The organism is Acidovorax sp. WCS2018Noco2-16 (assembly GCF_031843945.1).
GTDB lineage: Bacteria > Pseudomonadota > Gammaproteobacteria > Burkholderiales > Burkholderiaceae_C > Paracidovorax.
Genome location: NZ_JAVTJJ010000006.1, coordinates 55,748 through 169,527, shown reverse-complemented (window position 1 = coordinate 169,527; position 113,780 = coordinate 55,748). Strand labels below are relative to the sequence as shown.

At 63.6% G+C, this 113,780-nt stretch carries 104 protein-coding genes, 11 tRNA genes, 1 other RNA gene and 1 pseudogene (1 of these 117 cut by a window edge); 59 read left to right on the top strand and 58 right to left on the bottom strand.

What is annotated here, in order from left to right:
* Positions 1-3,134 carry the 3' portion of a malto-oligosyltrehalose synthase gene (treY, locus tag RQI28_RS14130; protein ID WP_311223846.1) on the top strand. The gene continues 1,837 nt to the left of window position 1, outside the view, so only the last 3,134 of its 4,971 coding nucleotides appear in the window; its start codon lies beyond the left edge, outside the window; it ends in the stop codon at positions 3,132-3,134.
* Positions 3,131-4,633, top strand: a complete 1,503-nt coding sequence (gene glgA, locus RQI28_RS14125) for a glycogen synthase GlgA (RefSeq protein ID WP_311223847.1) — start codon at positions 3,131-3,133, stop codon at positions 4,631-4,633. The genes treY and glgA overlap by 4 nt, the downstream gene beginning before the upstream one ends.
* Before the next feature lie 94 nt (positions 4,634-4,727).
* Here the strand turns inward: glgA and RQI28_RS14120 are convergent.
* From RQI28_RS14120 to RQI28_RS14075, 10 genes are all read right to left on the bottom strand, one after another.
* A tRNA-His gene (locus RQI28_RS14120) sits at positions 4,728-4,803 on the bottom strand.
* Between the two features lie 63 nt (positions 4,804-4,866).
* Positions 4,867-6,774, bottom strand: a complete 1,908-nt coding sequence (locus RQI28_RS14115; protein ID WP_311223848.1) for a SurA N-terminal domain-containing protein — start codon at positions 6,772-6,774, stop codon at positions 4,867-4,869.
* A 59-nt stretch (positions 6,775-6,833) separates the two neighbouring features.
* Positions 6,834-6,909, bottom strand: a tRNA-Val gene (locus RQI28_RS14110).
* Positions 6,910-6,924: 15 nt separating this feature from the next.
* A complete protein-coding gene (locus RQI28_RS14105) occupies positions 6,925-7,197 on the bottom strand; it encodes an HU family DNA-binding protein (protein WP_007858657.1) in 273 nt (90 codons plus the stop codon).
* A 243-nt stretch (positions 7,198-7,440) separates the two neighbouring features.
* Positions 7,441-8,010 (bottom strand): CDP-diacylglycerol--glycerol-3-phosphate 3-phosphatidyltransferase, encoded by a 570-nt coding sequence (gene pgsA, locus RQI28_RS14100; RefSeq protein WP_311223849.1) that lies wholly within the window; start codon positions 8,008-8,010, stop codon positions 7,441-7,443.
* Between the two features lie 33 nt (positions 8,011-8,043).
* Positions 8,044-10,044, bottom strand: a complete 2,001-nt coding sequence (gene uvrC, locus RQI28_RS14095) for an excinuclease ABC subunit UvrC (RefSeq protein ID WP_311223850.1) — start codon at positions 10,042-10,044, stop codon at positions 8,044-8,046.
* Positions 10,045-10,154: 110 nt separating this feature from the next.
* Positions 10,155-11,138, bottom strand: coding sequence for a tripartite tricarboxylate transporter substrate binding protein (locus RQI28_RS14090; RefSeq protein ID WP_311223851.1), 984 nt, complete (start codon positions 11,136-11,138; stop codon positions 10,155-10,157).
* 68 nt (positions 11,139-11,206) lie between these two features.
* Positions 11,207-12,199, bottom strand: coding sequence for a tripartite tricarboxylate transporter substrate binding protein (locus tag RQI28_RS14085; RefSeq protein ID WP_311223852.1), 993 nt, complete (start codon positions 12,197-12,199; stop codon positions 11,207-11,209).
* A gap of 65 nt (positions 12,200-12,264) precedes the next feature.
* On the bottom strand, positions 12,265-13,251 hold the full coding sequence (locus RQI28_RS14080) for a hydroxymethylglutaryl-CoA lyase (RefSeq protein ID WP_311223853.1): 987 nt from the start codon (positions 13,249-13,251) through the stop codon (positions 12,265-12,267).
* The gene (locus RQI28_RS14075) at positions 13,248-14,468 is read right to left on the bottom strand and encodes a CoA transferase (RefSeq protein ID WP_311223854.1); all 1,221 of its coding nucleotides are present in this window, start codon (positions 14,466-14,468) and stop codon (positions 13,248-13,250) included. The genes RQI28_RS14080 and RQI28_RS14075 overlap by 4 nt, the downstream gene beginning before the upstream one ends.
* A gap of 117 nt (positions 14,469-14,585) precedes the next feature.
* Between RQI28_RS14075 and RQI28_RS14070 the strand changes: the two genes are divergently transcribed.
* The 3 genes from RQI28_RS14070 to efp all read left to right on the top strand — a co-directional run bounded on the left by RQI28_RS14070 (position 14,586) and on the right by efp (position 17,316).
* Entirely contained in the window at positions 14,586-15,497 is a 912-nt protein-coding gene (locus RQI28_RS14070) for a LysR family transcriptional regulator (protein ID WP_311223855.1), read from the top strand.
* Positions 15,497-16,579, top strand: a complete 1,083-nt coding sequence (gene earP / locus RQI28_RS14065; protein WP_311223904.1) for an elongation factor P maturation arginine rhamnosyltransferase EarP — start codon at positions 15,497-15,499, stop codon at positions 16,577-16,579. The genes RQI28_RS14070 and earP overlap by 1 nt, the downstream gene beginning before the upstream one ends.
* 182 nt (positions 16,580-16,761) lie before the next feature.
* Complete coding sequence (gene efp, locus RQI28_RS14060; protein ID WP_087746252.1) at positions 16,762-17,316, top strand: elongation factor P; 555 nt, start codon at positions 16,762-16,764, stop codon at positions 17,314-17,316.
* A gap of 131 nt (positions 17,317-17,447) precedes the next feature.
* On the opposite strand, the gene rimO is transcribed toward efp, so the two are convergent.
* Together rimO and RQI28_RS14050 are read right to left on the bottom strand one after the other, a co-directional pair.
* Positions 17,448-18,860 (bottom strand): 30S ribosomal protein S12 methylthiotransferase RimO, encoded by a 1,413-nt coding sequence (rimO, locus tag RQI28_RS14055; RefSeq protein ID WP_311223856.1) that lies wholly within the window; start codon positions 18,858-18,860, stop codon positions 17,448-17,450.
* 386 nt (positions 18,861-19,246) lie between these two features.
* The gene (locus RQI28_RS14050; protein WP_311230433.1) at positions 19,247-19,654 is read right to left on the bottom strand and encodes a helix-turn-helix domain-containing protein; all 408 of its coding nucleotides are present in this window, start codon (positions 19,652-19,654) and stop codon (positions 19,247-19,249) included.
* Between the two features lie 182 nt (positions 19,655-19,836).
* On the opposite strand from RQI28_RS14050, the gene RQI28_RS14045 reads away from it, so the two are divergent.
* Entirely contained in the window at positions 19,837-20,343 is a 507-nt protein-coding gene (locus RQI28_RS14045; protein WP_311223858.1) for a nuclear transport factor 2 family protein, read from the top strand.
* A 54-nt stretch (positions 20,344-20,397) separates the two neighbouring features.
* Entirely contained in the window at positions 20,398-20,994 is a 597-nt protein-coding gene (locus RQI28_RS14040; RefSeq protein ID WP_311223859.1) for a hypothetical protein, read from the top strand.
* Between the two features lie 62 nt (positions 20,995-21,056).
* On the opposite strand, the gene phaR is transcribed toward RQI28_RS14040, so the two are convergent.
* Positions 21,057-21,596, bottom strand: a complete 540-nt coding sequence (phaR, locus tag RQI28_RS14035; protein WP_311223860.1) for a polyhydroxyalkanoate synthesis repressor PhaR — start codon at positions 21,594-21,596, stop codon at positions 21,057-21,059.
* 351 nt (positions 21,597-21,947) lie between these two features.
* Here phaR and RQI28_RS14030 point away from each other — a divergent pair, with 351 nt between their 5' ends.
* Positions 21,948-22,397 (top strand): hypothetical protein, encoded by a 450-nt coding sequence (locus RQI28_RS14030; RefSeq protein WP_311223861.1) that lies wholly within the window; start codon positions 21,948-21,950, stop codon positions 22,395-22,397.
* A gap of 93 nt (positions 22,398-22,490) precedes the next feature.
* Here the strand turns inward: RQI28_RS14030 and RQI28_RS14025 are convergent, their stop codons facing one another.
* The 8 genes from RQI28_RS14025 to RQI28_RS13990 all read right to left on the bottom strand — a co-directional run bounded on the left by RQI28_RS14025 (position 22,491) and on the right by RQI28_RS13990 (position 30,654).
* Entirely contained in the window at positions 22,491-23,483 is a 993-nt protein-coding gene (locus RQI28_RS14025; protein ID WP_311223862.1) for a tripartite tricarboxylate transporter substrate binding protein, read from the bottom strand.
* Positions 23,484-23,527: 44 nt separating this feature from the next.
* Positions 23,528-24,595, bottom strand: a complete 1,068-nt coding sequence (locus tag RQI28_RS14020) for an SMP-30/gluconolactonase/LRE family protein (protein WP_311223863.1) — start codon at positions 24,593-24,595, stop codon at positions 23,528-23,530.
* Positions 24,596-24,732: 137 nt separating this feature from the next.
* Entirely contained in the window at positions 24,733-25,830 is a 1,098-nt protein-coding gene (locus tag RQI28_RS14015; protein WP_404976937.1) for a lactonase family protein, read from the bottom strand.
* Between the two features lie 26 nt (positions 25,831-25,856).
* Complete coding sequence (locus tag RQI28_RS14010) at positions 25,857-27,152, bottom strand: TRAP transporter large permease (protein WP_311223864.1); 1,296 nt, start codon at positions 27,150-27,152, stop codon at positions 25,857-25,859.
* A gap of 12 nt (positions 27,153-27,164) precedes the next feature.
* Positions 27,165-27,653, bottom strand: a complete 489-nt coding sequence (locus RQI28_RS14005; RefSeq protein ID WP_311223865.1) for a TRAP transporter small permease — start codon at positions 27,651-27,653, stop codon at positions 27,165-27,167.
* 128 nt (positions 27,654-27,781) lie between these two features.
* Positions 27,782-28,756: a TRAP transporter substrate-binding protein gene (locus RQI28_RS14000; protein WP_311223906.1), complete on the bottom strand. Its 975-nt coding sequence runs from the start codon at positions 28,754-28,756 to the stop codon at positions 27,782-27,784.
* 117 nt (positions 28,757-28,873) lie between these two features.
* Positions 28,874-29,824 (bottom strand): SMP-30/gluconolactonase/LRE family protein, encoded by a 951-nt coding sequence (locus RQI28_RS13995; RefSeq protein WP_311223866.1) that lies wholly within the window; start codon positions 29,822-29,824, stop codon positions 28,874-28,876.
* 8 nt (positions 29,825-29,832) lie between these two features.
* Positions 29,833-30,654: an NAD(P)-dependent oxidoreductase gene (locus RQI28_RS13990; RefSeq protein ID WP_311223867.1), complete on the bottom strand. Its 822-nt coding sequence runs from the start codon at positions 30,652-30,654 to the stop codon at positions 29,833-29,835.
* Between the two features lie 63 nt (positions 30,655-30,717).
* Between RQI28_RS13990 and RQI28_RS13985 the strand changes: the two genes are divergently transcribed.
* From RQI28_RS13985 to RQI28_RS19745, 6 genes and pseudogenes are all read left to right on the top strand, one after another.
* Entirely contained in the window at positions 30,718-31,500 is a 783-nt protein-coding gene (locus RQI28_RS13985; protein ID WP_311223907.1) for a FadR/GntR family transcriptional regulator, read from the top strand.
* Between the two features lie 326 nt (positions 31,501-31,826).
* Positions 31,827-32,798, top strand: coding sequence for a tripartite tricarboxylate transporter substrate binding protein (locus tag RQI28_RS13980; RefSeq protein WP_311223868.1), 972 nt, complete (start codon positions 31,827-31,829; stop codon positions 32,796-32,798).
* A gap of 92 nt (positions 32,799-32,890) precedes the next feature.
* On the top strand, positions 32,891-33,802 hold the full coding sequence (kdgD, locus tag RQI28_RS13975; RefSeq protein ID WP_311223869.1) for a 5-dehydro-4-deoxyglucarate dehydratase: 912 nt from the start codon (positions 32,891-32,893) through the stop codon (positions 33,800-33,802).
* 133 nt (positions 33,803-33,935) lie between these two features.
* On the top strand, positions 33,936-34,388 hold the full coding sequence (locus tag RQI28_RS13970; protein ID WP_311223870.1) for a nuclear transport factor 2 family protein: 453 nt from the start codon (positions 33,936-33,938) through the stop codon (positions 34,386-34,388).
* Between the two features lie 940 nt (positions 34,389-35,328).
* Positions 35,329-36,630 (top strand): IPTL-CTERM sorting domain-containing protein, encoded by a 1,302-nt coding sequence (locus tag RQI28_RS13965; RefSeq protein ID WP_311223871.1) that lies wholly within the window; start codon positions 35,329-35,331, stop codon positions 36,628-36,630.
* Between the two features lie 290 nt (positions 36,631-36,920).
* Positions 36,921-37,301, top strand: a pseudogene (locus tag RQI28_RS19745) (DNA/RNA non-specific endonuclease); the annotation flags it as partial.
* Between the two features lie 92 nt (positions 37,302-37,393).
* On the opposite strand, the gene RQI28_RS13955 reads toward RQI28_RS19745, so the two are convergent.
* From RQI28_RS13955 to ompA, 5 genes are all read right to left on the bottom strand, one after another.
* Complete coding sequence (locus RQI28_RS13955) at positions 37,394-37,576, bottom strand: DUF3606 domain-containing protein (RefSeq protein ID WP_311230431.1); 183 nt, start codon at positions 37,574-37,576, stop codon at positions 37,394-37,396.
* A 389-nt stretch (positions 37,577-37,965) separates the two neighbouring features.
* Positions 37,966-38,352, bottom strand: a transfer-messenger RNA (tmRNA) gene (gene ssrA, locus RQI28_RS13950).
* 12 nt (positions 38,353-38,364) lie between these two features.
* Positions 38,365-39,039, bottom strand: coding sequence for an HAD-IA family hydrolase (locus RQI28_RS13945; protein ID WP_311223872.1), 675 nt, complete (start codon positions 39,037-39,039; stop codon positions 38,365-38,367).
* The gene (ubiG, locus tag RQI28_RS13940) at positions 39,036-39,749 is read right to left on the bottom strand and encodes a bifunctional 2-polyprenyl-6-hydroxyphenol methylase/3-demethylubiquinol 3-O-methyltransferase UbiG (protein ID WP_311223873.1); all 714 of its coding nucleotides are present in this window, start codon (positions 39,747-39,749) and stop codon (positions 39,036-39,038) included. Before ubiG ends, RQI28_RS13945 begins: the two co-directional genes overlap by 4 nt.
* An 81-nt stretch (positions 39,750-39,830) precedes the next feature.
* Entirely contained in the window at positions 39,831-40,493 is a 663-nt protein-coding gene (ompA, locus tag RQI28_RS13935; protein ID WP_311223874.1) for an outer membrane protein OmpA, read from the bottom strand.
* A gap of 224 nt (positions 40,494-40,717) precedes the next feature.
* Here ompA and gyrA point away from each other — a divergent pair, with 224 nt between their 5' ends.
* The 19 genes from gyrA to RQI28_RS13840 all read left to right on the top strand — a co-directional run bounded on the left by gyrA (position 40,718) and on the right by RQI28_RS13840 (position 62,804).
* Positions 40,718-43,366, top strand: a complete 2,649-nt coding sequence (gyrA, locus tag RQI28_RS13930; protein WP_311223875.1) for a DNA gyrase subunit A — start codon at positions 40,718-40,720, stop codon at positions 43,364-43,366.
* 111 nt (positions 43,367-43,477) lie between these two features.
* The gene (gene serC, locus RQI28_RS13925; RefSeq protein ID WP_311223876.1) at positions 43,478-44,587 is read left to right on the top strand and encodes a 3-phosphoserine/phosphohydroxythreonine transaminase; all 1,110 of its coding nucleotides are present in this window, start codon (positions 43,478-43,480) and stop codon (positions 44,585-44,587) included.
* Positions 44,588-44,635: 48 nt separating this feature from the next.
* Entirely contained in the window at positions 44,636-45,733 is a 1,098-nt protein-coding gene (pheA, locus tag RQI28_RS13920) for a prephenate dehydratase (RefSeq protein WP_311223877.1), read from the top strand.
* A gap of 69 nt (positions 45,734-45,802) precedes the next feature.
* Entirely contained in the window at positions 45,803-46,690 is an 888-nt protein-coding gene (locus tag RQI28_RS13915; protein WP_311223878.1) for a prephenate dehydrogenase/arogenate dehydrogenase family protein, read from the top strand.
* Positions 46,690-48,711 (top strand): bifunctional 3-phosphoshikimate 1-carboxyvinyltransferase/cytidylate kinase, encoded by a 2,022-nt coding sequence (locus RQI28_RS13910; protein WP_311223879.1) that lies wholly within the window; start codon positions 46,690-46,692, stop codon positions 48,709-48,711. The genes RQI28_RS13915 and RQI28_RS13910 overlap by 1 nt, the downstream gene beginning before the upstream one ends.
* 190 nt (positions 48,712-48,901) lie before the next feature.
* Positions 48,902-50,587 (top strand): 30S ribosomal protein S1, encoded by a 1,686-nt coding sequence (rpsA, locus tag RQI28_RS13905; RefSeq protein ID WP_311223880.1) that lies wholly within the window; start codon positions 48,902-48,904, stop codon positions 50,585-50,587.
* Between the two features lie 85 nt (positions 50,588-50,672).
* Entirely contained in the window at positions 50,673-51,008 is a 336-nt protein-coding gene (locus RQI28_RS13900; RefSeq protein ID WP_311223909.1) for an integration host factor subunit beta, read from the top strand.
* 159 nt (positions 51,009-51,167) lie between these two features.
* On the top strand, positions 51,168-51,500 hold the full coding sequence (locus RQI28_RS13895) for a LapA family protein (protein ID WP_311223881.1): 333 nt from the start codon (positions 51,168-51,170) through the stop codon (positions 51,498-51,500).
* On the top strand, positions 51,490-52,647 hold the full coding sequence (gene lapB / locus RQI28_RS13890; protein WP_311223882.1) for a lipopolysaccharide assembly protein LapB: 1,158 nt from the start codon (positions 51,490-51,492) through the stop codon (positions 52,645-52,647). The genes RQI28_RS13895 and lapB overlap by 11 nt, the downstream gene beginning before the upstream one ends.
* A 148-nt stretch (positions 52,648-52,795) precedes the next feature.
* Entirely contained in the window at positions 52,796-53,095 is a 300-nt protein-coding gene (locus tag RQI28_RS13885; RefSeq protein WP_311223883.1) for a helix-hairpin-helix domain-containing protein, read from the top strand.
* Between the two features lie 146 nt (positions 53,096-53,241).
* Positions 53,242-56,235, top strand: a complete 2,994-nt coding sequence (locus tag RQI28_RS13880; protein WP_311223884.1) for a monovalent cation/H+ antiporter subunit A — start codon at positions 53,242-53,244, stop codon at positions 56,233-56,235.
* Complete coding sequence (locus RQI28_RS13875; RefSeq protein ID WP_311223885.1) at positions 56,235-56,600, top strand: Na+/H+ antiporter subunit C; 366 nt, start codon at positions 56,235-56,237, stop codon at positions 56,598-56,600. Before RQI28_RS13880 ends, RQI28_RS13875 begins: the two co-directional genes overlap by 1 nt.
* A complete protein-coding gene (locus RQI28_RS13870) occupies positions 56,597-58,339 on the top strand; it encodes a monovalent cation/H+ antiporter subunit D (protein WP_311223886.1) in 1,743 nt (580 codons plus the stop codon). The genes RQI28_RS13875 and RQI28_RS13870 overlap by 4 nt, the downstream gene beginning before the upstream one ends.
* Complete coding sequence (locus RQI28_RS13865; protein ID WP_311223887.1) at positions 58,336-58,827, top strand: Na+/H+ antiporter subunit E; 492 nt, start codon at positions 58,336-58,338, stop codon at positions 58,825-58,827. Before RQI28_RS13870 ends, RQI28_RS13865 begins: the two co-directional genes overlap by 4 nt.
* Positions 58,824-59,105 carry a K+/H+ antiporter subunit F gene (locus RQI28_RS13860; RefSeq protein ID WP_311223888.1) on the top strand — a complete coding sequence of 94 codons (282 nt, stop codon included), beginning with the start codon at positions 58,824-58,826 and terminating at the stop codon, positions 59,103-59,105. The genes RQI28_RS13865 and RQI28_RS13860 overlap by 4 nt, the downstream gene beginning before the upstream one ends.
* Positions 59,102-59,473, top strand: coding sequence for a monovalent cation/H(+) antiporter subunit G (gene mnhG / locus RQI28_RS13855; RefSeq protein WP_311223889.1), 372 nt, complete (start codon positions 59,102-59,104; stop codon positions 59,471-59,473). Before RQI28_RS13860 ends, mnhG begins: the two co-directional genes overlap by 4 nt.
* 95 nt (positions 59,474-59,568) lie before the next feature.
* Entirely contained in the window at positions 59,569-61,422 is a 1,854-nt protein-coding gene (locus tag RQI28_RS13850) for a peptidase M14 (protein WP_311223890.1), read from the top strand.
* Positions 61,423-61,432: 10 nt separating this feature from the next.
* Positions 61,433-61,822: a fluoride efflux transporter CrcB gene (gene crcB, locus RQI28_RS13845; protein WP_311223891.1), complete on the top strand. Its 390-nt coding sequence runs from the start codon at positions 61,433-61,435 to the stop codon at positions 61,820-61,822.
* A 118-nt stretch (positions 61,823-61,940) separates the two neighbouring features.
* Entirely contained in the window at positions 61,941-62,804 is an 864-nt protein-coding gene (locus RQI28_RS13840; RefSeq protein ID WP_311223892.1) for a TIGR00730 family Rossman fold protein, read from the top strand.
* Between the two features lie 31 nt (positions 62,805-62,835).
* On the opposite strand, the gene RQI28_RS13835 is transcribed toward RQI28_RS13840, so the two are convergent.
* The 5 genes from RQI28_RS13835 to pncB form a co-directional block, all read right to left on the bottom strand.
* Entirely contained in the window at positions 62,836-64,029 is a 1,194-nt protein-coding gene (locus RQI28_RS13835; RefSeq protein ID WP_311223893.1) for an MFS transporter, read from the bottom strand.
* A gap of 28 nt (positions 64,030-64,057) precedes the next feature.
* Positions 64,058-65,785: a DNA recombination protein RmuC gene (rmuC, locus tag RQI28_RS13830; RefSeq protein ID WP_311223910.1), complete on the bottom strand. Its 1,728-nt coding sequence runs from the start codon at positions 65,783-65,785 to the stop codon at positions 64,058-64,060.
* Positions 65,786-65,893: 108 nt separating this feature from the next.
* The gene (locus RQI28_RS13825; protein ID WP_311223894.1) at positions 65,894-66,880 is read right to left on the bottom strand and encodes a D-glycerate dehydrogenase; all 987 of its coding nucleotides are present in this window, start codon (positions 66,878-66,880) and stop codon (positions 65,894-65,896) included.
* Positions 66,881-66,904: 24 nt separating this feature from the next.
* The gene (locus RQI28_RS13820) at positions 66,905-68,317 is read right to left on the bottom strand and encodes a sodium:proton antiporter (RefSeq protein ID WP_311223895.1); all 1,413 of its coding nucleotides are present in this window, start codon (positions 68,315-68,317) and stop codon (positions 66,905-66,907) included.
* A gap of 38 nt (positions 68,318-68,355) precedes the next feature.
* Positions 68,356-69,579 (bottom strand): nicotinate phosphoribosyltransferase, encoded by a 1,224-nt coding sequence (gene pncB, locus RQI28_RS13815; RefSeq protein ID WP_404976936.1) that lies wholly within the window; start codon positions 69,577-69,579, stop codon positions 68,356-68,358.
* 253 nt (positions 69,580-69,832) lie between these two features.
* Between pncB and RQI28_RS13810 the strand changes: the two genes are divergently transcribed.
* Positions 69,833-71,827 carry a gamma-glutamyltransferase family protein gene (locus RQI28_RS13810; RefSeq protein ID WP_311223897.1) on the top strand — a complete coding sequence of 665 codons (1,995 nt, stop codon included), beginning with the start codon at positions 69,833-69,835 and terminating at the stop codon, positions 71,825-71,827.
* A 71-nt stretch (positions 71,828-71,898) separates the two neighbouring features.
* On the opposite strand, the gene RQI28_RS13805 is transcribed toward RQI28_RS13810, so the two are convergent.
* Positions 71,899-72,369 (bottom strand): thioesterase family protein, encoded by a 471-nt coding sequence (locus tag RQI28_RS13805; protein WP_311223898.1) that lies wholly within the window; start codon positions 72,367-72,369, stop codon positions 71,899-71,901.
* On the opposite strand from RQI28_RS13805, the gene RQI28_RS13800 reads away from it, so the two are divergent.
* From RQI28_RS13800 to RQI28_RS13785, 4 genes are all read left to right on the top strand, one after another.
* Entirely contained in the window at positions 72,368-72,628 is a 261-nt protein-coding gene (locus RQI28_RS13800) for a hypothetical protein (RefSeq protein WP_311223899.1), read from the top strand. The two genes, RQI28_RS13805 and RQI28_RS13800, sit on opposite strands and share 2 nt — an antisense overlap.
* Positions 72,629-72,638: 10 nt before the next feature.
* Positions 72,639-73,199, top strand: a complete 561-nt coding sequence (locus RQI28_RS13795; RefSeq protein ID WP_311223900.1) for a phasin family protein — start codon at positions 72,639-72,641, stop codon at positions 73,197-73,199.
* Positions 73,200-73,496: 297 nt separating this feature from the next.
* The gene (locus RQI28_RS13790; protein WP_311223901.1) at positions 73,497-74,546 is read left to right on the top strand and encodes an extracellular solute-binding protein; all 1,050 of its coding nucleotides are present in this window, start codon (positions 73,497-73,499) and stop codon (positions 74,544-74,546) included.
* 114 nt (positions 74,547-74,660) lie between these two features.
* Positions 74,661-75,419 (top strand): 3-hydroxyacyl-CoA dehydrogenase, encoded by a 759-nt coding sequence (locus tag RQI28_RS13785; protein WP_311223902.1) that lies wholly within the window; start codon positions 74,661-74,663, stop codon positions 75,417-75,419.
* 158 nt (positions 75,420-75,577) lie between these two features.
* Here RQI28_RS13785 and RQI28_RS13780 read toward each other — a convergent pair.
* From RQI28_RS13780 to folC, 15 genes are all read right to left on the bottom strand, one after another.
* A tRNA-Asp gene (locus RQI28_RS13780) sits at positions 75,578-75,654 on the bottom strand.
* 51 nt (positions 75,655-75,705) lie between these two features.
* Positions 75,706-75,781 (bottom strand) — tRNA-Glu (locus tag RQI28_RS13775).
* 33 nt (positions 75,782-75,814) lie between these two features.
* Positions 75,815-75,890 (bottom strand) — tRNA-Ala (locus RQI28_RS13770).
* 58 nt (positions 75,891-75,948) lie between these two features.
* Positions 75,949-76,025: transfer RNA gene (locus tag RQI28_RS13765), tRNA-Asp, on the bottom strand.
* Between the two features lie 51 nt (positions 76,026-76,076).
* Positions 76,077-76,152: transfer RNA gene (locus RQI28_RS13760), tRNA-Glu, on the bottom strand.
* 33 nt (positions 76,153-76,185) lie between these two features.
* Positions 76,186-76,261, bottom strand: a tRNA-Ala gene (locus tag RQI28_RS13755).
* A 58-nt stretch (positions 76,262-76,319) separates the two neighbouring features.
* A tRNA-Asp gene (locus RQI28_RS13750) sits at positions 76,320-76,396 on the bottom strand.
* Between the two features lie 51 nt (positions 76,397-76,447).
* A tRNA-Glu gene (locus RQI28_RS13745) sits at positions 76,448-76,523 on the bottom strand.
* 33 nt (positions 76,524-76,556) lie between these two features.
* Positions 76,557-76,632: transfer RNA gene (locus RQI28_RS13740), tRNA-Ala, on the bottom strand.
* Positions 76,633-76,697: 65 nt separating this feature from the next.
* On the bottom strand, positions 76,698-78,098 hold the full coding sequence (gene gltX / locus RQI28_RS13735) for a glutamate--tRNA ligase (protein WP_311223911.1): 1,401 nt from the start codon (positions 78,096-78,098) through the stop codon (positions 76,698-76,700).
* A 17-nt stretch (positions 78,099-78,115) separates the two neighbouring features.
* On the bottom strand, positions 78,116-79,333 hold the full coding sequence (locus RQI28_RS13730; RefSeq protein WP_311223912.1) for an O-succinylhomoserine sulfhydrylase: 1,218 nt from the start codon (positions 79,331-79,333) through the stop codon (positions 78,116-78,118).
* 54 nt (positions 79,334-79,387) lie between these two features.
* Positions 79,388-80,896 carry an amidophosphoribosyltransferase gene (gene purF, locus RQI28_RS13725; RefSeq protein WP_311223913.1) on the bottom strand — a complete coding sequence of 503 codons (1,509 nt, stop codon included), beginning with the start codon at positions 80,894-80,896 and terminating at the stop codon, positions 79,388-79,390.
* A gap of 76 nt (positions 80,897-80,972) precedes the next feature.
* Positions 80,973-81,461 (bottom strand): CvpA family protein, encoded by a 489-nt coding sequence (locus tag RQI28_RS13720; protein WP_311223997.1) that lies wholly within the window; start codon positions 81,459-81,461, stop codon positions 80,973-80,975.
* Positions 81,462-81,500: 39 nt separating this feature from the next.
* Positions 81,501-82,373, bottom strand: a complete 873-nt coding sequence (locus tag RQI28_RS13715; RefSeq protein WP_311223914.1) for an SPOR domain-containing protein — start codon at positions 82,371-82,373, stop codon at positions 81,501-81,503.
* A 14-nt stretch (positions 82,374-82,387) separates the two neighbouring features.
* On the bottom strand, positions 82,388-83,713 hold the full coding sequence (gene folC, locus RQI28_RS13710) for a bifunctional tetrahydrofolate synthase/dihydrofolate synthase (protein ID WP_311223915.1): 1,326 nt from the start codon (positions 83,711-83,713) through the stop codon (positions 82,388-82,390).
* A 47-nt stretch (positions 83,714-83,760) separates the two neighbouring features.
* Between folC and RQI28_RS13705 the strand changes: the two genes are divergently transcribed.
* From RQI28_RS13705 to RQI28_RS13680, 6 genes are all read left to right on the top strand, one after another.
* The gene (locus RQI28_RS13705; RefSeq protein WP_311223916.1) at positions 83,761-84,147 is read left to right on the top strand and encodes an ArsC family reductase; all 387 of its coding nucleotides are present in this window, start codon (positions 83,761-83,763) and stop codon (positions 84,145-84,147) included.
* A 136-nt stretch (positions 84,148-84,283) separates the two neighbouring features.
* On the top strand, positions 84,284-84,919 hold the full coding sequence (locus tag RQI28_RS13700; RefSeq protein WP_311223917.1) for a glycine zipper 2TM domain-containing protein: 636 nt from the start codon (positions 84,284-84,286) through the stop codon (positions 84,917-84,919).
* A gap of 154 nt (positions 84,920-85,073) precedes the next feature.
* Positions 85,074-85,391, top strand: a complete 318-nt coding sequence (locus RQI28_RS13695) for a pyrimidine/purine nucleoside phosphorylase (RefSeq protein WP_311223918.1) — start codon at positions 85,074-85,076, stop codon at positions 85,389-85,391.
* Between the two features lie 26 nt (positions 85,392-85,417).
* Positions 85,418-86,761, top strand: a complete 1,344-nt coding sequence (gene argG, locus RQI28_RS13690) for an argininosuccinate synthase (protein ID WP_311223919.1) — start codon at positions 85,418-85,420, stop codon at positions 86,759-86,761.
* A 152-nt stretch (positions 86,762-86,913) separates the two neighbouring features.
* The gene (gene sigJ, locus RQI28_RS13685) at positions 86,914-87,801 is read left to right on the top strand and encodes an RNA polymerase sigma factor SigJ (protein WP_311223920.1); all 888 of its coding nucleotides are present in this window, start codon (positions 86,914-86,916) and stop codon (positions 87,799-87,801) included.
* Positions 87,802-87,914: 113 nt separating this feature from the next.
* The gene (locus RQI28_RS13680; RefSeq protein WP_311223921.1) at positions 87,915-88,373 is read left to right on the top strand and encodes a carboxymuconolactone decarboxylase family protein; all 459 of its coding nucleotides are present in this window, start codon (positions 87,915-87,917) and stop codon (positions 88,371-88,373) included.
* A gap of 138 nt (positions 88,374-88,511) precedes the next feature.
* On the opposite strand, the gene murB is transcribed toward RQI28_RS13680, so the two are convergent.
* A complete protein-coding gene (murB, locus tag RQI28_RS13675; protein WP_311223922.1) occupies positions 88,512-89,585 on the bottom strand; it encodes a UDP-N-acetylmuramate dehydrogenase in 1,074 nt (357 codons plus the stop codon).
* A 65-nt stretch (positions 89,586-89,650) separates the two neighbouring features.
* Between murB and RQI28_RS13670 the strand changes: the two genes are divergently transcribed.
* From RQI28_RS13670 to RQI28_RS13645, 6 genes are all read left to right on the top strand, one after another.
* Positions 89,651-90,136 carry a YajQ family cyclic di-GMP-binding protein gene (locus tag RQI28_RS13670; RefSeq protein WP_311223923.1) on the top strand — a complete coding sequence of 162 codons (486 nt, stop codon included), beginning with the start codon at positions 89,651-89,653 and terminating at the stop codon, positions 90,134-90,136.
* Between the two features lie 93 nt (positions 90,137-90,229).
* A complete protein-coding gene (locus tag RQI28_RS13665; RefSeq protein ID WP_311223924.1) occupies positions 90,230-90,865 on the top strand; it encodes a retropepsin-like aspartic protease in 636 nt (211 codons plus the stop codon).
* Position 90,866: 1 nt separating this feature from the next.
* Positions 90,867-91,877, top strand: a complete 1,011-nt coding sequence (locus RQI28_RS13660; RefSeq protein ID WP_311223925.1) for an HD domain-containing phosphohydrolase — start codon at positions 90,867-90,869, stop codon at positions 91,875-91,877.
* A 55-nt stretch (positions 91,878-91,932) separates the two neighbouring features.
* Positions 91,933-92,685: a leucyl/phenylalanyl-tRNA--protein transferase gene (gene aat, locus RQI28_RS13655; RefSeq protein WP_311223926.1), complete on the top strand. Its 753-nt coding sequence runs from the start codon at positions 91,933-91,935 to the stop codon at positions 92,683-92,685.
* Positions 92,682-93,434 carry an arginyltransferase gene (locus RQI28_RS13650; protein ID WP_311223927.1) on the top strand — a complete coding sequence of 251 codons (753 nt, stop codon included), beginning with the start codon at positions 92,682-92,684 and terminating at the stop codon, positions 93,432-93,434. The genes aat and RQI28_RS13650 overlap by 4 nt, the downstream gene beginning before the upstream one ends.
* A gap of 112 nt (positions 93,435-93,546) precedes the next feature.
* Positions 93,547-94,350 (top strand): IclR family transcriptional regulator, encoded by an 804-nt coding sequence (locus tag RQI28_RS13645; protein WP_311223928.1) that lies wholly within the window; start codon positions 93,547-93,549, stop codon positions 94,348-94,350.
* 137 nt (positions 94,351-94,487) lie between these two features.
* On the opposite strand, the gene pbpG is transcribed toward RQI28_RS13645, so the two are convergent.
* From pbpG to RQI28_RS13615, 6 genes are all read right to left on the bottom strand, one after another.
* Positions 94,488-95,585: a D-alanyl-D-alanine endopeptidase gene (gene pbpG / locus RQI28_RS13640; protein ID WP_311223929.1), complete on the bottom strand. Its 1,098-nt coding sequence runs from the start codon at positions 95,583-95,585 to the stop codon at positions 94,488-94,490.
* A gap of 115 nt (positions 95,586-95,700) precedes the next feature.
* The gene (locus RQI28_RS13635) at positions 95,701-97,239 is read right to left on the bottom strand and encodes a 2-isopropylmalate synthase (protein ID WP_311223930.1); all 1,539 of its coding nucleotides are present in this window, start codon (positions 97,237-97,239) and stop codon (positions 95,701-95,703) included.
* A 51-nt stretch (positions 97,240-97,290) separates the two neighbouring features.
* The gene (gene pssA, locus RQI28_RS13630) at positions 97,291-98,124 is read right to left on the bottom strand and encodes a CDP-diacylglycerol--serine O-phosphatidyltransferase (RefSeq protein WP_311223931.1); all 834 of its coding nucleotides are present in this window, start codon (positions 98,122-98,124) and stop codon (positions 97,291-97,293) included.
* 205 nt (positions 98,125-98,329) lie between these two features.
* On the bottom strand, positions 98,330-99,346 hold the full coding sequence (gene ilvC, locus RQI28_RS13625; protein WP_311223932.1) for a ketol-acid reductoisomerase: 1,017 nt from the start codon (positions 99,344-99,346) through the stop codon (positions 98,330-98,332).
* Between the two features lie 52 nt (positions 99,347-99,398).
* The gene (ilvN, locus tag RQI28_RS13620) at positions 99,399-99,890 is read right to left on the bottom strand and encodes an acetolactate synthase small subunit (protein ID WP_311223933.1); all 492 of its coding nucleotides are present in this window, start codon (positions 99,888-99,890) and stop codon (positions 99,399-99,401) included.
* Positions 99,891-100,079: 189 nt separating this feature from the next.
* Positions 100,080-101,861: an acetolactate synthase 3 catalytic subunit gene (locus RQI28_RS13615; protein ID WP_311223934.1), complete on the bottom strand. Its 1,782-nt coding sequence runs from the start codon at positions 101,859-101,861 to the stop codon at positions 100,080-100,082.
* A gap of 296 nt (positions 101,862-102,157) precedes the next feature.
* Here RQI28_RS13615 and RQI28_RS13610 point away from each other — a divergent pair, with 296 nt between their 5' ends.
* The 6 genes from RQI28_RS13610 to RQI28_RS13585 all read left to right on the top strand — a co-directional run bounded on the left by RQI28_RS13610 (position 102,158) and on the right by RQI28_RS13585 (position 105,729).
* Positions 102,158-102,718 carry an RNA polymerase sigma factor gene (locus RQI28_RS13610; protein WP_311223935.1) on the top strand — a complete coding sequence of 187 codons (561 nt, stop codon included), beginning with the start codon at positions 102,158-102,160 and terminating at the stop codon, positions 102,716-102,718.
* Positions 102,715-103,167, top strand: a complete 453-nt coding sequence (locus RQI28_RS13605) for a DUF3619 family protein (RefSeq protein WP_311223936.1) — start codon at positions 102,715-102,717, stop codon at positions 103,165-103,167. The genes RQI28_RS13610 and RQI28_RS13605 overlap by 4 nt, the downstream gene beginning before the upstream one ends.
* Before the next feature lie 11 nt (positions 103,168-103,178).
* A complete protein-coding gene (locus tag RQI28_RS13600) occupies positions 103,179-104,039 on the top strand; it encodes a DUF3106 domain-containing protein (protein WP_311223937.1) in 861 nt (286 codons plus the stop codon).
* 23 nt (positions 104,040-104,062) lie between these two features.
* A complete protein-coding gene (locus RQI28_RS13595) occupies positions 104,063-104,623 on the top strand; it encodes an RDD family protein (RefSeq protein ID WP_311223938.1) in 561 nt (186 codons plus the stop codon).
* Between the two features lie 112 nt (positions 104,624-104,735).
* The gene (locus tag RQI28_RS13590; protein ID WP_311223939.1) at positions 104,736-105,143 is read left to right on the top strand and encodes a diacylglycerol kinase; all 408 of its coding nucleotides are present in this window, start codon (positions 104,736-104,738) and stop codon (positions 105,141-105,143) included.
* Positions 105,136-105,729, top strand: coding sequence for a TIGR00730 family Rossman fold protein (locus RQI28_RS13585; protein ID WP_311223940.1), 594 nt, complete (start codon positions 105,136-105,138; stop codon positions 105,727-105,729). The genes RQI28_RS13590 and RQI28_RS13585 overlap by 8 nt, the downstream gene beginning before the upstream one ends.
* 68 nt (positions 105,730-105,797) lie before the next feature.
* Here RQI28_RS13585 and RQI28_RS13580 read toward each other — a convergent pair whose 3' ends face one another.
* The 3 genes from RQI28_RS13580 to RQI28_RS13570 form a co-directional block, all read right to left on the bottom strand.
* Positions 105,798-106,136, bottom strand: coding sequence for a P-II family nitrogen regulator (locus RQI28_RS13580; protein ID WP_311223941.1), 339 nt, complete (start codon positions 106,134-106,136; stop codon positions 105,798-105,800).
* Positions 106,137-106,191: 55 nt separating this feature from the next.
* Positions 106,192-107,844 carry an NAD+ synthase gene (locus tag RQI28_RS13575; protein ID WP_311223942.1) on the bottom strand — a complete coding sequence of 551 codons (1,653 nt, stop codon included), beginning with the start codon at positions 107,842-107,844 and terminating at the stop codon, positions 106,192-106,194.
* Positions 107,845-107,912: 68 nt separating this feature from the next.
* On the bottom strand, positions 107,913-108,503 hold the full coding sequence (locus RQI28_RS13570) for a flavin reductase family protein (RefSeq protein ID WP_311223943.1): 591 nt from the start codon (positions 108,501-108,503) through the stop codon (positions 107,913-107,915).
* Between the two features lie 181 nt (positions 108,504-108,684).
* Between RQI28_RS13570 and RQI28_RS13565 the strand changes: the two genes are divergently transcribed.
* Positions 108,685-110,115: a GNAT family N-acetyltransferase gene (locus tag RQI28_RS13565; protein ID WP_311223944.1), complete on the top strand. Its 1,431-nt coding sequence runs from the start codon at positions 108,685-108,687 to the stop codon at positions 110,113-110,115.
* Here the strand turns inward: RQI28_RS13565 and RQI28_RS13560 are convergent.
* A complete protein-coding gene (locus RQI28_RS13560) occupies positions 110,096-111,028 on the bottom strand; it encodes a LysR family transcriptional regulator (protein WP_311223945.1) in 933 nt (310 codons plus the stop codon). The genes RQI28_RS13565 and RQI28_RS13560 overlap by 20 nt on opposite strands.
* A gap of 128 nt (positions 111,029-111,156) precedes the next feature.
* On the opposite strand from RQI28_RS13560, the gene RQI28_RS13555 reads away from it, so the two are divergent.
* A complete protein-coding gene (locus RQI28_RS13555) occupies positions 111,157-112,593 on the top strand; it encodes a M20 family metallopeptidase (protein WP_311223946.1) in 1,437 nt (478 codons plus the stop codon).
* A 28-nt stretch (positions 112,594-112,621) separates the two neighbouring features.
* Complete coding sequence (locus RQI28_RS13550; RefSeq protein ID WP_311223947.1) at positions 112,622-113,638, top strand: tripartite tricarboxylate transporter substrate binding protein; 1,017 nt, start codon at positions 112,622-112,624, stop codon at positions 113,636-113,638.
* Positions 113,639-113,780 lie beyond the last annotated feature (142 nt).

The following is a 113,780-nucleotide window of genomic DNA, read 5'->3' as shown; positions in this document are numbered from 1 at the left end:
CCGTGCATGGTTTTCTGGCATTGACGCCTAGCCGACTGGTGGGTGTACAGCTCGAAGACTTGACGGGCCAGGTGCATCAGCCCAATGTGCCCGGAACGACCGAGGACCGGCACCCCAATTGGCGCCGGCGTCTAGGCACAAATCTAGAACAACTTGCATCTGACCCGTTTTTTGTCGAAATTACTCGCGCATTGCAGGCTGAACGATCGCACCGCGCATTGGCAACACCGCACCAACTGGCGGCACTCGAAACAGCGGACATCCCGCTGGCGACCTATCGGGTTCAGATGCATGGCGGCTTCACGTTCAACGACACGACCGCTGTGCTGCCTTATCTGCACGCACTGGGTGTCAGCCACCTTTACACATCGCCCTACCTGCAGGCCGCCAAAGGTAGTACACACGGCTATGACGTGGTGGACCCTACGCGCATCAATAGCGAAATAGGTACCGATGCGGACCACGCGGCGATGTGTGGGGCTTTGCAAGAGCGCGGCATGGGCCACGTGCTCGATACGGTGCCCAATCACATGGGTATTGACGACACAGCCAACCGTTGGTGGCAAGACGTGCTGGAACATGGGCAGGCGTCACTGCACGCGACGACTTTCGACATAGAGTGGAATCCGCCGACCCCCCAGACGGGTCACCGCGTGCTGTTGCCCGTGCTTGGCGACCACTATGGCAAGGTGCTGGAAGCTGGCGAGCTGCAAATTCGATTTGAAAAAGACAGCGGCAAGCTTTATGTCGCTTACTGGGAACGTGCCATTCCGCTGGATCCCCGCTGCTATGCAGAGGTGCTCAGCGGTGTGCCCTTGCCTGTCGCGGGCCCGGAAGTACCAGCATCGACCCTCGCTGATCTGCAGTCGCTTATCGATGGCTTAGCAGCTTTACCCGCTCGCGACACGCCAGAGGCTCAACTCAAAGCCGCACGGCTGCGCGATGCCCCCCTTCTCTGCCAGCGGCTGGCTCGCATAGCGGCAGCACACGATTGGGTATGGCAATGGGTGAGCTTGTGCTTGTCTAGAATCAACGGAACGGCTGGTGATTCGGCTAGCTTTGGCATGCTGGACAGCGTGTTGCAGTCTCAAGCCTATCGGTTGGCAGATTGGCGTGTGGCCGGGGACGACATCAACTACCGTCGGTTTTTCGACGTGAATTCTCTTGCAGCGATTCGCATGGAAGACCCTTCGGTCTTCGAAGCAGTGCATGCTTTGCCTCTGCGCTGGGCGGCTGAGGGCAAGGTGACAGGCCTGCGCATCGACCATCCCGATGGCTTGGCGGATCCCGCCCAGTACTTCGACCAATTGCAGAATCGTTATCTGGCGCTGCAGCACGCTGGTGGAACCGACCACCCTCGCGCGCTTTATGTCTTGGTCGAGAAGATCATGGCAGACCACGAACCTCTGCCCGCGGATTGGCGTGTGCACGGCGGCACGGGATACCGCTTCAGTACTCTAGTGAACGGCCTTTTTGTCGATGCTGAAGCGCAAGCTGACTTCGATGCGCAATATGCAGAGTTCACCGGCGACACGCAGGCGTTTGATAAAGCAGGCTATGAATGCAAGCGACTCATCATCCAGACGGCGCTGGCGTGCGATCTGCAATGGCTGGTCGACACGCTGAGTCAGATCACCCGGGCAGACAGGGCGGTGTGCGACTTCACACGCAATCAGCTGAATCTGGCCTTGGTGGAAGTCGCTGCTTTCTTTCCGGTGTATCGCACCTACATCGTGCCTGGTGCGGCACAGGCCAGCGACACTGACCGACAGCACATCGCTTGGGCCATCAGTGCCGCCCGCCGTCGTATCGGCACTTCCGAGGGCGGGGTTCTAGCCTACCTTCAGACGGTATTGCTTGGAGAACCTGGAGCTGAGCCCGAACTGCGCGCACGCTTCGTCAAACGTTGGCAGCAATTTACAGCGCCAGTGATGGCGAAGGCCATCGAAGACACTCTTTTCTACCGTTACACGCGCCTGGTTTCGCTCAATGACGTGGGAGCCGAGCCACGTCGCTTTGGCTTGTCCATCGCTGCATTCCATCATGCAAATCAGCAACGGGCAAAGCACCTGCCCTACAGCATGCTGGCCACATCGACGCATGACAGCAAGCGTTCGGAAGACGTGCGTGCCCGCTTGAACGTGCTTTCGGAGGTGCCACAGGCGTGGCAAGCACTGGTGCATGAACTGGAGATGATCGGCAAGCGTTTCACGTCGATCATTGACGGTGTTGAGGTACCCAGCCGGCATGACCTGTGGAGCCTATACCAGGCGGTGATAGGCATTTGGCCCGCTGAAGGCGCCGCTGTGGAACAACGCAGGGAGTTGATCGAACGCATACAGCGCTACATGGTTAAGGCCATGCGGGAAGCCAAGCTCGCCACCAACTGGCTCTTCCCCAACGAGCCCTACGAAACTGCTGTGGCCCACTACATTGAGAAGAGTCTTTCTAGCGACCGGTTCGTAGCGGCCCTCGAAAGCTTCGTGCACCAAGTCGCGCCACAGGGGTTTCGGAACGGCTTATGCCAACTGGCGCTCAAGCTCACCGTGCCCGGCGTGCCGGATATCTATCAAGGTTGCGAGGCCTGGAATTTCTCGCTGGTGGATCCCGACAACCGGCGTCCAGTGGATTACGCACCACTCACCGCATCTTTAGAGTCCGTGCGGGAAATGTACGAAGAGCGATATCCTCAGGCGCATGAATGGCAGAGCCTGCTCGGCACGCAAGGCTCCATTCCTGCCGCAACCAAGCAACTCGTCACCTGGCGCCTTTTACAGTTGCGCAAGAGCTACACAGCGTTGTGTAAGGATTCGACCTACTTGCCTTTGCCCATCACATCAGCGGATGGCAATGACGCCCATGCGCTGGCATTTGCGCGAATCCGCGAAGGTGAAGCCTTTGTCGTCGTGAGCACACGCGTGATGGCGCAACACACCGGAAATTGGGGGGATGCAGCCGTGGATGTGGCGGGTACGCATCCGTCCCTGGCCCGCGCCCGGCGATGGTTGAATTGGATGACAGGCGAGATCATCGACAACACCGCGCCGTGGTTGTTGCAGACGGTTCTGGGCAATGTCGCCGATGGAACGCGTCTGCCATTCGCCGTTCTGATTCCGATACAAGGCGAAGCATGAAAATTTTGTTCGTGACCCCTGAATGCGGTCCTTTCGTGAAAACGGGTGGCTTGGGTGATGTCGCTGCTGCGCTGCCTCGCGCCCTTAGCGCTTTGGGCCACGATGTGATTACGCTCATGCCTGCCTACGGAGGCATGGAGATCGGTGGATCGGTCCAGCGTGTCATCGCAGTGCCGCGAGTGGGACGCTGGCCTGATGCACAGCTGCTGCAGGTAGAACAAGCATCGGGAGAACGCTTCCTCTTTCTGTCTTGCCCGTTCGCATTTAGGAACGTGCGCTTCCCCTATGGTGATTCCGGCGCAGGTGCGCCGCCCTATGCCGCTGTACCTTTCGGCTTGCTGGCACATGTGGCGGCGCTCCTAGCAACAGACCATAGCCCGCTGAACTGGCGAGCCGATATCGTGCACGCGAATGACTGGCCCTGCGGCCTGGCACCGCTCTATCTAAAAAGCGAGCGCCTTGCGGGCCGTGCTAAAACGGCGCGCAGTGTGATGACCATCCACAATCTGGCGTTCCAGGGTGTGTTCCCCATGGATGCTGCAGACCTCCTGGACATCCCAGAGCCCTATCGCGGCATGGAAGGCGTGGAGTTCTGGAGTCAGTTGTCTATGCTGAAGGCGGGCCTTCAGCAAGCCGATGTCATCACTACTGTCAGCCCGACATACGCCCGCGAAATCCAGGACGTGGCTCTGGGCTTTGGCTTGGACGGCGTTCTGCGTGAACGCTCAAAACATCTTCATGGGCTGCTCAACGGTATCGACACGAGCGTGTGGAATCCTCGTACGGATCCGCTGATCGCCGCACAGTACGGGCCTGACGACTTGGCATTGAAAGCCCTTAATCGTGAAGCACTTCGCAAACGAGCGGGGCTGGCCCCTAGCGAACAACTGCTGCTTGGTCTGGTCGGTCGACTGACTCAGCAAAAGGGGGTCGATCTGGTCATTGCTGGCGCGCCAGCGTTGCTGGCTCAGGGCGCGCACCTCGTAGTGCTCGGAAAAGGTGATGCGGTGCTTGAAGAGTCGCTTCTTCGCCTGGCGGCCGCTCACCCTCACCAGGTCCACCTCACGCTCGGCTTCGACGAAGCACTGGCCCATCAGATCGAGGCAGGCTCGGATTGCTTCCTGATGCCCTCCCGCTTCGAGCCCTGCGGGCTCAATCAGATGTACAGCCAGGCCTACGGCACGCCGCCCGTGGTAACAGCGACTGGAGGGTTGTCGGACACAGTACTGGACGTGACTGCAGCGCCCGGAAAGGGCACAGGCTTTGTAATGCGCCAGGCAAATCAACCTGCATTTGACGAAGCCATGCAACGCGTCATGCGACTGTGGCTTGACCCTATTGCATGGCAATCCCTGCAGCGACGTGGCATGCGGCAAGATTTCGGCTGGGAGAAAGCAGCGCGGCAGTACGCCGCCTTATATGAGTCGATCTTGCTTAGCGATGCTCCGGCGCCCTCGCTATTGGCAGAGCCACTGACCCCAGACTGTCCGACCGTGTGAGGCGGCCGGTCATGAGGAGCCCGCACCGATCGACTGCCCAAAAAAATTGATAAAAAAAATCGCCGCATTCTTTTGAATGCGGCGATCTCATTTTTGGGGTGGCTGATGGGGCTCGAACCCACGACAACAGGAATCACAATCCTGGACTCTACCAACTGAGCTACAGCCACCGTAGATTCGAATTATAGCCAGAAAATCGGGCCCCCATCAAACTCGTACCTTTAATCACTGCCTCATTCGGCCGTTGGACGGGGTGCCTTGATGTGCACTTCAAAACGTTGCTTGAGCAATTCGTAGTAGGCCAGCGCTTCGGCAGAGCCCCAGGCCTGTTGGTACTGTTGATGCTGCTGCTGTGCGGTCGCAGCATCCACTGCTGCACGATCAATCACGCGATTGACTTTGACCACGGCATAGCCCAAGGCACCCAGATCGACACCGGATAAAGAAGGCAGGGCGTCCACAGGCGCATGCAGGACTGCGTCCACCAGGGCGCGTGGTTGGCCTTGGGTCTGGTCGCGGGACAGCGTGAGCGGTGCGGTCAAGCCAGTTGCCGACGTGGGCGCCGCTTTCCAGGCTGCGAGCTTGGTTTCACCTTCCTTGCGAGCCAGTTCTGCCGACTTTTCAGTGACGAACTGCTCCCGCACCTGCGCACGCACGCTGTCGAATGGCAGGGTCTGGGCAGCGGAGTAAGCTGTGATGCGACCTGCAGCCATGGTGCTCGGTGCGATTTCCACGGCTTCCGTGTTGCGCTTGTTCTGCAGCGAATCGGGCTGAAAGAGCGCTTCCAGGAACCGGCTGTTCGCCAGCGCGCCCTTGGCGTCTGGCTTGGGCGTGCGAGTCACAGCCGTGACCGTTTGGACCTTGAGTTTGAGCTTGTCAGCAACGGGTTGCAGACTGTCCGACTGTTCGTATACGCCATTGGCGAACGTCTCTGCCACCTCGGCAAACTTGCGTTGCGCCTGCTGTTGCTTGAGTTCGGCTTCCAGGGAGGCGCGCATTTCCTCAAAGCTAGGCTGGCGCGGCGTTTTGACGTCAGTGAGCTGGATGATGTGATAGCCGAAGTCGCTCTCAACGACATCGCTGATCTCGCCCTTTTTCATGGCGAATGCTGCGTCTTCGAAAGGCTTGACCATCGCACCGCGGCCGAAAAAGCCGAGATCTCCACCTGTCGGGGCAGAGCCTGGATCCTGCGATTCTTTTTTCGCCACTTCAGCGAAGCTGGCAGGCGCCTTGCGCACTTGCGCGAGCAACTCGGCGGCGCGGGCCTTGGCTTTTTCCCGGTCGGCCGCAGGTGCGTCTTTTGTGGAGTTCAGCAGGATGTGACTGGCCCGTCGTTCTTCCTTGCCTGCCAGGCGAGTCAGATTTTCCTTGTAGTAAGTGCGCAGATCATCTTCGCTGAGCGTGATGCCCGATCGAACGGCATCAAGGTCGAGCACCACATATTCAGCACTTGCTTGCTCTGGTTGCTGAAAGCGCGTGGTGTGCGACTGATAGTAGGCCTGCAGATCGCTGTCAGTCGGGGTGATCTTGCTGGCGAAGTCAGCGGGGTTGAATCTGGCAATCTGCGCCTCGCGGCGCTGATAAAGCGCATCCAGCGCCAACTTCGATTCCGCCGTGCTGCTGAAGGACGACGACATCACGGCGCCCATCACCTGATTGACCGAGATATCGTTGCGCACGCGGGCTTCGAAGCCTTCAGGAGTGAGGCCCTGAGCACCCACCAGCGCGCGATAGGCTTCGCCGTCGAGTGTGCCGTCAGCACGCTTGAGGTTGGCGATGGCAGGAATGTTTTGCAGTTCACGGGCCAGACGCGCATCACTTGCACCCAGATGCAGCTTTTTTGCCGCCGTCTGCAACACGCGGTCGCGCACCAGGCGCTCCAGCGTGGCGTAGCGCGCAGAAGGCGAATCGAGCAATTTGCCGTCAATCTGCGGGGACTGTGCACGAATGCGGTCGGTCTCGGCGCGGTGCGCGTTGTCCCAGTCGGCCTGCGTGATGTCATGCCCGTCGACGCGTGCGACTACCGGGCTCTTTTCGGAGAAGTAGTTGTGGTCGATGCCCACAAGCACAAACGAAGGAATGATCAGCAAGAACAGCAGGATCATCACGATCTTGGAGTGCTTGCGGATGGATTCGAACATGGTCGATCTTTCAATGCGGCAAAAGAAAAGGCGAACTCGCGTTCGCCTTTGTGTGGTGGTGGTGGGTCCTGACGGTCTCGAACCGCCGACCTACTCCGTGTAAAGGAGCCGCTCTACCAACTGAGCTAAGGACCCCACCGAAACTACCCATCAGTTCAAGGCGTCTTTCAAAGCCTTGCCTGGACGGAACTTCGGAACTTTAGCAGCCTTGATCTTAATCGTATCACCGGTGCGGGGATTACGACCCGTGCGGGCGGCGCGCTTGCCCACCGCGAAGGTACCAAAACCGACGAGCGACACCGTACCGCCCTTCTTCAGAGTCTTCTTGACCGCCTCGATCGTGGACTCCAGCGCGCGAGCAGCGGCAGCCTTGGAGATGTCGGCGTTGTTTGCAATGTGCTCAATCAGTTCGGTTTTATTCACAAGAAGCCTCTCGAGAAAAGAGTGGGTGGAATGTCTTATGCAAATCTGGCCCCTCGTCCATCAGCCTGGCACGTGCCAAGGTCTGGTGATGGAGGAATGCGGAAGGGGCAGAGCAGCAGTCAAAGCTGCCAGATTAAAGCCATCGGGTTTGCGGGTGTCAATACGGGACAAGCCGCTTTGCGATGGCGCGGCTGGCGATTCTAGTCGCATTTAGACACCATTTTCGACAGCGGGTGCAAGGCGTCAGCGCGTGACGCGGGCGCGAATTTCCGGCAAGGCCTTTTGCAGGTAATACACCATGGACCACACCGTCAGCACGGCAGCGATCCAGATCAACCAGGTACCCCACACGCCCGTGTCGATGGCGCCGAAAAGCCGGCCGTCGTAGAGCAAAAATGGAATGGCGACCATCTGCACCGTGGTCTTGAGCTTGCCGAGCATATGTACCGCGACGCTCTTGCTGGCACCGATCTGGGCCATCCACTCGCGCAACGCAGAGATGGCGATCTCGCGGCCGATGATGATGAGTGCGACGAACACGTCCGCCCGCTGAAGCTGCACCAGCACCAGCAGTGACGCGCACACCAAAAACTTGTCTGCGACAGGATCGAGAAACGCGCCAAAAGACGAGGTCTGATTGAGTTTGCGAGCAAGGTAGCCATCGAGCCAGTCGGTCGCGGCGAACACCACGAACAGGACGGTGGCGATCAGGTTGCGCGTTGCCGGATCTAGCGGCGTGTAGAACACCCCCACGATCAAAGGTATCGCGACGATGCGCGTCCAGGTCATGATGGTGGGGATTGTCAGGAACATGGGGCGATTGTGTCACGCGCCGGGTGGCAGGGCTCACCTCAACGCGCGGTAGATTTCCTCGGCCAGTTCGCGCGAGATGCCATCGACCGTGGTCAGGTCGTCCACGCTGGCCGCCGCCACGCCGCGCACGCCGCCAAAGCGCTGCAGCAGTCGCGCCCGCTTCTTCGGCCCCACGCCGGCGATCTCTTCCAGTTGGCCGCCGCCTACGCGCACCTTGGCACGCGCCGCGCGCATGCCGGTGATGGCAAAACGGTGCGCTTCGTCGCGGATCTGCGCCACCAGCATCAGCGCCGCCGAGTCGCGCCCCAGATAGACCTTCTCGCGCCCATCGGCAAACACCAATTCTTCCAGGCCCACCTTGCGGCCCTCTCCCTTTTCCACGCCGACGATGCGGGTGAGATCCAGGCCCAGTTCGGTGAACACCTCGCGCGCCATGCTGACCTGGCCCTTGCCGCCATCCACCAACACCAGATCAGGCAGCCGGGCCTGGCCTGGCGCGGGCTCGGCGCCGCCGGCTTCGCGCTGTGCTTCGGCGACCTTGCTGTACCGGCGCGTGAGCACTTGGCGCATGGCAGCGTAGTCGTCGCCGCCCGTGATGCCTTCGATCTTGTAGCGGCGATATTCGCTGCTCTGCATCTTGTGGTGGTGAAACACGACACACGATGCCTGCGTGGACTCGCCCGCCGTGTGGGAGATGTCGAAACACTCGATGGTGAGCGTGGCCAGGTCTTCGACCTCCAAGTCCAGCGCCTCGGACAACGCCCGCGTGCGCGCCTGCTGTGAGCCCTCTTCCGCCAGAAGACGCGCCAGCTGGATGTCGGCGTTTTTCTGCGCCATTTCCAGCCACACGCGCCGCTGCTCGCGCGGCTGGTGCACCGCCGAGATGCGCATGCCCACCTGTTGCGACAGCGCGGCGAGAAGGCCGCGGTCGACCGCCTGGCTGGTGACCAGCACGGGCGGCGCAGGCACGCCGAGGTAATGCTGCGCGATGAAGGCTTCCAGCACCTGCGCTTCGATGGAACGAGTCGCCTCCGGCGCAGCCACGTTGCCCTCTGCTGCCGCATCCGTCGGCACGCCCTCGGCAGCGTCTTCGGCGGACTCTTCCGCTTGAAAGATCGCTGCGGCATCTTCCACATGCACCGGAAAGTAGGCGCGGTCGCCCAAGTGCCGCCCGCCACGCACCATCGCCAGGTTCACGCAGGCCCGCCCGCCCAGCACCTTCACGGCGAGGATGTCCACGTCCTTGTCCGACGTGGTCTCAATGGACTGCTGGTGCAGCACGCGCGACAGCGCCGTAATCTGGTTGCGCACGTCTGCCGCCTGCTCGAATTCGAGCTTGCCGGAGTGCTCCATCATCCGCGCCTCCATCGCCTGCAGCAGTTCCTGCGTTTCGCCGCGCAGCATGGCCTCGGCATGGTGCACGTCGCTGGCGTAGGCCTCGGGCGAGATCAAATCCACGCAGGGGCCCGTGCAACGCTTGATCTGATACAGCAGGCAGGGCCGCGTGCGGTTGGCAAACACCGTGTCTTCACAGGTTCGCAGGCGGAACACTTTCTGCAGCAGCAGGATGGTTTCCTTTACTGCCCAGGCACCAGGGTAAGGACCGAAATAGCGGTGGCGCTTGTCCACCGCCCCGCGGTAATACGCAATGCGCGGAAACTGCTGACCGGGCTGCTCGCCGGTGCCATCGCGTGCGGCCACGCCGGTGATCTTCAGATATGGATAACTCTTGTCGTCGCGGAACAGAATGTTGTAGCGCGGGTTCAGCGACTTGATAAGGTTGTTTTCCAGCAGCAAGGCCTCGGCCTCGGACCGCACCACGGTCGTGTCCAGCCGCACGATCTTGCCCACCATGTGGCCGATGCGCGTGCCGCCATGTGTCTTGGTGAAGTAGCTGGAAACGCGCTTCTTCAGGTTGCGCGCCTTGCCCACGTACAGCAGCGCGCCCTGGGTATCGAAATAGCGGTAGACGCCCGGCAACGGGGGCAAGCCGGCCACCTGGGCCAGCAATTCAGCGGAATGCACATCGGACATGCACCGTATTGTGGCTGTGCGCAAAAGCCCTCGCACAAGCTATGCTTTTGATAGCTGCTAGCGCTTATATATCAAGCGCTAGAGGCCAAAAACACTTAAAAACAGGGCGCTCAGTCGGCCTCAATGTGCGCAGACTTCACCACGTTGGCCCAGTTGGCCAGGTCGGCCTTCACGCGCGCGGCCAGTTGCTGCGGGCCCTGGTAGTCGGCCGTGGCGCCCTGCTCTTGCGCCTTCTGCGCGAAAGCCGGGCTTTGCACCACAGTGCGCACATCGGCCACCAGCTTGTCGATGACGGCCTTCGGTGTGGCGGCCGGAGCGAAAAGCGCAAACCACGAGGTGGCGTCCACCTTCGGGTAACCGGCCTCCGCCGTGGTCGGCACGTTGGGCAGGCTGGGCAGCCGCTCCTTGCCGGTCACCGCCAGCACACGCAGCTTGCCTGCCTGGATGTGCGACATGAACGGCGGCGCGGTGCCGAAGGTCAGGTCCACCTGCCCACCCAGCAAGTCCTGCAGCGCGGGGCCCGTGCCATTGTACGGCACGTGCACCATCTTCATGCCGCCTTGCTGCTCCAGCATGGCGCCGGTCACGTGCTGCAGCGACCCGTTGCCCGACGATGCGTAGTTCAGCTTGCCGGGGTTGGCCTTGGCGTAGGCGATCAGTTCGGCCAGCGTCTTCACCGGCAGGCCGTCGCGCACCACGATGATCTGCGGCGCCGAAATGACGTTCGCCACCGGCTGGAAGTCGCCCTGCTCCCACTGCTTTTGCCGTGTCAGCAGCGGCGAGATGACGTGGTAGCCGGAATATTGCATCAGCAGCGTGTAGCCGTCGGGCTCGGCGCGCTTGACGATGGCCGCCGCAATCGATCCGTTGCCGCCGCCCTTGTTGTCCACCACCACAGACTGCCCCAGCACCGGCCCGAGGGCCTGCGCCACCATGCGGGCCGACAGGTCGGTGGTGCCGCCGGCTGCGGTGGGCACCACCATCGTCACGGGCCTGGACGGGTAAGGCGCCTGCGCCCAAGCGGCCAGTGGCGTGCAGATTGCGCCGAGAGCCAACACGGACACTGCGCGGCGGGTGAAAAAAGATGGGGTCATGAAAAGTCTCCTCGTCTCGTTGTCGTTGAATGAAAAATTTTTGGCGGCGGCGGCCCTGCCGCGTGCCGTCAATCCAGCGTGGAGCCCGTGTCCTTCACCACGCGCGCCCACTTGGGCAGGTCGGACTGCACCAGCGCGCCCAGTTGCGCGGACGTGCCCTTGAACGGCTCGCAGCCCACGCTGGCCAGCTTGTCGATCACGTCTTTTTGATCCAGCGCGCGGGCCACTTCCGCCTGCAACCGCGCCACGATGGGTGCGGGCGTGCCAGCCGGCGCAAACAGCGCATACCAGGGCGCCTGGCCAAAGCCCTTGAGCGTCTCGCCGATGGTCGGCACATCAGGCAGCGCGGCCACGCGGCGTTCGTTCACCACACCCAGCACCTTCAGCTTGCCGGCCTTGATGAAAGCAATGGATGACGGCAGGCTCTGCACCGACAGCGGCACCTGCCCGCCCGCCACGTCAGTGGCTGCGGCTGCCGACCCCTTGTACGGCACGTGCTGCAGTTGAATGCCTGCCGCTTTCTGCAACAGTTCGCCAATCAAATGGTTGAGCGTGCCGTTGCCTGCGGACGCGATGGAATAGTGCCCCGGCCGCGCCTTGGCCAGCGTGATCAGTTCGGCCACGTTGTTCGCCGCAAACGACGGGTGCGCGACCAGCACATAGCCCGCCGTGGCCACGGGCGCCACCGGCTCGAAGTCCTTGACCGGATCGAACCCGGGGCTGCGGTAGAGCGCCGGCCCGATCACGTGCGCGCTGTCTGCCGTCAGCAGCAGCGTGTAGCCGTCGTGCCGCGCACGGGCGGTAGAGGCCGTCGCCAGCGTGCCGCCCGCGCCGGGTTTGTTGTCCACCACGACGCTTTGGCCCAGTTGCTCTGACAGCCGCTGCGCCAGCACGCGGGCGATGGCGTCGTTGGCGCCGCCGGCTGCCTGCGGCACGACCATGGTGATGGGTTTGGTGGGGTAGTTGTCTTGCGCTGCCGCACCCAGGCTGGTGGTGCACAGCAAGGCACCCGTCGTCACCAGGGCCTGGCGGCGTGTGGGATGGAATGATGTCTGGGTCATCGTTTGTGTCTCCTGGTGATGTTGTGTTGTGGTGGATGGGTGCGGCTTGAACGCAGCGAGCGGCGTCAGCGCGCCAGCGCCCTCTGCCGCACCGCGTCGAAGTCCGCCGGCACCGGGTGCAGCGCAAGCCGCTCGCCCGCCTTGACGATCTGGCTCGGAATGTCGTGGCCGATCAACGCCGGTAGCCGGGCGGCGGCGGCGGTCAGCGCGCGCAAGTCCACGCCCGTGTCGTAGCCCATCAGCTCCAGCGCATGCACCACCTCTTCGCTGCACACGTTGCCCGACGCACCGGGCGCATAAGGGCAGCCGCCCAGCCCGCCCAGCGAGGCATCGAAGCGATCCGCGCCCGCATCGATGGCCGCCAGCACATTGGCCAGCCCCATGCCGCGCGTGTTGTGAAAGTGCAGCGTGAACACCATGCCCGGCCAGCGCGCACGGGCGGCACCGGTCAGCGCAGCCACCTGCGCCGGGTGGGCCATGCCGGTGGTGTCGCACAGCGTGATGCCCTGCACGCCCAGGTCGGCAAAACGCTGCACCCAACCGAACACATCAGCCTGCTCCACATCGCCTTCAAAAGGACAGCCGAACACGCACGACAGCGACACATTCACCGCCACGCCGGCCGCCTGGGCGTTGGCGATGACCAGCGCCAGCGCGGCAAAAGACTGCTCGCGCGTCATGCGCAGGTTGGCCAGGTTGTGCGTGGCGCTGGCGGACATCACCAGGTTCAGCTCGTCCGCGCGCGACTCGATGGCGCGTTCGGCGCCACGAAGGTTGGGCACCAGTGCGGTGTAGACCACGCCGGGCATGCGCTCGATTTCACGCATCACGATCTCCGCGTCGCGCAGCGCCGGAATGGCCGTGGGCGACGTGAACGAGGTGACTTCGATCTTCGCCAGCCCCGTGGCCGACAGCGCGTTCACCAGCGCGATCTTGTCCTCAGTCGGCACAAAGGCCGCTTCCATCTGCAGGCCGTCGCGCGTGCCCACTTCCTGCATGTGAATACGGCGCCCGCCGCCCTGCCACACCGTCGGTGCTTCTTGCGCGCTCATTGAATCACTCCCTTACTGCGCAGCAGCGCGATCTGTTCGGTGCTCAGGCCCGCCTCGGCCAGCACCGTGTCGGTGTCGTCGCCCAAGTGCGGCGCGCTGGAGCGGATGGTGCCCGGCGTGGCAGACAACTTGGGCACGATGCCCGGCACCTCGACCGTGTCGCCGTCGCGCGTGGCCTGGGCCAGCAGCATGTCGCGGGCGCGGTAGTGCGGGTCTTGTGCGATGTCCTGCGCCGTGTAGACCTTGCCGGCAGGCACGCGCGCGACGCCCAGCGTATCCATCACCACCTGCACGGTGCGGCCCGTGGTCCACGCCTGGATGGCAGCGTCGATCTCCCCCACGCGCGCCACGCGGCCGGCGTTGTCGGCCAGATCGGGCGCCTGGGCCAGGTCGGGGCGGCCGATGGCCTCCATCAGTCGCTTGAAAATGCTGTCGCCATTGCCCGCCACCAGCACCCAGCCATCGGTGCAAGGATAGGCGTTGGAGGGCGCGATGCCCGGCAAGGCACTGCCCGCTGCATCGCGCACGGCACCGAAAGCGCTGTATTCGGGGATCAGGCTTTCCATCACGTTGAACACCGCCTCGTGCAGCGCCACGTCGATCACCTGGCCCTGCCCACCGTTGACCTTGCGGTGGTAGAGCGCCGTCAGCACGCCGATGGCGCCGTGCAGCGCCGCCAGCGTGTCGCCGATCGACACGCCCACGCGCACGGGCACGCGGCCCGGCTCGCCCGTCAGGTGGCGCAGCCCGCCCATGGCCTCGCCGATCACCCCAAAGCCCGGCAGGTCGCGGTAAGGCCCCGTCTGGCCGTAGCCCGAGATGCGCAAGATGACCAGGCCCGGGTTCAGCGCATGCAGCTCATCGGGCGACATGCCCCAGCCCTCCAGCGTGCCGGGGCGAAAGTTCTCGATCAGCACGTCGGCCTCGGCGATCAACTGGCGGGCGATGGCTTGGCCTTCGGCCTGGCGCAAATCCAGCGCCACCGAGCGCTTGTTGCGCGACTGCACCTGCCACCACACCGAGGTGCCGTTTTTCAGCATGCGCCAGTTGCGCAGCGGGTCGCCCGTGCCGGTGGCTTCGATCTTGATCACCTCGGCGCCGAACTCGCCCAGCGTCTTGCCGCAGAACGGGCCGGCGATCAGCTGGCCCATCTCTATCACGCGCACGCCGCCCAGCGCGGCAGGGGTTGCTGGGTCGGCACTCGTTGTCGTCGTCATGTCTCTCATCGCCCTCGGAAGTTGAGGCGGATGATGCCGCGCCGGGCCGCGCGCCCAAAACGCTGATGCGCGACGCTGCCATCGCAAACCGTCATGGCGGCGCTACCATGCCGGCCCATGAAGCTCGACCCCGTTTCCCTGCGTCTTTTCGTTGCCGTGATGGAAGAAAACGCCATCGCCCGCGCAGCTGCGCGCGAGCACATCGCGCCGTCGGCCGCCAGCCGGCGCCTGACGGAGCTGGAATCGGCCCTGCACGTGGAGCTGTTCACCCGCAGCAATCGCGGCACCGAGCCCACCGCCGCCGCCTTCGCGCTGCTGGACATGGCGCGCGGCGTGCTGAACGACCTGGACGGCATCGCCGCGCAGATGCGCGACTTTCACGCCGGCGTGCGCGGCCAGGTGCGCGTGGTGGCCAACATCTCGGCCATCACGCAGTTTCTGCCGGCCGAGCTGCAGCGCTTCATGGCCACGCACCCGCAGGTGCAGGTGCAACTGCAGGAACAGATCAGTACCGCCGTCGCGCGGTCGGTGGCGGAGAACGCGGCGGACGTGGGCATCCTCAACCATGGCAGCTACGGCGAACGCGTGGCGCTGCTGCCCTATCGCACCGATGAGCTGGTGCTGGTCGTGCCTGTCGGCCATGCGCTGGCGCGGCGGCGCAGCGTGCGTCTTGCCGATGCGCTGGGTTGCGACTTCGTCGGCATGCACCCGGGCAGCGCCATCAACCATGTGCTGACGCGCGCTGCCGCCGAACTGGAACGGCCGCTGCGCCTGCGCATTCAGGTCACCGGCTACGACGCGCTGTGCCTGATGGTGTCTGCCGGGCTGGGCGTGGGCGTGATGCCGCGCGGCAGCGCGCAGCTGTATCGCGGCGCGCTGGCCATCCGGGCGATCACGCTGGCCGAGCCCTGGGCGCAGCGCCGGCTTTCGCTGTGCGTGCGGGCTGGCGAGTCACTGTCCAGCGTGGCGCAGTTGCTGGTCGACCATCTGCGCGGCGCTGCCACTGCCGAAGAGGACACCATCGCGTGATCAACACCATCACCCCGACCCGCACCTGGGACGTCTTCTGCCAGGTCATCGACAACTTCGGCGACATCGGCGTGTGCTGGCGCCTGTGCGCGCAACTGGCCGCGCGCGGCGAACGCGTGCGCCTGTGGACCGACGACGCCAGCGCCCTCGCCTGGATGGCGCCGGGCGGCCAGCCGGGCGTGGAGGTGCTGCCCTGGCCCAGCCACGCCCCGGCCGACGGCCCGGGCGATGTGGTGATCGAAGCCTTCGGCTGCGAGATTGCTCCTGATTTCGTAGCTGCCATCGCTCACTCAGCAAGCGCCAGAGGCCAAAAACACTCCAAACCGCTGTGGATCAACCTCGAATACCTGTCCGCAGAAAGCTACGTGGAACGCAGCCATCGGCTGCCCTCGCTGCAATCGAGCGGGCCGGGCGCGGGCTGCACGCGCTGGTTTTTCTACCCCGGCTTCACACCGCGCACCGGCGGGCTGCTGCGCGAGGCCGGTCTGGCTGAGCGGCAGTCCGCGTTCGACCGGCCCGCCTGGCGCGCAGGCCGCGCCATCGGCGCACAGGACTGCGCCGTGTCGCTCTTTTGCTATGAGCCCGCAGGATTGCCTGCTTTGCTGGAACAGCTGGCCTCGCGCAGCGACGTGCGGCTGCTGGCCACGCCAGGCCGGGCCACGGCGGCGGTGCAGGCACTACAGCCGCAGTACCCGTCGCTGCAGGTGCAGTACTTGGCGCCCTGCCCGCAGCCAGCCTTCGACGAAATGCTGTGGGCCTGCGATCTGAACTGCGTGCGGGGCGAGGATTCGCTGGTGCGCGCCCTCTGGGCGGGCCAGCCCTTCGTGTGGCACATCTACCCGCAAGACGACGGCGCGCACCACGCCAAGCTGCAGGCGTTTCTCGATTGGCTGGATGCACCGCCATCGCTGCGTCGCTTTCACGATGTCTGGAACGGGCTGAAAAGTCAGGCCGAATTGCCCCGGATCAGCGCCCCGATGCTGGCCGAATGGCAGGCCTGCACGCTCTCGGCCCGCGCTCGGCTGCTGGCACAGGACGATCTATTGGCGCAGCTGCTGGGTTTCTTAGCCGAAAAAAGCTAAAATCCATGGCTTTGCGCCAAATGAAGGCGGCACTTCCTGGTGACCCAAGAATGCCCCGCCGGTGCACCCCGCCGCGGAACATGCGCTGGCGCCGGGCCTGCCACACCTTGGGCGATCTGAGGGAACGGCAGGCATCCCGCGCGCTCCAGCACGTAGAGCGGCTTCAACCCCAGCAATCTGCTATGAAAATCGCTCAAGAAATCCGCGCCGGCAACGTCATCATGCACGGCAAGGACCCCATGGTCGTCCTGAAGACCGAGTACGCACGCGGCGGCCGCGGCGCTGCCACGGTGCGCATGAAGCTCAAGAGCCTGATCGGCAACTTCGGCACCGAAAACGTCTTCAAGGCCGACGACAAGATCGACAACGTGATCCTCGACAAGAAGGAATGCACGTACTCGTACTTCGCCGACCCGATGTACGTCTGCATGGACACCGAATTCAACCAGTACGAAGTCGAAGCCGAAAACATGGGCGACGCGCTGAACTACCTGGAAGACGGCATGACCGTGGAAGTGGTGTTCTACGACGGCAAGGCCATCTCGGTCGAACTGCCCACCAGCGTGGAACGCGAGATCACCTGGACGGAACCAGCCGTCAAGGGCGACACGTCCGGCAAGGTGCTCAAGCCCGCCAAGATCGCCACCGGCTTCGAAGTGCCAGTGCCCCTCTTCGTGAGCCAGGGCGACAAGATCGAAATCGACACCCGCACGGGCGAATACCGCAAGCGCGTCTGAGCGCCACCCGTCTCTCGGCAACGAAAAAGGCTTCCCTCGGGAAGCCTTTTTTATGGTCTTTTTTGCCTCTAGCGCTTATTGCACAAGCGCTAGCAGCTATTAAAATAGTAGCAAATTAACCCACAAGTAGATCAGATCGGCACACCGACCAGATCGTGCCCCTGCGTGCCCACGATGCGCGCGCGGGTGAATTCACCCACCTTCAGCTGCTTGCTGATCTTCTCGGGCGGCAGCAGGTGCACCACGCCGTCGATCTCGGGCGCGTCGGCGTAGCTTCGGCCCCGGCCGCCCTTCTTGCCCAGTGCGGGCGCATGGTCCACCAGCACCTGCATGGTGGCACCCACGCGGCGCTGCAACTTGGCGGCCGACACCTCTTCCACCACCGCCATGAAGCGCCCGCGCCGTTCTTCGCGCAGCTCGATGGGCAGCATGCCAGGCAGCTCGTTGGCCGCAGCGCCGGCCACGTCGCTGTAGGCAAAGCAGCCGGCGCGGTCGATCTGCGCCTCGCGCACGAAGTCGAGCAGGTGCTGGAATTCTTCTTCCGTCTCGCCCGGAAAGCCGGCGATGAAGGTGCTGCGGATCACCAGCTCGGGGCAGGCCTCGCGCCAGCGCTGGATGCGCTCCAGGTTGCGCTCTCCGCTGGCCGGGCGCTTCATGCGCTTCAAGACGTCGGGATGGCTGTGCTGCAGCGGCACGTCCAGGTAAGGCAGCACCTTGCCGGTCGCCATCAACGGAATGACTTCGTCCACGCTGGGGTACGGGTAGACGTAGTGCAACCGCACCCAGGCGCCGTAGGGCTCGGCGATTTCGCCCAGAGCGGCCACCAGCTCCAGCATGCGCGTCTTGACGGGCTTGCCGTCCCAGAAGCCCATGCGGTACTTCACATCAACGCCGTAGGCGGATGTGTCCTGGCTGATCACCAGCAGCTCTTTCACGCCGCCGGCGAACAGCGCGTGCGCTTCCTTGAGCACGTCGCCCACGGGGCGCGAGACCAGGTCGCCGCGCATCGACGGGATGATGCAGAACGTGCAGCGGTGGTTGCAGCCTTCGCTGATCTTCAGATACGCGTAGTGCCTGGGCGTGAGCTTGATACCCGCCACGCCAAAGCCACCGGGCACCAGGTCGAGGAACGGGTCGTGCGGCTTGGGCAGGTTCAGGTGGATGGCGTCCATCACCTCTTGCGTGGCATGCGGGCCGGTCACGGCCAGCACGCTTGGGTGCATCTCGCGCACCATATTGCCGCCGCCCTCGCCGGCTCGCGCGCCCAGGCAGCCGGTCACGATGACCTTGCCGTTTTCAGCCAATGCCTCGCCGATGGTGTCCAGGCTCTCGCGCACGGCATCGTCGATGAAGCCGCAGGTGTTGACGATGACCAGATCGGCGCCCTGGAAGGTCTTGGATGTTTCATAACCTTCGGCGCTGAGCTGCGTGAGGATGAGCTCGGAGTCGGTCAGCGCCTTCGGGCAGCCGAGCGAGACCATGCCAATGGTGGGCGCGCGCTTGGTCGGGGCCACCACCGGGGCGTCTACTGCTGTCGAATTCATCGTGTTGTACCTGTCGAAAAAGGTGCCTGTCGCGTGGGGCGCGCAGAGCGTTCTGGTGTGTGGGCGGGGCCGTCACCGCAGGGCTGTGGCGGGGTGCTCCGGAGCCCCCTTGCTGATGCGGCGGGAAAGATTGCGAGCACAGTCCTCGTGCGTATGGCATGTAGTGCCCAGGCTGCGCACCTGCACGGCGCGTGCCATCCGGCGGACATGCGGTCACGCAGTGGCCCTGTGCGCTGCGGGTGTCGGCCTTGCGTTCGCCGAACCGTGCCTTCCAGACGCTATCGGCCCAAAACGTACTGGCGAAGCGGTCGCGGATTATATCTGGCAGCGCTGAAAACCCGCGGCGCGGCCGCAGCGCCCGGCCTAAGGACGTGAGAGTGCGTGGGTCAGGACGGTGATGCGCTACGCGCTGACATCACGGCCGCAATGTTGTCTTCGATCCAATCGATCAGCCCCTGCACTTGGCCGGCGACTTCCTGGCCGATCGGCGTCAACGAGTATTCCACGTGGGGCGGGACAACGGGTAGCGACACCCGGCGCACAAACCCGTCCCGCTCCAGCGCCTGCAGCGTTTGCGCCAGCATCTTCTCGCTCACCCCACCGATCCTTTTCCGGATCTGGCCGTAGCGCAGGGTGCCGTCGCGTAGCGAAATCAGCACCAGTACGCCCCAGCGGCTGGTGATGTTGGTCAGCACGCTGCGAGAAGGGCAGGCGGCAGCGAACACATCCCCCCGCGTGAACTTGGCAGACCTGCTCTCCTCATCAGTCGTCACGGGCGTCATCACAGCATCCATCACTTACCTTTTTGTGCGTACTTGCGAATAGTTAGTTTACGTGAAACCATTCGCCGCCTGTCACTGCACCGGCCTGCACCGTGGTTTTGTCAGCTGGGCCGCAACCCGTCACGCGGTGCCGGTGCTGATGCCAGTGATCGCGAGCCTGTTGTCTCTTTCCATTTCATTTTGCTCTTGACGCCATGAAACGCTTTCCTTTTATCGCCGCTCTATTGGCACTGTCTACCTGGCTGGGCTTGGCGCAAGCACAAGAACCGGTGGCCCCGTCCGCCAACGCAGAGGCACTCTTCACCAGCCCGGATCCGCGCCTGCACGCCAACAAACAAGTGGCCTACCAGATCATCCGGGAACTGCTGGAGGGCGGTCACTGGGACCGGGCAGACCGCTATCTAAGCGAGCGCTACATCCAGCACAACCCCAACGCGCAGTCGGGGCGAGACGCGGTGGTGCAGTACTTCACAGGGGTGCTCAAGGTCAAGCCACGCGCGATTCCTCAACGCATCAGCACACCCATCGTGGCGGTGATGGCCGAAGGCGATCTGGTCACGGTGCTGTACCCCAGAACCGTCCAGGGCCCGAATGGCCGTTACACGACCACCTGGTTCGACACCTGGCGGATCCGCGATGGCAAGGCCGACGAACACTGGGACCCTGCCTTGCAAGGCGAGGCGCCGGACCTGTCCCGCTGATGCCACGGCCCTCCTCTACCCGCATTGCCCGCGTTCCCATCGGATCTCCGCACCATGACTCTTAAATACGCCATCCTTTTCGCCCACCTCATTGCCATGGCTGTGGCCGTGGGAAAGATCTTGGAGTTCGACACCAAATTTCTCTTCCAGGCGCGAGCCCCGATGACCAGCGAGGGCATCGTGTCGCTGAAGTGGACGCAGGCCGTGGTCAGCGCCTCCCTGGCCGTCCTGTGGGCCACCGGTGCCATGCTCGTTGTGCTCGGCTCCATGGAATCTCCGGACTATCTGAACAACCAGAAACTGTGGGTCAAGGTGGGCATCGTCGCGTGCCTCACCTTCAACGGCTGGGTCATGCACCGTTGGGCTTTCCCGATGCTGCAGGGAGACACGGCTTTCCTTGATCTGCCGAAGGCGCACATGCTGGGCCTGACAGCTCTGGCCACGGCGTCGTCGGTTTCGTGGCTGTACGCCAGCTTTCTGGGCATTGCACGATCATGGAACCACAGCGTTCCCTACCTTGTTCCTGCAGCCGTGTACGCCGTGCTGCTGCTGGGCGGCTGGGCTGCCGCCAGCGCGCTGCTGCTGTGGCTGCGCAACACCAGCAAACAGCCTTCAGGGCCACGGCAGAACTGCCGGTGCCTGCAGGGGTGAGCCGCGAGCGGGCAGCCGGACGACCGCCCGCAGGCCGCTCATCGACCCGGCGCCCTGCCGGGCTAGCGCTTGATACCGAAAGCGCCCAGCATCTGTTCGGTCTGCTTTTGCATCTGCTCTTGCACCTGCGCAAAGGCGGCCTGCGACTGCTCGACATACGAGCCCATCATGCCCTTGAGCATGGGCGACTGCAGGTGCATGTACTTGCTCCACATCTCGGGCGTCATGGCTTGCGATTGCTCAGTCATGCGCGCCTGGATCTCGGTGAAGGCCTGCACATTCTTCTCCAGATAAGCGCCCATGAACCCCTGCATGGCATGCCCATAGAAGCGGATGATGTTGGCAAGCACCGCTTCCGTGAACATGGGCGCGCCGCCGGCTTCTTCTTCCAGAATGATCTGCAGCAGGATGCTGCGGGTCAGGTCGTCGCCGCTCTTGGCGTCGCGTACCGTAACGAGCTCTCCTTCCATCACCAATTGCTTGACCTCCGTCAGCGTGATGTAGGTTGAGGTCGATGTGTCATAGAGCCGCCGGTTAGGGTACTTCTTGATCACTCGCTGTGCGGGGGATGCCGGGTCGGCGGTGGGATGATCTTCAGGCACAGCTGGCTCCTCGGGGCGGTTTGCCCATCGTGTTTCTCTCCAAACTATTCTAGGGAGTAGTGCCTAGGGCACCGCGCAGGAATACCCTGAGCGGCTTCGCAGCGCCAGCGTCTCAACCGCTTGCGCGCCCTGCGGGGTACCCGTCGGCATTGGATGACCTGCAGGTAAGAGGCGTCCCACAAACCAATAGCGCGCTCGCGTCGAGACTTGCACAAAGGCGATCAAGGTCTGTTTCATTTTCGACTTTCCACGGATTGCCATCCACGGCCTCTGACAATACCGTTGGGCTGCCGTTTATCACCAGGCGCGCTGACGGCAGATCAGGCCATCGGCACTAAGAATGCACACACCATGGGAAACTATCCACTGAGAACCCGCCAGCAAAAAGGCCTGCTTCAGCAGTTCACGCCGCTCGATCTTTCTCCGACCTGGGACGACGGCGAGGTCATAAAGGTGCGTGGGGTGAGGGTGATTGCCCTCTCCGGCCATGCCACCTATTCCGACCGTGACTACGTGCTGGAACAGGCGGTGGGCTGTATCGAAGTCATCGGCAACCGGGTTGCCACGCGCGGCACCGTGCTGTTGATTGGCTTCACGCTGGCGACGACGCTGCCTCCGGCCACTTTCTCGATGGCTGAAGACGAAGCGGTGGGCACTATGACGCTGCCGGCCAGTTGCCTGAGCGCCTACATCATGATGGCCAACAGCCCCGCCGCTTATTTCCGCATGGGCGGAGACGGCTCGCACAACGCGCTTGCCACCGATGCATCGTCGCTGAGGGTGCAGACCGCCATCGCGTGAAAGCCCCCCCATGAAAAAGGCCCAGTCTTCACTGGGCCTTTTTCATGGGGGCGCTGCGCACGCACAGGGGCCAGGGCCCCTGCTGCTGCGCGATCAGTCTGGTTTGACGTTGGCCGCCTTGATCACCTGAGCCCACTTTTCCACTTCGGCCTTCTGGAAGGCCGCGACCTGCGCCGTGGTCATGTCGGCGGGCTCCATGCCAAAGCCTTTCAGGCGTGTCTGCATGTCCGGCTGCTGCAGGATCTTGCGGATCTCCTCGTGCAGTCGGGTGACGATAGGTGCTGGTGTACCGGTCGGCACGAAGATCGCCTGCCAGGACACGACTTCAAAATCTTTCAGGCCGTTGACGCCCGACTCCGCCACAGTCGGCACATCGGGCATGGACGCGAGCCGCTTGGCCGAGGTGACCGCGATGGCGCGCAGCTTGCCGCTCTGAATGTGCGGGCCGGCCACGACCGTGGTGTCGAACATCATGTCGACCTGACCGCCGATAACGTCCTGAATGGCCGGGCCACTGCCTTTGTAGGGCACGTGCGTGAACTTGATTCCCGACTTGAAGCCCAGCAGTTCGAGCGCCAGATGCTGCGAGCTGCCGGTACCGGCCGATGCAGACGACAGGCCGCCCTGCTTGGACTTGGCGGCATTCAGCACGTCCTGCAGTGTTTTGTACGGGCTGTTTGCAGCCACCACGAGCACGACCGGATTGGTGCCGATCAGCGTGACGGGCGCGAAGGACTTGATCGGGTCATAGCCCAGCTTCGGGTACAGGCTCACGTTGATAGCGTGCGAGCTGACCGTACCGCCCAGCAGCGTGAAGCCGTCCGGTGCCGCGCGCGAGGCGATTTCCGAGCCCACGCTGCCGCCCGCACCACCCTTGTTGTCGACCACCACAGTGGTGCCTAGCGCGGTGCCCAGTTGCTGGCCGATGATCCGGCCCAACGTGTCTGTAGTGCCGCCAGCGGCAAAAGGCACCAGGTAGGTGATGGCCTTGCCCGTGGGCCAAGTGGTCTGGGCCGAAGCCGTCAAGCCCCACAGAGCGCCGGTGGCGACGAGGACTGCGGAGCCGATGATGGATCTGCGTTGCATGGTGTGTATCTCCTGCTGATGAAAAAAAATGAAAGCGATTCGATTCAAACTGCGCCCCGAGCTTCCACGTACAGCGCGTAGATCGAATGGCTGCTGGTCATGAAGAGGCGATTGTTCTTGGGGCCGCCGAAGCACAGGTTGGCGCAGCGCTCGGGCAGGCGGATGTGGCCAATGGCCTTGCCTGCTGGGTTGAAGACCATCACGCCGTCCAGGTCCGCTGCGCTGGCACTGGCCGATCCGTTGCTGCCCCAGCCGCACCAGAGGTTGCCGAACTCGTCGCACTTGATGCCGTCCAGCGCGCCCGGTCCGTTGGCGTCGATATGCACGCGCTTGTTGGACAGGCGGCCGCCAGCGGCCACATCGAACGCCCACACCACGCGATGCGGCTGATGGCGCGATTCGACGATGTAGAGCACTTTCTCGTCGGGCGAAAAGCACAGGCCGTTCGGGCCGGCCAGGTCGTCCAACACCAGCGCGACTTTGCCCGTGGCGGCATCGATGCGGTAGACCGAATGCGGCAGCTCGGGCTGGGCTTTTTCGCCCTCCCAATGGCCACCGATGCCGAACGGCGGATCGGTGAACCAGATGGATCCGTCCTTGGCGCAGACGATGTCGTTGGGGGAGTTGAAGCGCTTGCCGTTGTAGCCCTCGGCGAGTACGGTGATGCGGCCGTCGTATTCCGTGCGGGTGACGCGGCGCGTCAAATGTTCACACGCCAGCAGCCGGCCCTGCCGGTCGCGCGCCAGGCCGTTGGAGAAGTTCGATGGGCTGCGGAACACGCCCGTGGTGCCCGTGGCTTCGTCCCAACGAATGATGCGGTTGTTGGGAATGTCGGAAAAGAGCAGGTAGCGCCCGTCGCCAAACCACACCGGGCCTTCCGCCCAGCGAAAGCCTGTGGCGATCTGCTCCACGCTGCTGCTGTAGATGCGGTACTTGCCGAATTCCGGGTCCAGGATCTGCACAGACGGGTCGGGGTAGCGCTGCTGCGGCTTGAAGTCGAATGACTGCGCGCTGGCGCTGGCGACCGTGCCGGCTGCCGTGGCAGCCAGCGCACCGGCGACGAAGCGGCGGCGCGTGGGCTGGTCATTGAGCGACGGTTTCTCCAGAGACATTCCCAGATCCTTTGCGTTGCAGTTGTTGGTCAAATTGGCCTCTAGCGCTTTATACATAAGCGCTAGTAGCTATATATTTAATAGCATTGCCACACAAAACCTTGAGGTGACGGGCCGGCCGCTGCGGCCGGCAGTCATCACGGCAGATCGACGATCTCGACCCAGTTCGGGTTCTTGCCTGCCGGAATGCGCGTGGGCGTGCCGGGCAAGCCGGTGGCGGCGTCGATGGGGTGCACCGACACGCTGTGCGACTCTTGGCCCGTGGAAATCAGGAACTTGCCCGATGAGTCCACCGCAAAGCCGCGTGGCGTTTTCTCGGTAGGCACCTGGCCCAGCGGTTCCAGCTGGCCGTTGGCGGGATTCACGCGAAAGCTCGACAGCGTGCTGGTCGTGCGCTCGGAAGCGTAGAGCGTGCGGCCGTCGGGCGACAGGTGCAGGTCGGCCGCCCAGGGCTTGCCGGTGAAGCCGGCCGGCAACGTGGTCACGCGTTGCGCCGCCCGCAAGGTCCCGCGCTCGGCGTCGTAGTCCAGCACATCCAGGCTCGCGTCCAGCTCATTGAGCAAGTACATGTGGCGCTGGGCGTTGTCCCACACGAAGTGGCGCGGGCCCGATTTGGCCGGTGTGATGGTGGTCAGCGCCGGCTCGTTGGCGGTCAACTGGCCGGTGGTGGCGTTGAACTTCCAGCTCGAGAGGTTGTCCCCGCCCAGGCTGGTGGCGAACACGTAGCGGTTAGCCGCGTCCGCATGGATCGCATGGGCGTTGGGCGATGTCGCGATGGTCTGTTGCACGGGACCCGCCGCGCCGTCGGTGCCGATGCTGTTCACCGTGATCTTGTTACCGCCGTAAGAGGCCGCAAACAACCAGCGGCCGGTGGCATCGGTGTCGATGTTGGCCATGCTGTCGGCCAGCGGCGCCTCACCCAGCTTGCGCAGCTTGCCCGTGAACGGGTCGATGGCCAGGCTGACCACCCGATACGGCTGCGAGCGCAACGCCACGTACAGCGTGCGCTTGTCGGGCGACACGGCCATCGGCATGGCCTGCCCGCCCAAAGGCACGGTCTCGGTCAGCCGCAGCGTGCCTGCCTTGCGGTCCAGTTCAAAAACCGACAGGTCCTGGCTGTCGGCGTTGGAGACATACACCCAGCTTGATGAGGACGAAGAGCTGCCGCCGCAGGCACCTAGCATGGCCATTGCCGCCAAAGGCGCAAGGTACTTCAGCGAAAAACGAGCAATCATGGAAGACTCACTTTCTGGTGTCGTCATCATTTGACGACCATGAACAGGCTGGGCAGCCAGGTGGAGAACACGGGCACGAACGTGACGAGCCCCAACGCGAAAATCAGTGCGCCATAAAACGGCCAGATGGTGCGCATCACCGTGCCGACCGACACCCCGCCGATGGCGCACCCCACGAACTGTGTGGTGCCAACCGGCGGCGTGTTGAGCCCCAGCGCGCAATTGACCAGCATCACGATGCCGAACTGCACCGCCGTCATGCCGTATTCCTGTGCGATCGGCAGGAAGATGGGCGTGCACAGCAAGATGGTGGCGGCCATGTCCAGGAAGGTGCCCAGCACGAACAGGATGACGTTGATCAGCAGAAAGATCATCCACGGCGTGGTGGTGATCTCGGACAGCATCTTGCCCGTCAGCTCGGCCACGCCGTACAGGCTGATCAGGTAGCCGAAGGTGCTGGAAATGCCGATCAACAGCAGGATGACGCCCGTAGTGCGCACCGCCTTCGAAGCCGCCTTGATGAAGTGTTCCCACTTCAGCGTGCGGTACAGCAGGATGGTCAACGCCAGCGCGTACAGCACTGCGACGGCGGCCGATTCGGTCGCTGTGAAGATGCCCGAGAGAATGCCCCCCAGGATCAGCACGACGATGAACAGACCCGGCAGCGCGGCAGCAAAAGAGCGCGCCACGATCTGCCAGCCCGGGAAGGTGCCCTTCGGGTAGCCGCGCTTGACGGCCACCAGATAGGCCGCTGCCAGGTTGCTGATGGTGAGCACCAGCGCCGGCACCAGCGCAGCCAGAATCAGCGCCGCGATGGACACCTTGCCGCCCGCCGCCAGCGCATAGATGATCAGGTTGTGGCTGGTGGGCATGAGCGCACCGACCAGCGCCGCATGCGTCGTCACGTTGACGGCGTAGTCGGCGTGGTAGCCCTCTTTCTTCATCATCGGGATCATCACCGCGCCCATGGCGGACACGTCGGCCACCGGCGAGCCGGACACACCGCCGAACAGCGTGCAGGCCACCACGTTCGACATGCCCAGGCCGCCGCGCACGTGGCCGATCAAGGCGCGCGCAAAGTTGACGATGCGGTCGGCAATGCCGCCGTAGAGCATCAATTCGCCCGCGAAGATGAAGAACGGAATGGCCAGGAACGAGAAGATGCCCATGCCGGACGTCATCTGCTGAAAGCCGACTTCGAGTGGCAGGCCTTCATACAGCAACGTGGCCAGCGCAGACAGGCCGATGGAAAACGCCACCGGTACGCCCAGCAGCAGGAACACCGTGAACGAGATGCTCAGGATCAAAAGTGGAATGGTCATGGCTTGTCTCGATCAACCCCAGGCAGGTTCGACTTCGCGGCCTTTGGCCAGCGCAATGATGTGCTCGATGGAGAACATCACGATGAGGACGCCGGCAATGGTGGCCGGCACGTATTTCCAGCCTTCGGAGATCCACAGCGTGGGCAGGCGATAGCTCCACACCGATTCGGCCAGCGACGCGCAGCTCCAGGCCATGACGGCGCCGAAGATCATGATCAGCACGTGGATCAGGTATTCCATCTTCAGGCGCAGCCAGTCGGGCGCCAGCACCAGGAACGATTCGAGCCCGATGTGGCCGGCGTCACGCACGCCCACGGCCACGCCGAACATGGTGACGTAGATCACCAGCAGCAGCGCCAGGCTTTCCGCCCAGGTGGGCGTGTTGTTCATCACGTAGCGGCCGAACACCTGCCAGCTCACCGCGCAGATCACCGCGACCAGGCCGATGATGCCCAGCCACATGCACGCACGCGCCAGCGCACGACACAGTCTTGTGTACATAAAATTTAAGTGAAATATGCCGGTAGCGCCCGTCCACCAAGCGCTATCAGCTATTAATTCAGGAGCAAATCACCACCCTGCCCCGCACACTGGGCCGCAGACCCGAATGCAGCGGGCAGGTGGGCGAGTCACTTCGTGTCCTGGACGCGCTTGACCAGATCCTTGAGCTTGGCGTCGGTGATGAATTTGTCGTACACCGGCTTCATCGCGGCCTGGAACGGGGCCTTGTCGATCTCGATGATCTCGGCGCCGCCGGCCTTCACGATCGCCAGCGACTTGATCTCGCGCTCGGCCCACTGCTTGCGCATGTAGGGCACCGATTCCTTGGCCGCCTGGCGGATCCAGCCCTGCTCTTCAGCCGAGAGGCGGTCCCAAGCGCGCTTGGAAAAGAGCAGCATTTCCGGCGCCATCGAGTGTTCGGTCTTGGTGTAGTACTTGGCCACTTCGAAGGCGCGTGCGCTTTCGTAGGTGGGGTAGTTGTTTTCGGCCGCGTCGATCAGGCCGGTCTTCAGGCCGGTGTACACCTCGCCCATGGGCATGGGCGTGGCGTTGGCACCCATCGCCTCGATCATGCTCACCCACAGGTCGGACTGCTGCACGCGAACCTTCAGGCCCTTCATGTCGGCAAAGGTGCGCACGGCCTTCTTGGCGGTGAACATGGAGCGCGCGCCGCTGTCGTAGAACGCCAGGCCCACGAAGCCCTGCTTTTCGCAGCTCTTCAAGATCTCTTCACCGATCGGGCCGTCCAGCACCTTGTGCAGATGGTCGACCGAGCGGAACAGGAACGGCATGGTGGGCACCTGCGTCTCGGCGCAGATGTTGTTCATGGGGGCGATGTTCACGCGCACCATCTGCAACGCGCCGATCTTGGCCTGCTCGATGGTGTCCTTCTCGTTGCCCAGGGCGCTGTTGTTGAACACCTTGATGGTGTGCTTGCCGCCGGACAGCGCTTTCAGGCGCTCGCTCATGAACTTCACGGCGGTGACGGTGGGGTAGTCGTCGGGGTGGATGTCCGCCGAGCGGAACTCAGTGGCGCCTGCGCCGGGAGCCATCAGGCCCATTGCCAGGGTGGCCAGCGCGGCCAGGGTGGCCTTGAATTTCAATTGCTTCATGTTGTCTGCCTCTGTGGTGTGGTTTTGAATGAAGGACGGTCGCAAGAAAAAGCCGGGGGAACGAGAAAAAGAGAAAAGGAAATCGATGGGTCGCGCGCGTGAATTCGTTCAGGCAGCGAATCGAAAACCGGGCTCAGGCACACCTTGCACACCAGGACGCAGCGCGAACACGCCGCCAGCCAGCGGCTGGTCGGACAGATCGACGCCAGCGAGGCGGATCGACGTGACGTAGAGCGTGTCCATGGCCGGGCCACCAAAGGCGCACATCGCGGGCTTTTTCACCGGCACGGCCAGCGACCGGTCCAGCCGGCCGTCGGGCGTGAAGCGGTGCACCAGGCCAGCGTCGTTGCCGCAGATCCAGTAGCCGCCGTCGACGTCCACCGCGGCGCCGTCGGGGCGGCCCGGCAGATCGGTCATGTCGGCAAACAGGCGCCGGTTGTGGGGCGTGCCGGTGTCGGTGTCGTAGTCAAAGGCCCAGATGGCCTGCACCTGCGGGTGCGAGTCGGACAGATACATCGTGCGGCCGTCAGGGCTGAACGCGATGCCGTTGGGCACGATCAGCTCGCCCAGTTCCAGGTCGGTCAACCGGCCCGATGCGGCCTCTTGCTCACCGTAGCGGTACACGCGGCCCACCCGGGCAGCGGCGCCCATGTCTTGCAGCATGGTGCCGGCGATGAAGCGGCCCTGGCGGTCGCAGCGGCCGTCGTTGAAGCGCATGCCGGAACGTGCGTGGGGCGCGGCGGCCAAAGAGCGCGCGGCGAGTTGGTCGACTGCGCCATCCAGCGGCACATCCAACAGGAAAACGCCGCTTTCGAGGCCGGCGATCCACTGGCCCGGCGCGCCACCTTCGACAGCTGCCATGCAGGCCAGCATTTCGGGTGCACGCCATTGCTGATGCACCGGCGGCTGCTGGGCCATCGACCAGCGGTGCAGAACGCCCGCGGGAATGTCGGCCCAGTAAAGAGATTGGTCGTGCGCGCGCCAGACCGGGCTTTCACCCGTGGCGCAACGCGCATCCAGCACCAGTTCCGCGTCGTGGGCGGCAGTGGCATGGGCCATGGCAGACCTCAACTTTCGAACGGGCCTTGGGCGGTGAAGGCTCCGCCCTGGTAGACGGCGCCCGGGTCGTCGGCTGCCGGTGCGGGCTGGGCTTCGACCTCAGCGCGGAAGCGCTCGGAGCTGTCTTTGGGCTGATAGCCCAGGTGCGCGGCTTCTTTGTTGTCCCACCACTTGTCGCGGTTGTCGGACGCGCCGAACACCACGGTGTGGCCCACGTTCGGCGTGAAAAGCGCCTTGTCCACTAACTGCGTCAGGTCGTCGTAGCTGAGCCAGGTGCTCAACATGCGGCGGTCGCGCGGCGCAGGGAATGATGAGCCGATGCGCAGGCTCACGGTTTCGATCCCGTAGCGGTCGAAATAGAAGCTGGCCATGTCTTCGCCGAACGCCTTGGACAGGCCGTAATAGCCGTCGGGCCGCTTGGGTGAATGCGCGTCGATGCGCTCGGTCTGCTTGTAGAAACCGATCACATGATTGGAGCTGGCGAACACCACGCGGCGCACGTTGTGGCGGCGCGCAGCCTCATAAATGTGGAACACGCCCTTGATGTTGGCTTCGAGAATCTGCTCGAAAGGCCGCTCGACGGACACGCCACCCAGGTGAACGATCGCGTCGCAGCCGGCCACCAGTGCATCGACGGCCGCCTTGTCGGCCAGGTCGCAGGCCACGATTTCTTCAGTCGCCTGGCTTGCGCCGCTGGCAGGCTGGAGCGGCGAGATATCGGAGAGGCGAACAATGTCCGCGAAGGCGCCCAGGCGCTCGCGCAGCACTTGGCCCAGACCTCCTGCGGCGCCGGTCAGAAGAAGACGATGAACTCGGTTTTTTTGACTCATGAAGCAGCTTTGGACAATTTGTTATATGTTGTCGTACAACGTAAGGGGGATTATCATCAGACCATGAGCACGTTGCCAAAGGGATTACCCGCATACCCACAAGAAGCTGTCGCGGCAGTGCCTCTGGCACCTCCGCCGCGCCGCATTCGCGGGCTGGCAAACGTGCTGGTAGAAGACTTCTGTGGGCAGATTCGCGACCATGCGCTGAACCCCGGCGACAAGCTGCCCACCGAATCGGAGTTGATGCGCGTGCACGACGTGAGCCGCACCGTCGTCCGGGAGGCGCTGTCGAAAATGCAGGCCGCTGGTTTGGTGGAAACCCGCCACGGCATCGGCACCTTTGTGCTGCCACCGCGTGCCGGGGGCGTCTTCCGGCTGGATCCGTCCGAGTTGGCCGCATCTGTCGACGTACTGGCGGTGCTGGAACTGCGCATCAGCCTGGAAACCGAATCCGCCGGCTTGGCGGCCCAGCGTCGCACGGACGAGCAGTTGGCTGTCATGCGTAGCGCGCTGGATGACTTCGCGCGCAGCATGGCCGAGGGCGGAGATGCCGTTACGCACGACTTCCGCTTTCATCTGCAGATTGCGCAGGCAACGGGCAATCCCTATTTCGCCGACATCATGAATCACCTGGGCACCACGCTGATTCCGCGTACGCGCATTTCGGCCATTCGCAACGCACCGCCCGGTGACGCTTACCTGCACCGGGTCAATCGCGAGCATGAAGAGATCTACATGGCCATTTCCCGGCAAGACCCGGAATCGGCCCGTGCCGCGATGCGCATCCATCTGACCAATAGCCGCGAGCGCTTGCGGCTGGCACAGGAAGCCGCTAAGGCAAGCTGAGGTTGGAGGCACGGATTGCCGCACGGCCTGCCGGCACCGCTAGTTCTTCAAGACCTCAAACAGTTATAGAGATGCCGTCAGGACGTGTCGCATGGCAAGCCCACCATGCGGGCACCGCATCACCAAATTTTTGGTCAAAATGGCCTCTAGCGCCCGTCCATAAAGCGCTTACAGCTATTCTTTAAATAGCAATCCGAGCCAGGATGCCGAGCAATCCTGGCTGGCACGTGCAGCCTTTCTCACCGCACTTCTACGGGATTTCACTCACTTGTTGCTGCCTGATCTTTAGTTGTATGATGACCTACAACTTAATTCAGGAGACATCAATGACTTTGAATCGCCGTCTGGCCCTGCTGGGCTCCGCTGCATTGCTGTGCGGCACCGCCGCCATCGCACAACCAGCTGCCTGGCCCAGCAAGCCGATCCGCCTGATCGTGCCCTACCCACCAGGCGGCAGCTCGGACATCATTGCGCGCTCCATCAGCCAGCCGCTGTCCGATCTGCTCAAGCAGCCTGTCATCGTCGAAAACAAGCCGGGTGCCAACGGCAACCTGGGCGCGGACTTCGTATCCAAGGCCCAGCCTGATGGCTACAGCCTGCTGCTGTGCGACGTGGGCGCGTTGGCAATCAGCCCATCGGTCTACACCAAGCTGCAGTTCAATCCTTCCACCGACCTGCGTGGCGTGACCATGCTGGCCTACTCGCCTCACCTGCTGGTGGTGCATCCTTCGGTCAAGGCCAACAACCTGAAGGAACTGATCGCCCTGTCCAAGACGGAAGACCTGAACTTCGCCGTCACGGCCACCGGCAGCGCCCCCCATTTGGCCGGCGTGGCACTGGAGCGTGCCAGCGGCGCCAAGTGGCAATACGTGCCATACAAGGGCGGCGTCAGCGCGATCCAAGACACCGTCGCTGGCCAGACCCAGATCCTGATGAACGGCATGCTCGCCACCCTGCCCCACGTGCAAAGCGGCAAGCTGAAGATTCTGGGCGTGTCCAAGTCCACCCGCATGCCGCTGATCGGCGACGTGCCCACCATCGCCGAGCAAGGCATCACCGGTTTCGATTCGGGCACTTGGCAAGGCATTCTGGCCCCCAAGGGCACGCCTGAAGCGGTGATTCAGCAACTGAACAAGGCGCTGATCACCGTGATCCGCGCGGCTGAGATCCGCTCGCGCCTGGCCGGCCAGGGCGCCGAAGTCGTCACCATGACGCCTGCCGAGCAAGACCAGTTCTTCGCGAAGGAACGCGCACGCTGGGCCAGCGTGGTTCAGGCAGGCAACATCCGCCTGGATTGATGAGTGCGCGGCCCGAACGAGGGCCGCTCATTCCACCCCTTTGCTTCTACCCTTTCCGTTTTTCTCGTCTTTACCCACTACAGAGCGCAGTCATGCAACCTCAAGAACTCAAGACCATCATGGGCTCCGGCCTGCTGTCCTTCCCAGTCACCGACTTCGACGCGCAAGGCGAATTCAATGCGAAGTCGTACGCCGCGCGCCTGGAATGGCTGGCTCCGTATGGCGCGAGTGCGTTGTTTGCTGCAGGCGGAACGGGTGAATATTTCTCCCTGGCTGGCGACGAGTACCGCCAGGTCGTCAAGACCGCTGTCGACACCTGCCGCGGCAAGGTGCCCATCATTGCCGGCGCCGGCGGCCCTACCCGCACCGCCATCGCCCATGCACAGGAAGCCGAGCGCCTGGGCGCCCACGGCATTCTGCTGCTGCCGCACTACCTGACCGAAGCCGGCCAGGAAGGCCTGATCGAACACGTGGCACAGGTGTGCAACAGCGTGAAGTTCGGCGTCATCGTTTACAACCGTGACCGCACCAAGCTAACGCCCAACTCGCTGGCCATTCTGGCCGAGCGCTGCCCGAATCTGATCGGCTTCAAGGACGGCGTGGGCAACATCGAAACCATGTCCTCCATCTTCATGAAGATGGGCGACCGCTTCTCCTACCTGGGCGGCCTGCCCACGGCAGAGGTCTATGCAGCCGCCTACAAGGCACTGGGCACGCCGGTGTACTCGTCGGCCGTGTTCAACTTCATCCCGAAGACCGCGATGGACTTCTACAAGGCGGTGGCTGCCGACGACCTGCCTACGCAGCACAAGCTGCTCAAGGAGTTCTTCATGCCCTATCTGGAAATCCGCAACCGCGTCGAAGGCTACGGCGTCAGCATCATCAAGGCCGGCGCCAAGATCGTCGGCCACGATGCAGGCCCCGTGCGTGCACCCCTGTCTGACCTGAAGCCTTCCGAAGTGGAAGAGCTGAAGGCTCTGATCGACAAGCTCGGCCCTCAATAAGGCCCACAGCCCCCAGTCATGCAACCGGCCCGTTTATCGGGCCGGTTGTCCGTGCAAATCATGAAACCGAGAGACGCGCGCACGGGCGCGTTTTGCATTTCCAATAGAAAACACACACCAGGAGACAGCAACCATGTTCAAGTTCAAATCACTCATCGTCGCAGCCGTTTGCATTGCAGCTTTGTCCGCTTGCTCGACAGCGCCACAAACGAGCGCCTCGTCCGAGTCGGAAGTCGCCACCGCCGCAGAGCGACTGCGCATCGCGATGATCGACCCCACGCCTGCAGCCCTGGGTGAGTTGGTGGCCAGCGACCTGAGCTACGGCCACTCGGGCGGCCGCGTGGACACCAAAGACAGCTTCATCGCCGACTTGGTCGCAGGCCGCTCCGACTTCGTCACCGTAGTCATCACAGACCAGACCATCAAAGTGGTCGACAACGTCGCCATCGTGCGCCACACCCTGACGGCCGACACCAACGACTCGGGCAAACCCGGCAAGGTGCAGATCAAGATCCTGGGCGTCTGGCAAAAGCAAAGCGCGAAGTGGAAACTGCTGGCACGGCAGGCTGTTCGTGTGGCGCAGTAACCGTTGATCGGTTCTGACAGCCCAAATAAAAAAGACGCCTACCAAGTTGGTAGGCGTCTTTTACTAGGTGGTGGCGCTAGCGGCACTTGAACCCGCGTTCGACCCTGAGCGGGCGCGGTTCGAGCGCCAATCAGTGCGAAATCGGTGCGATTCTGAAAGCCTCGCCAAACACTGCCAGACACCGATTGCGTGTTGGGCATGTCTCGACGCTATTCGATTTCGTACAGTCCGAAAAACTGAGCATGCAATGCAAGCAGGCGCTACGCCAAGGTTTCGGCATCATCGCGCGTGGGCGAAATCGGTGTGGTGCCGATGCTGACGTGCTCGTCCCAGATGTAGAAGCCCCAGGTCAGGCAGGCCCTTGAGCCACGCAACTGCCTACAGCACGCACACCGCGAATATGCACCACTGCTGCGCCTTCCATGCGGGATAGAACCAGAAGGGCTGACCTAGGATGCAGAAGATGCAAGCCCACCGGCGCCACGACTCCGCCCTGGCCTGGCCTGAGATAGCCAAGCGGCGAAGGCGCCCAGCACATCGATGGCCACCTGGACCATCAGCCAAGCCGCTCGTCGAAATACGCCTCATCCACGTCACCGGCCAGGGATAGAACCAGCTCGCGCGTCTTATCGGTCGCCCGTCGCCACTGATCTACAGCCCCCGCTTCTGCGGTCGAGATGACGTCAGCCCTATCCTGTGCGCAGATGAGGCGAAAGGCGGCGGCCACATCCCTGGGAAAGCCATACGCACGCTCAAATTTATGGGCATAGCGAGTTGCGGCCGCGATCTTAGCTTCCGTTGGGAGGGACGAAGGCGCAACGCAACGCGGCAAGAAGAAGCGGTGGGTCCATGAGCATGCTGGTATTGAATACTGGTTAAATTTACAGCTTCTCAATCCAAACGCCAACCCATCAGTCGCCCGGACCGAGTACTCAGCCAAATGCAGCAAAGCTGGTCCGAGCAGAAAGGACTGCTCAATCCAAGGCAGAGCGCCGTCTTACAGCAACTATTCGTCATTCAATTGTTTCCTCACAGTACCTCACAGTGCGAATCGATAGCATCCAAACCCTATTCAATTCCACTGCAAGAGAACGTGAAACTCAACCGCCATTTCCAAGCTCTCTCTGTTTTGCTGCTCTGCGCAGCGGGAAGCACCCACGCAGACCCATTCGTTGAGACGTTTGGGGCGACTGCCACTCGTCAGCCCTCTCCTTATGTGCCTCAATTTGCCGCCAGCGGCACGGTGAGCTATTACAAATTCGCCAATCCCAACGGTGACGCCGACGAGAAGGCGGTACTTGACGGGCATTACACCGTCCTGGATCCATCATTGGTGATCGCGACCGGCGGTGGGAGTTGGTGGCAGAACGGCCAGACAGGCCCTAGCGCCGGGCTCCGCGACCACACCGGCGCAGGCGCGCCCGGTGGAGCTGTTCTGGTGGTGAACGCAGGCAATACACAAAATGCCATCTATCGCCGTATCGCAACGCTTCAAGCGTCCACCACCTACACCATGGTGGCATGGCGCTACATCGTCGGCGGACCTACAGACCTGTCATTCGAAGTGCGTGAGCCCGACGACACCGACGGCCTGAGCCTGTCGCCCAGGACGACCACAGCGGGAATCACTGAAGCCGGTCAATGGGTTCGTTTAAGTTGGACTTTCACTACCGATTCATGCGGAACCCGACAATATGCAGTCAGTATTCGGAACAATTCCATAGTGACCAGCGGCAACGATCTGTTCCTGGATGACATCTCGCTTCAGCCCGACCCTGCCGGGGTTGTACAGGCAAACTTGCCTTGTTCCAACTCGTCGGTTCCGACGGTCACTGCATCCAATGACTCCGGCTCAACTCCGCCTGGACAGCCAGTAACCATTAATTTGGTTGACAACGACACATCGTCAGCTCCTGGTACTGCCCCGCTCGCGAACCCGACGCAAGGACCAGTCGCCTCCCAAAATGGCACGGTTACTTTCAACCCAGATGGCACTATCGTCTACACGCCGAATGCTGGCTATACCGGCACCGACACCTTTTCGTATAGCGTGTGTACTGTAGCCTCGACCACGAATCCCACCCCTGCGTGCTCGACGGCGACCGTCACTATCAACGTCGCAGCTGCGCCTGCGGCTCCGAGTGGGACCAGTGCTATCCCTACCCTTTCCGAGTGGAGTCTGCTACTGCTCACGTCGGTTGTCGCCATGTTTGGCATTGCTCGAGCCCGGCGCCATCGCTGATCTTCGCAATGACAATCGAAGCCCGCAATATCGCGGGCTGCCGAGCTTGGGCGGGCTCCTGGTCGCATTGAGCCGATAGAGCCAAACGACAAGCATTTACAGGAAAGTCACTGAGCCCGGCGCGCGTCGCGCTGCTCCTCCATGTCCAAGATCTGATCGACCTGGCTAGCCACCTCTGCGTACTTCGCGCGGCAGATGGCTATCTGCCCGGCGGCGTCGCGCTCGCTGGCGTAGCCGGCGCCGTCCGCGTCAGTTCCAGATCCGGCAGCGGCTGCGGTCGCATTCACAGGTTGGCCGACAGCGGCTCGCAGGCCAAGGCCGCCGGCGCGTTTGCCGATGCCCTCGAGCGAGAGCGCAGAACTGGGCGTTTACAAAGGCCCTGGCTGGTCGCAGGGCCACACGCTCCCGCTGGTGACAGGGGCACGCGCGAGGCGATGGCGCAGTCGTTCAGACTGGCCAACATGATGTCGCAGAACCCGAAGCAGAACGGCATGCCTTGGGACAAAATCGAGGAAGGCACGCGGCGCTATGTGATGCGCGCCCGCGCTAACGTGTATGTGGTAACAGGTAAGGTTTTCCAGCCAAGTGAGCAGCGCACCGGCGTCCGTGGAGTGGCCGTGCCGTCGCGCGTCTTCAAGCTGGTGTTCGATCCATCCATCGGCAAGAGCTGGGCGCACGGGCAGCAGAACGATCCGAGCGCGCAGAACTGGCCAAGCGCACCGGCATGCAGTTGCTACTGGGCGCCCAATCGCACTGAAATGCACTATTTGCGCCGACCTTGGAGGTGTGCGCGAACATCATCCGCCGAGTTGCCTACAGCTTTGACCGCAGCGTGCAATTCCTCCTCGCTGCATTTGACCGACTGAGTCCAGTCACGCACTTCGTAGTCTTGCTCCAAGCTGATAAAGCGGCGGTCCTGGCCGGTTTTTGTTGGGGCGTCAGACATGCTTTGCTCCTGAGTTGTGAGCGATCCTAGAAAACACAAGCGCAGCGGGCTGTAGGACGGCTCCGCTCCGGCGGTGCGCCATTGAGGCCGGTGCGGGTACGTCTTCGAATGAGATTAACTTTCGCAGCGAACAAATTTAAGGACGCAGCAGCATTCGTGGATACGGCGCCAGGGCTTGAGTCGTGATCGGGCATGCATCTTACCCGCCGACGCTCTCGCAACTTTTGATGGCGCTTCGCGCGCAAATGCGTTGATCCTCACCAGCCGAGCGTGATGATCGGTGCGATTTCCGTGCGAATTCGGTGCAAATCCTGCGACACCGCAAAACACGCACAGGCAAGAAAAAACCGCCACAGCCTGGGTTCTCCAGAGTGTGACGGTGTCTTGAGTGGTGGAGCTGGCGGGAATTGAACCCGCGTCCGCAAGCCTTCATCGGGCAGATCTACATGTTTAGCGGTCTGATTTAAATCTCGCTAACGTTGTCGCGCAGTCGCACGCTACAACGTCCGCCAGCACCCTATTTTCTCGCTTCAATCCAAGGTACCCGGATCAAAGCCAGCCCATGTAATTATCCTTGCAGCCGGGAGGTGCTGATTGCTCAGAACCCCCTTGCCCAGCCCATCGGCCAACTGTTGCAAGGCTCACTGGCAATTAAGCAGCGAGTGCGAAACGTTCGTCGTTTGCAGTTAGTTTTTTGAATGCAGATTTACGAGCGCCAATCAAGCTCGACATGCACCACACCGATTCCGAACCCACGTCGAAACCAGGGCAGCCCCAAGCCTCGTATCTTAGTCCAGTCCCAGCAGTTTCAAGAGCTCGAGCGGAGATTTAATGGACTCGTGTGCGCCCCAAGTTTGCGGCGCCTTCGCGCCCAGATAACCATAGGTAGCCGCGACAGTTCTCATTCCCGCAGCCAAGCCGGCCACGATATCTCTTTCATCGTCGCCAACGTAGATGCAATGCTGAGGATCCACTCCCAAACGGCGGGCAGCTTCGAACAGCGGCTCAGGATGTGGCTTGGAAAAAGGAGTCGTATCTCCACTCACCACCGCGCCCGCTGACTGAAAAAGGGGCATCGCCTGTACCAACGGCTGGGTGAATCGCGCAGCCTTGTTGGTTACCACCCCCCACAAGATGTGTTGCTGCTGGAGTCGGACAATCAATTCTGACACCCCGTCGAACGCATAGGTTCCATCCAGAATACGGGCCTCGTAATTGAAGAAGAATTCGTCTCTGAACACAGCGAATTCAGGATGCTCGGGCGTCATTTCGAAGGCCACCGACAGCATGCCTCGCGCGCCCGCACCTGCAAAAGGCCGGTAGCTTGCCAGAGGCAGCGATGACAATCCCCGATCCACACGCAACTTATCTGCCGCCGCACCGAGATCTGGTGCACTGTCGATCAGTGTTCCGTCCAAATCGAACAACACTGCCTTCACATCGTCGAAGCCTGCGTTGCTCATTGGTGGGGACGCCTTGTCGCAAAAAGATAATTCACACTGGTGTCAGCACTAAGCCAATACCGACCTGTGACCGGGTTGTGTTCGAGCCCACGTGTCTGGACGACATTGAGCTCTGAATTGCGGCATGCTAAGGCTAATTCTCTGGGCTTGAGAAACTTTGCATACTCGTGTGTGCCTTTCGGCAGCATTTTGAGCAAATATTCAGCTCCTACGATGGCAAGCAAAAATGCCTTGGCATTTCGATTAATGGTGGAAAAGAACACCCACCCTCCCGGTTTCACTAACTGTGCGCAGGCCTTGACCACCGATTCAGGGTCGGGTACGTGCTCGAGCATTTCCATACAAGTCACCACGTCAAAAGAGCCTGGCCGCTCAGCAGCTAGCGTCTCGACGCTGACTTCGCGATATTGAACCCGAGGCGTTTGAGTTTCCAGTGCATGCAGCTGCGCAACGCGCAAGGCTTTAGACGCGAGATCAACGCCAGTCACGTGCGCACCGCGCCGAGCCATGGAATCAGCCAGAATGCCGCCGCCACAGCCGACATCCAGCACGATCTGATCCGTCAAAGGGGCTAGATGATCGATCCACTCCAGCCGCAGGGGGTTGATCTGATGCAGAGGTTTGAATTCGCTATCGACATCCCACCAGCGATAAGCCAATTCGGAAAATTTGGCCAACTCGGCAGGGTCGGCATTGACGTGTTCACTCATGGCTTTGATTGTCCCATCAGAAAAAGCGGAGCATAAAAAAAGCCCCGTTTCCGGGGCTTTTTTGGATCGACTGAATATCGATTAGTTGGAGGCGCGGGTGCCGACCACTTCGATTTCAACGCGACGGTTCTTGGCGCGGCCTTCCTTCGTCTTGTTGTCAGCGATAGGCTGCTTTTCGCCCTTGCCTTCGGTGTAGACGCGGTTACGTTCGATGCCCTTGGAAACCAGATATGCCTTGACAGCTTCCGAACGGCGAATCGACAGTTTCTGGTTGTACGCATCGGTGCCAACGGAGTCGGTGTGACCCACGGCGATGATAACTTCCAGATTGATGCCCTTGACCTTGGAGACCAGGTCGTCCAACTTGGCCTTGCCTTCAGGCTTCAGCACGGACTTGTCGAAGTCGAAGAAAGCATCAGCAGCGTAGGTAACCTTGGAGGCCACTGCTGGAGCTGGAGCTGGAGCCGGTGCTGGTGCAGCAGCTGGAGCCGGTGCGGCTGCAGGAGCAGGAGCGGCAGCCTGAACAACCAGAGCGCCGTCGCAGCCGACAGCGGCCGTGGCGGGGGTCCAGTTGGCATCGCGCCAGCAGAGTTCGTTGGTGCCGTTCTTCCAAACCAACTCACCGCTGCCGTTTTGCCAGTTGTCGATGACCTTGCCGCCGTCAGCTGCCTTCACTTGAGCGCCAGCCGAGGTCGCGATTACGGCAGAGGCCAACAACATCGCCACTTTGTTCAGTTTCTTCATGGTTCTCCTCTTGGGGAAAAAGCCGCAGCCGCGCTGCGAATCAGGGACGTCCTCAGTGACCATCACTAAAAACGTTGATTTGATTGTGCCATACGTAACAACCCAAAGACGGTTTAGACCGGGTGGGCACCGTAGGACAGCAGCGCAATGGCGCAGATATGTTGCAAACCCGCGACACAGTCTTGGAACTAAAATGAAACTCCATTGCCGCCACCTTCCCCGCCATGACCCAGTTCGCAAAAGAAACCCTTCCAATCAGCCTAGAAGAGGAAATGCGGCGTAGTTATCTAGACTACGCCATGAGCGTAATTGTGGGTCGCGCCTTGCCCGATGCGCGGGATGGCCTGAAGCCTGTGCACCGCCGCGTGCTCTTTGCGATGCACGAGCTCAACAACGACTGGAACCGTCCTTATAAGAAGTCGGCTCGTATCGTAGGCGACGTGATCGGCAAGTACCACCCCCACGGCGACAGCGCGGTTTACGACACGATCGTTCGCATGGCACAGGACTTTTCCCTGCGGCACATGCTGGTGGACGGTCAAGGCAACTTCGGATCGGTGGATGGCGACAACGCCGCTGCCATGCGTTACACGGAAATTCGGCTCGCCAAGATCGCACACGAAATGCTGGGCGACATTGACAAGGACACGGTCGATTTCGGCCCCAATTACGACGGCAGTGAAAGAGAACCGCTGGTTTTGCCCAGCAAGCTGCCAAACCTGCTCGTCAACGGTTCGGCGGGTATCGCGGTGGGCATGGCCACCAATATTCCTCCGCACAACCTCAATGAGGTGGTGGATGCGTGCCTGCACATGTTGCGCAATCCTGAGGCGACCATCGACGACTTGATGGAAATCGTGCCGGCGCCCGACTTCCCTACCGCCGGCATCATCTACGGCATCAACGGCGTCAAAGATGGCTACCGCACCGGGCGGGGCAAGGTCATCATGCGTGCACGCTGCCACTTTGAAGACATCGACCGCGGCCAGCGCCAGGCGATCATCGTTGACGAATTGCCCTACCAGGTCAACAAGAAGACGCTGCAAGAGCGCATGGCCGAGCTGGTGCACGAGAAGAAGATCGAAGGCATCAGCCACATCCAGGACGAGTCGGACAAGTCCGGCATGCGCTTGGTGATCGAGCTCAAGCGCGGCGAAGTGCCAGAAGTAGTGCTGAACAACCTGTACAAGCAGACGCAGCTGCAGGACACTTTTGGCATGAACATGGTCGCGCTGATCGACGGTCAGCCGCGCTTGTGCAACCTGAAGGAACTGATCGTCGTCTTCCTGCAGCACCGCCGCGAAGTGGTCACGCGTCGCACGGTGTTCGAGCTGCGCAAGGCACGCGACCGGGGCCATGTGCTTGAAGGCTTGGCGGTGGCGCTGGCCAATATCGACGAGTTCATTCGCATCATCCGTGAATCGCCCACGCCGCCAGTCGCGAAGGCGGAGTTGATGACACGGTCCTGGGACAGCACTTTGGTGCGTGAGATGCTGACCCGCACGCGTGAGGACGGCGGCGTGATCAACGCTGACGACTACCGCCCTGAAGGGCTGGAGCGCGAATTCGGCATGGGCCAGGACGGCCTGTATCGCCTGTCGGACACACAAGCGCAGGAAATTCTGCAGATGCGCCTGCAACGCCTGACCGGGCTGGAGCAGGACAAGATCGTGGCCGAGTACAAGGACGTGATGGCGGTCATCGAAGACCTGCTGGACATCCTGGCCAAGCCCGAACGCGTGTCGGTCATCATTGGCGACGAGCTGGGCCACATCAAGCAGGAGTTCGGCCAGTCCAAGCTCGGCGCCCGCCGCAGCGTGGTGGAATACAGCGCGCAAGACCTGTCCACCGAAGACCTGATCACGCCCACCGACATGGTGGTGACGCTCTCGCATACCGGCTACATCAAGAGCCAGCCGCTGTCTGAATATCGCGCGCAAAAGCGTGGTGGACGCGGCAAGCAGGCCACGGCGACGAAAGAAGACGACTGGATCGACCAGCTTTTCATCGCCAACACGCACGACTACATCCTGTGCTTCTCCAACCGCGGCCGGCTCTACTGGCTCAAAGTCTGGGAAGTGCCGGCCGGTTCACGTGGATCGCGCGGCCGCCCCATCGTCAATATGTTTCCGCTGCAGGAGGGCGAGAAGATCAACGTCGTGCTGCCCCTGACCGGCGACATGCGCACCTTCCCGGCCGACCGCTACATCTTCATGACAACCAGCATGGGCACCGTGAAGAAGACAGCGCTGGACGACTTCAGCAACCCTCGTAAGGGCGGCATCATCGCCGTCAATCTGGACGACGGCGACTATCTGATCGGCGCTGCACTGACCGACGGCAAGCATGACGTCATGCTGTTTTCTGACGGCGGCAAGGCTGTTCGCTTCGACGAAAACGATGTTCGCCCGCTGGGCAGGCAAGCGCGCGGTGTGCGCGGCATGACGCTGGAAGAAGGCCAGAGCGTGATCGCCATGCTGGTGGCCGAAGACGAAACGCAGAGCGTTCTCACGGCCACCGAAAACGGTTATGGCAAGCGCACCAGCATTGTCGAATACACCCGCCACGGCCGCGGCACCAAGGGCATGATCGCCATCCAGCAAAGTGAGCGCAACGGCAAGGTCGTCGCCGCCACGCTGGTGCGTGCGGATGACGAAATCATGCTGATCACCGACAAGGGCGTGCTGGTGCGCACGCGCGTGTCCGAGATCCGCGAACTGGGCCGCGCCACGCAGGGCGTGACCTTGATCGCGCTGGACGATGGCTCGCAACTGAGCGGCTTGCAGCGGATCGTCGAAAACGACGCCAACGCACCAGAGGCGGATGCCGAATCGGACGACTCCGGCGTACCACCCGCTGCAGGCGACGCCTGATCGGCCACAGGCAAGCCTCTCATCGCGAGAATCTTGCCTGCTATTAAAATAGTAGCTATAAGCGCTTATTAGATAAGCGCTACAGGCTTTTTTGACTAGTAATCTTCGACCATGAACCGCCCCTACAACTTCTCTGCCGGCCCAGCCGCCATTCCCGTCGAGGTGCTGCAGCAAGCCGCTGCAGAGATGCTGGACTGGCACGGCAGCGGCATGGGCGTGATGGAGATGAGCCATCGCGGCAAGGAGTTCATCGCCATCTACGAGCAGGCCGAGGCCGACCTGCGCGAATTGCTGGCGGTGCCGCCGGAATTCAAGATCTTGTTCATGCAAGGCGGTGGGCTGGCCGAAAACGCCATCGTGCCTTTGAACCTGTCTCGCGCAGCGCCGGTGGACGTGGTGGTGACCGGCAGTTGGAGCCAGAAGTCGCAGAAGGAAGCGAAGCGGTATGCGTCCGAAGTGCGCGTGGTTGCGTCTGGAGAGAGCAGCGGCTTCACCACCCTGCCCGACCCTGCCACATGGCAGCTCAGCCGGGGTGCGAGCTACCTGCACCTGTGCAGCAACGAGACCATCCACGGCGTCGAGTTCCAGGAACTGCCCGACCTGCGGGCGCTGGGAAGCGATGCGCCCTTGGTCATCGACTTCTCCTCGCACGTCGCCTCGCGCCCGGTCGACTGGTCGCGCGTCGGCCTTGCCTTCGGCGGCGCGCAGAAGAACCTTGGCCCTGCCGGGCTGACACTGGTCGTCGTGCGTGAAGACCTGCTGGGCCATGCCTTGCCGATCTGCCCCAGCGCCTTCGACTACAAGGTGGTCGCGGACAACCAGTCGATGTTCAACACCCCGCCTACCTGGGGCATCTACATCGCCGGCCTCACTTTCCAGTGGCTCAAGCGCCAGCGCGAAGGCGATGCCACTGGCGTGGCCGCGATGGAACTGCGCAACATCGCCAAGGCAGCGCGGCTGTACGACTACATCGACCAGTCGCAGCTGTACTTCAACAAGGTGGCGGTGAACGCCCGTTCGCGCATGAACATCCCGTTCCTGCTGCGCGATGAATCCCGCAACGAGGCCTTCCTGGCAGGCGCCAAAGAACGCGGCCTGCTGCAGCTCAAGGGCCACAAGTCCGTGGGCGGCATGCGTGCCAGCATCTACAACGCCATGCCCATCGAAGGCGTCGAGGCCCTGGTGTCCTACATGCAAGAATTCGAGCAGAAGCAGGCTTGAAAAAAGCCTGAGACGGCAGCTGCCACAAGCCCTTTCCATTCCCATCCGATGTCCACTCCGCAAGCCTCCCCCGATCTCTCCAGCCTGCGCTTGCAGATCGACAACATCGACCAGCAACTGCTGACGCTGCTGAATCAGCGCGCACTGGTGGCCGAGCGTGTCGGTGAAGTCAAGAAGCGTGAAGGCACGCCGTTCTTCCGCCCGGACCGGGTGGCGCAGGTGATCGACAAGATCCAGACGGCCAACCCGGGCCCGCTCAAGGGGCCGCACGTCGCCGCCATCTGGCGCGAAATCATGTCCGCCTGCCTGGCGCTCGAGGCCCCGCAGCGCGTGGCCGTGCTGGGCCCTGCCGGCACCTTTTGCGAACAGGCAGCGGTGGAATTCTTCGGCGGCGCAGCCGACCTGATGTATTGCGCCAACTTCGACGAGGTGTTCCACGCCACGGCAGCGGGTAGCGCACAGTACGGCGTGGTCGGCGTCGAGAACTCGGTCGAAGGCGTGGTCACGCGCTCGCTCGATCTCTTCCTGCACACGCCCTGCCACGTGGTGGGTGAGGTCAGCCTGCTTGTACGCCACAACCTGCTGCGCCAGTCCAACACGCTCGAAGGCATTGAGGCCGTGCTCGCCCACCCGCAGGCGCTGGCGCAATGCCAGGGCTGGCTTTCCAAGCACCTGCCGCATGTGGAGCGCCGCCCCGTGTCCAGCAATGCCGAAGGTGCACGGCTGGCCGCCACCAACCCGGCCTGGGCCGGCATTGCCAGCGAACGCGCTGCCTCGCAGTTCGGCCTGCACATCGTGTCGCATGCCATCCAGGACGACGCCTACAACCGAACGCGCTTTGCCATCATCTGCCTGCCGCACACGCTACAGACTCCGCCGGCCAGCGGCAAGGATTGCACCAGCCTGGTCATCTCTGTGCCCAACCAGCCCGGCGCTGTGCACGACCTGTTGGTGCCGCTGAAGACGCACGGCGTGTCCATGACGCGCTTCGAATCGCGCCCGGCGCGCACGGGCCAGTGGGAGTACTACTTCTACATCGACCTGGACGGCCACCCCACGCAGCCTCACGTAGCACGCGCGCTGGAAGAGTTGCGCAGCCTGTGCGCTTTCTACAAGGTGCTGGGTTCCTACCCGGTCGCACCATGATCCGCACGGCTTTCTTTGCATGCCGCCCGTGGGGTGCGGTGTCTATGTGCCCGCGCGCGGAGGACCAGCATGTTTGAGCAACTCGGGCTCATCGGCTGCGGGCTGATGGGCGGCTCTTTCGCGCTTGCGCTCAAGAAGGCAGGCCTGGTCAAGCGGGTGGTGGGCTACAGCAAGTCACCCTCCACCACCGACCGGGCGCGGCAGTTGGGCGTGATTGATGTCGAGGCACCCTCTGCGTTGCTGGCGGTAGCCGGTGCCGACATCGTGCTGCTGGCCGTTCCGGTGGCCGCGACCGAATCCACGCTCAAAGCCATCAAGCACCTGGTCACGCCGCAGATGCTGATCATGGATGTTGGCTCCACCAAGGCCGACGTGGTGCAGGCTGCGCGCCAGGCGCTGCGCGACCAGGTCGGCTCTTTCGTGCCCGCTCACCCCATCACCGGCCGTGAAGTGTCGGGCGTGGAATATGCCGATGCCGAGCTGTACAGCGGCCGGCAGGTCATCCTGACACCGACCGAGCGCACCCTCACCGCCCATATCCAGCGCGCCGAAACGCTGTGGACCGCGCTGGGTTGCCGCGTACAGAGCATGTCGCCCGAATCGCACGACGCCGCCTTCGCCGCCGTCAGCCACCTGCCGCACATGCTTGCGTTTGCGATGATGAACAGCATTACGGCACAGCCCGAAGGTGACGACATTCTGTCGCTGGGCGGTCCGGGCTTTCGCGACTTCACCCGCATTGCCGCCAGCGATTCCAAGATGTGGCGCGACATCCTGCTGGCCAACCGCGACGAATTGCTGGTACAGGCCAAGCTCTTCAAGCAGGCACTCGGCGACTTCGAACAGGCCATGCAACGGGGCGACAGCCAGGCGGTCGAGGACATGATCACGCTGGCCAGCGAAACCCGCACGCACTGGCGCATGGGCGCGCAAAGATCGAACAAGACCGCCTCCTGATGTACACCACCGCTTTCCTCGATCTTCCCCCGCTGGCTTCCGCTGGCGGCATCGTTCAGTTGCCCGGCTCCAAGAGCATTTCCAACCGCGTCCTGCTGCTCGCGGCGCTCAGCCAAGGCACCACCAAAGTCCATGACCTGCTGGCCTCCGACGACACGCGCGTCATGCTTGACGCGCTGCGCCAGATCGGCTGCGACGTGCAGCAAACCGGCAGCACCGTGCGCATCACCGGCCTGGGTGACCGGGCTCCGCAGTCGCCCGCCCGCCTCTTCTTGGGCAATGCCGGCACCGCGATGCGGCCGTTGACGGCAGCGCTGGCTTTGCTGGGTGGAGAATTCGAGTTGTCGGGCGTGCCGCGCATGCACGAGCGGCCTATTGGCGACTTGGTGGCCGCACTGCGCCAGCTGGGCTGCCACATCGACTATCTGGGACAGGACGGCTATCCGCCGCTGCGCATCGCGCACCGCGCGGGTGTGCCTTCGCTCTCTCTGACAGAGCCCATCCAGGTCCGCGGTGATGTATCCAGCCAGTTTCTAACGGCGCTGCTGATGGCGCTGCCACTGGTGGCTCGCACCCAGGACATGGTCATTGAGGTGGTGGGCGAGCTGATTTCGCGGCCCTACATCCACATCACGCTTGAGCTGCTGGCACGCTTCGGTATCGCGGTGAAGCACGACCAGTGGCAGCGCTTCACTATTCCCGCGGGCAGCCAATACCAGTCGCCGGGCAGCATACACGTAGAGGCCGACGCATCGTCCGCTAGCTATTTCATAGCACTTGGCGCCCTTGCAGCGGGCGCTACAGGCCAAAATGACCTCAAGGTGCTGGGCGTAGGGCAGAATTCGATCCAGGGCGACATCCGCTTCGTCGAAGCCGCCCAGGCCATGGGCGCGCAGATCGACAGCGGCCCCAACTGGCTCTCCATCCGGCGTGGCGCGTGGCCCCTCAAGGCCATAGATCTGGACTGCAATCACATACCCGATGCCGCCATGACGCTGGCCGTTATGGCGCTGTACGCCGACGGCACCACCACGCTGCGCAACATCGCCAGTTGGCGCGTCAAGGAAACCGACCGCATCGCAGCGATGGCCGCCGAGTTGCGCAAGCTGGGTGCCACGGTGGAAGAAGGCGCGGACTTTATTAGCGTCACGCCGCCTGCCAAGCCGGGCGACTGGCGTGCGGCCAGCATCCACACCTATGACGACCATCGCGTGGCGATGTGCTTTTCGCTCGCGGCGTTTAACCCCGCCAAGCTGCCCGTGCGCATTCTCGATCCGCAGTGCGTGGCCAAGACCTTTCCCGATTACTTCGAAGCGCTGTTCTCGGTCGCGCAGACGCCTACCGAGCGCATTCCGGTGATCTGCATCGACGGCCCTACCGCCTCGGGCAAGGGCACGGTCGCAGCCGCCGTGGCGCAGCAGCTGGGCTACCGGTTCCTGGATTCGGGCGCGATGTACCGTATCGCAGCACTCGCCGCTGTACGCGCGGGCCTGCAGATCGATGCGGAACATGAGCCTCGCATTGCCGACCTGGCGCGCGCCCTGCCCGTTCGCTTCGACGCTGGCCATGTGTGGCTGGGCGAAGACGACGTGACGGACGCCATCCGCACCGAAGAGGCCGGCATGAACGCTTCCCGCGTGTCCGCGCTGCCCCAGGTGCGCGAGGCACTGGTCGAGCTGCAGCACAGCTTTCAGCAGCTGCCGGGCCTGGTGGCCGATGGGCGCGACATGGGCACGGTGATCTTCCCGAACGCAGAGTTGAAGGTATACCTGACAGCCAGTGCCGCCTGCCGGGCTGAACGCCGCCATAAACAATTGATTTCAAAGGGAATTTCGGCTAACATAGCCGACCTTCGCGCCGACTTGGAGGCGCGCGATGCCCGGGATAGCTCCCGGCCGGTCGCGCCCTTGAAGCCAGCGCGGGATGCCTTGGTGCTGGACAATTCCCTGTTGACGATCAATGAGGCCGTCGAACAGGTGGTTGCCTGGTGGCAGGAGCGCCAGCCCTTCGCTGCACCGTAGCGCATGGGCCAGCACTGTAGGGCGTGAAACCGCCCTGCACGGGCCCACCGAGCCCCCGCCGCGCTGTCAGCGCCCGGCTCGTGTGGTTCTCAACCGAACCGCGGCTCCCAAGCCGCAAAACCTCCGCAGGCAGCCTTAGAAACGATGGCAATGGTGCTGTCGGAAACCTGTTTGCGGCTCTAGGAAATACATGTCTGAATCTTTTGCCGCCCTTTTTGAAGAGTCGTTGACGCGCACCGAAATGCGCCCTGGCGAAGTCATCACCGCTGAAGTCGTGCGCGTTGAGCACAACTTCGTCGTGGTGAACGCAGGCCTCAAGTCCGAAGCCTACGTGCCGCTGGAAGAGTTCAAGAACGACAAGGGCGAAGTCGAAGTCCAGGTGGGCGATTTCGTCTCCGTGGCCATCGGCTCGATCGAAAACGGTTACGGCGACACCATCCTGTCGCGTGACACCGCCAAGCGCCTGGCCTCGTGGCTGGCCCTGGAAAAGGCCCTGGAATCCGGCGAGTTCGTCACCGGCACGACCAGCGGCAAGGTCAAGGGCGGCCTGACGGTGCTGGTCAACGGCATCCGCGCCTTCCTGCCAGGCTCGCTGATCGACACGCGTCCGATCAAGGACCTGACGCCTTACGAAAACAAGACCCTCGAATTCAAGGTCATCAAGCTCGACCGCAAGCGCAACAACGTGGTGCTGAGCCGCCGCGCCGTGGTGGAAGCGTCGATGGGCGAAGAGCGCGCCAAGCTGATGGAAACCCTCAAGGAAGGCTCCATCGTCCAAGGCGTGGTCAAGAACATCACCGAATACGGTGCGTTCGTGGACCTGGGCGGCATCGACGGCCTGCTGCACATCACCGACATGGCATGGCGCCGCGTGCGTCACCCCTCCGAAGTGGTGACGGCTGGCCAGGAAATCATGGCCAAGATCCTGAAGTTCGACACCGAAAAGAACCGTGTCTCGCTGGGTCTGAAGCAAATGGGCGACGATCCATGGATGGGCGTTTCGCGCCGTTATCCATCGGCCACCCGCCTGTTCGGCAAGGTCACGAACATTGCCGACTACGGCGCATTCGTGGAACTGGAACCCGGCATCGAAGGCCTGGTTCACGTGTCCGAAATGGACTGGACGAACAAGAACATCGCTCCTTCCAAGCTCGTGTCGCTGGGTGACGAAGTCGAAGTCATGGTCCTCGAGATCGACGAAGACAAGCGCCGCATCAGCCTGGGCATGAAGCAGTGCAAGGCCAACCCATGGCAAGAGTTCGCGCAGAACACCAAGCGCGGCGACCGCGTCAAGGGCCCGATCAAGTCGATCACCGACTTCGGCGTGTTCGTGGGCCTGGCTGCCGGCATCGACGGCCTGGTTCACCTGTCCGACCTGTCGTGGAACGAAGCCGGTGAAGCCGCTGTCCGCAACTACAAGAAGGGCCAGGAAGTCGAAGCCATCGTGCTTGCTGTGGACGTGGACCGCGAACGCATCTCGCTGGGCATCAAGCAGCTCGACGGCGACCCATTCACCACATTCGTGACGGTGAACGACAAGGGCCAGACAGTGACCGGCAAGGTCAAGACCGTGGATGCTCGTGGCGCTGAAATCGATCTGGGCGAAGACATCATCGGCTACCTGCGTGCTTCGGAAATCTCCCGCGACCGCGTGGAAGATGCCCGCAACGTGCTCAAGGAAGGCGACGAAGTCACGGCCGTGGTGGTAAACGTGGATCGCAAGACCCGCAACATCCAGCTGTCGATCAAGGCCAAGGACATGGCTGACGAACAAGGCGCCATGGCCAACCTGTCGCAGCAATCGACGCGCGAAAGCGCCGGCACGACCAGCCTGGGCGCCCTGCTGCGCGCCAAGCTGGACAACTCCGAGAAGTAATCAGCCACTGCGGCACACACCCGCCGGCGCATGCCGGCAGGTCACGGCGGGCGCTTCGGGCGCCCGCCTTCTTTTCTGGTGATACATCTCAGTCTCTGCAAAGCCTTCCATGACCCGATCAGACCTCGTCGAAGAACTGGCCGCGCGGTTCAGCCAGCTTACCCAGCGCGACGCCGAACACGCCGTCAAGACCATTCTGGATGCGGTGGGCGATGCACTGGTGCGCGGCCACCGGATCGAGATCCGGGGCTTCGGCAGTTTTTCAGTCAATCACCGCCCTCCCCGCATGGGCCGCAACCCGCGCAGCGGCGAAGCGGTGGCCATTCCGGAAAAGCGCGTGCCCCATTTCAAGCCAGGCAAAGCCTTGCGCGAAGCGGTGGACCAACGAACGGCGGAGATGAAGGATGCTTCCGGCGGCTGATGCTATCAAATTCATAGCTACTAGCGCTTATGTGTAAAGCGCTACAGGCATAAATGACCCTGATCTCTTGCAGCAGATGTTTGCATGCGAACGTTGCAGGGTACGGGCCTGTGATGCACCAAGTGCGACCGTAGAATCACCCCACCACTGGGGAGACGCATGAAATACTTTCTGTGGCTGCTCAAGGCAGCCATTTTTTTTACCCTGTTCGCCTTCGCTCTGAACAACCAGCAAGACGCCACCGTGCATTTCTTCTTCGGCACGCAATGGCGCGCGCCCCTGGTGCTGGTCGTGCTGACGGCCTTTGCCGCGGGCCTGGTCGTTGGAGTGCTGGGCATGGTGCCGCGCTGGTGGAAGCATCGCAGCGCGGCCCGCAAGGCTGGCGTTGCGGTGGAAGCGTCTGCCGGCGCTACGACTGCAGCAACTCCTGCCTCGGCTGCGCTGGTGCCCGCCGACCTCTCATCGCCACAGCCTCCATTCCATGGAATTTGATCTCAGCTGGATACTGCTCGGTTTTCCCCTGGCTTTTGGCCTGGGTTGGCTGGCGTCGCGATTCGATCTGCGCCAGTTGCGCGAGGAAAACCGACGCGCACCGAAGGCGTATTTCAAGGGCTTGAACTATCTGCTCAACGAGCAGCAGGATCAGGCCATCGATGCCTTCATCGAAGCGGTGCAGAACGACCCGGACACGTCCGAGCTGCACTTCGCACTGGGCAATCTGTTTCGCCGCCGGGGCGAATACAACCGGGCCGTACGCGTACATGAACACCTGCTGTCGCGTGGCGACCTGAGCCGCACCGACCGCGAACGGGCGCAGCATGCGCTGGCGCTCGACTTTCTGAAAGCCGGCCTGCTAGACCGCGCGGAGGACGCACTGCGCCGGCTGGAGAACACCCCTTTTGAGAACCAGGCGCGCATGGCTCTTTTGGCCATCTACGAAAGGTCACGCGACTGGCCGCAGGCCGCAGCCATCGCCTGCAAGATGCAGGGCTCGCAACAGGGCGACTTCGGCCCTCGACAGGCGCACTACCTGTGCGAGCAGGCCCTGGCCCAGGCCGCGCAAGGCGATCTGGCGGCTGCGCAAAAGCTGCTGGAATCCGCACTGGCTGCAGCGCCCAGTGCGCCCCGCGCCACCATCGAGCTGGCACGCCTGCTTCAGCGCAGGGGCGACGCTCCAGCCGCCCTGGCGGTCTTGCTGAAGCTGGCTGACGACGCCGCGGCGGCTCTGCCATTGGCGGCACCGCTGCTGGTGGAACTGGCCGGCGCTACCGGGCGCTCTGCCGAGGTGCGCGATCTGCTGCTGCGGCACTACGAACAGTTCCCGTCGCTCGATCTGCTGGAAGGCATCGTGGCGCTCGACCTGGCACCGGGCGCGCCCGAGGGGCCGGGACGCGAGTGGTATGTGCGCCATCTTGAAAAGGAACCGTCGCTGGTTGCCGCCGCCAAATGGCTGGCGACGGAAACGCTGAGCCACGAGCAGTTCCACCCGCAGATCCAGCGCGCGCTGGACTTGGCCGTCAAACCGCTCACCCGCTACCGCTGCGCCGCCTGCGGCTTCGAGGCCCGCCAGCATTTCTGGCAATGCCCGGGCTGCCAGACCTGGGACAGCTATCCAGCGCGCCGCGTCGAAGAACTCTGAAGCGCTGATCGGTTCGCGCCTCAGGCTGCCAAGGCCGCGTCGGTCAACCCCGTTGGAGCCACTGAGCTTTCAGGCTCGCGTCAGCTTGGCCTCCTACCCTGCCTGCGCAGCACCGTCGCTGCGCATCACGACAAGACAGGGAGCTTCCATGTTCAAGACCATCACCGCAATGGCAGCCATGCTTTGGGCCGCAGCCGCTTTTGCGGCCGTTGACGTCAATCAGGCGAGCGAAGCCCAGCTCGACGCCGTCAAGGGCATCGGCCCCGCTGTGTCGGGCCGCATCCTGGCCGAGCGCAGCAAGGCGCCCTTCAAGGACTGGCAAGACCTGATCACCCGGGTGCAAGGCGTCGGCCCTGGCTCTGCAGCCAAGTTTTCGGCGGAAGGTTTGACGTTGAACGGCAGCGCCTACCAATCAACACCGGCCACGCCCGCTGCAGCCAAGCGCTGAAAAACCCTTTCGCATCGCCACCGAAATCGCGTTGCCACGCGGTTTCGGTCCCTACTCAATTCAGGCGCTGGCGCACGGCCAATGGCCGTCGTCTGCTCGGGTTTTCATAGCGGCAGTGCAGGGGCTGCCCGTAGAATGGATCGGGCATGCCCCTCGTTCTTCTCATCCTTTTGCCTTTCCTCGGTAGCGTACTGGCAGCGCTACTGCCTGCCAACGCCCGCAACACCGAGTCCACCCTGGCTGGAGTGATCGCGGTGTTCTGCACCGTGCAGGTGGCGCTGTGCTTTCCGCAGGTAGCAGCGGGCGGGGTGATACGGCAGGAAATCATGTGGCTGCCCTCGCTGGGCCTGAACCTCGTCATTCGCATGGACGGGTTCGCCTGGATGTTCTGCATGCTGGTGCTGGGCATCGGCGCGCTGGTGGTGCTGTATGCGCGCTACTACATGTCGGCCGCCGATCCGGTGCCGCGCTTCTTCTCGTTCTTCCTGGCCTTCATGGGCGCCATGACCGGCGTCGTGCTGTCGGGCAACATCATCCAGCTGGCGTTCTTCTGGGAATTGACCAGCCTGTTCTCCTTCCTGCTGATCGGCTACTGGCACCACCGCAAGGACGCACGGCGCGGCGCCCGCATGGCGCTGACGGTGACCGGCACCGGTGGGCTGTGCATGCTGGCCGGCATGCTGGTGATCGGCCACATCGTCGGCAGCTACGACCTGGACCACGTGCTGGCCGCCGCCCAGCAGGTGCGCAACCACCCGCTTTATCTGACCGCACTGGTGCTGGTTCTTCTGGGCGCGTTCACCAAGAGCGCGCAGTTTCCGTTCCACTTCTGGCTGCCCAATGCCATGGCCGCGCCCACGCCGGTGTCGGCCTATCTGCACTCGGCCACCATGGTGAAGGCCGGCGTGTTTCTGCTGGCCCGCATGTGGCCGGTGCTGGGCGACACCGAAGCCTGGTTCTGGCTGGTGGGCGGCGCCGGCATGTGCACGCTGCTGATCGGCGGCTACGCGGCCATGTTCCAGCATGACCTGAAAGGTCTGCTGGCGTATTCCACCATCTCGCATCTGGGCCTGATCACCCTGCTGCTCGGACTCAACAGCCCGCTGGCGGCCGTGGCGGCGGTCTTTCACATCATGAACCACGCCACGTTCAAGGCGTCACTGTTCATGGCGGCAGGCATCATCGACCACGAGTCGGGCACCCGCGACATCCGCCGCCTGTCGGGCCTGCGCACCATGATGCCGGTGACCGCCACCCTGGCCATGGTGGCCAGTGCGTCGATGGCGGGCGTGCCCCTGCTCAACGGCTTCCTGTCCAAGGAAATGTTCTTCGCCGAGACGGTGTACATCAACGCCGCGCCCTTCATGGCCGTGGCGCTGCCGGTGGCGGCCACCATCGCAGGCATGTTCAGCGTGGCCTATTCGCTGCGCTTCATCGTCGATGTGTTCTGGGGCCCGCCTGCCACCGACCTGCCCCGCCAGCCGCACGAGCCACCGCACTGGATGCGCGTGCCGGTCGAGTTGCTGGTGCTGGCCTGCCTGGTGGTCGGCATGCTGCCCGCCTGGTCTGTGGGGCGGTTTCTGGAAGCCGCCGCGCTGCCCGTGGTGGGCGGCACCCTGCCTGAATACAGCCTGGCGATCTGGCACGGCTTCAACACGCCGCTGGTGATGAGCATCGTCGCCATGGTCGGCGGCATTGCGCTGTACCTGTTTTTGCGCTGGCAGCGGCAGGCCGGCCATGTCGATGCGCCTCCACTCATGTACCGCATCAGCGGCAAGCGCGTGTTTGAAGGCACGCTCACCCTGCTGACGCGCGCGGGCCGCACCGGCCGGGCGCTGCTGTCCACCGAGCGCCTGCAGTGGCAGATGCTCTGGCTGGTGCTGGCCACGCTGGCAGCCGGCACCATGCCGCTGTGGACGCAGGGCTTGAAGCTAGGCGACCGAGGCACGTTGCCGCTGTCGCCCACCTTCGTCGTGCTGTGGGCGCTAGGCATTGCCTGCGCCGTGGCCGGCGCCTGGCAGGCCAAGTACCACCGGCTGGCCGCGCTCACGCTGATGGGCGGGGCAGGCCTGTGCACCTGCATCACCTTTTTGTGGTTCTCTGCGCCCGACCTCGCACTGACGCAGCTGGTGGTAGAGATAGTCACTACCGTCCTGGTGCTGCTGGGCCTACGCTGGCTGCCGCGGCGCGATGAAAGCCTGCGCAGCTCCAACGTCAGCCTGAGCGTGGCGCGCGCCCGCCGCCTGCGCGACCTGCTGATCGCGGTGGCGGCCGGTGGCGGCATGGCCTGGCTGGCGTTCGCCATGATGAGCCGGCCCTTTGCGGACAGCGCTTCCACCTTCTTCCTCGAACGTGCCCTGACCGAAGGCGGCGGCACCAACGTGGTCAATGTGGTGTTAGTGGACTTCCGGGGCTTCGACACCTTCGGCGAGATCGTCGTCCTGGGCATCGTCGCTCTCACGGTGTATGCACTGCTCAGGCGCTTTCGCCCGGCACGCGAAGCCATGGACCTGCCCGAACAGCAACGCTTCCTGCCGGCGGATCTGCAGACCGACTTGCTGAACCCGCGCAACGCCCCCGACACCGCCGTGGGCTACCTGATGGTGCCCGCCGTGCTGGTGCGCCTGCTGCTGCCCTTCGCCACGCTGGTGTCGTTCTACCTGTTCATGCGGGGCCACAATGAACCGGGCGGCGGTTTCGTCGCCGGCCTGGTGATGTCCGTCGCGCTGCTGCTTCAGTACATCATCTCGGGCACGGAGTGGGTGGAAGCCCACCTGCCGCTCTACCCACGCCGCTGGATCGGCACCGGGTTGCTGTTCGCGTTCGGCACCGGCGCCGGCGCGGTCTTGATGGGCTACCCCTTCCTCACCAGCCATACCGCCCACGTCGATCTGCCGGTCATCGGAGAGATCCACATTGCCAGCGCGTTGTTCTTCGACATTGGCGTCTTCGCGCTGGTGGTCGGCTCAACCCTTCTGATCCTCACGGCCATTGCCCACCAATCGGTGCGCGGCCACCGCTACCACGCCCGCCTGATGGAAGACGCGCGCGCAGAGCGTGAAGCCGCCGTCGCGCAGGCTGCGGCCACCGCACCGCTGGACGGGACGCCGGCCTTTCCACCACCTGACGGAGCCCGTTGATGGAAATCGTCCTCGCCATTGCCATCGGGGTGTTCACCGGCTCGGGCGTCTGGCTGCTGCTGCGCCCGCGCACGTTCCAGGTCATCATGGGTTTGATGCTGCTCTCCTATGCCGTGAACCTGTTCATTTTCAGCATGGGCCGCCTGGGCCTGGCGATCGACAAGGAGCCCGTGCTGATCGCTGGCGTGCCGCAAGATCTGCTGCACTACGCTGACCCGATGCCTCAGGCCCTGGTGCTCACCGCGATCGTCATCGGCTTTGCCATGACCGCCCTCTTCCTGGTGGTGCTGCTGGCCTCGCGCGGCATTGCCGGCACCGACCATGTGGACGGCAGCCGCGCACGCGACGTGCAGGAGATGCCATGAGCAGCACGTGGAACACGCTCACCGCCTCGCTGATGCCGCATCTGATGCTGGCGCCCATCATGCTGCCGCTGGTGACGGCCGCGCTGATGCTGCTGCTGCGCGAAGAGCGCCAGCGGCTGAAGCTGGGCGTGAACATTCTGTCCACCCTGCTCGGCCTCGTCATCGCCATCGCGCTGCTTCAGTGGACGCACAAGGCGGGCGCGCCGTCGTCCATGGGCGTGTACCTGCCCGGCAACTGGCCGGCGCCCTTCGGCATCGTGCTGGTGCTCGACCGGCTCTCGGCTCTGATGCTGGTGCTGACGGGTGTAGTCGCGCTGTGTTCCATCGTCTTTTCCGCCACGCGCTGGCACCGGGCGGGGGTGCATTACCACCCGCTGTTCCAGTTTCAGCTGATGGGCCTGGCCGGCGCCTTCCTGACCGCCGACCTCTTCAATCTGTTCGTCTTCTTCGAGATCATGCTCGCCGCCTCCTATGGGCTGCTGCTGCACGGCTCCGGCCGCACGCGCATCCAGACCGGCCTGCACTACATCGCCATCAACCTGGCGGCGTCGTCGCTGTTCCTGATCGGCGCGTCGATGCTCTACGGCATCACCGGCACACTGAACATGGCCGACCTGGCGCGCAGCATTCCGCAAGTGGCCGCGGCCGACCGGGGCCTGCTGCACGCAGCGTCGGGCATCCTCGCGACCGCCTTCCTGATCAAGGCCGCGGTCTGGCCGCTCAACTTCTGGCTGGTGCCGGCGTACAGCGCCGCCACCGCGCCGGTGGGCGCGCTGTTCGCGCTGATGACCAAGGTCGGCATCTATACCCTGCTGCGCCTGTGGACGCTGATGTTCAGCAGCGAAGCCGGCGCCTCGGCACTTTTCGGTGGCCTGTGGCTGATTGGCGGCGGCCTCATCACAATGGCCTTCGGGGCCATCGGCATGATGGGTTCTCAGCGCCTCACCAACCTGGCGGGCCACGCCGCCTTGCTGTCGTCCGGCACGCTGCTTGCAGCCCTGGGGTTCGGGCAGAACGTGCTGACTGCCGGGCTGCTCTTCTACCTGCCTAGCTCCGTGATGGCCGTCAGTGCGCTCTTCCTGCTGGCCGACCTGATCGACCGCTGGCGCAACGACGGCGCCTCACTGGCGCCCTACGAAACCGATGGCGATGCGCCCTTTCTCAACGCACAGTTGCTGCCGACCACCGCGCACAATCTGGACGAGGATGAAGTCGTGCTGATCGGCCGGGTCATCCCAGCGGCGGCCGCCTTCCTCGGACTCGCGTTCCTGGCCTGCACGCTGGTGATTGCCGGGCTGCCGCCGCTGTCGGGCTTTGTCGGAAAATTCGCCATGCTGACCGCCCTGTTGAACCCGCTTGGCTTGGGATCGTCCGCGGGCAATCAACCCGGCGCACCCGGCTGGATGCTGATCGCTTTGCTCATCGCCACGGGGCTGGTCGCGCTGATTGCGCTGACCCGCGCCGGCATCAATCACTTCTGGGCCAGCCACGACCGGCCCACGCCGCAACTGCGGGTAGCCGAAGGCTTGCCCATCGCCGTGCTGCTGTCCGCCTGCGTGGTGCTGACGGTGCAGGCCGACAGCGTCATGCGCTTCATGCAAGCCACGGCCAATTCCCTGCACGCGCCGTCCACCTATGTACGGGCCGTGATGTCCGCCAAGCCCGCGCCCGGTCCGGTCACCACGGGCACGCCGGCCTCCACGCCCGACGCCACGCGTATCCCAGGAGCAGCGCAATGATCCGCCGCATCTTTCCCGCTCCGCTGCTGTCGGTCGCGCTCTTCGGCGTGTGGCTGCTGCTGAACCGGTCTCTCAGCGCAGGCCATATCGTGCTGGCGCTGTTGGTTGCGGTGGTCATTCCCGTGATCACCCGCGGATTGCGGCCGCTGCCGGTACGCATCCGCAAGCCGGGCACCGTGCTGCGGCTGGCAGTTGCGGTGATCGTGGACACGTCCATTTCCAACCTCGTGGTGTCGCGCTTTCTGGCGTTCAAGCACATGCGCAAGCACCCCTCGGGCTTCGTTCACATTCCTCTGGAACTGCGCGATCCCAACGCCCTGGCCGTGCTGGCGGTCATCGTCTGCATGACGCCTGGAACGTCGTGGGCCGAACTGTCGCTGGACCGGTCCGTTCTGCTGCTGCACGCACTCGAGGTCGGCGACCCGCAGGCCCTGATCGACCACATCAAAACGCGCTACGAGCGCCCCCTGATGGAGATCTTCGAATGACCAGCCCGGTGCTTTCCTGGGCCCTGCCCATCGCGCTATTCATTTTGGCGCTGGCCATGGCGTGCTGCCTGATCCGCGTGATACGCGGGCCGTCTGCGCAAGACCGCGTGCTGGCGTTGGACTGCACCTACCTCAACGGCATGCTGATGATGCTGGTGCTGGGCATCTACTACGGCAGTACCAACTACTTCGAGGCGGCATTGTTGATCGCGCTGCTGGGCTTCGTCAGTTCCACTGCCATGGCCAAATTCCTGCTGCGCGGGGAGGTGATCGAATGACGACAGGCAGCTTGCCGCTCTGGGCGGAAATCACCATCGCCTTGCTGGTGCTGGCCGGCTCGGTCATCGCACTGCTGGGCTCGCTGGGCCTGTTGCGGCTGAAGACGTATTTCGAGCGCGTGCACGCGCCATCAGTCATTGCCACCATGGGCTGCTGGTGCATCATGCATGGCACGCTGCTGTACTTCTCGATGCAGGGCGGCGGGCTGGCCATCCACGCACTGCTGATCGCACTCTTCATCGGCATCACCGTGCCGGTGACCACCATCTTCCTGATGCGCGCGGCGCTGTTCCGCGCGCGCCGCACCGGCAAGGACGTGCCGCCCAGCCTCAGCCGCGTCGTGGCCAGCGAAGAGCGCGACTCCTGAATCGCCGAAACGCCGCCCTGCTTTCATCTGCTATTTAATTCATAGCTATCAGCGCTTGATACATAAGCGCTACAGGCATATTGGAGCCTGAATTCATGGCCCAGCTTCCCGTTTTAGACGAACACGTCCTGCTGGACGCCACCGTGCCCCGCACGCTGCATGAATGGCTCGCACGCTTCAGTCGCCCGGAATGGGCGGGCGTGTATCTGGAAGGCTGGCTGTTCGAAGACGCCGACAGCCGGCGCGCAGCAGAACGCCAGCTGGCTGCAGCCGGCGTGCACGCCCGCCTGCACAGTGCCTACAAGCCACTGGTGCACTACTTTCTCGAGTCGGTTGATCGTCCGCAGATAGAGCGCGCCGCGGTGCGCTTCCCGCGTGTCAGCCCCGGTGCCGAGCGCCGCTTTGCCTTGGAGGCCTATCCCCTGGCAGCGCTGTTGCCCGAAGGCGCGCTGCAGCTGGAAATGGGAGACGCCTGCGACCAGCCCGCGGGGCTGCATTACGACGTGCAATTTGCATTCAAGGACGGCAGCAGCCAAGCGCACCGCGTGTTTGCGCCCAACCGCCCGCATGCCGACCTGATCGGGCAGCCGCAGTGGTCGCCCGCCGGGTGGCTGCGCGCAGGCACCGCGCCAGGTGCGGCCGACCGGCTCGACACCCCCGTACTGACCGACTACGAACAGCTCTTCGCCCATGTGATGCACACCGTGCAGTCGCATGCCTGGGGAGCGCAGGAGCCCTACTTCGAACGTTTAAGCATCCGCATTGATACGCCGGGCATGGAACATGCGCTGCCCGCCGCCGACGAGCGCTTTAGCACGCACGAGGCGCTGCACGAAGACCTGTACTTCTCCCTGCTCGAATTCTTCCAGCGGCACTCCGGCCGGCCTGCCGGCGACCGCCGTCTGCAGCCGGGCCAGATCGTGCCCGACGTGCGCGCCCTGCCTGCCTCCAGCGGTGCGCCCCGCGTGCGCATCGCCCTGCAGCCCTTCGATGTGTGCACGCAAGATGCCGCCGCGTGGCCTGATGCCGATGCACCGGATGAGCCGCTGCACGCACTCACCCAGGCGCCTTCGCCCAAGCGCATTCACGCTGTGCTGGACGCGCTGGTCGGACCTGCCACGCAGCGTTCTACAGCCTCATCGCTCCAGAGCCGCACCGTGCAAGTGCTCTACCAGCCGGGCAGCGACGCACCGGTTCTCATCAGCGCAGCGCAGCATGCGAACGAAACCTCGGGCCTGGTCGGAGCGCTACGTGCAGCCGAGGCCCTGCGGCGCCAGCCCGGCGCTCACTTCGCCCTGATCGCGCTGGAAAACCCTGACGGCTACGCGCTGCACCGCGAACTGTGCGCGCAGCACCCGCACCATATGCACCACGCGGCGCGCTACAGCGCTCTGGGCGACGACATCGAATACCGCGAAACGGCGCCGCTGTACGAACGCACGGCGCGCGAACAGGCGCTGGCGCTGTCCGGCGCAGGCCTGCACATCAACCTGCACGGCTACCCGGCACATGAATGGACACGGCCCCTGACCGGCTACGTGCCGCGCGGCTTCGAACACTGGATGCTGCCAAAGGGCTTCTTCCTGATCCTGCGGCACCACGCGGGCCGCCAGCAGCAGGCACGCGCGCTACTGGAAGCCGTCACCGCCACGCTGCGCGACGTGCCGGGCCTGGCTGAATTCAATGCGCGGCAGATGGCGCTATATGAAAAGCATGCCGGGCCGATTCCCTTCGAGGCCCTGCACGGCTTCGCATTCACGGTGACCGAGAACCCGCGCGATGCGCCGGTCACGCTGATCACCGAATTCCCGGACGAAACGGTGCACGGCGACGCCTTCCGCTTCGCGCATACCGTACAGATGCACACCACGCTGGCCGCTGTGGCCGCGTGGCAGCGCATTGCGGTTGCAGCGGGCGAGGTGGCCCAACCGGCCGGCACACCGCGTTAGCATCGCGGCGATGCACGCAGTCTTCGCCATTTCCGTCGGCTCTCTTGTGGGCGCCTTGCTGCGCTGGCGATTGGGCCTGTGGCTCAGCAGCGGCGCCGTGCTGCTGCCCTGGGGCACGCTGGCGGCCAACCTCATCGGCGGCTACCTGATCGGCATCTGCATCGGCGTCTTCCAGCATTTGCCGCAACTCGATCCGCTCTGGCGCCTGCTGCTGGTGACCGGCTTTCTGGGCGGGCTGACCACCTTCTCCAGCTTCTCGGCCGAAGTCGTCACCATGATGATGCAGGCGCGCTGGCTGCTGGCCGCCGGCACCGTGCTGCTGCATGTGTGCGGCTCGCTCCTGCTGACCTGGGTGGGCGTGCAGACCGTGACTGCACTGTGGCCCATCCTGCGCGGCTGATGCACCACCGAAGGCATGACCACCAAGATGCTATTATTTCAATAGCTGCCAGCGCTTTATGGATAAGCGCTGGAGCCCGATTTCACTCAAAACCCCATTTTCTTGCTGCCCTGACTCCATGGAAACCACCAACGACCTGAAAGACAGCCACCTGGCCGATGCCTGGGCCACGCTGCAGAACCACGCCGTCGAAGGCAACCCGCTGCATGCCGATGCCTACCGGCTGGCCTTTGCCGACCCCGAATTTTTGCTGCGACGCGAAACGCGTGGCATCCGGTTTCAACTGGAGATGCTCAAGCCCGACCTGGGCCAGACCGCGCAGGGCATCGAGAACACCGTGGTCGTCTACGGCAGCGCCCGCTTCGTCGCGCCCGACGAAGCCCAGGTGCAGCTGGAGTCGGCCGAGGCCAGCGGCGACGCCACACGCATCGCCCGCGCCAAGCTCGGGGTGAAGAACGCCGTCTACTACGACCTGGCCCGCCAGTTCACCCGCATCGTGGCCGAACACAGCGAGACGCAGCCGCCAGCAGAGCGCATCTACGTGTGCACCGGCGGCGGCCCCGGCATCATGGAAGCGGCCAACCGCGGCGCCCATGACGTCGGCGCTCTGAACGTGGGCCTGAACATTGCCCTGCCGCACGAACAGAGCGGCAATCGCTTCATCTCGCCATCACTGAGCTACAAGTTCCACTACTTCGCGCTGCGCAAGATGCATTTCATGATGCGCGCCAAGGCGCTGGTCGCATTCCCTGGCGGCTTTGGCACGCTGGACGAGCTGTTCGAAGTGCTGACCCTTGTGCAGACCGGCAAGGCCAAGCCCGTGCCCATCGTGCTGTTCGGCACGTCGTTCTGGAAGAAGGTGATGAACTTTGAAGCGCTGGTGGAGCAAGGCACCATTTCAGAGGCCGACCTGAAGCTCTTCCACTACACCGACGTGCCCCAGGAAGCGTGGGACATCATCAAGGCGTTCTACAAGCTCTGAAGTCCTCTGGCCTGCGCTGGATTCTTCCGCGTCAGTGCTGCGGCGCGGTCGGCGCGTCGCCCATGCGCCACGCCAGCCGGGCGCCCCCGCCCACCGTGGCGCCCACCACCCAGAACAAGCCTGCCACCCCAATCAACGCACCGGCCGTGCCGAACAGCACCGGCATCACCACGCTCGATGCGTTGATCGCCATCAGCCGCAGGCCCAGTGCCTCGCCATGCCGGTCAGGTGGCGTGATCTGGTGCAGCAGGCTCATGACCATGGGTTGCACCGAGCCCAGCGACAGCCCCAGCAACACCGAGCACAGGCCCAGCGCCCAAGCCGTGGACAGCAACGGGTAGATGGCGAACAGCACTGCTGTGGCCAGCATCGCGCCGGCCACCACCACCGATTCCTTCAGCCGCGCTGCGACCAGCGGCATCAGCAGCCGGATCAGCGCCGCCGCGATGGCAAAGCCCCCCAGGATGGTGCCGATGACCGAGGCCGACAGCCCGCGTTCATGGCCCAGCAGCGGCACCACGAAGGTGTGCACGTCCCAGCACGATGACAGAAGCCAGTTCACCAGCAGCAGGCGCCGAAAGCCCGGATCGGCCATCAAGTCCCAGGCCCGGGCGCGCTTGCCGCCGGCTGCGGCGATCACGGGCGGCAACTCCACCGTGGCACGCACCCAAAACCAGGTGGCCAGCGGCAGCACGGCCATTAGCGCAAAGGCGGCGCGGTAACCCGCCGTGCTGCCTGCGCCCTCGCCCACCAGCGCGCCGGCGTGGTCGATCAGCAGGCCCGCGCTGAACGGCCCGAGGAAATTGGACACCGCCGGCCCGATGGCCAGCCAGCTGAACACCTGCCGCAATTGCGTGGCGTCGCGCGTGGCGCGGCCCACGTGGCGCTGCAACGCGATCACCGCCGCGCCCGAGGCACCGCCCGTCATCAGCGCGGCCAGGCACAGCACCGGAAAGATGGGAAACGCCAGCGCGAGCCCCGCCCCCGCCGACGCCAGCACCACCGCGTGGCGCACCGGGCGTTTCAGGCCATGCCGGTCCGCATAGCGTCCGGCGGGCAGCGCCAGAAACACCTGCGTCAGCGCAAAGAGCGCCAGCAGCACGCCCACCGCCGCGGCGCTGTAGCCCTCGCGCAGCGCCAGCAGCGGCGCCGCCATGCGCATGCCTGCCATGCAGGCGTGAATGCAGATCTGGCCGGCGATCAGGCGCGCCAGCGCGACGTTCATGGCATGGCCCGGTTAACGCGCGAGCGGCTCATTCGCCCTCGTCATCCAAGCTCGCCTGCACCGGTACGGGCGGCACCGGCAACGCCGTGCCGGCCGCCGTGGAGGCGGTGGGCGCGGGCAACTCCTGCACGTCGCGCAGCTTGCGCTGGATGGCGCGCGTGCGCACGCCCACGTCGTCGAAGCGCTTGGCGGCCGCATCGATGGATTTTTTGGCGGCCTCGACGATCTCGCCGAATTTGGAAAACTCGGTCTTCACCGAACCCAGCACGCCCCACACCTCGGACGAGCGCTTCTCGATCGCCAGCGTCTTGAAGCCCATCTGCAAGCTGCTGAGCATGGCCGCCAGGTTGGCAGGGCCGGTGATCATCACGCGACAATCGTTCTGCACGGCTTCTACCAGCCCGGGCCGGCGAATCACCTCGGCAAAGAGGCCTTCGGTGGGCAAATACAGCACGGCGAAGTCGGTGGTATGCGGCGGCGAGACGTACTTGCTGAAGATCTTCTTGGCTTCGAGCTTGATCGATGTTTCGAACGCGTTGCCGGCCGAGAGAATGGTCGGTTTGTCAGCGGCGTCCTGTGCGTCCAGCAGGCGCTGGTATTGCTCGACCGGGTATTTGGAATCGATGGGCAGCCACACTGGCTGGTCGTCGCCCCGGCCCGGCAGGCGAATGGCGAATTCCACCAGATCGTCGCTGCCCGGAACGGCCTTCACGTTGCGGGCGAACTGGTCGGGCGTGAGCACGTTCTCGATGATCGCGCCCAGCTGCATTTCGCCCCAGGTGCCGCGCGTCTTCACGTTGGTCATCACACGCTTCAAGTCGCCCACGCTGCCGGCCAGCGTCTGCATCTCGCCCAGGCCCTTGTGCACCTGCTCCAGCCGGTCGCTGACCAGCTTGAACGATTCGCCCAGGCGCTGCTCCAGCGTGGCGTGCAGCTTTTCGTCCACCGTGCGGCGCATTTCTTCGAGCTTGGCGGTGTTGTCGGCCTGGATGGCCGCCAGCCGTTCGTTGAGCGCCGTGCGCAGCGCCTCGGCGTGGTGCTGACTGCCCTGCGCCATGCCTGCGAGCTGCTGCGACACCGCGTCCTGCAGCACCGCGAACTGGTTGCGAATCTGCTGGCCGTTGGCTTCGAGCTGGTCTTTCAGCGCGGTGGACACGGCCCCCAGCTGCGCGTGGATGTCGCTCTTGAGCGAATCGAGCGTGCCGCGCGTGGCGTGGGTGAGCGCCTCGAAGCGTTCCTGAATGCGCTGCTCGAACAGCTTGGCGCTTTCGGCCATGGCTTCGCGCGATCGACCGCTGTCGGCCACCAGCGTCTGCGCGGTGTGCGTGAGTTCGGCGCGAAAGCTGGCCAGCGCCTCGGACAGCTCCTTGCGCGCGGCGGCAGCATCGGCCTGGGCCAGCGCCAGGCGCTGCTCCAGCTTGCCTTCAAAGGCACCGAACGCGGCCAGCAGCTCGGCCCGGCCGTTGCGCGATTCGGCAACGGCCTGCGCCAGGCGTTCGTCGATGGCGCCGCGCAGGCTCTCCAGCGTGCCCTGCGTAGTATGGGTGAAACCGCGCAGCTGCTGGCCCATGCCGTCGATCGCGCCATCGGTCTTGGCCACGGCCAGCTGTGTGGACTGCGCGGTACGTTCCAGCGCCTGCAGGCGCTGAAGCCATTCAGGGGGCAAGTCCACGCGTGAGCGGCGCACCAGCAGCCAGCCCAGCAGCACGGCGATCAGCACCAGCAAGGCCAGTACGGCAAACATCTCCATCGTCATCCAGTCGGTCACTCTTTCATCATCAACTTACTATCAAATTAATAGCTACTAGCGCTTATCCATCAAGCGCTAGAGGCCAATTTGACTCAAAACTGCCGCGCCAGGCCGTCAGGCGCGCTTGGCCACCGGCTGGTTCACCGGCGTGAGCGGGCCGCGTCCGTCGAAGAAGGCGATCAGGTTGTCCGCTGCCAGATTGGCCATGGCCAGGCGTGTGGGCACGGTGGCGCTGGCGATGTGCGGCGTCAGCACCACATTCGGCACGTCCAGCAGAGCGGCATTAAGCTTGGGTTCGCCCTCGAACACGTCCAGGCCGGCAGCGGCAATGCGCTTGTCCTTCAAGGCCTGCGCCAGCGCCGCATCGTCCACGATCCCGCCGCGCGCGATGTTGATCAGGTTGGCGGTGGGCTTCATCTGCGCCAGCTCGGCCGCACCGATGGCGTGGTGCGATTCGGGCGTGTAGGGCAGCACCAGCACCAGGTGGTCGGCCGTGCGCAGCAGTTCTTCCTTGCTGACGTAGCGGGCCTTGCATTCGGCCTCCAGTTCCGCGCTGAGGCGCGAGCGGTTGTGATAGACCACGTTCATGCCAAAGCCGTGCGCGCCGCGCTTGGCAATGCCCTGGCCGATGCGGCCCATGCCCAGAATGCCCAGTGTGCTGCCATGCACGTCGGTGCCGGCAAACATGTCGTAGCTCCACTTCGTCCATTGGCCGGCGCGCAGGTAATGCTCGCTCTCGGTCACGCGGCGGGCGGTGGCCATCAGCAGTGCAAAGCCGAAGTCGGCCGTGGTTTCGGTCAGCACGTCGGGCGTGTTGGTGCCCTGCACGCCTGCGGCTGTCATCGCATCGACGTCGAAGTTGTTGTAGCCCACGGCCATGTTGGCAAAGATGCGCAACTTGGGGCCAGCGGCCAGCAGGGCGGCATCCACACGCTGGCTGCCGGTGGTGAGCACGCCGTCCTTGTCTTTCACGCGCTCAGCCAGTTCGGCAGGCGACCAGACGATGTCCTGCGGATTGGACTCGACCTCGAAGTGCTGCGACAGGCGCTCGACCACTTCCGGAAAGATGTTGCGTGCAACCAGGATGCGGGGCTTGGACATGGGAGAGGGATCCTTTGTGTGAAGTCAGCGAAACCAAAGAAACGTCATGGCGATGAAAAGCGGCACCAGAATGCCGCACGACCACAGCATGTAGCCGAAGAAGCTGGGCATCTTCACGCCGCGGTCCTCGGCAATCGCCTTGACCATGAGGTTGGGGGCGTTACCGATGTAGGTATTGGCGCCCATGAACACTGCGCCGGCCGAGATGGCGGCAAGCGTTGGCGCCAGCGTGGTCATCAGCACCGCAGGGTCTGCGCCTGCGGTGTTGAAGAAGACCAGGTAGGTGGGGGCGTTGTCAAGAAACGAACTCAGCACGCCTGCAGCCCAGAAGTACGCCGCCGGATCGGGCGACCCGTCGGGTCGGGTGACCGCAGACACAATGGCGCCGAACGGTCCATCCACGCCCGCTTTCAGCATGGCGATGACGGGCACGATGGTGAGAAAGATGCCCGCAAACAGCTTGGCGACTTCTTGCATGGGCGCCCAGCCGAACTGGTTGTCTGCGTGCACCTGGCGCGGCGTGAGCCACAGCGACGCCAGCGTAACGCACACAAGTCCCAAGTCGCGCACGAGGCCGGGCAAACCCACGCGGCTGCCGGCGATGTCGAAGGCCACGGGCGACTTCCAGAAGCCGCTGAGCAACACCAGCCCGACCACCGCTGCCAGCAGTGCGAAGTTGACCTTGCCGTCGAGTCCGATGGAGCGGGTGTCCGGCGTGGGGTCAGGCGGACGCAGCGCTTCGTGGCGCTGGAACCAACCATCGAGCACGTAGAACAGCGCCAGCAGCACGCCTACCAGAAACAGGGTCTGGGGAAAGATATGGCGGGCCGTCCAGAAAAAGTCGACGCCCTTGAGAAAGCCCAGGAAGAGCGGCGGATCGCCCAGGGGCGTGAGCGAGCCACCCGCATTGGAAACGATGAAGATGAAAAACACCACGACGTGCGCGATGCGCGGGCGGTGGTCGTTGGCGCGGATCAGCGGGCGGATCAGGAGCATCGAGGCGCCGGTCGTTCCCATGATGCTGGCCAGCACCGCGCCGATGGCCAGGATGCCGGTGTTCAGTGCAGGACTGCCGTGGAGGTTGCCGCGAATGTAGATACCGCCTGCCACCGTGAACAGCGCCGTGAGCAAAATCACGAACGGGATGTATTCCTCAAGCAAGGCGTGGACGAAAGTGGCGCCGGCCACGCTGGGGCCAAAGACCACCGCGAATGGCACCAGGAACGCCAGGGCCCAGGCAGCCGCCACCTTGCCGAAGTGGTGGTGCCAGAAGGCTGGCGCCAGCAACGGCATGAGCGCAATCGACAGCAGGATGCCCGCAAACGGTGCGCCCCACCACAGGGCGAGGCCCGCGCCGTCGAAGCCAGCGGCGGACGCGGCACCCGGCCAGAACACCAGGCAAGGCGCTGCACGGGGCAGCCAACGAAACCAACGCATATGACAACTTCCGATGTGAGTGGCGGCCATGCGCCGGATCAGATGGCTGGGGCGGGAATCTCGAACACCTGCCGCAAGTACGCCAGGTAGGCTTCGTCGTCGCACATGCCCTTGCCGGGCGTGTCCGACAGCTTGGCCACCGGCTGGCCATTGCAGCGCGTCATCTTGATGACGATCTGCAGGGGCACGTGCGCCGGGGCATCGCCCAGGTCGTTAGTGAGGTTGGTGCCGATACCGAACGCCAGCTGGCAGCGACCCTGGAACTGGCGGTATAGCGCGATGGTGCGCGGCACCGTCAGCGCGTCGCTGAAGATCAGCGTCTTGGTGAGCGGGTCGACACGGTTCTTGCGGTAGTGGTCCAGCAACCGCTCGCCCCAGGCAAAGGGGTCGCCGCTGTCGTGCCGGGCGCCGTCGAAAAGCTTGCAGAAGTACAGGTCGAAGTCGCGCAGGAACGCCGTCATGCCATAGACATCGGAGAGCGCGATGCCCAGGTCGCCTCGGTATTCGCGGGCCCACATCTCGAAGCCAAAGATCTGGCTGTCGCGCAGACGCGGGCCCAGCGCCTGGCAAGCCTGCAGATATTCATGCGCCATGGTGCCCAGCGGCGTGAGGCCGAGCTTCATGGCATAGAGCACGTTGCTGGTGCCGGCAAACTGGCCCGGCCCCACCGCGTTGCCGGGTCGCCGATCACCAGTGCCCAGCCGCGCGCACAGCACGCGCAGCACCTCTTCATGCCAGGCACGGCTGAAGCGCCGCCGGGTGCCGTAGTCCGCAATCTTCAGCTCAGACAGGCCCTCGCCCTGCAGCTGGGCAATCTTCGTGTCCAGGCGCAGACGGCCTTCCGTGAAGTGGGGCACTTTTTGCGTGTTGCGAAAGTACACCTCGTTGACGATGGCGAGCACCGGGATCTCGAACAGGATGGTGTGCAGCCACGGGCCGGCAATGGAAATGTCGAGCTCGCCTGAAGGCAGAGGCGTGATGGTGATGTACTTTTCGTTCAGCCGGAACAGCGCCAGAAAGTCAACGAAGTCGCTCTTGATAAAGCGCATCGAGCGCAGGTAAGACAGCTCGGCATCCTGAAACTTCAGGTCGCACAGCGAGCGGATCTCGTCGCGTACCTCATTGGCATAAGGTGCCAGGGACACGCCGGGGTTGCGGCACTTGAAGCGGTATTCGACCTGCGCGCCGGGAAACTGGTGCAGCACGACCTGCATCATGGTGAACTTGTACAGGTCGGTGTCGAGCAGGCTGGTGATGATCATGTGGACGCTGCGCTGCATGAGCGCGGATCGGGCTGGGGCGCCAGGTGGCGCTTGTCTCTATCGCCATTGTGGCACCAAGGTTCATGGACCATAGCCGCAGGGTGATGGCGTGGATATTGCGAGATGCGGCAGCGGACTTGCCGAGCTGTTTCGAGCGGTAAGCTCCTAGGCGCCGCAGAGACAACGGCATGTTTCATCAACACATAAATAAAGAAAGCACCTGTCCATGGTTTCACGCTCCCTCCCCCCATCGATGTCATCGCCCTCTGGCGATGACAAGCGCCCTGCGTGGCGCCTCTCTGCCACGCTGATGGCGGCTCTGCTTGCGCTGTCCGGATGCGGCGGCAGCAGCGACAACAACGCCGACACAGTTGCCGAGGCGTCCGCTTGCACGGCGGTCAGCAGCGGTGGGTCGGTGGTAGTCGGCTCCGGCTTGCCCGGGGACCCGGCAGCGCCGGAGCCTGCGTCGGGCTACCGCATCGGCAAGACAGCGGTGCATGCGAAGAACTACATGGTTTCCACGGCCAACCCGCTGGCGTCGCGCGCAGGTTGCGACGTGCTGAAACAGGGCGGCTCGGCCGTCGATGCCGCAGTGGCCGTGCAAATGGTGCTGGGCCTGGTGGAGCCGCAGTCGTCCGGCCTGGGCGGTGGCGCATTCATGCTGCATTACGACGCGACGACACGCAAAGTGGAGGCCTATGACGGCCGCGAAACGGCGCCGGCCGCCGCCAACGAAAACTATCTGCGCTGGGTCAGCGACACCGACCGCACGTTGCCGCAGCCCGGCGGAGCCCGTGCCAGTGGCCGCTCCATCGGCACGCCTGGCGCCGTGCGCATGCTGGAACTGGCACAGCGCGACCACGGCAAATTGCAGTGGAAAGACCTGTTCCCAGGTGCAGTGAAGTTGGCGTCTGACGGCTTCCCGATCAGCGGCCGCATGGCCGGCGCTATTGCCGGCTCTGCCACCAACCTGTCGCGCGACGCGGAAGCCGCCGCATACTTTCTGAATGCCGACGGCACGCCCAAACCGCTGGGCACGGTCATCCGCAACCCGGCCTATGCGTCCACGCTCAGCACCATCGCCAGTGGCGGCGCGAACGCGTTCTACACCGGTGCCATCGCGCAAGGCATCGTCAACAAGATCAAGGTCACCAGCGGAGGCAACCCCGCCGTCGCCATCACGCCTGGCCTGACGGAACTAAGCGACCTGGCCAACTACCAGGCCAAGCGCCGAGACCCGGTCTGCACCACCTACCGCGACTACTGGGTCTGCGGCATGTCGCCCCCGTCATCGGGGGGCATCGCCGTCGCATCGGCGCTGGGCATTCTGGAAAACTTCGATCTCGCTGCCCAAAAGCCGACTGCCATCGACATCGAAGGCGGCAAGCCCACGGTGATGGGTGTGCATCTGATCAGCGAAGCCGAGCGCCTGGCCTATGCCGACCGTGACAAGTACATTGCCGACACCGACTTCGTGTCGCTGCCGGGTGGTTCGTGGAACTCGATGCTGAACAAGCCTTACCTGCGCAGCCGTGCGGGCCTGATCAGTCCCACGCGCAGCATGGGCACCGCCACGGCTGGCGTGCTGGGCAGCACACCGCAAGGGGTGAGCCTGATCAACGAAAACGGCACGACGCACTTCACCATCGTGGACAGGCAGGGCAACGTGGTGGTCATGACGACCACCGTGGAAGCAAGCCTGGGTTCGTTCCACATGACGCAAGGCTTCTTGCTGAACAACCAGCTCACCGACTTCTCGGCTACGCCGACGGACAGTACCGGTGCGCCCGTGGCCAACCGACTGGAGCCCGGCAAGCGGCCACGCAGCTCAATGGCACCCACGCTGGTGTTCAAGAAAGCGGCGGACGGCAGCATCGGTGATTTCTTGATGGGCACGGGCTCACCAGGCGGCGGCACGATCATTCAGTACGTGGTGAAGACGGTAGTGGGTGCACTCGACTGGGGTCTGGACGCCCAACAGGCGACATCGCTGATCGACTTTGGTGCCAGCAACAGCGCAACGACATCCGTAGGTGGAGAGCACCCCAACGTGAACACGGCCAACGGCGGTGCGAACGATCCACTGATCACCGGCCTGCGCGCGCTGGGTCACACGGTATCCACATCGGCTCAATCGAGCGGCACCAGCACCATCATTCGGGTGCAACGCAACGGCGTGAACGTGCTACAAGGCGGAGCAGATCCGCGCCGTGAAGGCGTAGTGTTGGGCGATACCTACCAGCCTTGAGGACTGCGCTCCGGGCTTGATGCATCAGGCCTGGACGCACTTGAAGTGCCGCCGGCTTGACTTGGTCCAAGTCAGCCGGCTGGCCGCACCAAAGGTGCCAGCGCGGTCTTCAGCACCGCCGGCAATGCCCGTGGGCGACGGTCCTCCCGTCCCACATAGACGTGGACGAAGTGACCGCACGCCGCGGTCTCTTGCGCTCCTTCGGCGAACAACCCGACTTCATACCGCACGCTGCTGGTTCCCAGGCGGGTGACGCGAATGCCGGCCTCCACCGTTTGCGGAAAAGCCAATGGCGCGAAGTAATTGCACTGGGTTTCGATCACCAACCCGATGGTGTCACCATGGTGGATATCCAAGGCGCCCTGCTCTATCAGGTAAGCATTGACCGCAGTATCGAACCAGCTGTAGTAAACAACGTTGTTGACGTGGCCGTAGGCATCGTTGTCGGCCCAGCGGGTGCCGATCTGCCGGAAGACGCTGTAAGTCGCTCGGGCTTGAGGCAATGGGCGGGCCACGGGTGATGAAGATTCGGTCGTAGACATGGCAAGCCATTTTGCCCGGCTGCTTGCAGTGTCTCTGCCAATGGGGCGACACTCGGAACGGATTGACGATCTTGGTCAGGATAGAAGGCGGCCCATTACAAAATGGAGTGCGGCCTCTAAAATTGCTGCACCGCAACAAAAGCACTTGCGTGTCGCGCTGAACTGTCTAAAATTTGATCCCATGCTGCACTGCAACATGAAAGTGGTCTGGTTGCTGCAGTTGTCGTTATTCATCAACGCCTTCCAAACCCTTTCATAGGAGATATGTCATGTCCCTCACCCCAGAACAACTGCTCGCCTCGCACAAAGCCAACCTGGAAACCCTGTTTGGCCTGACCACCAAGGCTTTTGAAGGCGTTGAAAAGCTGGTCGAACTGAACGTGACCGCCTCCCGTGCCGCCCTGTCGGAAGTCGCCAATCACACCCAGGCCGTACTAAGCGCCAAGGACGCGCAAGAGCTGCTGGCCCTGCAAGCCAGCATGTTCCAGCCCCTGGCTGAAAAGACCGCAGCCTACAGCCGTCACCTGTATGACATCGCTTCGGGCACCAGCACCGAAATCGGCAAGACCTTCGAAGCCCAGGCATCTGAAGCTCAGCGTAACTTCAGCACCCTGGTGGACACTGCTGCCCGCAACGCACCTGCCGGCTCCGAAACCAGCGTGGCCGTGCTCCGCAGCGCCGTGTCGGCAGCCAACACGGCTTATGAGTCGGTGCAAAAGGCAGTGAAGCATGCAAGCGACGTGGCTGAAGCCAATTTCACCGCGGTTGCCAGCACTGCTGCCAACGCTGCCAAGACCGCCACGGCCAACGCCGTGCCGCGCAAGCGCTGATGGATTTCGGCGTGCTTGATTTGCACGCCAAACCAGTTGCATGCGGGTGCACTTCAACGCATTTGCCCAACGGTTGTCTCCTTGGATCTCTTCGAAGATGCTTCAGGGATCCCTTCAAAGCCCGGTACCCACCGGGCTTTTTTTCGTCTGTATTAATCCGCCAATCACCAGTCACCAGTCACCAGTCACCACCAGTATTTTTGACAGTTCAATGCCTTGCTGACCACCAGGGCTTGTTAAGAACCATTCGCGTTGGCTCTATCATTCCCAGCGTTTACATTCCGAAAGAACATTGCCATGTCGACTTCCTTGAAATCGATTTTCGCCTTATGCGCTCTTGCGGCCGCAGGCGCCGCCGCCGCACAGGAGCAGGTCGTTAACCTGTATTCGGCCCGCCATTACGCAACCGACGAGGCGCTGTATACCGGCTTTACGAAAGCCACCGGCATTAAGGTGAACCGTGTCGACGCAGATGATGCCGGCATCATTGCGCGCCTGAAGGCTGAGGGCACGGCGTCGCCAGCAGACGTGATTTTGCTGGTGGACGCAGCACGCCTTTATCGTGGCGAAGTCGATGGCCTCTTCCTGCCTATCAAGTCAAAGGTACTGGACGACGCCATTCCTGCCAACCTGCGCGCCACCCCCGTAGCCGACGGCGGCACGCCGTGGTTCGGCCTGTCCACCCGCGCACGCGTCATCGTCTACAACAAGGCGAAGGTCAACAAGGAAGACGTCGACACCTATGAAGAACTGGGTGATCCGAAAAACAAGGGCAAGGTGTGCATTCGCTCCGGATCACACCCCTACAATCTGAGCCTTTTCGGCGCGGTGATGGAGCACATGGGTCCGGCCAAAACCGAAGCCTGGCTCAAGGGCGTGGCAGACAACTTGGCGCGCCAGCCCAAGGGTGGGGATACCGACCAGATCAAAGGTGTAGCGGCCGGCGAATGCGATATCGCCGTCACCAACAGCTACTACCTAGCGCGTATCCTGCGCTCGGACAAACCTGAAGACGTGGCAATCGCAAGCAAGGTCAGCGTGGTGTTCCCCAACCAACAGTCGTGGGGCACGCACTTGAATATCGCGGGGGGTGCTGTTGCCCGCAATACCAAGAACCAGGCCAATGCGGTCAAGTTCCTTGAATACCTGGCCAGCCCGGAAGCGCAAAACTACTTCGCCAATGGCAACAACGAATGGCCTGCAGCCAAAGGAATCGATCCGGGCAATCCAGCGCTCAAGACCATGACTGAAGGCAAGTCCTTCAAGAGTGAAACGATTCCGATCAGCGCGGTCGGAGCCAACACCACCAAAGTACAACAGATTCTGGATCGCGTCGGCTTCCGCTGAATCGCTGGCAGCCCATCAGATTGCAAGCCCGGCTCGCCGGGCTTTTTCACGTCCATATTGCACGAGCCTTGCGACATAATTGACGTTTACGTTAACGTCACAAGGAGACAAAACATGGACATTCAGGGAAAGACATTCGTCGTCACAGGTGGCGCATCGGGCCTGGGCGAAGGTACAGCGCGCATGCTGGCTTCGGCGGGCGGCACTGTCGTTATCGCCGACATGCAAGTGGACAAGGGCGAAGCCGTTGCGCGAGACATCGGCGGGGCGTTCATTCGCTGCGATGTCAGCCAGGAATCGGATGCGCAAGCCGCCATCGACAAGGCGGTGTCGCTGGGCAAATTCATGGGCTTGGTGAATTGCGCCGGAATTGCCCCGGCCGAAAAGACCGTCGGCAAGAATGGCGCGCATGCACTCGCCACTTTTAGCAAAACCATCACAGTCAACCTGGTGGGTAGCTTCAACATGATTCGCTTGGCCGCAGAAGCCATGGGGAAAAACGAGCCCGAATCCACCGGTGAGCGCGGTGTGCTGATCTCTACAGCCAGCGTAGCGGCTTACGACGGACAAATCGGCCAGGCTGCGTATTCAGCATCCAAGGGCGGCATCGTCGGAATGACCTTGCCCATTGCTCGCGACCTGGCACGCACCGGCATACGAAACATGACGATCGCGCCTGGCATTTTCGGCACGCCCATGCTGTTCGGGATGCCCCAGGAGGTGCAGGATGCGCTGGCTGCGGGGGTACCTTTTCCGAGTCGGCTGGGAACGCCGACCGACTATGCGAAGCTCGCTCGCCACATCTTTGAAAACGAAATGCTCAACGGTGAAGTCATCCGCCTAGACGGTGCAATTCGCTTGGCGCCACGCTGAATTATGTGCCTGGCACTCGCCACGTCAGGCACCGCATTTTTCGCACATGCGGTGTACAGTCACATCAATAGGGGCAACCCAAGAGTGCTGGGGTGACTGCGTAGCGAGCCATAAAAAAACCGCCGCGATCTTTCGACTGCGGCGGTTTTGCAACCAACTGGCGGAGTGGACGGGACTCGAACCCGCGACCCCCGGCGTGACAGGCCGGTATTCTAACCAACTGAACTACCACTCCTGGTAGGCAGCGTTTGCTTATGCATCAAGCACAAGCCAAGTGCTACAAACTTGGCGACCCTACGGGGATTCGAACCCCGGTACTCACCGTGAAAGGGTGATGTCCTAGGCCTCTAGACGATAGGGTCAAAACCTGGAACCAATTACTGGCTAACTCTCAGTGGTGGAGGTAAACGGGATCGAACCGATGACCTCTTGCATGCCATGCAAGCGCTCTCCCAGCTGAGCTATACCCCCACTTTTCTCGGTTTCCACCAAGAAGAATCCTGCCAGCTTGGCTTGCAGAATTGATAACTGGCGGAGTGGACGGGACTCGAACCCGCGACCCCCGGCGTGACAGGCCGGTATTCTAACCAACTGAACTACCACTCCTGGCAGGCAGCGTTTGCTTATGCATCAAGCACAAGCCAAGTGCTACAAACTTGGCGACCCTACGGGGATTCGAACCCCGGTACTCACCGTGAAAGGGTGATGTCCTAGGCCTCTAGACGATAGGGTCAAAACCTGGAACCAATTACTGGCTAACTCTCAGTGGTGGAGGTAAACGGGATCGAACCGATGACCTCTTGCATGCCATGCAAGCGCTCTCCCAGCTGAGCTATACCCCCACTTTTCTCGGTTTCCACCAAGAAGAATCCTGCCAGCTTGGCTTGCAGAATTGATAACTGGCGGAGTGGACGGGACTCGAACCCGCGACCCCCGGCGTGACAGGCCGGTATTCTAACCAACTGAACTACCACTCCTGGCAGGCAGCGTTTGCTTATGCATCAAGCACAAGCCAAGTGCTACAAACTTGGCGACCCTACGGGGATTCGAACCCCGGTACTCACCGTGAAAGGGTGATGTCCTAGGCCTCTAGACGATAGGGTCAAAACCTGGAACCAATTACTGGCTAACTCTCAGTGGTGGAGGTAAACGGGATCGAACCGATGACCTCTTGCATGCCATGCAAGCGCTCTCCCAGCTGAGCTATACCCCCACTTGACTTTGACCAACATATTATGCTTGCCATCATCACCTGAGCCTTGAATTATAGACAGGTTTTTAAGCCTTTAGCAATCTGGCTGCAATTTTTTCACGGCCGAGTAACTCCAGCACTGCGTCTACGGATGGCGTGTGCGCGGTGCCCACCGTCAGCACCCGCACAGGCATGGCCAACTGTGGCATTTTCAGCCCATGCGCTGCCAGCACTTCTTTGAATGCAGCCGCAATAGAAGTCTTATCCCATTCGCAATGCGCCAACGCATTGCGCAGGGTATCAATGGCTGGCCACACCGCTTCAGTCACATGCTTGGACTTTTCTTCAGCATTGGGGGTGACTTCGCCATAGAAAACGATGGCCCAATCGGCCAGTGCCAGCGTGGTGTCGCATCGATCTTTGAAAAGCGCGCAAATCCGCGGCAGTCGTCCATCAGCCAGTTCAGCCGCAGAAACGCCCCGCTGCTTCAGCAACGGACCGATCAGTGCAGCGAGCGCCTCATCTGGCATCGCCTTGAGATGCTGAGCATTCACCCAGCGCAACTTGGCTTCATCGAACTGAGCAGCACTGCGCCCGAGGTGATCGAGATTGAACCACCCCAGAAACTGTTTGCGACTGAAAATTTCGTCGTCGCCGTGGCTCCAGCCCAAGCGGGCCAGATAGTTGATCATCGCCTCAGGCAAGTAGCCTTCGTCACGATATTGAGTGACGGGCTTTGCGCCATTGCGCTTGCTCATCTTCTCACCCTGCTCGTTGAGCACGGTCGGCAAATGGGCATAGACCGGCGGCTGCTTGCCCAGCGCTTCGAAGATGTTGATCTGGCGCGGAGTGTTGTTGACGTGGTCATCTCCACGAATGACGTGGGTGATGTCCATGTCGATGTCGTCGACCACAACGCAGAAATTGTAGGTCGGCGTTCCATCTGGCCGAGCGATGACCAGATCGTCTAGTTCATCATTGCTGATCTCGATGCGGCCCTTGACCTTGTCTTCCCACACCACTGACCCGGCTGCGGGGTTACGGAACCGCAGCACCGGCTTCACGCCTTCAGGAACGGAGGGCAGCACCTTGCCGGGCTCAGGGCGCCAAGTCCCGTCGTAGCGGGGTTTTTGCTTGGACTCCATCTGACGCTCGCGCAACGCATCCAGCTCTTGCACGCTCATATAGCAAGGGTAGACAAGGCCATTCGCCTGCATCTGGGCCAACACCGTCTTGTACCGCTCCATTCGCTGCATCTGATAAAACGGGCCTTCATCAGGCTGCATGCCAAGCCATGCCATGCCTTCCAAAATGACGTTCACAGCAGCCTGGCTGGAACGCTCCACATCCGTATCCTCGATGCGCAAGATGAAGTCACCACCCGTAGCGCGAGCGAATGCCCACGGATACAACGCCGAGCGAATGTTGCCCAGGTGAATGAAGCCGGTGGGCGAAGGAGCGAAACGGGTGCGGATGCGCTGGGACATGTCTTGGGGAAGGTTCATTACAGGGTGTCGAGGCCACGGGCGAGGTCGGCCTTCAGATCGTGGATGTGCTCCAGTCCGACGGCCACGCGAATCAGACCTTGGGTGATTCCCGCTGCCTGCCGCTGGTCTTCCGTCAAACGTCCGTGGGACGTACTGGCCGGGTGCGTAATGGTGGTTTTCGTATCACCCAAATTGGCCGTGATGCTGCACACGCGCGTGCTGTCTAACACGTGAAATGCGCCTGCGCGAGCTGCGTTGAAGTCTGCGCCCGTTTTTACGGCGAATGACAGAACCGCGCCGCCCAGCCCCGACTGTTGGCGCATGGCCAGAGCGTGCTGCGGATGCGAAGCCAGGCCGGGGTAGTACACGCGTGCGACCTGGGCATGGGTTTCCAGCCAGGTAGCGAGTTGCAGCGCATTGGCGCTCTGCGCCTTGACGCGCAGCGACAGAGTCTCCAGCCCCTTAAGCACTACCCAGGCGTTGAAGGGCGACAGGTTCATGCCGGCGCTGCGAATCAGCGGCCCCAGCTTGTCTTCGATCAGTGCACGCGAACCACACACCGCGCCGGCCATGACACGGCCCTGTCCATCCAGGAATTTGGTGCCGGAATGAATCACCAGATCTGCACCGAACCGCGCCGGCTGTTGTAGTGCGGGTGACGCAAAGCAGTTGTCCACGGCAAGCAGCACGCCCGCCGCATGGGCGATGTCCGCCAGCGCCTGGATGTCGCACAAATCCGTCAGCGGATTGGTCGGGGTCTCCGCAAACATCAGACGCGTTTCCGGCCGGAGCGCGGCCTTCCAGGCGGCCGCGTCGGTCTGCGGAACGAAGGTGGTCTGCACGCCGAACTTTGACAGCTCACCACCGATCAGCTTGATGGTCGAGCCGAACATGGACTGCGAGCACACCACGTGATCGCCGGACTTCAAAAGTGCCAGGCACATCAGCAAGATGGCCGACATGCCCGTCGCCGTTGCGATCGCGGCCTCGGTTCCCTCCATGGCGGCCAGCCGGCGCTCAAAGCTGGTCACTGTAGGATTCGACGTGCGGGTGTAGGTATACCCAGCCTCTCCACCGGCGAATCGGCGTGCAGCGGTGGCGGCATCGGGCTGCACAAAACTGCTGCTCAGATACAGCGCTTCAGAATGCTCGCCGTAGACGCTGCGTGGAATGGCTTCACGCACGGCCAAGGTGTCAGGGTGCAGGCCCGGGGGCAGGATGGATCGATCAATCATGGCGTGGGCTTCTCAGAATGGCGTTGAAGACGGGCGCGCTGTCGCCTCCGCGCATCAGGCATGTTGCGCGTTTGGCAATGCCAGGCGCGACGTGTCTTCCTCATGCTGCTCTTCCATGCCAGCACGGCCTTCGTTCAGCCGGGCAATGTCCTGGGCGGTGATGTCGCCCGTCACGTACACGCCGTCAAAGCACGATGCATCGAAACCTTCGATGGCGAGGTTCAACGAACCTACGGCCCGTTTCATTGCATTGACGTCTTGGTAAATGAGCGCATCGCAACCGATCGACTCGCGCACCTCGTCCACCGTGCGGCCATGAGCTACCAATTCGCTGCTGGTCGGCATGTCGATGCCGTACACGTTGGGATAGCGCACCGGAGGTGCGGCGCTGGCGAGGTACACCTTCCGGGCCCCGGCATCGCGAGCCATCTGTACGATCTCGCGCGACGTGGTGCCGCGGACGATGGAGTCGTCCACCAGCAGCACATTGCGGCCCTTGAATTCGCTGGCGATGACATTCAGCTTCTGGCGCACGGACTTCTTGCGCACGCCCTGCCCCGGCATGATGAAAGTACGGCCCACATAGCGGTTCTTCACGAAACCTTCGCGGTATGGAATGCCCAGCAGATGCGCCAGTTGCGTCGCACTCGGGCGGCTCGACTCTGGAATGGGAATGATCACGTCGATTTCGCTCGGAGGCACGGTGGAGATCACCCGCTTGGCCAGCGATTCGCCCAGATTCAAACGCGCCTGGTACACCGAGATACCGTCCAGCACCGAATCGGGACGTGCCAAATACACGAACTCGAAGATGCAAGGGTTCAATTGGGGCGACTCTGCACATTGGCGCGCATGCACCACGCCATCCTGGGTGATAAAGACCGCTTCACCCGGCTGCACATCGCGCTCGAACACGTGGTTGGTGCCCTCCAACGCCACCGACTCGCTGCCGACCATCACCGTGCCGTCGGCACTGCGGCCCATGCAAAGCGGGCGGATGCCGTGCGGATCACGGAACGCTAGTAGACCGTGTCCAGCAATCAGCGCAATCACGGCGTACGAGCCCTTGACGCGCTTGTGCACCGCACGCACGGCGGCGAACACATCGTCGACCTGCAGCGGCACACCGCGCGAGGCTCGTTCCAGTTCGTGCGCAAACACGTTCAGCAGCACCTCGGAATCGCTGTCCGTATTGGTGTGTCGGTGGTCCGTGGAGAACAACTCGGCGCGCAACTCCTGCGCGTTGGTAAGGTTGCCGTTGTGCACCAGCACCAAGCCGAATGGCGCATTCACATAAAAAGGCTGCGCCTCTTCTTCACTGTAAGCATTACCTGCCGTGGGATAGCGCACCTGCCCCAGCCCGACGGGCCCAGGCAGCGCCCGCATGTTGCGCGTACGAAACACGTCTCGCACCATGCCCTTGGCTTTGTGCATGAAGAACTTGCGCCCATCCTGGGTCACGATGCCCGCAGCATCCTGCCCACGATGCTGCAGCAGCAGCAAGGCGTCATAGATCAGTTGGTTGACGGGAGCTGCGCTGACCACGCCGACGATTCCACACATATTTGCGTTCCATTGATAGGCGGGACACTCCCGCCGAAAAACCAGCCATCAGCCGCACACCACGGCAACCAACCGGTCAAGAAGGCAGATGCCTTGCAAACTCTTCTGGCACCACCGGCTTGAGCCATGTGAGCACCTCATGCAACATGGGGGCCGTAATCGATGTTTTCCACCAATCGGCCTCGTGCAGTGGCGTCCACCCAGCGACCAACGCCACCACCAGCAGCACGATCACACCACGCAGCAGCCCGAATACTGCGCCCAGCGCACGATCCGCTGGCCGCAGCCCCACCGCATCGACCATCTTCTTGGTCAGCCATGCAAGGAAGCCGAAGAAAAACACGGCACCGATAAATACCAGCACGAAACCCGCCGCATGGCGCAGAGCACTCTGCGTGTCGCCCATCGGCAACCAGGCCCCCACGTCACTGGCAAACCACTGTGCGGCAATGAAAGCTGCCACCCAGCCCGCCAATGACACCAACTCGAATACCAACCCTCGCCAGGCGCCAATCAACAGCGACCCAGCCAGCACGGTGAGAAAAACCCAGTCCAGCGCACCCAGGTGCCAACCTGCGTCCAACGTCCCGGCGTCCATGAGCAGCTACAGCGTGAGCACGGAAGCAGACAAGCCCAGCGCCTTGATACGGCCTGCGGCCTTGTCAGCGTCCGGGCGGTTTGCGAAAGGACCCGCGCGAACCCGTGTGCGCTTGCCGTCCTTGGTGTCCACCACTTGCATATAAGTCTTCAGGCCAGCACGCTCCAGCTTGGAACGCGCCTCGCGGGCCTTGTCTGCATCCGCAAAGGCGCCCACCTGCACAATGAAACGGGCCTCTTCGTCTGCCTTGGGCGCTGCGGTTGCAGGCTGAGTCTGCTGAGCAACGGCCGTGCGGCCTTCCAAAAGTGCGCGTGCGCGCGCAGCATCGTCATTGCGCACGGGCTTAGCAGGCTCGGCTGCAGCGGCCGGTTTGGTGTCGGCACGCGCTTCATGCCGGGCCTCAGGTTTGGCCTCAGGCTTGTGATCGGAACGCACGGCAGCGTTCGCCTCTGTCCGCGAAGCTGCAGTAACAGGTGCCGAAGGCTTGGATTCGTTGCGGGACGCCACCACCTCCTCCCCGGCATCCAGACCGGCGGAGCTGCCGCCAGTCAAGGAGCCGGATGCCTGTGCAGCAGGTTGTGCTTCTGCCGCAACAGGCGCCTTGGCAGTATCGGGGACCACCAGCGGTGCAACCTTGTTGCGATCAGGAATCTCGATAGGGATATCGACCGCGACCGGGCGGGGTTGCGTGTCGAACAGCATGGGAAAGCCGATGATGCCGATCAGTACCAAAACGGCCGCGCCAATAAGCCGGTGCCGGGCACGCCGGCGCATGACGTCGATGCTCTCTGCATGCGCGTTGCTGCGTGATCGCCGGGTGGGCTTGGCGTTGTCGCCCTGCGCTTTCTGGCCGGGCCAACGGAACTTGAAAAATGCCATGGAATGCGGACCCGTTATGCGCCGAGATGCTTGGCCTGCAGACGCGGCGTTCCATTGTGAAGAACGCCGCCAACGGTGTAGAACGAGCCAAAGACCACGATTCTATCAGTGGGTTCCGCAGCATCCACCGCAGCCTGCAGGGCCTGCACCGGATCGGCGTGCAGGCTGGTGGCGACCTGCCGGCGCCCGCCCGCCACGATCTGCAGCGCATTCCATTTCTGCTGCAAGCCGGCGGCGGTTTCTGCGCGCGGCGTGGGCAAATCGGTGAAGTACCACCGGTCGATCAGCGGGCCCACCTTGGCCAGCATGGTCGCCAGTTCCTTGTCTGCCATGGCGCCGAAAACGGCATGGGTCGTGGGAAAAAATCCCATCGCATCCAGATTGGCCGTCAATGCAGCCACCGAATGCGGGTTGTGCGCCACGTCCAACACCAGCGTGGGCTGGCCAGGCACGATCTGGAAGCGGCCGGGCAATTCGACCATGGCCAGCCCGGTGCGCACCGATTGGGCAGTGATGGGAAGCTTGTCGCGCACGGCTTCCAGGGCAGCCAGCGCTCCACTCGCATTCACCAGCTGATTGGCACCACGCAAGGCCGGATAGGCCAGGCCCGCATACCGCCTGCCCCGGCCCGCCCACGACCATTGCTGCTTGTCGCCGGAGACATTGAAGTCTTGCCCGAACCGCCACAGATCGGCTCCGATCTCGGCGGCATGGTCGATCACGCTTTGGGGCGCCATGGGGTCGCTGACCACCACGGGGCGGCCCGGCCGCATGATGCCCGCCTTCTCGCGGCCGATGGACTCCCGGTCAGGCCCCAAAAATTCAACGTGATCGATATCGATGCTGGTGATGACCGCGCAGTCCGCATCCACCACGTTGGTTGCGTCCAGGCGGCCGCCCAGTCCCACTTCCAGAATTGCCACATCCAGCCGCGCTTGGCTCATCAATCGGAGGATGGCCAGCGTCGTAAATTCGAAGTAGGTGAGCGACACGGCGTCACTGCCTTCAGTGCGTGCCTTCTCAACGGCCTCGAAATGGGGAACCAGTTCGGCAGCCGCAACGATCTCGCCATGGACGCGGCAGCGCTCTTCAAAATGCACCAGGTGCGGCGATGTGTATACGCCGGGCCGATAACCGGCCTGCAGGGCGACCGCCTCCAGCATGGCGCAGGTAGAGCCCTTGCCATTGGTGCCGGCCACGGTGATCACCGGGCAGTCGAAGCGCAAGGCCATACGCCGAGCCACTTCGCGGACGCGATCCAGCCCCATGTCGATGTTTTTGGGGTGTAGCCGCTCGCAATGAGCCAGCCAGTCGGCCAGGGTCAGTAGTGGGGTGTTCATACAGCCGCGAATTGTCGCCGACGCGCGCATGAGGGATGATTCATGCCATGAGTACCCCTGCGATCACCCTCTACGGAATCCCTAACTGCGACACCGTCAAAAAGGCGCGTGCCTGGCTCGCCGACCAAGGCGTGCACTACCGCTTTCATGATTTCAAGAAGCAAGGCGTGCCGGCTGACCGGCTGGGGGGTTGGGTTGCCGCCGTCGGCTGGGAACGCCTGGTCAACCGCCAGGGCACGACGTGGCGCAAGCTCGACGCGGCCAGTCAGGCTGCCGTGCAGGACGCCGCCAGCGCCAGCGCGTTGATGCAGGCAAACGCATCGGTCATCAAACGCCCCGTCGTGGAATGGGCCGGTGCTGCGGATCAGCAGGTGTCCGTCGGTTTTGACGCGACCGCGTGGAACGAACAGCTGCCGGCGCGCTCCAACGGCTGATTGCAGGCATTGCTTTCCCACATCGGCACAAAACTTTACGCAGTTTTACGCCACCCGCTCAATCGCTCGACGGTGCCTGCCTAAACTTTTTCCCTGAGTGGTGCGTTGTACACCGACCGAAAGGAGCTTCTCCATCATGAAAAAGATCATCGTCCTTGCAGCCCTTGCCGCCCTGGCGGCAGGCGCCAGCGCCCAGGAGCAGGGCCGCGTGCTTTCCGCCACGCCTATCACCGAGCAGGTCGCCGTGCCGCAGCAGGTCTGCGGCAATGAAACGATTTATTCCGAGCAGCGCCCGAGCGGTGCGGGCGCCTTGCTGGGTGCGATCGCCGGTGGCGCGGCCGGCAACGCGATTGGCGGCGGCAGCGGCCGTGCTGCGGCCACGGCGCTGGGCGTGATTGGTGGTGCGGTGCTGGGCAACAACGTGGAAGGCACGCGCGGCGGCTATCAGAACGTGCAGCGGTGCAGCACGCAGACGTATTACGAGAACCGCGCCGTGGGCTACAACGTGGTCTATGAATACGCGGGCCGCCAGTACAACACCCGTACGCAGAATGACCCGGGCGCCTGGATTCCGCTGAACGTGCAGCCCGCCGTGCAGGGCATGACCAGCTACCCACAAGGCGGCGGCTATGTGCAGCCCGGCGTGGTGGTATCGACCCAGCCCGGCCCAGTGGCTTATGTGCAGCAGCCGCCACCGGTGGTGATCGAATACCACGACGCCTACGGCCGGCCCTACTACGGCCCTCGCCACCGCGATCCTTACTGGCGCTGATACCGGGCGGCAACCGTGCCGACCGAACCGCCTCAGTTGCATCAAGGAGCCTTTCCAGGCTCCTTTTTTCATGCTGGCACCGGGCTCGGGCATGGCGCTGACGCATCGCACGCCTAAAATCGCCGGTTTGTCTCCCTCCTCTTCCTCCGCATCCATGACCACCGAAAAAATCGACGGCGTGTCCGTCACCACCCAGGCCAACGTGTATTTCGACGGCAAGTGCGTGAGCCACAACATCACGTTCCCGGACGGCACGAAGAAATCGGTGGGTGTGATCCTGCCCGCCACGCTGACTTTCAACACCGGCGCGCCCGAGATCATGGAAGGCGTGGGCGGCGACTGCGAATACAAGCTCGATGGCACCGATGCCTGGGTGAAGTCCGCGGCGGGCGAAAAGTTCAGCGTGCCCGGCAACTCGAAGTTCGAGATCCGCGTCACCACCGCCTACCACTACATCTGCCACTTCGGCTGAGCCACAAGAAGAAAGCCCTGACCGACATGGCCACCATCCTCCAGAACCTGCCCCTGAACCAGAAGGTTGGCATCGCCTTCTCCGGCGGCCTCGACACCAGCGCCGCACTGCGCTGGATGAAGAACAAGGGCGCCCTGCCCTACGCCTACACCGCCAACCTGGGCCAGCCCGACGAGCCCGACTACGACGCCATCCCCGCCAAGGCGATGGAATACGGCGCCGAAAAGGCCCGCCTGGTCGACTGCCGCACGCAACTGGCGCACGAAGGAATTGCCGCGCTGCAGGCCGGCGCCTTCCACATCAGCACGGCCGGCGTCACCTACTTCAACACCACGCCACTGGGCCGCGCCGTCACCGGCACCATGCTGGTGGCCGCCATGAAGGAAGACGACGTCCACATCTGGGGCGACGGCTCGACCTTCAAGGGCAACGACATCGAGCGCTTTTACCGCTACGGTCTGCTCACCAACCCTTCGCTCAAGATCTACAAGCCCTGGCTGGACCAGCTGTTCATCGACGAGCTGGGCGGCCGCGCCGAAATGTCGGCCTTCATGACGAAGGAAGGCTTCGGCTACAAGATGAGCGCCGAGAAGGCGTACAGCACCGACAGCAACATGCTGGGCGCCACGCATGAAGCGAAGGACCTGGAGTTTTTGAACCAGGGCATCCGCATCGTGAACCCCATCATGGGCGTCGCGTTCTGGAAGGACGACGTGCAGGTGAAGTCCGAGGAAGTCTCGGTGCGTTTCGAGGAAGGCCAGCCCGTCGCGCTGAACGGCGTCGAATACAACGACCCCGTCGCACTGATCCTGGAAGCCAACCGCATCGGCGGCCGCCACGGCTTGGGGATGAGCGACCAGATCGAAAACCGCATCATCGAAGCCAAGAGCCGCGGCATCTACGAAGCCCCGGGCCTGGCGCTGCTGCACATCGCCTACGAGCGCCTGGTGACCGGCATCCACAACGAAGACACCATCGAGCAGTACCGCATGAACGGACTCAAGCTCGGCCGCCTGCTGTACCAGGGCCGCTGGTTCGACCCGCAGGCCATCATGCTGCGCGAAACTGCCCAGCGCTGGATTGCACGCGCCATCACCGGCACCGTGACGCTGGAGCTGCGCCGCGGCAACGACTATTCGCTGCTGAACACCGAATCGCCCAACCTGACCTACGCGCCCGAGCGCCTGTCGATGGAAAAGGTGGAAGACGCGCCGTTCAGCCCGGCAGACCGCATCGGCCAGCTGACCATGCGCAACCTGGACATCATCGACACGCGCCACAAGCTGGGCGTGTACGCCCAGGCAGGCCTGCTGTCGCTGGGCGGCAATGCAGCGCTGGCGCAGCTGGGTGACGACAGCGACAAGAAATAAGTGCCAAATCGGCCTCTAGCGCTTGGTACATAAGCGCTGGCAGCTATAAATTGAATAGCAACCGCCCCGCCGCAAGGCCGGGCGGTTTTCTTTTGGGCGGCGCATAGGGCGCGACCATGTCACAAAATCACCGTGCCAGCCGTCTTGAGGGTATGAACGCCAACGCCCGCACTGCCATGGACCCGCACACCGCCGCCTTCCAGCAGCACCGCCCCCGCCTGATGGGCGTGGCCTACCGCATGCTGGGCAGCCGCGCCGACGCGCAAGACGTGCTGCAGGACGCCTGGCTGCGCTGGCAGTCCACCGACGCCGATCGCGTGCAGACGGCCCAGGCCTGGCTGGTGACCACCGTCACGCGCCTGTGCGTGGACCGGCTGCGCGCCGCACGCACCGAGCGCGAGCACTACAGCGGCCCCTGGCTGCCCGAGCCGTGGATTGCCGAAGGCACGGCCCCGCCCGCCGATGCGCGGGCCGAGTTGGCGAGCGACCTGTCCATCGCGCTGCTCGTCGTGCTGGAGCGCCTGTCGCCCGACGAGCGTGCCGCCTTCCTGCTGCACGACGTGTTCGACAGCGACTATGCGGAAGTCGCCACCGTGCTGAACCGCAGCGAGGCCGCCTGCCGGCAGCTGGTGCACCGCGCCCGCACCCAAGTGCGGCAAGACAAGGTGCGCTTCACCGCCACGCCCGACGCCGCGCAAGCGCTGCTGCATCGGTTTGTGGACGCCATGCGCGCCCAGAACCACGAGGCCATGCTGTCCCTGTTCGCCGCCGACGCGACCTGGACGCCCGACGGGGGCGGCAAGGTGCCCGCCGCCACCAAGGTGCTGCGCGGCCCGCGCGCGCTCGCCCGGTTCGCCGTCGCCGTGTGGCGCCTGCACCTGCAATACCTCACGCTCGAAGAAGTGCAGATCAACGGCACGCCGGGCCTGGTACTGCGCGAAGGCGCCGTGCCGCGCCTGGCGCTGGCGCTGCAGACCGACGGCACCCAGATCCACGGCGTCTACGCCGTGTTGAACCCGGAAAAGCTGCGCGGGCTGTAGCGCCCGCGCGCCCCTTCCACCACCACCGGCAACTTGTCGCCCGCACCAAGGCGGGCTGTGCCGTGGCCATTCGCTCTCCCAACCGTTTTCTCACCACCACCGAAAGGCACTCCATGTCCAAGCAACGCATCCAACTGCTCAAGAACCACCCCGCACCCACCCAAGCCATGATGGCGCTGGAGAACCAGATCAGCGCCGGCACGCTGCCCATTGGCCTGAAGGAGCTCGTGAAGATGCGCGTCTCGCAAATCAACGGCTGCGCGTTCTGCATCGACCTGCATGTGGGCGTGGCGCGCAAGCATGGCGAGACGGATCGGCGGCTGCATCTGGTGGCCGCCTGGCGCGAGGCCGGTCTGTTCGACGCCCGCGAGCGTGCAGCGCTGGCCTGGGCCGAATCACTGACCCGGCTGGCCCAGACGCAGGACGTGCCCGACAGCCTTTATGACGAAGTGACAGCGCAATTCACCGAAGCGGAAATCGTCGAGCTGACCCTGACCGTGGTGGCGATCAATGGCTGGAACCGGTTTCAGGTGGCGTTCCGCGCCCAGCCGGCAGGCGCTGCGGCCGCGTGACTGAGCGGCCACCTGGCTGAGCCTGCGGCTACTGAAGCAGCAGAATATGAGTCAAATCGGCCTCTAGCGCTTATCCATCAAGCGCAAGCAGCTATAAATTTAATAGCAAATCGCCAATGACGCGAGCAGGTCGCGCCGCTAGACCACCACCGGCTCCGGCTCCAGCCGGATGCCGAAGCGCTCGTACACGCTGGTCTGGATGGCTTTGGCCAGCGTCATCACCTCGCCGCCCGTCACGCTGTCGGCGCCCTGGCCGCGGTTGACCAGCACCAGCGCCTGCTTTTCATAGACGCCGGCCTTGCCCACGCTCTTGCCCTTCCAGCCGCAGGCGTCGATCAACCAGCCGGCCGCCAGCTTGATGGTGCCGTCGGGCATGGGGTAGTGAACGATCTTGGGCTCGCGCGCGATGATGTCCGCGCACTGGTCGGGCGTGACGGTGGGGTTCTTGAAGAAGCTGCCGGCGTTGCCGACCACGGCCGGGTCGGGCAGCTTGGCGCGGCGCACCTCGCACACCCAGTCGAACACCTGGCGCGGCGTGGGCACCTGCACGCCGGCTTCGGCGCGCTTGCGTTCCAGGTCCAGGTAGCCCAGTTCGGGCTTCCAGGCTTTAGGCAGCAAAAAACGCACATGGGTGATGACCGCTCGCCCGGCCAGCCCCATGCCGCGCGGCAACCCGGTTTCGTCGCTGGCCGCTTGCGGCGCGTGCTTGAAGACCGAGTCGCGATAGCCGAACCCGCACTGCTCGGCGGTCAAGGAAAACACCTGGCCCGTTGCCAGGTCGATCGCGTCCAGCGACTCGAAGCGGTCTTGCAACTCCACGCCATAGGCACCGATGTTCTGCACCGGCGACGCGCCCACGGTGCCCGGAATCAGCGCCAGGTTTTCCAGGCCGGGAAAGCCGTGCTCCAGCGTCCAGGCCACCGCGTCGTGCCAGACCTCGCCCGCGCCGGCCTCCACGATCCAGTGCCGGTCGGTTTCTGCCGCCAGGCGCAGGCCCTTGATTTCCATTTTCAGCACGACGGGCTTGACGTCGCCCGTCAGCACGATGTTGCTGCCCCCGCCCAAGACGAACACGGGCTGGCGGCCCAGCACCGGGTCGGCCAGCAGGGCCTGCACGTCCTGCACCGAACGGGCACGCACCAACGTCTGGGCGCGCGCGACGATGCCGAAGGTGTTGCAGGGCTGCAGGGGGGCGTTTTTCTCGACTAACATCGGCCGGATTGTCGCACCCGCCCATGCGTGGGCAGGGTTCTTCCCTAGTTTCCGAGAGTCACGCCATGCCTTCTTTTGATACCGTCTGTGAAGCCAACCTTGTCGAAGTGAAGAACGCTGTGGAGAACACCGCCAAGGAGATCGGCACACGCTTCGATTTCAAGGGCACCTCCGCCGCCATCGAGTTCAAGGACAAGGAAATTACCCTGTTCGGCGACGCCGAATTCCAGCTGCAGCAGGTCGACGACATCCTGCGCAGCAAGCTGACCAAGCGCAATGTGGACGTGCGCTTCCTCGACATCGAGAAGCCGCAGAAGATTGGCGGCGACAAGGTCAAGCAGCTGGTAAAGGTGCGTAACGGCATCGAAAGCGAGCTGGCCAAGAAGATCCAGAAGATCATCAAGGAAAGCAAGCTCAAGGTGCAGGCCGCCATCCAGGAAGAAAAAGTACGCGTCACCGGCACCAAGCGCGACGACCTGCAGGCCGCCATGGCCCTGCTGCGCAAGGAAGTGACCGACATTCCCCTGTCGTTCGACAACTTCCGCGACTAAAGGCACCCCACCTCTTCTCCTCGTGTGCCCCGAATGTCCGACCAACGCCCACCAAGCCTTTGCTGGCCGCCGCATTCGGGACGGTCGGGTGGAATGTCGGCTGCGGTGTGGCTGGGCCTGATGCTGTCGGCCGCACCCTTGGCGGCCAGCGCGCAGGCGGTGGCGCTGAGCGGCATTCTGGGCACGCGTGCACTGCTGGTGGTCGACGGATCGCAACCCCGCGGCGTGGCGCCCGGTGAAACGCACAAGGGCGTGACGGTGGTGTCCGTCGGCCGCGACGATGTGGTGGTCGACGTGGCCGGCCAGCGCCGCACGGTGGTGCTGGGCGCGGCGCCCGTCAGCATCCGCTCGGCCAGCGCGGGCCAGCGCGTGGTGCTGCGATCCGACATGCGGGGCCACTTCATGGGCAGCGGCACCATCAATGGCCGCGTGATGCAGTACATGGTGGATACCGGCGCCACTGCGGTGGCCATCGGCCTGCCCGATGCCGAGCGCATGGGCCTGCCCTTTCGCGCCGGCCAGCCGGTGATGATGAACACCGCCAACGGTGCCACGCAAGGCTGGCGGCTCAAGCTCGACTCGGTGCGCATCGGCGACGTGGAACTGCGCGCTGTCGACGCCGTCGTCACGCCACAGGCCATGCCTTATGTGCTGCTGGGCAACAGCTTTCTTTCCGCGTTCCAGATGACGCGTTTGAACGACGAAATGGTGCTGGAGAGGCGGCGCTGACATGCCTACCACGCAAACTGCTGCGAGCGACCGCCTTCTCGACAACGAATACGAAGACCTGCTGGGTCTGTGGTCCGACCTTGAATCGGCACTGTCGGTGCTGCTGGCGCGGCCACTGCAGGTGCAGGACTTCACGGCCAAGGTGCGGCAGTGCGACCGCTGGCTGCAAGACCTTGTGGCGCACGACATCGACGCCGCGCTCTACCTCATGTTCCAGCTCGCCGCGACCTCGTCGGTGGGCTACAGCACCTCGCATGCGCTGGTCTGCGGCACGCTTTGCCACATCCTGGCCCACGAACTGGAACTGCCGCCGCACGAACGCGACAGCCTGGTGCGCGCGGCATTCACCATGAACATCGGCATGACCGCGCTGCAGGACGAACTGGCCCACCAGCGCGATCGGCCCACGCCGATACAGCAGCAGGCCATTGAGAGCCACCCGCGCCTGGGCGTAGACATGCTGGAACAACTGGAAGTGCGTGACGACCTGTGGCTGGACGTGGTTGGCCAGCACCATACGCTGCCCACCGAGCGGGTCAGCGAGCCCGCACCGCTGCGTCACCTCGGTGCCGAGGAGCGCCTGAGCCGCGTTCTCGCCACCATCGACCGCTATGCCGCAATGATCAGTCCGCGGAAGTCGCGTGTTGGCCGCAGCGCGACCGACTCGGTGCGCGCCATCGTCGGGCAGGACGTGGAACAGGGCGATGAGGTGAGTTTCGCCTTGGTACGCACCGTGGGCCTGTGCCCGCCGGGCACCTTCGTGCGGCTGGACAATGGCGAAACGGCCATCGTGCTGCGCCGGGGCGAAAAGCCCAACTTTCCGCTGGTCGCCAGCCTGCTCGACCGTGATGGCGGGCAGCGTGCCCAGCCGGGCCTTTATCAGACGGCCGCGGGCAAACCGCGCATCCAGTCGGCACTGGCAAGGTCCGCCGTTCCGGTCGAGCTGAACCATCGCACGATGGTGCGGCTGGGTTTGTACGCTGCCCGCCGCAGCCACAGCCCGCTGGCCTGATGCAGCCTGGCCCGCCTCTTAGCACTTGATGCCATTGCCAGAACCCGATCTCGCCTTGAATCCACCGTTGCCTTGGCTGGAGCCCGAAGATGCCTTTCCGCCCCCGACGCTGGCCTGGGGCGCTGACTCGCCAGCGCCAGGACTGCTGGCGGCCGGTGGCCTGCTGGATGTGGAGCATCTGAGCGCCGCCTACCAGCAGGGCATCTTTCCCTGGTTCAGCAGCGGCCAACCCATTCTTTGGTGGAGCCCCGACCCGCGCATGGTGCTACACGTGGCGCAATTCAAACTGCACCGTTCGCTGCGCAGGACCTTGCAGCGGTTTCGATCCCAGCCCGACTGCACCGTGAGCATCGACCGTGACTTCAGCGCTGTCATCCACGCCTGCGCACTCACATCTCGCGCTGGGCAATCAGGCACCTGGATCTTGCCTGCGATGGTGCGGGCCTACGAAGAGCTGCATGCTGCCGGGCACGCCCATAGCGTGGAGACCTGGGTCGATGGCCGCCTGGTAGGCGGGCTTTACTGCATCGCCTTCGGACAGGCGGTCTTTGGCGAATCGATGTTCGCGCACGCCACCGACGCATCGAAGATCGCGCTGGCGGCGTTCGTGGCACTGTGCCGCGCGCAAGGCGCAGCGCTGGTGGACTGCCAGCAGAACACCCGCCACCTGGCGTCGCTGGGCGCACGTGAAATCGACCGCTCGGCGTTTCTGGAGCACGTCGCGGTGGCACGGCATGCGCCGCCCATGACCTGGGCGTTCGACCCCATATACTGGAGCGAGATCCTGCCAGACGGGCCTGTGGCATGACGCAACTCAACGACCTTCCTCTGCAAACGCTGCAGTTCTACGCGACTGCCCCCTACCCGTGCAGCTATCTGCCTGACCGGCAGGCGCGCTCGCAGGTCGCCACGCCCAGCCACCTCATTCAGAACGACGTGTACACAGACCTGGTGGGCCGCGGGTTTCGGCGCAGCGGCATGTTTACGTACCGTCCCTACTGCGACGGTTGCCAGGCATGCACGCCGCTCCGGGTGTTGGCAGACCGGTTCAAGCCCGACCGCAGCCAGCGCCGCGCTTGGCAACGGCACCGCCATCTGCAGGCGCGCGTGTTGCGCCTGGGCTTCGTGCCCGAGCACTACGAGCTCTATCTGCGCTACCAGAACACCCGCCACGCCGGCGGCGGCATGGATCACGACAGCATCGACCAGTACACCCAGTTCCTGCTGCAAAGCCGGGTCAATTCGCGCCTGGTGGAGTTCAGAGAGCCCGGCGATGCCGACGGCACACCCGGTGCGCTGAAGATGCTTTCCATTTTGGACGTGCTGGGCGACGGCCTGTCTGCCGTCTATACGTTCTACGAGCCCGAAGCGCGGGCAAGCTACGGCACGTTCAACGTGCTATGGCAGATCGAGCAGGCCCGCACGCTAGGGCTGCCGTACGTGTACCTCGGCTACTGGATCGAAGCCAGCCCGAAGATGAGCTACAAAGCGAACTACATTCCGCACGAATTGCGGGTCGGTGATGTGTGGCAGCCCGGGCTGGCGCGCACGGACTGACCGCGTCGTGCGTCGTAGCTGCGACGCCAAAAGCGAACTTTCCGAAGTCATCACACATCTGACAATTTCATAACATAAAATGTTGGGTTGTTAGGCAGCGACCGGATAGCCCATGAAAAAACATCTTTCAGACGTCCCGTCCAAGCCCAGCGTGCAGGTGCTGGAGCGCATGTTCACCCTGATCGACGTGCTGGCGTCGCGCGAAGAAGCCATTTCGCTCAAGGAAATCAGCGAGAAAACGGGACTGCACCCCTCCACCGCTCACCGTATCCTCAACGATCTGACGATCGGCCGCTTCGTCGATCGGCCGGAATCAGGAAGCTACCGCTTAGGCATGCGCCTGCTGGAACTCGGCAACCTGGTGAAAGCGCGCTTAAGCGTACGCGATGCCGCGTTGGTTCCGATGCGCCAGTTGCACAAGCTGATCCAGCAACCCGTCAATCTGAGCGTGCGCCAGGGCGACGAAATCGTCTACATCGAGCGGGCCTACAGTGAGCGCTCCGGCATGCAGGTGGTGCGCGCCATCGGCGGGCGGGCACCTCTGCACCTCACCTCGACCGGCAAGCTGTTTCTGGCAGCCGACGACCCACAGCGTGTGCGCACCTATGCCACGCGCACGGGCCTCGCCGGCCACACACGCAACAGCATCACGCAAATGCCGGTGTTGGAGCGCGAACTAGGCAAGGCCCGTCAGTACGGCATTGCCCGCGACAACGAAGAACTGGAATTGGGCGTGCGCTGCATGGCGGCAGGCATCTTCGATGACCAGGGCCAACTGATAGCAGGCCTGTCGATTTCTGCGCCTGCCGATCGCCTGGATGAGGGCTGGCTGCCCAAGCTGCAGTCCACCGCCGACGCCATTTCCCAGGCGCTGGGTTATGTGAGCGGTCGCCGCACGTCGTTCACGCAGGCTTGAAAAGGCTTGAAGAGCAACTCGTTTGGGTTGAGATTGCGGCGTGACGGCCTCTCCCTTGCCGTCATCTTCTGAGGCTCCACATCACAGGAAGTGACGAGCCCGGGGTGCCACGACTGCACCCCCGCTTTTACAAGGCGTCAGCCCTTGGTGCTGGCGCCGGCGTGAAAGCTCTTCTCGCTGCCCAGTGCAGGCAGCGTTTCCACCCAGTTGCGTACCCGTTCCGCATCGCCCAGCCGGCTGAATTTACCGGCCGAATCCAGGAACACCATGATCAGCTTGCGGCCGGCGATCTGCGTCTGCATGACCAGGCAGCGGCCAGCTTCAGAGATGTAGCCGGTCTTTTGCAGGCCGATGTCCCAGGCGGGGCTTTTCACCAGGCGGTTGGTGTTGTTGTATTGCAGTGTGCGGCGACCCACAGCCACTTCATAACCGGGCGAGGTGGACAGTTCGCGCAGCAGCGGGTCGCTGTGCGCCACGTTCACCAGCATGGCCAGATCATGCGCGCTGGACTGGTTGCGGCTGGACAAACCGGTGGGCTCCACGTAGTGCGTATCTGTCATGCCCAGCAGCTTGGCCTTCAGGTTCATTTGCGACACGAAAGCGTTCAGGCCACCAGGGTACGTGCGCCCCAGCGCATGGGCCGCGCGGTTTTCGCTCGACATCAGGGCGAGGTGCATCATTTCGCCGCGCGTCAGCGTGGTGCCGACGGTCAGGCGCGAACTGCTGCCTTTTTCGGTATCCACATCATCCTGGGTGATGGTGATCTGCTCATCCATCGGCAGGCGCGCCTGCGAGATCAGCAAGCCGGTCATCAGCTTGGTCAGCGACGCAATGGGCAGCACCGCGTGGTCGTTCTTGCTGAGCAGAACTTCATTCGTTTCCTGGTCGATGACCAATGCCACGCTGGACTTCAAGTCCAGCGGATCGGTGACCGAGTGCAAGCCCGCCAATTGGCCGAACGACAGGCGCTCAGGCACGATCGCTGCGGCGCGCACCGGCGCTCGAGCGCTGCGCGCCGCGACACGGGTCGCCTTGACCCGCGTCACGGCCTTGCGAGAAACCTTGTTGGCAGCCGCCGCAGCCGGGCGTTTGGCAGTGACGGAAGACGCCTGCTTCTTCACCACCGTCTTCTTTCGCTCTGCCGCATGTGCGGTGGGCGAAGCCAGCGCAAGGCTGAGCGTGACGAAGGCCAACGCGTGGACAAAACGGGCGGCGATGCCGGGGCGTGCATGCATCTGAATGCTCCAAGCGGAAAGAAGTGTGAGGCAGTGTACAGAATCAAAAAAAGTCGCGCAAGATCAAGGCCTTGCGCGACTCTTTTAGAAACTGGGTGAATTATAAATTCGCAAGTCAGCCTTGGGCGGCCACCCGGTCGGCTTTACTTTGTAACTTGTTCAACGCACTCAGGTAGGCTTTCGCCGACGCGACAACGATGTCTGGGTCGGCGCCCACCCCGTTGACCACCCGGCCGCTGCTCTGCAACCGCACCGTCACCTCGCCCTGGCTTTCGGTGGATCCGCTGATAGCGTTGACCGAATAGAGCACCATTTCAGCACCGCTCTTGACATGGGTCTCGATGGCCTTGAGCGACGCATCCACCGGGCCGTTGCCGTCCGACGTGCCCTGCACCTCTCGCCCCTCGACCGTGAACACGATGCTGGCTTGCGGCCGCTCGCCGGTTTCGCTGTGCTGCGACAGCGAGACGAAGCCGTATTGCTCGCGCTCCGTCGTCACACTTTCGTCGCTCACCAGCGCGAGGATGTCTTCGTCGAAGATCTCGCTCTTGCGGTCGGCCAGTTCCTTGAACTTGGAGAAGGCTGCGTTGATCTCGCCCTCGCTCTCCAGTTGCACGCCCAGTTCCTGCAGCCGCTGCTTGAACGCGTTGCGCCCCGACAGCTTGCCCAGCACGATCTTGTTGGCAGTCCAGCCCACGTCTTCGGCGCGCATGATTTCGTACGTGTCGCGCGCCTTCAGCACGCCGTCCTGGTGAATGCCCGAAGCGTGCGCAAAGGCGTTGGCGCCCACCACTGCCTTGTTCGGCTGCACCACGAAACCGGTGGTCTGGCTGACCATGCGGCTGGCGGCCAGGATGTGCTGGGTGTCGATGCCCAGCTCCAGATTGAAATAGTCGCGCCGCGTCTTCACGGCCATCACGACCTCTTCAAGCGAGCAATTGCCAGCACGCTCGCCCAGGCCGTTAATAGTGCACTCGATCTGGCGTGCCCCGCCGATCTTCACGCCCGCCAGCGAGTTGGCCACCGCCATGCCCAGATCGTTGTGGCAGTGCACCGACCAGATCGCCTTGTCGCTGTTGGGAATGCGCTCGCGCAGGGTCTTGATGAAGTTGCCGTACAGCTCGGGCACGGCGTAGCCCACCGTGTCGGGCACGTTGATGGTGGTTGCGCCTTCGGCAATGACGGCCTCCAGCACGCGGCAGAGAAAATCCACCTCGCTGCGGTACCCGTCTTCGGGGCTGAACTCGACGTCGCCGATCAGGTTGCGTGCAAAGCGCACCGATTGCTTGGCCTGCTCCAGCACCTGCTCCGGCGTCATGCGGAGCTTCTTTTCCATATGCAGCGGGCTGGTGGCGATGAAGGTGTGGATGCGCCCGCTGTTCGCGCCCTTGAGCGCTTCGGCCGCGCGAGAGATGTCACGGTCGTTGGCGCGCGACAGCGAGCAGATGGTCGAGTCCTTGATTGCCTGAGCGATGCTCTGTACGGCCTCGAAGTCGCCGTTGGAGCTGGCCGCGAAGCCGGCCTCGATCACATCCACTTTCAGGCGTTCCAGTTGGCGGGCGATGCGCAGCTTTTCGTCGCGGGTCATCGACGCGCCGGGTGACTGCTCGCCGTCGCGCAGGGTGGTGTCGAAAATGATCAGTTTGTCAGTCATCGTGGTCTCCTGCTTGCAGTAGGTTTAGTTCGTATCCAGCGCAGCCGTCATTTATTTATGCAGACCGCGCTCGTCGGGCTCATCGGTCGACATGCTGATGACGCTGCTGTGCTGCCCCTTGGCCTTGCGCCAGGCGTACACCCCATAGCCCGACAGGCCGTACAGCACAAACACGCTGAACAGCACCGTGGGCGGGTGGATGTTGATGATGGCGATGGCCAGCGCGATCAGCACGATCACGGCAAAGGGCACGCTCTTTTTCATCTGGATGTCCTTGAAGCTATAGAACGGCACGTTGGTCACCATCGTCAGCCCCGCATACAGCGTGAAGGCGAAGGTGAGCCAGGTGACCTGCGTCCAGCTGAGCCAACCCTCATCGCCCGGTTGCACGCCCAACTCGGTCATGAGCCAGATGAACCCGGCCACCAATGCCGCCGCCGCAGGCGATGGCAAGCCCTGGAAGTACCGCTTGTCCACCACGCCAGTGTTCACGTTGAACCGTGCCAGCCGCAACGCCGCGCAGGCGCAATACACGAAGGCGGCGATCCAGCCCCAGCGGCCCAGTCCGCGCAAAGACCATTCGTAGGCGATCAAGGCCGGCGCGGCGCCGAACGACACCATGTCCGAGAGCGAATCCATCTGCTCGCCGAACGCGCTCTGGGTGTTGGTCATGCGGGCGACGCGCCCGTCCAGGCTGTCGAGCACCATGGCGCAGAAGACGCCCACCGCCGCCATGTCGAAGCGCCCATCCATCGCCATCACCACCGAGTAAAAACCGCCGAACAACGCCGCCAGGGTGAAGAGATTGGGCAGGATGTAGATGCCCTTGCGCCGCCTGCGCACCAGCACCTCGCCACTCCGGGCTCCGTCATTGTTTTTATGCATCAAATAGGCCTCCAGCGCTTGCTGGATAAGCGCAAGCAGCTATCAAAATCATACCAGACGGGTTTGAGCGCCCGCGCGCGAAGAGCGCAGTGTAGAGCCAGCCGGCCACCACCTGGGCGCCGGTACGGATGTCCATGAAAAAAGGCCACCAGCGGTGGCCTTTGGGCAGGCGTGCGAACGAGGCGCACACCGGGCTGATCGCAGATCAGTTGCGGGTCTGGTCGACCAGCTTGTTCTTGGCGATCCAGGGCATCATGGCGCGCAGCTTGCCACCCACCACTTCGATGCTGTGGTCGGCCGTGTTGCGGCGGCGGGCCGTCATCGATGGATAGTTCAGGCGACCTTCCTGGATGAACATCTTCGCGTATTCACCGTTCTGGATGCGCTTCAAGGCATTGCGCATGGCTTCGCGCGACTGCTCGTTGATCACTTCGGGGCCGGTCACGTACTCGCCGTACTCGGCATTGTTCGAGATCGAGTAATTCATGTTGGCAATGCCGCCTTCGTAGATCAGGTCCACGATGAGCTTGAGCTCGTGCAGGCATTCGAAGTAAGCCATTTCAGGGGCGTAGCCAGCTTCGACCAGGGTTTCGTAGCCCATCTTGATCAGCTCGACCGCGCCGCCGCACAGCACGGCTTGTTCGCCAAACAGGTCAGTCTCGGTCTCTTCCTTGAAGTTGGTCTCGATGATGCCGGCCTTGCCGCCGCCATTGGCTGCCGCGTAGCTCAGGGCCAGGTCACGGGCCTTGCCGGATTGGTCTTGATGCACTGCAACCAGATGGGGCACGCCGCCGCCCTGGGTGTAGGTGTTGCGCACGGTGTGGCCCGGGGCCTTCGGAGCGACCATCCACACATCCAGATCGGCACGGGGCACGACTTGGTTGTAGTGCACATTGAAGCCATGGGCGAAGGCCAGCGAAGCGCCTTGCTTGATGTTCGGCTCGACGTTGTTCTTGTAGACGGCTGCGATGTCTTCGTCAGGCAGCAAAATCATGACCACGTCAGCGGCCTTGACCGCGTCGTTCACTTCCAGCACGTTCAGGCCGGCCTTGCCGACCTTGTCCCACGAAGCACCGCCCTTGCGCAGGCCAACCACGACCTTCACGCCACTGTCGTTCAGGTTCTGTGCGTGGGCATGGCCCTGCGAGCCGTAGCCGATGATGGCCACGGTCTTGCCCTTGATCAGGCTCAGGTCGGTGTCTTTGTCGTAGAAAACTTTCATGGGTCGCTCCAGTAAAAAATGCGTTGGTCAGGATGGAAAAAGAAGGAATGTCTTAGACGCGGAGGATGCGTTCACCGCGACCGATACCGCTGGCGCCAGTCCGAACGGTCTCCAGAATCGACGTGCGGTCTATGGCCTGCAAGAAAGCATCGTTCTTGGACTGGTCGCCCGTCAGCTCGACGGTGTAGCTCTTGTCGGTCACGTCGATGATGCGGCCGCGGAAGATGTCGGCCATGCGCTTCATCTCCTCGCGCTCCTTGCCTACGGCGCGCACCTTCACCATCATGAGCTCGCGCTCGGTGTAGGAGCCTTCGGTCAGGTCGACGACCTTCACGACTTCGATGAGCCGGTTCAGGTGCTTGGTGATCTGCTCGATCACGTCTTCAGAACCGTGGGTTTGGATGGTCATGCGCGACAGCGATGCGTCCTCGGTGGGCGCCACGGTCAGCGATTCGATGTTGTAGCCCCGCGCAGAAAACAGGCCTACGACGCGCGACAGCGCACCCGGTTCGTTCTCCAGCAAGACGGCGATGATGTGTTTCATGAGTGCAGATTCCTCTTTTTGCGACGGCAGCACGATCCACAAGTGGTCGCAGAAAACTGTCGTTTTTCGCTGCCCTCCCCCGACGCCGGTAAGCGGCGGGCTCGGCAGGCAATAGATTCGTCAAAGTTGAAAGCTATCAAAAAGATAGCTGCTAGCGCTTGATGGACAAGCGCTGGAGGCCGATCTGGCTTAAAGGTCCTCCGACCCCAGCAGCATTTCGGTAATGCCCTTGCCCGCCTGCACCATCGGGAACACGTTCTCGGTGGGGTCGGTGCGGAAGTCCAGGAACACGGTGCGATCTTTGAGGCGGCGGGCCTCGCGCAGCGCGGGCTCTACGTCTTCAGGGCGCTCGATCAGCATGCCGACGTGGCCGTAGGCCTCAGCCAGCTTCACGAAGTCGGGCAGCGAATCCATGTAGCTGTGGCTGTAGCGGCCCGAATACTCGATCTCTTGCCACTGCCGGACCATGCCCAGGAAGCGGTTGTTGAGCGAACAGATGATGATCGGCGTTTCATACTGGCGGCAGGTGGCCAGTTCCTGGATGTTCATCTGCACCGAGCCTTCACCCGTGATGCAGAACACCTCGGCATTCGGCTTGGCCAGCTTGATGCCCATGGCGTAGGGAATGCCCACGCCCATGGTGCCCAGGCCGCCGGAATTGATCCAGCGGCGTGGTTCTTCAAAGCGGTAGTACTGCGCAGCCCACATCTGGTGCTGGCCCACATCGGACGTCACGTAGGCGTCGGCGTCCTTGGTCATGTTCCAGAGCGTCTCAACCACGTACTGCGGCTTGATGACGTCGCTGCTGCCCATGCTGTACTTCAGGCAATCGCGCTTGCGCCAGCCTTCGATGGTGTCCCACCAGGCCGCCAGGGCGCCGGCTTCAGGGCGCGTGGGGGTCTCGCGGATCATCGCGATCAGCTCGGTCAGCACGTCCTTGACGTCGCCGACGATAGGGATGTCGACCTTCACGCGCTTGGAGATGCTCGACGGGTCGATGTCGATATGAATGATCTTGCGGTCGTTCTGGGCAAAGTGCTTCACGTTGCCGATCACGCGGTCGTCAAAGCGCGCGCCCACCGCCAGCAGCACGTCGCAGTTCTGCATCGCGTTGTTGGCCTCGACCGTGCCGTGCATGCCCAGCATCCCGAGGAACTTGCGGTCCGACGCGGGATAAGCGCCCAGGCCCATCAACGTATTGGTGACCGGGTAGCCCAGCATGTCCACCAAGGTACGCAGTTCGTCGCAGGCATTGCTCAGCAGCACGCCGCCGCCGGTATAGATGTAAGGGCGCTTGGCCGTCAACAGCAACTGCAACGCCTTGCGAATCTGCCCGCCGTGGCCCTTGCGCACGGGGTTGTACGACCGCATCTCCACAGTCTGTGGATAGCCGTTGTAAGCCACCTTCTTGAACGACACGTCCTTCGGAATGTCGACCACCACCGGGCCTGGGCGGCCGGTACGGGCGATGTGGAAGGCTTTCTTCATCGTAGCCGCCAGATCGCGCGCATCCTTGACCAGGAAGTTGTGCTTGACGATGGGGCGCGTGATGCCGACGGTGTCGCATTCCTGGAAGGCGTCCAGACCGATGGCGTGCGTGGGCACTTGGCCGGCGATGATTACCATCGGGATGGAATCCATGTAGGCCGTCGCGATGCCGGTGACCGCATTGGTCAGGCCCGGGCCTGAGGTGACCAGCGCGACGCCAACTTCACCCGTGGCGCGGGCATATCCGTCAGCGGCATGGACGGCCGCCTGCTCGTGGCGCACCAACACATGATGGATCGTGTCCTGCTTGTACAGCGCGTCGTAGATGTACAGAACGGCGCCGCCCGGATAACCCCAGATGTACTGGACGTTCTCGGCTTGCAGGGATTTGATGAGAATTTCGGCGCCCATGAGGTCTTGGGTGCCGGCGGCGCCTTGAATGGCGGCCGCTGCCGATGCGATTTCGGCTTTTGAGATTTCCATGATCAACCTTTGCGAATTTCTCTGACGAAAAACCTTGGGTGCCCCTTGAACAAGCCCTTGTGAAGCCGCCTCGGAACTTGAGGCCTCGGCCATGGGCGAGATGATTGCTGCGCCGGACCGGGACCCGTTTGCCTTTGAATTGCAGCCAGGATTATGGCATTTGTCGCACTGGCGCGGACGCCTGTCGGAAAAATACAGCGCCGGTGCCATAATCGCGCGCTTTGGCGCCAGGCCTCATACTGATTTGGCGGTGCCTTTGCCGCCTGTTCGCCCGTCTCTTGCGGGCCCATTCACTCTTGGCTACCGAACGAGAACTGTCCGACTTCCTCAAAAGCGTAGAAAAGCGAGCGTTCAAGCGCTCGATCTATCACGTGCGCAATGAGGAATCGGCACTGGACATCGTTCAGGACAGCATGCTCAAGCTGGCGGAGCACTACGGCGACAAGCCCGTGAACGAGTTGCCGATGCTGTTCCAGCGCATCCTGTCGAACTGCACGCTCGACTGGTTCCGCCGTCAAAAGACGCGCAACGCGCTGTTTTCCAGCATGAGCGACTTCGAAGGCCCTGACGACGAAGGCGGCGATTTCGACCTGCTGGAGGCCTACACCGGCAGCGAGACCGCGCAGAGCGCCGAAGACCTGACGCGGCGCGCCCAGGTGTTTCGCAATATCGAAGCCGAGATTCAAGAATTGCCCCCCCGTCAACGGGAGGCCTTCCTGATGCGTTACTGGGAGGAAATGGATGTTGCAGAAACTGCAGCCGCCATGGGCTGCTCGGAAGGCAGTGTGAAAACGCACTGCTTTCGCGCAGTCCAGACCCTCGGCAAGGCACTGAAGGCCAAAGGAATAGAACTATGAATCGCACACCCCCCGCTTCCGCCGAACTCGCCGCCGACCGTTACGCGCGCCGCGTGACCGCGCGACTGACGGAGGGCGTCGACGCGTTGCCTTACGATATTTCCGAGCGCCTGCGGGCCGCGCGCATGCAGGCACTGGACAAGCGCCGCAAACCGGTCTTCGTGCCGGTGCGCGAGATCGCTGCCGCGCCGGTGGTGGTGTCTTCAGACGGCAGTGCTACCCTCGGCTGGGGGGGTGAAGGCGGTAACTGGTGGCGCGCTCTGATGTCGGCCGTGCCGCTGACGGCGCTGGTGGTCGGCCTGGTGTTCATCAACATCGCGCAGGACGAGAATATCGCCCACGAGATCGCCGAGGTGGACACCGCCCTGCTCACTGACGATCTGCCGCCCTCGGCCTATGCCGACCCTGGCTTCCTTCAATTCCTCAAGACGGCTGACGACAGCCGCTGATTCGACACTGCATGCCCCCCAGCCTGACCGACGCTCCCCGCATCCTGCCAGCCGCCGTGCTGGCTTTTGCATTGCTGGGCGCGCTGTCCTTGGGTGGCTGGCGGGTGGTTACGCAGGTCCGCATGGCTCCCGGCACGGCGGTGCCTGCTGAAGTATTGGCATCACAGCACAAGAAGGCGCGCAACCCGGCCGTGCGCCGTGTGCGCACGCCAGAGCCAGCACAGCCTGTCGGCCCCAGCTGGAGTCAACTGACAACCGCGCAACGAGAAGCTCTCGCCCCGCTGGCGGAACGTTGGCCGGTGTTGAGCGAGGTTCAGAAGCGCCATTGGCTCAACTTGGCCGGGGGGTTCAAGTCGCTGGCGCCTGAAGAGCAGGTCAAGATGGTCGAGCGCATGACCGATTGGGCCAGCCTCAGCACGCAGCAACGCAGCCAGGCCCGGCTCAACTACGCCGCGACCGCCAAGCTGGCGCCAGACAGCAAAGTCGCACAGTGGGAGGCTTACCAAGCCTTGAGCCCGCAAGAAAAAGAGCGCCTCGCGGCACGCGCGGCCCCCAAGCCGGCCGGGGCGGCCACCGCTCTGCGCCCGGTGGCGCCGCGCAAGCTGGCCAAGGTGCCGGCCGCAGCGGCGGTGACCGCCGCCAGCCCCGCCAATCCGCCGAAGATTCCTCCGGTGAACGAATTCCACTCCACGCAGGCGCTTCCCGTATTGGCACCCTCGCCGGCCTCGACAGCCTCCAGTGCGGCTGTACAGACGGCGCCTGTTCACGTGCCTTCTGCAGTGGCGGCACCCCTGCCGCCTGCAGGCGTGGCGCCAGACGGCGACGGCACCCCAGCCGAGCGCGACTTCGCACCCTTGCACCCCCCCCAATAGGCTCCACTTCGCCCGACCGCCGCATGCCCGCCTCTCCGATGTCAAGCCCGAGCCCGTCTTCCGACTCCGCAACGGGCGTACCCGCCATCGCGCTGAACGGCACGACGCCGTCGCTCCCGCGCCGCATGGCGTGCTGGCTGTACGAAGGCATGCTGATGTTCGGCGTAGTGTTCATTGCCAGCTACCTTTTCGACGCACTCAGCCAATCGCGCCATGCGCTGGACAACCGGCACCTGCGGATGGGTTTTCTGTTTGTGGTGTTCGGTATCTACTTCACCTGGTTCTGGTCCAGGGGTCAGACGCTCGCCATGAAGACTTGGCGTATCAAAGTTGTCGATGCAAGCGGTATGCACATCAGCCAATTGCGTGCGCTGGCCCGGTACGTGTTGAGTTGGCTCTGGTTTCTTCCCCCCCTGGCTGCATATTCCTTCGGCGTTGATGCTGTAGAGGTGATGGTGCTGCTTTTTGGTTGGGTCTTCATCTGGGCGCTGCTGAGTCGCTTTCACCCGCAAAGGCAGTTCTGGCACGATGCACTGGCGGGCACGCGCCTGGTGCATTTTCAGCTGCCGCCCCGCAAACACTGAGGCGCCCGCCCTCAGCTCAGGCGTAGACAACGGCTGCGCCGCACTTTGGCGTGCCAGCCAGTTCGCGCCAACCATTGCGCACACCACGGCCTGCGCCAAAATAGCTTTCCTGATGTCTATGCCTCCCCTGCCCCACCCACCGCACCCTCACAAGGCCCGCACCGGCGTTCACCGTGTCTGGCACGCCACTGGCTATTCGTTGCAAGGCCTGCGCGCGGGCTGGAGCGAGAAGGCTTTTCGCACAGAAGCCTGCATGGCGTTCGTGCTGTTGCCACTGTCCTTGTGGCTCGGCAGCAGCTGGGTCGAGGTGGCCTTGCTGGCGGGCACCGTGCTGCTGGTGCTGATCACCGAGTTGCTCAATTCCGGCATTGAAGCGGCCATCGATCGCGTGGGCCCTGAACTGCATGCCATGTCCAAGCGTGCGAAGGACTTGGGCAGTGCGGCGGTGCTGTTGAGTTTGCTGCTGTGCTCAGGCGTGTGGGCGGCGGCGCTCTATCAAAGGTTGTTTGTACATGGCTGATCCCGCATTCTCGATCTGCGTCTACCTGGGCTCACGCTCCGGTGGCACTCCCCGCTTTGCCGAAGCGGCCACGGCCGTGGGCCAATGGATCGGCCGGCACAGCGGCCAACTGGTCTATGGCGGCGGCCGTAGTGGCTTAATGGGCACAGTGGCAGAGGCCACGCGCCTGGCCGGCGGCCGGGTGGTGGGCGTGATTCCACAAGCGCTGGTGGACAAGGAACTGGCCAATCACCAGTGCGACGAACTGCACATCGTGCAGAACATGCACGAACGCAAAGCGATGATGGCCGAGCGCTGTGATGCCTTTGTCGCCCTGCCCGGCGGCATCGGCACATTCGAGGAACTGTTCGAGGTGTGGACGTGGCGGCAGCTGGGCTACCACGACAAGCCGCTGGGCCTGCTGAACGTCGATGGCTACTACGACGGAATGCTGTCGTTCCTGCGCACCAGCGTGCAGAGCGGTTTCATGAGCGATTGGCAGATGGGTCTGCTGTCTACGCACACCGAGGTGGGCGCGCTGCTGACCACCTTGGTGCAGGAAGCAGGTAACAACCGGGACGTCACTGCGCTGCGCGACGTGATTTGATTAATTGATTAATTAACTGATTGATTGGCTAATTGAAGCGCCCGCCTTGCCCGGCGGGCGCAGCAAACTCAGACCGCTGCTTCGTCCAGGTCACCCGTACGGATGCGCACCACGCGCTCCACGGCCGTCACAAAGATCTTGCCGTCGCCGATCTTGCCGGTGCGCGCCGCATTCACGATGGCGTCCACGCAGCGGTCCACGTCGTCCGTCTTGACAACGACTTCCACCTTTACCTTGGGCAGAAAGTCCACCACATACTCGGCGCCGCGGTACAGCTCGGTGTGGCCCTTCTGGCGGCCAAAGCCTTTGACTTCGGTCACCGTCAGGCCGGTGACGCCGCAGTCGGCCAGGGCCTCGCGGACTTCCTCGAGCTTGAAAGGCTTGATGACGGCGGTAATCATTTGCATGGGGAATGTCTCCTGGAATGAATGTGCTGCGATACGAAAAATCTGGTACGGATCATCAGGCGCGAAAGCGGCTGGTGATGGGGTAGCGCCAGTCCTTGCCGAAGCTGCGGCGTGTGACGCGAATGCCCACCGGCGCCTGGCGGCGCTTGTATTCATTGAGCTTGATGAGCCGGGTGACGCGCTCCACGTCGGCCCGGTCGTAGCCGTCTTCGATGATGGATTCGATGGGCTCGTCGCCCTCCATGTAGCGCGCCACGATGGCGTCCAGCACCTCGTAAGGCGGCAGGCTGTCCTGGTCTTTCTGGTCGGGCCGCAGCTCGGCGCTGGGCGGGCGCGTGATGATGCGCTCGGGAATGGGGCGCGCGCCCGTGCCGAACGGGTCGTTCTCATTGCGCCAGCGCGCCAGGGCGAACACCTGCGTCTTGGCCACGTCCTTGATGACCGCAAAGCCGCCGGCCATGTCGCCGTACAGCGTGCAGTAGCCCGTCGCCATCTCGCTCTTGTTGCCGGTGGTCAGCACGATGGAGCCGAACTTGTTCGACAGCGCCATCAGCAGCGTGCCGCGAATGCGCGCCTGCAGGTTCTCTTCGGTGGCGTCTTCCGGCAGCCCGGCGAATTCGCTGGCCAGCGCGGCCTTGAAGGCCTCGAACTGCGGTGCGATGGAGATTTCGTCATAGCGCACGCCCAGCCGTTCGGCCATGTCGCGCGCGTCGATCCAGCTGATGTCGGCCGTGTAGGGCGAGGGCATCATCACCGCGCGCACCTTGTCCGCACCCAGCGCATCGACGGCGATCGCCAGCACCAGGGCCGAATCGATGCCGCCTGACAGGCCCAGCAACGCGCCGGGAAAGCCGTTCTTGCCGATGTAGTCGCGTACGCCCAGCACCAGGGCTGACCACAGATCGGACTCCAGCGTGGGCACGGGAGCAACGTCTGCTATTAATTTTATAGCTGACTGCGCTTGATCCACCTGCGCTAGCAGCAGTTTTTCTTCAAAACCAGGGGCACGGAAGGCGATGAAGCCATCGGCATTCAGCCCGAACGACCGGCCTTCAAACACCACTTCGTCCTGCCCGCCCACCAGGTGGGCATAGACCAGCGGCAGGCCGGTTTCGGTCACCCGCTCGCGCATGATCTGCTCGCGCTCGGAGCTTTTGCCGACATGGAAAGGCGAGGCGTTGATGCTGACCAGCAACTGCGCACCGGCATCCGCCGCACGCCGAGCCGGGCCGGGGAACCACGCGTCTTCGCAGATCAGAAGGCCGATGCGCACGCCATCGACGTCGAACACGCAGGTGTCGCTGCCGGGCGTGAAATACCGGCGCTCGTCGAACACCTGGTAGTTGGGCAATTCTTGCTTGGCGTAGGTTTGTTCGACGCGGCCGGCGCGCACCACGCTGGCGGCGTTGGCGCAACGGCCGGCCGGGTCGGCAGGCAGGCGCTGCGGGTGGCCGACGACGATGGCCAGGCCCTCCAGATCGGCAGTGGCGCGCACCACTTCGGCCAGGGCCTGGTCGCTGGCCGCCAGAAAGGCGGGCCGCAAAAACAGGTCTTCGGCCGCATAGCCGCACAGCGCCAATTCGGGCGTGAGCAGCAGGCGTGCACCGGCGGCATGGGCGTCGCGTGCGGCCTGGATGATCTTCTGGGCGTTGCCCGGCAGATCGCCCACGATGAAATTGAACTGGGCGATGCTGATGGCGAATGGCATACGAAGAGCGCGGCGCGGAAGGGGGTAGGCGGTGGAAAAAAGACTCAGACCATTATGTCATCGGGGTGTCAGACGGCCGGGCTCGCGGCTCCGTCCACCGCCGCGCCGGCCAGCAGGTAATGGCCGCCCGCCACGTGGTGGAGCGTGCGCAGCTCGTCATGCTCATCAAAGTGCCACCGGCCGGCCGAGTACACGCGCGCGTCGGCCCACGCGCCGACGACTTCGCCCAGAAACAAATCGTAGGTCTGCTGGATGTGCGGCTCGGGCAGCAGCCGGCAGGCGAGCCAGGCCACGCAGCCCTCGACCAACGGCGCGGGGCTGGCGGGCTCGTCGATCCATGCCAGGCCAGGCAACGTGGCGAGCTTGTCCACGTCCTTTCCACTGACGCCGCCAATGGCGGTGGTGAGCGCCGCCTGCGCACGGCAGGGCACGCTGAGCGTGAAATGGCCCGACGACTCGATCAGCCCGCGGGTGAAGGTGGCCTTGTCGATCACCACCGCCACCTTCGGCGGGGCGAAGTCCAGCGCCATGTTCCAGGCCGCCGCCATCACGTTGCTGCGCCCGCCATGCGCGGCGCTGACCAGCACCGTGGGGCCGTGGTTGAGCAGCCGCGTGGCGCGGTCGAGGGGGACGGGTTGGCGATGCGTCGGTTGCGTCATGCGGGTGATTGTGGCGGCCCGGCGCCGTCCTTGGCCCTGCGCGGGGCTTTGCCGCACGGCGCGGGACCGGCGGCGTTGGCGATCTGGTGGCAACATCGGCCCATCTTCCGGCGCATCGCTGTGGATACGTGATTTTCAAAGAAAGCTCCGCCTTTTGCCTTCGCCCTCTTCCCGATCACCCGTGGCCGACGAACCGCATTACGAGTTGCGCGTCGCCGAAGACCCCGCCCAGCTTAATGCCGCTGCGTGGGACGCGCTGCTGGCCGACCAGACGCACGCCACGCCCTTTCTGCGCCACGCGTATCTGGCCGCCCTGCACGACAGCGGCAGCGCCACCACCGCCACGGGCTGGACGGCGCGCTTCTTCACGCTGTGGCAAGGCGACATGCTGCAAGCGGCCTGCGCGCTGTACGTCAAGGCGCATTCGTATGGGGAATACGTGTTCGACCACGCCTGGGCGCAGGCCTATGCGCGCCACGGCATCGACTATTACCCCAAGGCCGTCGTCGCGGTGCCGTTCACTCCTGTGCCGGGCGCGCGGCTGCTGGCGCGCAGCGACGTGGCCCGCGCCACGTTGCTGCAGGCGCTGCTGGCGTGGTGCGAAGAAGCCGAGCTGTCGTCGCTGCACCTGCTGTTTGCCGCTGACGAGGATGTCCGGGCCGCGCAGCAGCAAGGCCTGATGCTGCGCCACACCGTTCAATTCCACTGGAAGAATGTGGCCCCCACGCTCCCTGCTGCGCATGGTTCGCTGCCCCCCAAGGGGGCCCTCGCCGCCTTGGGGCGGCCCGGCGACGGCGAGAATGAGGCCCCCACGCTCCCTGCTGCGCATGGTTCGCTGCCCCCCAAGGGGGCCCTCGCCGCCTTGGGGCGGCCCGGTGACGGCGAGAATGCAGCCCCCACGCTCCCTGCTGCGCAGAGTGCGCTTCCCTTCGAAGAGCCGCCCCCCGAACCTTCCGCCCGCGCATTCCACGACTTCGACGACTTCCTCGCCTCGCTGTCGCAGGACAAACGCAAGAAGATCCGGCAAGAGCGCCGCCGCGTCGCCGAAGCGGGCGTCACCTTCCGCTCGGTGCAGGGCGCCGACATCCTGCGCGATGACTGGGACTTTTTCTACCGCTGCTACGAACGCACCTACCTGGAGCACGGCAACCCGCCCTATCTGTCGCGCGACTTCTTCCACCGCATGGAGCGCGATCTGCCCGAGGCCTGGGTGCTGTTCATCGCCGAGCGCGACGGGCGGCCGATTGCTACCAGTTTGATAGCTATCAGCGCTTATGCATCAAGCGCTGGAGGCCAAAAACACCCTCAAGTGGCGTTTGGCCGCTACTGGGGCGCCATCGAGCGGGTGGATTGCCTGCACTTCGAAGCCTGCTACTACCAGCCGATCGCCTGGTGCATTGCCCACGGCGTGCAGCGTTTTGAGGGCGGCGCGCAGGGCGAACACAAGATGGCGCGCGCCCTGCTGCCGGTGCAGGCCACCAGCGCGCACTGGCTGGCGCACCCGGCATTTGCCGAGGCGGTGGACCGGTTTCTGGAGCGCGAAGGCGAAGGCGTTGCGGAGTACCTGGAGCACCTGCAGGCGCGCAGCCCGTTCAGGCACACGGCGGACTGACGGGCGGCGCCGCAGCGGCTTCCACCGCTTCAACCAGCGCCTGCAAAAACGTGGCCACCAGCGCCGGCAGCGTGCGGCCCTGCAGCGACAGCACCTCCAGCCGCCGCTGGCCCAGCATGGCGTCGTCGAACGGCCGGGCTACGACGGCGCCACGCGCCAGCCAGTGGACTACCGTCAGCCGGCCCGACAGCAGCACCTGCGGGCTGCGCAGCAAAGGCAGCATGACGGACGAGAAATTGCTGACGAAGAGCGGCTCGTAGCGCAGCCCGCGCGCGCTGCAGGCCAGGTCGAACAATTGCCGCGCCGTCATGCCGACGCTGCCCACCATCAACGGGTAAGCCACCACGTCGGCCAGCGCCACCGTGCGGACTTGCGCCAGCGGGTGGTCGGGCGTCATCACGGCCAGCACGGGCGCCTGGGCCGCATGCTCCACGCGCAGGCCGGCGTCAGGCGACATGGCGTATTTCAGGCCGATGTCGGCCTCGCCGCGCAGCAGCCATTGCGCCACCTGGTCTGGCGCGCCCACCAGCAGCTCGATCTGGCAGCCGGGCTGGGCGTCCTGAAAATCCAGCACCCAGCCAGCAACGAAGCCGGCGGCAAAGCCTTCGGTGCAGGCGAGCCTGACGCGCCCCGCCGCCTGGCCGCCCAGGTGGAGCACTTGTTGCAGCACTTGGTCGGCATCCAGCGCGGCCAGGCGCAGGTGGCCCGCCAGGCGCAGGCCGGCCGCTGTCAGCACCATGCCGCGCGCGCTGCGGTCAAACAGCGGCGTGCCTAGACTGCCTTCCAGCTTGGCGATCTGCCGGCTGACGGCCGAGGCCGCGACAAAGAGCCGTGCCGCCGCCTGGTTGACCGAGCCGGCCTGCGCCACTTCGAGGAAGTAGCGCATCGGGGTGCTGAGCAAAGAAGGCGTCATGGTCGTGAGGCGAACGGCAGATCGGGTATTGCTTTAAAAGCAATATGAGTATGCCAAAACGGCGCTTCCGGCAATGTCGTTCCGGCCTTTTACTTGCATGCTTCAGCCACGCCACCCACTCATCGACCATGCAACGCACCGACGCCCTCGACCTCGCCAGCGCCTACTTCGACGACGGCCGCTTCTTCACCGACTTGCGGCGCCGTGTGGCGCTGCGCACCGAAAGCGACACCGGCACTGTGCCGCCCACGCTGCAGCACTACCTGGAGGGCGAACTGACGCCCGCGTTCGAAGCCCTGGGCTTCACCTGCCGCGTGCAGCCCAACCCGTCGCCCACCGGCGGCCCGTTCCTCATTGCCCGGCGGGTGGAAGACCCGGCCGCGCCCACCGTGCTGACCTACGGCCACGGCGACGTGACCAGCGGGCAGGATGCGCAGTGGCGCGAAGGCCTGTCGCCCTGGGCGCTGACCACAGAGGGCGAGCGCTGGTACGGCCGGGGCACGGCTGACAACAAAGGCCAGCATTCGGTCAACCTGGGCGGGCTGGCCGCCGCGCTGGTCGCCCGCGAAGGCCGCCTGGGCTACAACGTGACCTGGCTGGTCGAAATGGGCGAGGAAGCCGGCTCGCCCGGCCTGCACGCGTTGTGCGCGCAGGAGCGCGACACCCTGCAGGCCGACCTGCTGATCGCCTGCGACGGCCCGCGCGTGAGCGCGGCGCGGCCCACGCTGTTTCTGGGCTCGCGCGGCGCGGTCAACTTCACGCTGCGGCTGCGCGCACGGCCCCGCGGCTACCACTCAGGCAACTGGGGCGGCGTGCTGTCCAACCCCGCCACGGTGCTGTGCAACGCGGTGGCCAGCATGGTGGACGGCAACGGCCGGCTGCGGGTTCAAGGCCTGCTCCCGCCGGCCATATCCAAGCCAGTGGGCGACGCGCTGGCCCGCATCGCCATCGGCGGCGGAGCGGACGACCCCGAACTGACCCCCGGCTGGGGTGAGCCGGGCCTGACGCCCGCCGAGCGGTTGATGGGCTGGAACACGCTGGAGGTGCTGGCCATGGGCGCCGGCAACCCGCAGCGCCCGGTCAACGCCATTGCGGCCGAAGCGGTGGTGCACTGCCAGCTGCGCTTCGTGGTCGGCACGCCGTGGCAACAGCTGGAAGGCATCGTGCGCGACCACCTGGACGCCAAGGGTTTTAGCGACGTGCAGATCGACGTCACCATGGGCTGCGCCGCCACCCGGCTGGACCCGGCCCACCCCTGGGTGGACTGGGCGCGCGGCTCCATCGAGCGCAGCAGCGGCCAGGCGCCGGACGTGCTGCCCAACCTGGCGGGCTCGCTGCCCAACGACGTGTTCGCCGACCTGCTGGGCCTGCCCACGCTGTGGGTGCCGCATTCGTACCCGGCCTGCGCGCAGCACGCGCCCAACGAACACCTGCTCGCCCCCGTGGCGCGCGAGGGCCTGCGCATCATGGCCGGGCTGTACTGGGACCTGGGCGAGCCGGCCGGCGGCACCGCCGCTCCATGGCCTGCGCGGGCCACCACTGCCGCCACTGCCGTTCCGGCCTGATACAAAATCCTTCGCCAAAGACGCCCGCATGAACTCCTCACCGCATTCCATCGCCCGCACCGCTCCCATCTCGCGCCGCACCACCCTGCAGTGGATCGGCGCGGGCGCCCTGGCCGCCACACTGCCCACCGCCTGGAGCCAGGACGCCTGGCCCGCCCACACAGTCAGGCTGGTGGTGCCGTTTCCGCCCGGGGGTGGCACCGACCTGGTGGCGCGCGCGCTGGGCACGCGGCTGGCGCAGCGGCTGGGCCAGGCGGTGGTGATCGACAACAAGCCGGGGGCTTCCACCATCATCGGCACCGACGCGGTCGCCAAGGCGGCGCCGGACGGCTACACCCTGCTGCTGTCGGGCTCCACCAGCTACACGGTCAACCCCGCGCTGCGGACCAAGCTGCCGTACGACCCGGTGCGCGACCTGGCGCCCATCTGCATCGTGGCGCGCACGCCGCTGGTGCTGGTGGTGCGCGCCGACCAGCCCTGGCGCAACGTGCAGGATCTGGTCGCCGCCGCGCGCGCCACGCCGCGCGGCATTCGCTACGCCACGTTCGGCTCGGGCTCGGCCCCGCATCTGGCGGGCGAGCTGTTCGCGCTGGCCGCCGGCCTGCAGTTGCAGGACGTGCCGTACAAGGGCAGCGCGCAAAGCACCCTGGCGGTGATGGCCGGAGAGATCGAGATGGGCATAGACACCGTGGCCGCCGTGGAGCCGCACATCCGCTCGGGCAAGCTGCGCGCGCTCGGCATCGTCGGCACCAGCCGCCCCAGCCTGCTGCCCCAGGTGCCCACCATGGCAGAGCAAGGCCTGCCGGACGCGGTGTTCGACGGCTGGTACGCCCTGTCAGCTCCCGCTGCCACGCCTGCGCCCATACTGCAACGGCTGGCGCGCGAGACCACCGCCGCCATGGCCGACCCTGCACTGCAGTCGCAGCTGCGCGCCCAAGGCATGGAGCCGGTCGCCCTTGGGGCGGAGACGTTCAGGAACCTGATGCAGCAGGAGATCGGCCGCTACCGCGCGCTCGCGCACCGGGCGCGCATCGTCGTGGAATGACTGCGCCTGCCATTCACGGGTTTCAAGCAAAAAGTGCCTCTAGCGCCCTACAGATAAGCGCTGGCAGCTATTAAAAAAATAGCAATCATCTGAAAGACGATGCCAGGGCGGCGAGGCACTGCGCAGGTGCCACCCGCCCTCG

Bases quoted from the DNA above. Each gene is read 5' to 3' on its own strand.
- murB (WP_311223922.1), bottom strand. From the start codon at position 89,585: ATGTTAGTCGAGAAAAACGCCCCCCTGCAGCCCTGCAACACCTTCGGC.
- RQI28_RS13635 (WP_311223930.1), bottom strand. From the start codon at position 97,239: ATGACTGACAAACTGATCATTTTCGACACCACCCTGCGCGACGGCGAG.
- RQI28_RS13715 (WP_311223914.1), bottom strand. From the start codon at position 82,373: ATGGCATTTTTCAAGTTCCGTTGGCCCGGCCAGAAAGCGCAGGGCGAC.
- RQI28_RS13840 (WP_311223892.1), top strand. From the start codon at position 61,941: ATGGAAACCACCAACGACCTGAAAGACAGCCACCTGGCCGATGCCTGG.
- RQI28_RS13880 (WP_311223884.1), top strand. From the start codon at position 53,242: ATGCCCCTCGTTCTTCTCATCCTTTTGCCTTTCCTCGGTAGCGTACTG.
- RQI28_RS13700 (WP_311223917.1), top strand. From the start codon at position 84,284: ATGAAAAAGATCATCGTCCTTGCAGCCCTTGCCGCCCTGGCGGCAGGC.
- RQI28_RS13705 (WP_311223916.1), top strand. From the start codon at position 83,761: ATGAGTACCCCTGCGATCACCCTCTACGGAATCCCTAACTGCGACACC.
- RQI28_RS13670 (WP_311223923.1), top strand. From the start codon at position 89,651: ATGCCTTCTTTTGATACCGTCTGTGAAGCCAACCTTGTCGAAGTGAAG.
- RQI28_RS13585 (WP_311223940.1), top strand. From the start codon at position 105,136: ATGGCTGATCCCGCATTCTCGATCTGCGTCTACCTGGGCTCACGCTCC.
- RQI28_RS13865 (WP_311223887.1), top strand. From the start codon at position 58,336: ATGATCCGCCGCATCTTTCCCGCTCCGCTGCTGTCGGTCGCGCTCTTC.
- RQI28_RS13645 (WP_311223928.1), top strand. From the start codon at position 93,547: ATGAAAAAACATCTTTCAGACGTCCCGTCCAAGCCCAGCGTGCAGGTG.
- RQI28_RS14090 (WP_311223851.1), bottom strand. From the start codon at position 11,138: ATGACCCCATCTTTTTTCACCCGCCGCGCAGTGTCCGTGTTGGCTCTC.
- RQI28_RS13990 (WP_311223867.1), bottom strand. From the start codon at position 30,654: ATGAGTCAAAAAAACCGAGTTCATCGTCTTCTTCTGACCGGCGCCGCA.
- purF (WP_311223913.1), bottom strand. From the start codon at position 80,896: ATGTGTGGAATCGTCGGCGTGGTCAGCGCAGCTCCCGTCAACCAACTG.
- rpsA (WP_311223880.1), top strand. From the start codon at position 48,902: ATGTCTGAATCTTTTGCCGCCCTTTTTGAAGAGTCGTTGACGCGCACC.
- glgA (WP_311223847.1), top strand. From the start codon at position 3,131: ATGAAAATTTTGTTCGTGACCCCTGAATGCGGTCCTTTCGTGAAAACG.
- RQI28_RS14045 (WP_311223858.1), top strand. From the start codon at position 19,837: ATGAAACGCTTTCCTTTTATCGCCGCTCTATTGGCACTGTCTACCTGG.
- RQI28_RS13995 (WP_311223866.1), bottom strand. From the start codon at position 29,824: ATGGCCCATGCCACTGCCGCCCACGACGCGGAACTGGTGCTGGATGCG.
- RQI28_RS13660 (WP_311223925.1), top strand. From the start codon at position 90,867: ATGCCTACCACGCAAACTGCTGCGAGCGACCGCCTTCTCGACAACGAA.
- pssA (WP_311223931.1), bottom strand. From the start codon at position 98,124: ATGCATAAAAACAATGACGGAGCCCGGAGTGGCGAGGTGCTGGTGCGC.
- RQI28_RS14050 (WP_311230433.1), bottom strand. From the start codon at position 19,654: ATGGATGCTGTGATGACGCCCGTGACGACTGATGAGGAGAGCAGGTCT.
- RQI28_RS13550 (WP_311223947.1), top strand. From the start codon at position 112,622: ATGAACTCCTCACCGCATTCCATCGCCCGCACCGCTCCCATCTCGCGC.
- pbpG (WP_311223929.1), bottom strand. From the start codon at position 95,585: ATGCATGCACGCCCCGGCATCGCCGCCCGTTTTGTCCACGCGTTGGCC.
- mnhG (WP_311223889.1), top strand. From the start codon at position 59,102: ATGACGACAGGCAGCTTGCCGCTCTGGGCGGAAATCACCATCGCCTTG.
- RQI28_RS13800 (WP_311223899.1), top strand. From the start codon at position 72,368: ATGGCAAGCCATTTTGCCCGGCTGCTTGCAGTGTCTCTGCCAATGGGG.
- efp (WP_087746252.1), top strand. From the start codon at position 16,762: ATGAAAATCGCTCAAGAAATCCGCGCCGGCAACGTCATCATGCACGGC.
- pncB (WP_404976936.1), bottom strand. From the start codon at position 69,579: ATGATCATCACCAGCCTGCTCGACACCGACCTGTACAAGTTCACCATG.
- RQI28_RS13970 (WP_311223870.1), top strand. From the start codon at position 33,936: ATGTTCAAGTTCAAATCACTCATCGTCGCAGCCGTTTGCATTGCAGCT.
- RQI28_RS13915 (WP_311223878.1), top strand. From the start codon at position 45,803: ATGTTTGAGCAACTCGGGCTCATCGGCTGCGGGCTGATGGGCGGCTCT.
- RQI28_RS13875 (WP_311223885.1), top strand. From the start codon at position 56,235: ATGGAAATCGTCCTCGCCATTGCCATCGGGGTGTTCACCGGCTCGGGC.
- RQI28_RS13835 (WP_311223893.1), bottom strand. From the start codon at position 64,029: ATGAACGTCGCGCTGGCGCGCCTGATCGCCGGCCAGATCTGCATTCAC.
- RQI28_RS13560 (WP_311223945.1), bottom strand. From the start codon at position 111,028: ATGACGCCTTCTTTGCTCAGCACCCCGATGCGCTACTTCCTCGAAGTG.
- RQI28_RS13895 (WP_311223881.1), top strand. From the start codon at position 51,168: ATGAAATACTTTCTGTGGCTGCTCAAGGCAGCCATTTTTTTTACCCTG.
- RQI28_RS13680 (WP_311223921.1), top strand. From the start codon at position 87,915: ATGTCCAAGCAACGCATCCAACTGCTCAAGAACCACCCCGCACCCACC.
- RQI28_RS13595 (WP_311223938.1), top strand. From the start codon at position 104,063: ATGCCCGCCTCTCCGATGTCAAGCCCGAGCCCGTCTTCCGACTCCGCA.
- RQI28_RS13570 (WP_311223943.1), bottom strand. From the start codon at position 108,503: ATGACGCAACCGACGCATCGCCAACCCGTCCCCCTCGACCGCGCCACG.
- RQI28_RS13600 (WP_311223937.1), top strand. From the start codon at position 103,179: ATGCCCCCCAGCCTGACCGACGCTCCCCGCATCCTGCCAGCCGCCGTG.
- pheA (WP_311223877.1), top strand. From the start codon at position 44,636: ATGTCCACTCCGCAAGCCTCCCCCGATCTCTCCAGCCTGCGCTTGCAG.
- RQI28_RS13850 (WP_311223890.1), top strand. From the start codon at position 59,569: ATGGCCCAGCTTCCCGTTTTAGACGAACACGTCCTGCTGGACGCCACC.
- RQI28_RS13910 (WP_311223879.1), top strand. From the start codon at position 46,690: ATGTACACCACCGCTTTCCTCGATCTTCCCCCGCTGGCTTCCGCTGGC.
- RQI28_RS13965 (WP_311223871.1), top strand. From the start codon at position 35,329: ATGCAGCAAAGCTGGTCCGAGCAGAAAGGACTGCTCAATCCAAGGCAG.
- RQI28_RS14085 (WP_311223852.1), bottom strand. From the start codon at position 12,199: ATGACCCAGACATCATTCCATCCCACACGCCGCCAGGCCCTGGTGACG.
- RQI28_RS13955 (WP_311230431.1), bottom strand. From the start codon at position 37,576: ATGTCTGACGCCCCAACAAAAACCGGCCAGGACCGCCGCTTTATCAGC.
- RQI28_RS13605 (WP_311223936.1), top strand. From the start codon at position 102,715: ATGAATCGCACACCCCCCGCTTCCGCCGAACTCGCCGCCGACCGTTAC.
- ilvN (WP_311223933.1), bottom strand. From the start codon at position 99,890: ATGAAACACATCATCGCCGTCTTGCTGGAGAACGAACCGGGTGCGCTG.
- RQI28_RS13980 (WP_311223868.1), top strand. From the start codon at position 31,827: ATGACTTTGAATCGCCGTCTGGCCCTGCTGGGCTCCGCTGCATTGCTG.
- RQI28_RS13555 (WP_311223946.1), top strand. From the start codon at position 111,157: ATGCAACGCACCGACGCCCTCGACCTCGCCAGCGCCTACTTCGACGAC.
- sigJ (WP_311223920.1), top strand. From the start codon at position 86,914: ATGAACGCCAACGCCCGCACTGCCATGGACCCGCACACCGCCGCCTTC.
- RQI28_RS13785 (WP_311223902.1), top strand. From the start codon at position 74,661: ATGGACATTCAGGGAAAGACATTCGTCGTCACAGGTGGCGCATCGGGC.
- RQI28_RS14115 (WP_311223848.1), bottom strand. From the start codon at position 6,774: ATGTTCGAATCCATCCGCAAGCACTCCAAGATCGTGATGATCCTGCTG.
- rimO (WP_311223856.1), bottom strand. From the start codon at position 18,860: ATGAATTCGACAGCAGTAGACGCCCCGGTGGTGGCCCCGACCAAGCGC.
- RQI28_RS14075 (WP_311223854.1), bottom strand. From the start codon at position 14,468: ATGACGACGACAACGAGTGCCGACCCAGCAACCCCTGCCGCGCTGGGC.
- RQI28_RS13575 (WP_311223942.1), bottom strand. From the start codon at position 107,844: ATGCCATTCGCCATCAGCATCGCCCAGTTCAATTTCATCGTGGGCGAT.
- RQI28_RS13805 (WP_311223898.1), bottom strand. From the start codon at position 72,369: ATGTCTACGACCGAATCTTCATCACCCGTGGCCCGCCCATTGCCTCAA.
- ompA (WP_311223874.1), bottom strand. From the start codon at position 40,493: ATGAAGAAACTGAACAAAGTGGCGATGTTGTTGGCCTCTGCCGTAATC.
- RQI28_RS14015 (WP_404976937.1), bottom strand. From the start codon at position 25,830: ATGATTGCTCGTTTTTCGCTGAAGTACCTTGCGCCTTTGGCGGCAATG.
- RQI28_RS13795 (WP_311223900.1), top strand. From the start codon at position 72,639: ATGTCCCTCACCCCAGAACAACTGCTCGCCTCGCACAAAGCCAACCTG.
- gyrA (WP_311223875.1), top strand. From the start codon at position 40,718: ATGACCCAGTTCGCAAAAGAAACCCTTCCAATCAGCCTAGAAGAGGAA.
- RQI28_RS13810 (WP_311223897.1), top strand. From the start codon at position 69,833: ATGTCATCGCCCTCTGGCGATGACAAGCGCCCTGCGTGGCGCCTCTCT.
- rmuC (WP_311223910.1), bottom strand. From the start codon at position 65,785: ATGACGATGGAGATGTTTGCCGTACTGGCCTTGCTGGTGCTGATCGCC.
- RQI28_RS13665 (WP_311223924.1), top strand. From the start codon at position 90,230: ATGTCGGCTGCGGTGTGGCTGGGCCTGATGCTGTCGGCCGCACCCTTG.
- pgsA (WP_311223849.1), bottom strand. From the start codon at position 8,010: ATGTTCCTGACAATCCCCACCATCATGACCTGGACGCGCATCGTCGCG.
- RQI28_RS13790 (WP_311223901.1), top strand. From the start codon at position 73,497: ATGTCGACTTCCTTGAAATCGATTTTCGCCTTATGCGCTCTTGCGGCC.
- ilvC (WP_311223932.1), bottom strand. From the start codon at position 99,346: ATGAAAGTTTTCTACGACAAAGACACCGACCTGAGCCTGATCAAGGGC.
- RQI28_RS14010 (WP_311223864.1), bottom strand. From the start codon at position 27,152: ATGACCATTCCACTTTTGATCCTGAGCATCTCGTTCACGGTGTTCCTG.
- RQI28_RS13885 (WP_311223883.1), top strand. From the start codon at position 52,796: ATGTTCAAGACCATCACCGCAATGGCAGCCATGCTTTGGGCCGCAGCC.
- RQI28_RS13825 (WP_311223894.1), bottom strand. From the start codon at position 66,880: ATGTCCAAGCCCCGCATCCTGGTTGCACGCAACATCTTTCCGGAAGTG.
- RQI28_RS13985 (WP_311223907.1), top strand. From the start codon at position 30,718: ATGAGCACGTTGCCAAAGGGATTACCCGCATACCCACAAGAAGCTGTC.
- RQI28_RS13860 (WP_311223888.1), top strand. From the start codon at position 58,824: ATGACCAGCCCGGTGCTTTCCTGGGCCCTGCCCATCGCGCTATTCATT.
- RQI28_RS13590 (WP_311223939.1), top strand. From the start codon at position 104,736: ATGTCTATGCCTCCCCTGCCCCACCCACCGCACCCTCACAAGGCCCGC.
- serC (WP_311223876.1), top strand. From the start codon at position 43,478: ATGAACCGCCCCTACAACTTCTCTGCCGGCCCAGCCGCCATTCCCGTC.
- RQI28_RS13695 (WP_311223918.1), top strand. From the start codon at position 85,074: ATGACCACCGAAAAAATCGACGGCGTGTCCGTCACCACCCAGGCCAAC.
- folC (WP_311223915.1), bottom strand. From the start codon at position 83,713: ATGAACACCCCACTACTGACCCTGGCCGACTGGCTGGCTCATTGCGAG.
- uvrC (WP_311223850.1), bottom strand. From the start codon at position 10,044: ATGTCCGATGTGCATTCCGCTGAATTGCTGGCCCAGGTGGCCGGCTTG.
- RQI28_RS13650 (WP_311223927.1), top strand. From the start codon at position 92,682: ATGACGCAACTCAACGACCTTCCTCTGCAAACGCTGCAGTTCTACGCG.
- RQI28_RS13615 (WP_311223934.1), bottom strand. From the start codon at position 101,861: ATGGAAATCTCAAAAGCCGAAATCGCATCGGCAGCGGCCGCCATTCAA.
- RQI28_RS14080 (WP_311223853.1), bottom strand. From the start codon at position 13,251: ATGAGCGCGCAAGAAGCACCGACGGTGTGGCAGGGCGGCGGGCGCCGT.
- RQI28_RS13945 (WP_311223872.1), bottom strand. From the start codon at position 39,039: ATGAGCAACGCAGGCTTCGACGATGTGAAGGCAGTGTTGTTCGATTTG.
- RQI28_RS13580 (WP_311223941.1), bottom strand. From the start codon at position 106,136: ATGCAAATGATTACCGCCGTCATCAAGCCTTTCAAGCTCGAGGAAGTC.
- RQI28_RS14040 (WP_311223859.1), top strand. From the start codon at position 20,398: ATGACTCTTAAATACGCCATCCTTTTCGCCCACCTCATTGCCATGGCT.
- gltX (WP_311223911.1), bottom strand. From the start codon at position 78,098: ATGTCCCAGCGCATCCGCACCCGTTTCGCTCCTTCGCCCACCGGCTTC.
- crcB (WP_311223891.1), top strand. From the start codon at position 61,433: ATGCACGCAGTCTTCGCCATTTCCGTCGGCTCTCTTGTGGGCGCCTTG.
- RQI28_RS14030 (WP_311223861.1), top strand. From the start codon at position 21,948: ATGGGAAACTATCCACTGAGAACCCGCCAGCAAAAAGGCCTGCTTCAG.
- RQI28_RS13870 (WP_311223886.1), top strand. From the start codon at position 56,597: ATGAGCAGCACGTGGAACACGCTCACCGCCTCGCTGATGCCGCATCTG.
- kdgD (WP_311223869.1), top strand. From the start codon at position 32,891: ATGCAACCTCAAGAACTCAAGACCATCATGGGCTCCGGCCTGCTGTCC.
- RQI28_RS14070 (WP_311223855.1), top strand. From the start codon at position 14,586: ATGAAGCTCGACCCCGTTTCCCTGCGTCTTTTCGTTGCCGTGATGGAA.
- RQI28_RS13730 (WP_311223912.1), bottom strand. From the start codon at position 79,333: ATGATTGATCGATCCATCCTGCCCCCGGGCCTGCACCCTGACACCTTG.
- RQI28_RS14020 (WP_311223863.1), bottom strand. From the start codon at position 24,595: ATGTCTCTGGAGAAACCGTCGCTCAATGACCAGCCCACGCGCCGCCGC.
- RQI28_RS13820 (WP_311223895.1), bottom strand. From the start codon at position 68,317: ATGCGTTGGTTTCGTTGGCTGCCCCGTGCAGCGCCTTGCCTGGTGTTC.
- RQI28_RS14005 (WP_311223865.1), bottom strand. From the start codon at position 27,653: ATGTACACAAGACTGTGTCGTGCGCTGGCGCGTGCGTGCATGTGGCTG.
- argG (WP_311223919.1), top strand. From the start codon at position 85,418: ATGGCCACCATCCTCCAGAACCTGCCCCTGAACCAGAAGGTTGGCATC.
- lapB (WP_311223882.1), top strand. From the start codon at position 51,490: ATGGAATTTGATCTCAGCTGGATACTGCTCGGTTTTCCCCTGGCTTTT.
- RQI28_RS14025 (WP_311223862.1), bottom strand. From the start codon at position 23,483: ATGCAACGCAGATCCATCATCGGCTCCGCAGTCCTCGTCGCCACCGGC.
- ubiG (WP_311223873.1), bottom strand. From the start codon at position 39,749: ATGAGTGAACACGTCAATGCCGACCCTGCCGAGTTGGCCAAATTTTCC.